The sequence below is a fragment of the Proteus vulgaris genome (assembly GCF_023100685.1).
GTDB lineage: Bacteria > Pseudomonadota > Gammaproteobacteria > Enterobacterales > Enterobacteriaceae > Proteus.
The window spans coordinates 3,987,501-4,102,843 of the sequence record NZ_CP090064.1 but is presented as its reverse complement, the minus strand read 5'-3'; the positions used below and the strand labels follow the sequence as shown (position 1 = coordinate 4,102,843).

The window sequence follows — 115,343 nt, the reverse complement described above, 5'->3', positions numbered from 1 at the left end:
AAAAGAAAAAACGCTAATTTCATCTCTGTAGATGCGATAAAAACAAAAAAACACCTGAAAGGGTGTTTTTTGTTTGTTCTATTTAGGCATCAATAAAATTAGTCTAAATTCAACTCATCTAATTTATTTTGGCGACGTTCAAGCACAATCGCTGCAAGTTCGGCATCCATAACCCGTTCAATTAAGGCGTCATAGTCTTCTTTAGAGAGGCAATAGAACAACGGAGTTTTGTTGTCATCACACACAAGCAGTGTGCTGTTATCTTCAAGTGCAGTTAAAGGAGATTGTTGAAACGTGTTTAAAGATATTTTTTCAGGGGAAAAATCTTCGTCAGACATGAAAACTCCACAATAAAGAAAAGGGCAATAGCGCATTGTAACGCTTTTTATTAAGGGAGCAATCCGTGCTCCTGCGAAAGATCAATATTATAGATGATTAATTATTTCACCATTTTGTATTTCTGAATTGAGTATTTGTTGCTCACCTTTACTTCCAGTCAACGTACCATTGAGTGTTGATATCACTGGGCTCGCACGTAAATTACCTTTCAATTTTAGTGTGAATTGGCCTATTTCATCAGAGTAGGTTGTTTTTAAACCTAATGTATAAGGCGTTGATAAAGGCACATTGAGCCCATTAGCAATGAGTGAGAACTGACGTTGTTGGTTAGATTGCACTAAACCTGCTGAGCCTCGCACAATACCATCACCAATAAAGGCCGAATATTGCTCAACAATTGCATTATCTTGTTGAGTGACAAGGTGTAGATCTGGTCGACGTAATTCAATTCTATTTAATGTCCCACTATCTGCATTTAATATAGCTGAACCCTGCCATAATCCCCATTCACCTTCTTTTGCAATAATTAAATTTTGCAGTTTTCCTGTTAACCCTGTGAATTGGAAAGGAAACTCTGGTGTAATATCAATTAAAATTGATTGGTTTATGGATAACTGTTCGATAGTAATATTTTGAATATCACTGCTGTTATCAATAGGTTTAGCTAAAAAAGTGAGCCAATTTTCAGGGAGTGTGTATAAAAGGCCTGAAAGTGTCGCTTCATGAATAGAGATAGTTTTCGAGTCTTTATTCCAATCACCTGCAAGTTTAATTAAGCCTTTCTCATAGCGTAGGCTGAGGTTATCTAGATTGAGCTGATTGTTTTGCTGATTCAGTTTTGCGATAAGATCAGTGAAATGTTCATCTTGAAAAACAACGTCATTTGCGTTGAGTTCACCCATTGTGAATGTGAGGTTTTTATCCCAATCAAATTGAGAAAATTGACCATCAAAACCACTTACTGCCCACTGTTTTCCTTCAGCCGTAAAATCAATAATATTAAGCGCTCTTATGCTAATGTGTGGGTATTTAGAGATTGATTGTATTAAATCACTGAAGGTTTGAGAGGATTGCCAACGTAGGCCATTCATATAAACTTCATCAAACTTCCATTGATTATCTTGATATTGACCACTTAATGAGAGTGAGCCATTAAGTAAACGCGTTCCTAGTTTTTCTATTTGAATATTATTTGGTTGATATTGACCAGAAATAATGAAGTTACTGAATTCATTATTATTTATTGCGCCATTAGCAATGGAAAATTGAAAATGGCCAGCTCCAATAAAATCTTCCGATGTAGGTGCCCAAGGTGTAATTCCCCCCGTCACTTTGTTTGCTTCGAAAGTAAAATCCGTATTGGTACTGTTTAAAATCATATTTTTAAATTGCAGAATATCAGCGCTTAACGGTATTGATGGAGCCTTATTGGTAAATTCAATATTGCCATTTTCTAATGTAATCTTTTGCAGGTGAGAAGGAGCAGTAAAAAATTGCCAATTAAATCGAATTTGTGCTGATTTTGCGAAGACAGTTGTTTTGTCTTGTTTAGGGTTAACAGAGAGATCATGAACAATAACTTGTTCGGGCTGCATGAGGTCATGTTCAATACCTGAGAAGCGAATATCGTAATCAGTATATTGTGTTAGCCATTCACTTGTCTTTTGCGCTCCCCACTGAGTCTGAATAAAAGCGTAAATTATAATAATAAATAAAATAACGATAAGTATCAGAGATACCATACTTTTCATCAGCCAGCGCATTGCCCTTCTCCTGTTTTATACTCCATCAAAACATTATACAGTTATGCCTGAAAACTAAGCGATGCTCAAGTATTCATCGGGTAAATCTACGTTATTTCACCTGTTTATTAATGTAAGCGATATAAATAAGATAAAAATAAAACGCCATTTCTCAGTGAGAAAAATGGCGTTTATGTTTTTCCGCTGTTCCGTTTTTAGGGTTTATTTTTCTGGAGGGAAAATTAGATTTAAAATAATTGCAGTTAATCCACCAGCAGCAATACCTGATGATAGCAATGTTTTTAGCCAATCAGGAGCAAACTGCAATATTTGAGGCTGTTGGGAAACCCCTAATCCTACGGCTAGTGAAATCGCCAGGATCATAATTGCTCGGCGATTTAGCGCTTCTTTAGAAACAATACGTACACCTGATGCCGCTATGGTGCCGAACATAACAAGCGTAGCACCACCTAATACAGGCTCAGGAATTTGTTGTACAAATTCTGCAACGAAAGGAAATAAACCCAAAACAACCAACATGGCCGCCACAACATAACCCACATAACGACTGGCAACACCCGTTAATTGAATAACACCGTTATTTTGACCAAAACAGGAGTTTGGAAAGGTATTGAAAAATGCTGATACCATGGAGTTAATCCCATTAGCTAAGACCCCCCCTTTAATACGTTTCATATAAACAGGGCCACTAACCGGTTGTTCAGAGACATCGGACGTGGCTGTGATATCGCCAATGGTTTCCAGTGAGGTGATCATAAACACGAGCATTAAGGGAATAAGCAGATGCCAATCAAATGATAGCCCATAATAAAACGGTTCAGGGATCGTCATCATTGGCGTTTCTTGATGCTCTACTGGTGTTGGCAACATATCCAGAGCCCAAGCAAGAATATAACCCACAGCCATAGCTATGACTAAAGAGGCAACACGCAAATAAGGATTTTTTTGTCGATTCAGTAAAATAATAACAATGAGGACCGAGCCTGCTAATAATAAGTTCTGTGGCGAACCAAAAGTATTATTTTCAATAGCAGCATAGCCGCCACCAATAGAGGTTAATCCCACTTGAATTAATGAGAGACCAATAATCATCACGACCACACCAGATACTAAAGGCGTTATGATACGTCTTGCCAAATGAAGTACGCGTGAAAGAACGATTTCTGTTAATGAGGCGACCATTAATGTTCCAAAAAGGGCTGCCATCATTGTTGGGATATCAGCCCCCCCATTTTTCAGTGCTAATCCTCCCATAATTAAAGGAGCAACAAAGTTAAAGCTAGTTCCTTGAATCGATAATAATCCTGAACCAATTGGTCCCCATGCACGAATTTGTATTAAAGAGGCAATTCCTGATGCAAATAAAGACATGCTGATAATGCGTTGGGTATCGTGTGCAGGTAATCCTAAGGCTTGGCAAATGAGGATCGCAGGTGTGATAACTGCGACAAACATGGCTAAAAGATGTTGGCAAGCGGCAAAAAGCGTTTGAGCTAATGGCGGTTTTTCTTCTAAAGCAAAAAGAAGCTCGCTATTTTTTTTAACTGAAACATCACTATCTTTAGGCAATTTTTGATTTTCTGAAGTAACCATGGTGTGAATTTCTTATTCGACAAAAACGGTATTTTAATGATCTACGCCACAAAAGCAATCGTTTGCGTGAAAATGATGTTATCAAAATGCATAAGAGGCGCTCACATTTTTATATGTTTTAACTTGTGTTTGTCGCCATTTTTTTTTCTAATCGGGGATACCTGCTTTTGGCGTTGTTTATGGATGAACTTAGCGTCGTAGTATTTTTATATAAAATTAACAAATAAGACGGGGTACATAAATGTATCATCTTGATGTTTATGGCACGCTGGTTGCGGCCACTTTGGTTCTCTTGATCGGACGTAAGTTAGTGAAATCTGTTCCTTTTTTAGAACGGTATACGATCCCAGAACCTGTTGCAGGTGGGCTACTTGTTGCAGTTCTTTTATTAGTATTTAAATCTTTTATGGATTGGGAAGTGAGTTTTGATCTCTCACTTAAAGATCCATTAATGCTAGCCTTCTTTGCAACAATCGGTTTAAACGCGAACCTCGCGAGCTTAAAAGCGGGAGGAAAAGCACTTTTTATTTTCATCTTTGTTGTTGTTGGGTTGTTGCTAGTGCAAAACACAGTCGGTATTGCATTGGCGAAAATGTTAGGCCTTGATCCTTTGATGGGATTACTTGCAGGCTCGATTACATTATCGGGTGGTCATGGTACAGGGGCTGCTTGGGGTAAAACGTTCGTTGAAAGTTATGGCTTCATGAGTGCGTCTGAAGTCGCAATGGCGTGTGCAACCTTTGGTTTGGTTTTAGGTGGATTGATTGGTGGCCCAGTTGCACGTTACTTAATCAAGAATATTCCAACACCAGGACTTGGCGCTGATGATCATGAAATGCCAACGGCGTTTGAGAAACCCACTACAGGTAGAATGATTACTTCAATGGTATTGTTAGAAACTATTGCGATGATCTCTATCTGTTTAATGGCGGGTACATTCCTTTCTCAATTATTAGAAGGCACGGCATTCTCACTACCAACCTTTGTGTGCGTTCTATTTATTGGTGTTATTTTAAGTAATAGCCTTTCAATGCTTGGGTTCTACCGTGTTTTTGATAGAGCTGTGTCAGTTTTAGGTAACGTGAGTTTATCGTTATTTTTAGCGATGGCATTAATGAGTCTAAAATTATGGGAACTGGCTTCACTGGCGATCCCAATGCTGGTTATTCTTGGTGTTCAGGCGGGTGTTATGGCGTTGTACGCTATTTTTGTGACATTCCGTGTGATGGGTAAAAACTACGATGCGGCGATTTTAGCGGCAGGTCACTGTGGTTTTGGTTTAGGGGCAACACCAACAGCGATTGCTAATATGCAAGCCGTTACAGATCGTTTTGGACCGTCTCATCTTGCGTTCTTAGTCGTACCAATGGTAGGGGCATTCTTTATTGATATTGTGAATGCGATAGTGATCAAACTGTATCTACTGCTACCATTCTTTACACCGATAGCGGGATAGTTTTACCGTTATAACTTGAGAAATATCTCTGTATTAAATTGCACCCCAATGTTGTTTTTCAGCATTGGGGTGTTTTTTTATGGTGTTCTATTTCAATACTATGCTAAATCGCGTTTAACGGCATGCTAAGGCGATGCAAAGAGTGATCTTACGCTTGGCTATATTGAGTCTTAGCGGGTAGCCAGCGTTCGATTAAGGCTTGAGAATGCTTAGGGTAATGTTGATGTAAGTAACGAGCAATACGTTGTACTTCAGGGATCAGTCCTTGGTCGCGTAATAAATCAGCCACTTTAAATTGCGCATTACCTGTTTGCTTAGTACCTAAAAGCTCACCAGGGCCACGAATTTCGAGATCTTTTTGGGCAATCACAAAGCCATCATTGCTATCTCTTAATACTTGTAATCGCAAACGTGCTGTTTGAGTGAGTGGTGTTTTATATAACAAGACACAATGGGAGGCGATTGCGCCTCGACCTACACGTCCACGTAGTTGGTGTAACTGTGCAAGGCCTAGTCGTTCTGGGTTATCAATAATCATCAAACTGGCATTAGGCACATCAACGCCGACTTCGATAACGGTTGTTGCGACCAGAAGATGTAATTCATTTTCTTTAAAAGCCGCCATAACAGCTTGTTTTTCAGTAGGTTTCATTCGACCGTGTACAAGCCCGACTTTAATTTCAGGAAGTGCGAGTGTAAGTTCATCATAAATGACTTGGGCTGCTTGTGCTTCAAGTACGTCGGAATCTTCAATTAATGTACAGACCCAATAAGCTTGGCGGTTCTCTTCTGTACAGGCGAGCCTAATACGCTCAATAATATCATTACGACGAGTATCAGGGATGGCAACTGTGGTTACTGGTGTCCGTCCAGGAGGTAATTCGTCGATGATAGAGGTATCCATATCGGCGTAAGCAGTCATTGCGAGTGTTCGCGGAATTGGTGTTGCTGTCATCACCAATTGATGAGGATGAAAGCCTTGCTCTTCACCTTTTTTCCATAAGGCAAGGCGTTGATGCACACCAAAACGGTGTTGTTCATCAATAATCACTAAGGCTAGAGAGTGAAATTTAACTTGTTCTTGGAAAATCGCATGTGTTCCAATAATAATAGAAACTTCACCATTCGCAATGGCGTTTTGCTGTGCCTCGCGAGCTTTCCCTTTCTGCTTTCCAGCCAACCAACCCACTTGAATACCAAAAGGCTCAAACCATTTTCTAAACGTCAATGCATGTTGTTCTGCTAATAATTCTGTTGGGGCCATTAACGCTACTTGCTTACCATTTGCAATAGCGCGTAATGCACTTAATGCTGCAACTAGTGTTTTACCTGAACCGACATCTCCTTGGATAAGTCGCATCATCGGGTAGTTTTTTTCTAAATCATTTTCAATTTCATTGACGACACGTTGCTGAGCATTTGTGGGGGTAAAAGGTAGCATTGCGAGAAACTGCTGACGTAATGTTGATGTATCTGGCATAAACAGCGGCTCTGCACGATAAGATTGCGCACCAGCTCTGGCATTCAGCATACCTAAATTATGAGCCAACAATTCTTCAAGGATAAGTCTTTTTTGTGCAGGGTGTTGCCCTTTTTCAAGCTCTGCAAAGGCAATATCAGGAGGCGGATTATGTAAAGTGCGCAATGCGGTGGCTAATGGGGGTAAACCATGAATAAATTGATCGGGCAATAATTCATTAATAGCACAGGTATCAAGCAATTCTAATGCTTGCTCTATTAATTTACGTAATGATGTTTGGCGTAAGCCTTCTGTAGTTGAATAGATGGGAGTGAGTGTTTCTTGCAGTTTAACTTCAGAGCCTGCAACTTTGATTTTATATTCAGGATGAATAATTTCAGGGCCCCGACTTCCTCGCTTAACTTCACCATAGGCGGTGACTTGTTTACCTTGAGCAAGGTTGTTTTTCATTGCTGCCGTAAAGTTAAAAAAGCGAAGCGTTAAAATACCTGAGCCATCAGAAATTTGGCAGGTCATCATTTTACGCCGACCAAAACTGACTTCGGTTCTTAATACTTCACCTGAAACAGTAGCAGGGATACCGGGAAGAAGATCGCTAATAGCATAGAGGTGCGTTTGATCTTCATAACGCAAAGGAAGGTGGAGTAACAAATCCTCAATAGTCACAAGCCCTATTTTTGCCAGCTTGTCTGCCTGACTTGCACCTACGCCGTGAAGAGTGGTTAAGGGGATTGCATCAAGCAGTTTTCCTTTCATGGGATTAATACTCCGTCTTTTTTAATTTCCTAAGTTGCTTTTGTGTCATTTGCATTTCTGCCCACCATGAATCAGGTGCTTCAATTTCACCATGATCATTAATGTATGGGCGAGGCAGGCCTTTTCGACGAGAAACTTCTGCCAATACTGGGTATCCACCTTCAAATAGCAGAATTTGTTGTTCTTCTTCTGTTAAGGTGCTCTCTGTTCGATTATACATACCCGCAGCCTGACGCTGGCGTTGTGCTTCATATAAAATTAAAGCACTGGCAACCGAAACATTCAGTGATTGTACCATCCCCATCATAGGAACAATGATATCTTGATCGGCAAGCGCTATCGCATCTTGTGAGATACCTGTTTTTTCCTGTCCCATAATAATACAAGTTGGGCGAGTGTAATCAATCTCGCGAAAATCGACGGCTTTATCTGAGAGATGTGTCGCAAGAACTTGCATACCTTGAGTACGAAAAACACCTACTGCATCAGTGATTGTGGGGTGTGTTTCTACATTGACCCAACTGTTACTTCCTGCTGCTGGTGATACGAGCATTCGCATTTTTTCTTCAGGCCAAATAGCATGAATTTTAGGAATACCCACGGCATCAGCTGTTCTTATAACAGCCGCCACATTATGGGATTTATGCACTTCTTCAAGGCAAACCGTCAGGTCAGGTTGCCGCATCGCCATCATTTGACAGATGCGGGCATATCGAATTGAATTCATGACTAGTTTTTATTACGGCTAACGCGCAGAACATCTGGCATGATACGAAGTTTACGCATGATATTGGCTAATTGAATTCTGTCTTTCGCAGTTAAGCGAATAAAAGCACAATACACACGACCATCTTTCTCTTCTGTATTCATACTTTGAATACTTGAGTTTGCATCGTTAATAGCTGCGGTTAAGTTTGCTAATGCACCTTGGTGGTTAATCATATCGACTTTAATTTCAGTAATGAAATCACTGTTGATCTCTTTATCCCACTCGACAGGCATGAATTTTTCAGGTTCTTTTTGGTAACCACGAATATTACGACAAGATTCATGGTGAATAACTAAGCCTTTACCTGGACTAATATGTGCCACGATAGGATCACCCGGAATAGGGCGACAACATTTAGCAAAGGAGATTAATACGCCATCGGCACCTTTAATTGGTAGTTTAGGTGTTTCATCATTAGTTGTATTTGTTTGTGCGTTATTATCTTGATTTTGAATATCAATTAATAAATTACGCGCTACAACAACACTCATGGTGTTACCCAAACCAATCTCAGCCATTAGGTCATCAATGGAATGGAGCTTCATTCGCTTCAATTCACGCTCAATATTCTCGGCTGAAATATCAGCGAGCTTATGCTCACCTAAAGCGTGGTTCAATAAACGGCGACCTAAATTAATAGAGTCTTCGCGTTTTAGATTTTTCAGAAGTTGGCGAATTTTAGAGCGAGCTCTTGAGCTGACGACAAAGTTTAGCCAAGCTGCGTTTGGTCGAGCACCTGGAGCAGTAATAATTTCAACGGTTTGTCCTGTGCGTAGCGATTGTGAAAGAGGATAAGGTTGTCTATCAACTCTTGCGCCCACACACGCATGACCAATATCAGTATGTACAGCATAAGCAAAATCGACAGGAGTCGCACCCGTTGGTAATTCAACAATGCGACCTTCTGGCGTGAAAACGTAGATTTCATCAGGAAAGAGGTCTGATTTTACGTTTTCGATAAATTCGAATGAGCTACCCGCGCTTTGTTGCAATTCAAGTAGACTTTGCATCCAGCGTTGAGCTCTTACTTGTGCAGTTGTGCCCGGTTGTTCACCTTGCTCTTTATAAGCCCAATGTGCGGCAACCCCCATTTCAGCCATTTGATCCATATCTTCAGTACGAATTTGCACTTCAACTGGCACCCCATGAGGACCAATAAGTGAGGTATGAAGAGACTGATAGCCATTGGCTTTAGGGATGGCAATATAGTCTTTAACTCGACCGGGACGCGGTTTATAAAGACTGTGCATTTGACCTAAAACGCGATAACAGGTATCAACTTCTTTCACGATAACGCGAAAGGCGTAGATATCCATAATCGAGTGAAAACGTTGCTCTTTTAGCAACATTTTTCGATAAATAGAGTAAAGATGTTTTTCGCGACCGTTAACTTTGCATTCGATATGCGCTTCTGTCAGGCGACCTTCAATTTCAGAGAGGATTTTATTAATCATCTCTTTGCGGTTACCTCGAGCAGCCTTAACGACTTCTTTTATAACACGGTAACGATTAGGATGTAGTGCCTCGAAACCCAGCTCTTCAAGCTCTGTTTTGATATGATGTATACCTAAACGGTGGGCCAAAGGGCTATAGATTTCGAGTGTTTCGCGAGCAATACGGCGACGTTTATCTGGGCGCAATGAACCCAGTGTGCGCATATTGTGAGTTCGGTCTGCCAGTTTGATTAAAATGACGCGGATATCTTTCACCATCGCCATAATCATTTTACGGAAGTTTTCAGCCTGAGCCTCTTTTTTGTCCCTAAACTTTAATTTGTCCAGTTTAGAAACACCTTCAACAAGATCGGCCACCGTACTACCAAATAGGTTTTCGATATCTTGGAAGGTTGCAGGCGTATCTTCGATAACATCATGCAACAACGCCGCCATAAGCGTTTGGTGGTCTAATCGCATATCTGCGAGAATACACGCAACCGCAACAGGGTGAGTAATATAAGGCTCACCACTTGAACGAGTTTGTCCCTCGTGGGCATTTCGGGCGACGATAAAGGCTTTTTTAAGTTGTTCAACTTGCTCCGATGGCAAGTATTTTTGAACGATTTGATTCAGGCTTTCAAACAGGTACAAGGCAGACCTACCCCTATTTTATAAAACGATTAACGACGACCTTCCGCAATCGCTGAAACAGCTTGTAATTCTGCTGCTTCTTGCTCTTGCTGCTCTTGACGTTCACGAGCATCAAGAATTTTACCGTTAATCAGGCCTTCTTCGATTTCACGTAGCGCGACAACAGTCATTTTATCATTTTCTTCTGGAACTAAAGGATCTTTAGCGCCAACTTGTAACTGACGCGCACGACGTGCTGCGACCAGAACGAGGTCAAAACGGTTACCAATTTTCTCTACAGCGTCTTGAACGGTTACGCGTGCCATATTTGTGTTACTCCACCATTAACGAAATGACTGGGCATAATACTGAAAGTTAACTCAGTCTGCCAATAATTTGCTGATTAAATCACCATGTCGTAGCGTTTGACGATCAAGGCGTAATTTTTCTGAACGAATAATTGATTGTAAATCAGCAAGCGCAGTATTGAAATCATCATTAATCAGCAAATAATCATACTCATTAAAATGTTCCATTTCCGATACAGCTTGCGACATACGTTTTGTAATCACTTCTTCGCTATCTTGCCCACGTCCACGAAGTCGGCGGTAAAGCTCTTCTTTTGACGGCGGCAGAATAAAAATACTGCGAGCTTCTGGCATCGCTTTACGCACTTGTTGTGCGCCTTGCCAGTCGATATCTAAAAAGACATCCACACCACTGGCTAAGATTTCTTTGATAACTTTGCCGGATGTGCCGTAATAGTTACCAAAAACACAAGCATGTTCGAGGAAATCCCCGCTGTCTATCATGCTTTTGAATTCTTCTTCAGTGACAAAGAAGTAATGTTCACCATGGCTTTCTCCCGGTCGCATAGGACGAGTGGTATGGGAGACAGAAACCTGCGTGTCATATAAAGGCTGTGTTTTTAACAGCGCTTGAATAAGACTTGATTTACCCGCACCGCTTGGAGCGGAAACAATATAAAGAGTTCCTTGGATCATGATGACTTTCTGAATTTGACTGGAGAATTAAGTATAAATACATGTTTAGGGAGCAAATCCCCCATATAGTATACACATACAATGAATGACATACAGTGCCCATGTTTAATACAGGGCTATTTTTTTCTTATTGGGTTCTCTTTTTTAATTGGGAAAATAAGAGAAAAATTAAACTATGCCAATATTAACATACAATTAAAGGTTCAGTGATAGGAATTACCTTTTATCACAATAGTGAAAAGAGATTATATTTTGAGATACCCCACAGAATCAAAAATAACCGCTGTTGTTAAAACAGCGATTCGTTAATCTTGATTCTCGTAATTAAAGACTGGTAGGCCCAATTTATAACGAATAGCGAGAAGTCGAGCCGTTAACCCAGCAACAAGGGTAATGATGATAATAACGTCTCTTGGTAATGGTGTATAAAACAGTAATCCCATATAAAGCCACGCAGCACCAAAAGCGATACCGGCATAAATTTCTTTTTGGAAAACCAAAGGAATGGTATTACAGAGCATATCCCTTAATACACCACCAAAAGCCCCTGTAATCACCGCGGCAATAGCAGCAATAATTGGGCCATATTCCATATCGAGTGCGATTTGTGCGCCGATAATAGAGAAAACCATTAGGCCGATGGCGTCTAGGATAAGAAAGAGTCGCTGTAGATGTTTCATCATGGGAGCAACCCACATGGTGATAACAGCAGCACATGCAACAGTGACGATATATTCAGGATGTTTTACCCAACCCAGTGGGTAATGGCCGAGTAGAATGTCTCTGACAGAGCCACCACCAATGGCAGTTGCAGAGGCGATAATAATGACGCCAAAAACATCCATTTTACGACGGCCAGCAGCAAGCGCACCCGTCATGGCTTCTGCAGTAATACCAATAATATAGAGAACACTAAGTAACATGATTTTCTAATTTTCTGACTATTTAGTGAGGATAGAGTAATTACCTTGCGAAAAAGTCTCGACTGAATTTTTTTAGTGCCAGGTAAAATTAATTAGTTTTTATAATGTGGAAATTTATTTCCCGATAAGGATAAATATGTCTTTTCAGGAACACCAGATTACGTTTGATAGCCGTCATCATCAGTTAACCAATATAAATGTTTGGACACCAGATAGCCAGTGGTTAGTCTATGATGTACGTCCCAATGGGGGATCTTTTACGGGTCTAACCATAGAAAAAATTCATGCGAAAACAAAACAGCAACAGATAATTTACACTGCTACACAAGGGGCACATGTTGGTGTGGCTACAGTATGTCCAACTGAGCCTGTGCGTTATGCTTTTATTCATGGGCCTGAAAACCCAGATGATGAATGGCATTATGATTTTCATCATCGTCGCGGAGTGATTGTTGATGAGTTAGAAAATAATCGAGCATTTAATATCGACGCTTGCTCGTTGACATCACCTTATCAAGCCGGTGCTTTACGTGGCGGAACGCATGTTCATGTCTTTAGTCCTGACGGCACGCGTTTAAGCTTTACATATAACGATCATATTATGCATGAACTGGGTGGCGAATATGATCAACGTAATGTGGCGGTTGCTGTGCCACTAAAGGCGGTAAATGTCGTTAAAAAACATCATCGTGAATATGATGGTGAATATTTTTGCACTGTAATAAGCCAAACTGTTGCTCATCCACAAAAGGGAAGTGACGAAATTAATAAAGCTTATGAAGAGTGTTGGGTTGGTACTCAGGGTTATACAAAGGTTGATGGTTCACAACAACGTTGGGCTATTGCATTTATCGGCGATACTGTGAGTGAAAATGGCGATAAAGTTTCTGATATTTTCTTAGTGGATTTACCTGATGATAATCAGGCTTTCAGTATTGAAGGTGATAAACCACTGGCAGGAACTGATACAACAATGCCAGCGGTGGCTAAAGGTATTCATCAAGTTCGCCTAACAAATACAGCTAATAGAAAATATGCAGGTATTTTAAATCAGCCTCGTCACTGGTTAAGAAGTTCCCCAAAAGGTGATGCGATTGCTTTCTTGATGAAAGATGATAACGGCATTGTGCAGTTATATACGGTATCGCCAAGTACGAAAGAGATAAAACAAGTCACCTCGCAGGATTGGGATATTCAGTCAGCCTTTACATGGAATAGTAACGGACAATATCTCACTTTTATTTGCGATAACAGCGTGATGCTATGTAATGTGAAAACGGGTGAACTAACACGTTTAACAGAAAAAACAGCACAGGCACCAAGTAGTGATGCTGTCGTGTTCTCTCCGAATGACCAATATATTGCATTTATGCGTGATGTTGATGGTTATCGCCAGATATTTACAGTAGAGACTAGGCTGTAGTTTTTAATGTAAAAGGTATCAAGATAATATTGATACCTTTTTTCTAAATCTAATTAAAATTAATTATATTTGAATACATAAACTTTTAATTAATTTAACTAATTTTATTTTTTTATTTTTAGATTATAATTTTGGCTTTTAACTTTATAGATAGAAATATTAAATGGAAATAAACTTATGCTGGTGGAATATTGGCATATCACCACCAATAAAGAAAACTAAAAAAGAAAATAATGAAACAATTAAATTAGCTAAAGACTATATAATATAGGTACTTATTATTATAAGTCTGCACCCTCTAATCGATGGCATGTTTTTGATCAAATAATATTTTCTTCCTCATTTTTATACGGGGCAGATGATTGTTTTAAATTAGATGTTGATAAGCTTGATTTTCATAAAGTTTTAAAGATGATAACGAGTGTTTGGATAAAGTTTTTTTTGAAAAATTTGATCACTATCCAATATTTTGTGGGATTTTACATGAACGATGAAAATGAAATTTTTAATAGAATAAAAGCCTCTTTGGATAGAGCTTCTTCAGTTCTAGATATAAAGAATAAAATAGAAGAAGAAATATATAAAATAGTAAAAAAGCTAGAAGATTTTACTCATAATAAAATCGAAATTTTAATAAAAACAAACCGCTTTGAAGATATGGATTTTCAAAGTGGTAATAGTTTGGTTTGTATAAGTAAAACAAAATTAAATTTTAATTACGGATTCATATTATTTGGCTATAACATTGATGATGTAAGTGGGTTCCCTGTTGAAATAGAAACCGAACAAGAAGTATTCAATGCAAGTGATTTCAAAGAATTGTCTAATATTATTGCAAATATTATAGATAAAGCATCTATTAAAATAATGGAATTGGCATATAAAAATATAGAAGAATTGCCTTTTTAATTCATATTGAATTAGCGATAAAAACAATATATATCCCCAGTTTAGCTAGGGGGATATATACAAAAAAACCAGCATTGCTTTCACAATGCCGGTTTATGTTTTCTAAGGTTTACAACTTATTGTAAAACAGAAATATCCGCGACTTTTAAGAACAGTTCACGTAATTGGCTTAACATAGTTAAACGGTTGATACGAACTGCTTCGTCTTCATCCATTACCATGACTTTATCAAAGAAGTTATTGACCACATCACGTAATGAAGCCAGTTCAACTAAGGCTTCTTGGTATTTGCGCTCTGCAAATAAAGGCGCCAACTTATCTTGTAATACAGAAAGATTCGCTGCTAATTGAACTTCTTCTGGTGCTTTTAAGACGGAAGCTAAAACAGTGTCATTCAGTTTTACGTTAGCAGATTTTGCTAAGATATTAGAAACACGTTTATTAGCTTCTGCTAACGCAGAGGCTTCGTCTAATGTACGGAAATAAGTTACCGCTTTAACGCGAGCATTGAAGTCAGCAGGTTGTGTTGGGCGGCGTGCTAATACTGCTTGAATAGTATCAATGCTGTAACCCAATTCTTGATACCAAGAACGGAAACGACCCAACATAAATTCAACGACATCACTGACGACATTTTTATTCGTCAGTTTATCACCGTAAAGGCGAACGGCTTCTTGCGTTAATTCTTCAATATCTAACGGTAAATCTTGCTCAACGATAATACGTAAAACACCCAATGATGCACGACGTAGAGCAAATGGATCTTTATCCCCTTTCGGATGTTGACCAATACCGAAAATACCTGCAAGGGTATCCATTTTCTCTGCAATAGCGAGGGCGCTAGCAACAGGATTAGACGGTAATTCATCACCTGCGAAACGAGGCTGATATTGTTCTTTCAATGCAACCGCAACTTCTTCGGCTTCACCATCATGACGTGCATAATGCATACCCATAACACCTTGGGTATCTGTGAATTCGAATACCATATTGGTCATTAAGTCACATTTTGACAGTAAACCTGCACGGGTTGCTTTATTAACATCAGCCCCCATTTTGCCTGCAATAAAGCCAGCTAATGCTTGAATACGGTCTGTTTTATCACGCAGTGTGCCTAAATCTTTCTGGAATAATACGGTTTCAAGGCGTGGTAAGTTATCTTCTAAACGTTGTTTACGGTCAGTTTTGAAGAAGAACTCAGCATCAGCTAAACGAGGACGCACTACTTTTTCGTTACCGCTAATGATCTGTTGTGGATCAGAAGATTCAATATTAGTGACAAAAATAAAGTTAGGTAATAATTTGCCTTGCTTGTCATAAACAGGGAAGTATTTTTGGTCACCTTTCATGGTATAAACCAGTGCTTCAGCAGGAACTTCAAGGAATTTTTCCTCAAATTTTGCTGTTAGCACAACCGGCCATTCAACCAATGAAGTGACTTCTTCCACTAAGCTATCGCTTAAATCTGCGATACCGCCAAGTTTTTCAGCGGCAAGACGAGCATCATGAAGAATAATTGATTTACGCGTTTCGTAATCAGCGATAACTTTTCCGCGTTCATAAAGAATTTCAGGATACTGATCTGCATTATCAATAGTGAACTCAGCTTCACCCATAAAGCGGTGACCACGAATAACGCGATCGCTTTGGATACCTAAAATTTCACCATCAATAACAGTATCACCTAATAATAAAGTGACAGTATGAACAGGACGTACAAAGTGAGTTTCTTTATCGCCCCAGCGCATTAATTTTGGAATTGGTAATTTTGATAATGCAGTGCTTACCATGCCAATCAGTAATTGGTTAACAGCTTCACCTTTTACTTCTGCACGATAAAATAACCATTCACCTTTATCTGTTGATAAGCGTTCTGCTTGGTCAACCGTAATGCCATTACCTCTTGCCCAACCTTCAGCCGCTTTTGTTGGTTTACCATCAGCATCAAATGCTTGAGCAATCGCAGGACCACGTTTTTCAATGGTTCTATCTGCTTGTGATTTTGCCATATTGGCCACTTTAATGGCTAAACGGCGAGGAGCTGCAAACCAAGATACATCACCATGAGTGATATTGGCGTTATCCAGCTCAGCAGTAAAATTAGCAGCAAAAGATTCGGCTAAAGAACGAAGCGCTTTCGGCGGTAATTCTTCCGTGCCGATTTCCACGAGGAAAGTCTCAGTTGTCATGATAGCCTCTTACTTTTTACACATAGGGAAACCAAGCGCTTCACGAGAAGCATAATATGCTTCAGCAACCGCTTTGGTTAAAGTACGGATACGTAAAATATAACGTTGACGTTCTGTCACTGAAATTGCTTTACGTGCATCCAATAGATTAAAGGTGTGTCCTGCTTTTAAGATACGTTCATAGGCAGGTAAAGGCAGAGGTTTTTCTAACTCTAACAACTCGCGGGCTTCTTTTTCATACTGTTCAAAGCAAGAGAACAAGAAGTCTACATCAGCATATTCAAAGTTATAAGTTGATTGCTCAACTTCATTTTGATGATAGATATCACCATAGGTGGTTTTACCTAATGGGCCATCACACCAAACTAAGTCATAAACGCTATCAACACCTTGAATATACATGGCAAGACGTTCTAAGCCGTAAGTGATTTCACCTGTAACAGGTTTGCACTCTAATCCACCGACTTGTTGGAAGTAAGTAAATTGCGTGACTTCCATGCCGTTGAGCCAAACTTCCCAGCCTAAGCCCCAAGCACCCAGTGTTGGGTTTTCCCAGTTATCTTCTACAAAACGAATATCATGAATAGTTGGGTCTAAACCTAACTCTCTTAAAGAGCCAAGATACAGTTCTTGAATGTTATCCGGTGATGGCTTAATGATAACTTGGAATTGGTAATAGTGCTGTAAACGGTTAGGGTTTTCACCGTAGCGTCCGTCAGTAGGGCGACGTGAAGGTTGTACATAAGCCGCAGCAATAGGCTCTGGCCCTAATGCTCGTAAACAGGTCATTGGATGCGATGTGCCGGCACCCACTTCCATATCTAATGGTTGGACAATGGTACAGCCCTGGCGAGCCCAGTAATCCTGTAGTGTCAGGATAAGACCTTGAAAGGTTTTGGTATCAAACTTTTGCATGTTATATCCGCATGGCGATACATAGAATAAAAAGAAAGGTTTCAGTATACCTTCTAGACGAAAGATATACAGCAAGGAATGCGGGCAATTTTCCTCCGATCAAAAAAATAATCCCTTAATTGAGTTTATGGCTATGCTCAAAGAATTAGATTGAATTTTTTTTCACCTATTTACATGTATATTCATACAGTATATAAAATGGTGCTATTACAAGTTATTGCTAACAAGGAATGAGAAAATGAATAAACAGCGTTGCGATTGGGTAACCAGTGATCCTGAATATTTGGCATATCACGACGATGAATGGGGAAAACCTGAACGAGATAAATACAAACTTTTTGAAATGATTTGCCTCGAAGGCCAACAAGCCGGGCTATCTTGGTATACCGTACTCAAAAAAAGAGAAGGTTTTCGTCGCTGTTTTTTTAATTTCTCACCTGAAAAAATTGCCAAAATGACAGATAAGGATGTTGAAGCTTTATTGCAAGATCCTGCAATTATTCGTCATCAAGGAAAAATTAACGCCATTATTAATAACGCGCGTGTTTTTATGGCAATGGAAGAGCAAGGTGAAGATTTTAGTCAGTTTATTTGGCAATTTGTTGATAATAAACCAATTGTTAATCAGTGGGATAATATATCACAAGTACCTGCGTCCACTGAAATCTCAGATAAAATGGCAAAAACGTTAAAGAAAAAAGGTTTTAAATTTGTTGGTACAACAACTTGCTACGCTTTTATGCAAGCCGTTGGTATGGTGAATGACCATATTCTCTCTTGTTTTTGTCGCCAAGAAGAGAGTGAAAACACCAATAAAAAGTAAAATGTGGGTTGAGTTATCTTTAACTTAATAGGTTATTGGTTTTATATTTCAATATTTAAATCTGTATTAATATTCCTATTTTATCATTTCTATTATAACTATTGATGCAGATTAAAGCTCGCGGTATGGTATTTCTTAACGAGAAAGCAACATAGAAGATACCTGCAAAGATGACTCAACTATCACAATTCGGGCAAAAATTTGCTCAACATTCAGGCATTGCTCGCTTGATGCAAGATTTAAATGAAGGAATACGGACACCGGGTGCCGTGATGTTGGGAGGTGGTAATCCTGCGCATATTCCTGAAATGGACAACTATTTCCGCCAGTTACTTAAAGAGATGACAGAAAATGGCACGTTAAGTGATGCAGTTTGTAACTATGATGGCCCGCAAGGCAAAGATGCTATGTTACAAGCGTTGGCGGCATGTTTAAAAGAGAAGCTAGGCTGGAATATTTCGGCAAAAAATATTGCATTAACCAATGGTAGCCAAAGTGCTTTTTTCTATTTGTTCAATTTATTAGGTGGTACAACGCCTGAAGGCAAGAAACGTAAAATTCTTTTTCCTATAGCGCCTGAATATATCGGTTATGCCGATTCTGGATTAGAAGAAGATCTGTTTGTTGCAAATAAGCCAACTATAGAAATGTTGCCAAATGGGCAATTCAAATACCATGTTGATTTTGCTCATCTTGAAATTGGTGATGATATTGCGGCTATTTGTGTTTCTAGACCAACAAATCCAACAGGTAATGTTATTACTGATGACGAAGTTGAAAAGCTAGAGGACTTAGCTAAACGGCATAATATCCCTCTTATTATAGATAATGCTTATGGTGTTCCTTTTCCGGGTATCATTTTCACTCAAGCAACACCTCGTTGGAATGACAATACTATTCTATGTATGAGCTTGTCTAAATTAGGTCTACCCGGCGCACGTTGTGGCATTATCATCGCCAGTGAAGAGCTGATTTCGGCCATTACAAATGTGAATGGCATTATTAGTCTTGCACCTGGTGGAATTGGACCTGCAATGGCATTAGAAATGCTAAAACGTGATGATTTGATGCGATTATCTCAAGAGATAATTGGGCCTTTTTATCATCAACGAGTGCTTGAAACTATTGATATTATTCGCCGTTACTTGCCTGAAGAACGTTGCCTTATTCATAAACCAGAAGGCGCTATTTTCTTGTGGTTGTGGTTTAAAGACTTACCTGTTTCTTGTGAAGAGCTATATCGTCGTTTGAAAAAACGCGGTGTATTAATGGTGCCGGGGCATTACTTTTTTCCGGGATTAGAAGATTCATGGGATCACGCTCATCAATGTATGCGTATGAATTACGTGCCTGAGCCTGAATTGATAGAGAAAGGAATAAAAATTCTGGCTGAAGAAATCGAGAATATCTATCAGCCAGTGAATATCTAATAAAAATGCCCCTTCAGCGAGAAGAAGGGGCAAAGACAATAACGAGGACTTTTGAGCATAAGTTTGACGGAAAGAAATTGATTACTAAATATTTAGTAATCCGTCTCAATCTAAATTTCTTAGCACGAGAACTATTAAAACAGACAATCATAAAATCTATGGCTTAAATAAGAGCCATTCATGGCCTTAATTATCCCTCTGCTAAGCAAAATGTGGATTTTAGTAACATATTAGGTTCAACTGATTAATATATTTATTATTTTTGCTACAAACTCCAGATAATAAGTGCCATTAATTGTGGTGTTATTATGCGTAAAAACATCGCTAAAGGATAAACGGTGGCATAAGAAAGTGCCGCAGCTCCACTTGAGCTATGTATTGAATTGGCAAAGGCCAGTGCAGGTGGATCGGTCATTGAACCAGCTAACATTCCGCAAAGAGTTAAATAATTAAGTTTAAAGAAGATCCTGGCTATGATCCCCACAATTAATAACGGTAATAGTGTAATAAGAATGCCGTAGCCAATCCAACTCAGCCCTTGACCATAAATTAAAGTTTCAATAAATTCGCCACCAGAATTTAGCCCTACTACGGCAAGAAACATGACAATGCCCAATTCACGCAATGCTAAGTTTGCGCTTGGTGGCATAAACCAATAGAGCTTACCGAATGTTCCAATACGCCCTAAAATTAAGGCAACAACAAGAGGGCCACCGGCTAATCCCAGTTTAAGAGCTACGGGAATACCGGGAATGAAAATAGGAATAGAGCCAAGTAAAACCCCCAATCCAATACCAATAAAAACGGGTAGCATTTGAACTTGCTCTAATTTTTGACGAGCATTACCTAACAGGACAGTAATCGCTTCTATAGATTCAGGGCGACCAACAACATTAAGAATATCCCCGAACTGCAACATACTGTTATTGCTTGGAATTAGTTCGATACCTGCGCGGTTTAATCGAGTTACGACAACATCGTATTTTCTTTTAAGATCAAGATCTTTTAAACGCTTACTAAGTACGGAATCATTCGTGACAACGATCCGTACTGATTGTAGTAAATTGGTTGATGTTGAGAGTGAAGCGTCAACCTCTTCGCCTAATACAAGGCGTACTTTATTAAGATCTTCTTTCGAGCCAACAATATGCAGCAAATCCCCTAACTGAATAATCGTTGATGGCATCGGTACCATAATGTTATCACCACGTTTTAAACGAGAGCATACGATGGCATCTTCATTGAGTAGTGGGATATCTTGCATTAATAAACCATCTAAATTGGGGTTTTTAATGGCAATATTAATAGTATGTAGTGCCTCTTTAGTACTATTTTGCTGGTTACTAAAGGTTTTCGCTTCGTCATCAATGTTGATTTTAAAAAACACACGAATAAGCCACATAACTAACAAGATGCCACAAATTCCCATAGGATAAGCCATCGCATAGCCCATTCCCATTTGCCCGATTAAAGCAGGATCAATATGTAAATCAGTGAGTATCTGTTGCCCCGCGCCCAGAGACGGGGTATTGGTGACAGCACCAGAAAAAATACCCAAAATAATAGGTAAAGGAACATCAAATAAGCGATAAATTGAGGCGGTGATGATAGAACCAAGAAGAATAATGAAAATCGCAAAGGCGTTGAGTTTTAATCCAGAAACACGTAATGAAGAGAAAAAACCAGGGCCAACTTGAATACCAATGGTATAAACGAAAAGAATAAGACCGAATTCTTGAATAAAATGAAGAGTTTGTGCGTTGAGTGAAAGGTTATAGTGTTGAGCAAAATGCCCAATAATTATACCACCAAAAAGAACGCCGCCTATTCCTAGGCTGACTCGATAGATTTTGATATTGCCAATCCAAAGACCTAGAGCGCCTGCTAATGACAACATCACCATTGTTAATGCAATATCACTCATAAAAAAGATCCTATACTCAAAAAATAAAAATTAAAAAATTGAGCTAAAACGATAAACCTATTTTGGCAAAGAACAAAGAAAGTCGCTGTGTCTTATCGCACAGATTCGGAATATATAAAGATCAAAAAAATAAGAAAGATAAATATAGAGTTAAAATGTTTTTTTAAAATAAAGAGGGTTGAATTTTAATATCAGAGAAACATAATAATTGGTAATTTTATTATGTTTTTTTTAATTATATTAATAAGGTTTTTTGTGCATGCTTATTTATTTAATTATTGAAAAATTAAGCTATTTTATATCATCTTTCTCTTGTCCTATAAGAGAAAACAGGTTTAACTATATGATAAAAAGTGTTGACTCCTGATCTTGTTTTATAGGTGCCCTATGATATTTAGAAAGACGAGTAAAAATTTAACATTAATCACATTTTTAATGACCTTGTTGACGGGATGTTCTAGCGTTATGACACATGCTGGCCCCAATAAAGAGCTTTATTCAGGGACAAAAAATAATATGGCAATGCTAAAAGATGATGAAACAGGGTGGGCAATGAAACCCTTAGTTCTTTTAGATTTTCCTTTTAGTGCAGTATTAGATACTTTGTTACTGCCTTATGATTATTATACCAAGAGTGATGATAAAAGTGATAACTCACCAAAAGAACGAGTAAAAAGATTAGAAAGTACAACAGCAGATAATAATTATGAAAATAAGAATTAATATCAAAATAATGACTAAATAATGAATAAGTAATTCTATTTAGTCATTATCTGTTTGTTTAACTATTTATAGGGCTATTTATTTAATACTGTTTCTTCTTTAGGGCCAAACATTTTATTAAGGCTATTAAGCTCTTGCATTTCTTTATCACATATTACTTTTTGTTCTGTTAGCGATGCTGCCATTATCTGTTTTTTACTTTGCTCAAAATTTCCTTTAATTTCAGGTATATTATGCTTTAGATCCTCACGTTGAGAAATATACTGAATAAATTTGTCTGCTTCTTTAAAGTACACTCGGCAAGCATGTGCCGTGGATGCTTGGGCTGGAAGTGTGGTTAACAACAGGAGTAATGCGAGGCTCCACCAACATTGTTTCATTCTCTAAACTACCCACCTTATTTGACATAAGTAAATTATATAAAAAGCATATAAAATAAACGATAGTATTAGCGAATAAATTTGTTATTTTTTCTTGTTTTTTATCAGCAATGTAAAGAAAAACAGAATTTGCAGAGAATATAGAAGAAGCCGATTGTTATAGTTACGCTAAAAGTGGGTGGATTTTATGATAAAAAAGTTAAAAATCAAGCGTTTTGGTTGAAAACCATACGAACAGTCAGGGGATACTAAAAAAGTATTGACGCAGTGGGTTTCTGGCAGTAAGATGCACCTCGTTTTCGGCGAGTAGCGCAGCCTGGTAGCGCAACTGGTTTGGGACCAGTGGGTCGGAGGTTCGAATCCTCTCTCGCCGACCATATTAAGAAACCCCGCTTTTAAAGCGGGGTTTTGTCGTTTTAGTCTTACCAAAAATACCTCACTCTTATTTTTGATTTCACCATAAAAGGTGTTTTCTCTCGATCAACCTTACTTCTATCTCATCTCTATTTGCATTCCAAACTCCCATACAGTTCAGAAACAGAGAGCTGTGGAAATATTTTCCAAATCAAGATAAATATTGGCTAAAAATGCAGTAGGTTTCGCTGACCTATAAAGTTGTTTAGGCATTAAATTATTTTAGACGTTTTTAATAATTTTAATAAACAGTCTAAAGATGTCTTTAAATTTTCTTTCAATGCCACTTTTTATGGGCGATAGAACTTCTGATAATGCTTAAAGAATATAAATTTTTCACTATGAAAGAATTAAAATCATTAATAACAGACTGAATTTCATGGTCTTATCTAGTTAAGTGATTTGCTAAGAGGCAAAGATTAATACTTTTCACTCTATTTGTCTGATCAAAACTAAAATCAGGATCCTCTAGCAAGGTGATTATTTTTCTTCCATAACAGAATAAAGCACCAAGTTCTTTGTTTCATTTCAAAATATTCGTTCAATATTTAAGCGGTTAATCACAAATTATAGCTTTTTTTAAAACAGTCATTTCACTTAAGGATTTCTTAATGTGTGGTTTTATTGACTAGATATTAGTCAGAGACTTATTTTTTTATTCTGAGTTTGTTCGATATTCGTTTCATTTGTGTTTATAACTTGTTCTTTTTACGGAGTAGACCCTTATTGACGTAAGGGGATACAGTTGGTTAATTGAACAATGACAAAATAAAAAGGCATTCCGTTTTTAAACAGGAAGCCAAAACACAACAGAACAATTTCGGAGAGTAATGATGAAAAGCTCCAAAAAACAGACAGGAATTTTAACCGCAACAATCGGGCTACTTGCATTAGCTGTTTCTGCGGGTGTGCAGGCAAAAACATTAGTATATTGCTCCGAAGGTTCACCTGAAGGATTTAACCCTCAGCTATTTACCTCAGGAACAACCTATGACGCAAGTTCGGTACCTATTTATGATCGTTTAGTTGAATTTAAATTGGGTACAACGGAAATCATTCCAGGACTCGCTGAAAGTTGGGATGTGAGTGATGATGGTAAGGTGTATACCTTCCATTTACGTAAAGGCGTGAGTTGGCATAGTAGCAAAACCTTTAAGCCAACCCGTGAATTTAACGCAGATGACGTAATGTATACGTTTATGCGTCAAATGGACCCACAACATCCTTACCATAAAGTGTCTGGCGGAAGTTACGAATACTTTTCAGGAATGGACATGAACAACATGATCGAGAAAATCGAAAAAGTTGATGATCATACCGTTCGTTTTGTTTTAACACGTTCAGAAGCGCCTTTTATTGCTGATATGGCAATGGACTTTGCATCCATATTATCTGCGGAATATGCCGATAATATGATGAAAGCAGGAACACCTGAAAAAGTAGATTTAGATCCTATTGGTACAGGGCCTTTCCAATTACAACAATATCAAAAAGATTCTCGTATTCTTTATAAAGCAAATGACCAATATTGGGGTAAAAAGCCAGACATTGATCGCTTAGTTTTCTCTATTACACCTGATGCTTCTGTGCGTTATGCTAAATTGCAAAAAGGTGAGTGTCAGGCGATGCCTTTCCCAAATCCTGCTGATATTGCGAAAATGAAACAAAATAGCGATATCAATCTGTTAGAACAGCCGGGCTTAAACGTGGGTTATATCTCGTTTAACGTTGAGAAGAAACCTCTAGATAACCAAAAAGTTCGTCAAGCATTAAGTATGGCTGTGAACAAAGACGCGATTATTGAAGCGGTTTACCAAGGTGCAGGCCAAAAAGCAAAAAATCTTATTCCACCAACAATGTGGGGTTATAACGATGATATTGTTGATTATGAATATAACCCTGAAAAAGCCAAGGCACTGCTAAAAGAAGCGGGTCTTGCTGATGGCTTTACTATCGATTTATGGGCAATGCCAGTACAACGCCCTTATAACCCAAATGCACGTCGTATGGCTGAAATGGTACAAGCGGATTGGGAAAAAATTGGCGTTAAAACCAAAATTGTAAGTTACGAGTGGGGTGAATATCTCAAACGTGCTAAATCCGGCGAACACCAAGCGGTAATGATGGGTTGGACTGGGGATAATGGGGATCCAGATAACTTCTTTGCGACATTATTTAGCTGTGCTGCGAAAGAGCAAGGTTCAAACTATTCTAAGTGGTGCTATAAGCCATTTGAAGATCTGATCCAGCCTGCGCGAGTAGCGTCAGATCATGAAAAACGTGTCGAGCTTTATAAACAAGCTCAAGTCGTTATGCACGATCAAGCTCCTGCACTAATTATTGCTCACTCTACGGTATATGAGCCAGTGAGTAAAAAAGTGGAGAACTATGTGGTTGATCCATTAGGTAAACATCACTTCGAGAATGTCTCTCTGAAATAATAGCAATACCTTACTTAAGTACGGTGTCTTTCTTCATGAAAGGCACCGCTATTCCATAATAAAGAATACATTCAGTACACTGTGGGCGCAGGGGATTTTCTCCTGATTTATCAGCGCTATCTTTTAGCTGATGTTTGAAAAGAGAACTAGGATATGCTGCAATTTATCCTTCAACGTTTGGGACTTGTGATCCCTACGTTTATCGGAATTACATTACTTACGTTTATTTTCGTACATCTTATTCCCGGCGATCCGGTAATGATTATGGCGGGTGAGCGTGGTCTATCTCCAGAGCGCCATGCTTATTTAATGGCGGAGTTAGGGTTGGATAAACCGTTATGGCAACAATACCTTAATTACCTAAATGGTATTCTTCATGGTGATTTGGGGATTTCATTAAAAAGCCGCATTCCTGTCTGGGATGAATTTTTACCTCGTTTTAAAGCCACTTTAGAACTTGGCGTTTGTGCCATGATCTTTGCGGTTTCAGTCGGTATTCCTGTGGGCGTTTTAGCTGCGGTGAAACGTGGCTCTATCTTTGATCATACTGCGATTAGTGTGTCATTAGCAGGTTATTCCATGCCAATTTTCTGGTGGGGGATCATGTTAATCATGCTGGTGTCTGTAAAATTAGACCTAACGCCAGTATCTGGACGTCTCGCTGATAGTGTCTTTTTAGATGACAGTAATCCTCTTACCGGATTTATGCTAATTGATACCTTTATTTGGGGTGAAGAAGGGGATTTCATTGATGCTATCCATCATATTATTTTACCTGCAATTGTATTAGGAACCATTCCTCTAGCGGTTATCGTGCGTATGACACGCTCTTCAATGCTTGAAGTATTAGGGGAAGATTATATTCGTACAGCAAGAGCAAAAGGCTTAAGCCGTGCTCGCGTCATTCTTATTCACGCATTACGTAATGCGATGTTGCCTGTTGTCACTGTTATTGGATTACAAGTTGGGACAATGCTGGCTGGCGCAATCTTAACAGAAACCATCTTCTCATGGCCGGGATTAGGACGCTGGTTAATTGATGCCTTACAACGACGAGACTACCCCGTAGTTCAAGGTGGTGTGCTGGTAATTGCAACGATGATTATTTTTGTCAATCTGTTGGTTGATGTTCTTTATGGCATTGTGAATCCACGTATTCGCCATAAAAAATAAGGAATGCATAATGACTGAAAATAAAGTTACACCGGTCATCAATGCACCGGCTCCCATGACACCCTTCCAAGAATTTTGGCACTATTTTAAACAAAATAAGGGCGCAGTTGTTGGATTAATTTATATCGTAATTATGTTGCTGATTGCGTTATTTGCAGGCTTTCTTGCGCCTCACGCACCGAATGAGCAATTTCGTGATTTCTTATTAGCGCCTCCTGTTTGGCAAGAAGGGGGAAGTTGGCAATTTATTCTAGGTACTGATGATGTTGGCAGAGATATTCTTTCTCGCTTAATGTTTGGTGCTCGTCTTTCATTATTAGTTGGCTGTATCGTTGTCGTACTGTCACTTATCTTAGGAATTATTCTAGGGCTAGCAGCAGGTTATTTTGGTGGTCTTGTGGATATCGGCATTATGCGAGTGGTCGATATTATGCTGGCATTACCCAGTTTATTATTGGCATTAGTGCTGGTAGCAATTTTTGGGCCTTCTATCGTTAATGCGTCTATTGCACTGACTTTTGTTGCTTTACCTCATTATGTCCGATTAACACGAGCTGCTGTTTTAATTGAAGTAAACCGTGACTATGTTATTGCGTCTCGCGTTGCTGGTGCGGGGTCAATGCGCCAAATGTTTATCAATATCTTACCTAACTGTCTTGCGCCTTTAATTGTTCAAGCTTCTTTAGGTTTTTCTAATGCAATCTTAGATATGGCGGCATTGGGCTTTTTAGGTATGGGCGCTCAGCCTCCAACTCCTGAGTGGGGAACTATGTTATCTGACGTGTTGCAGTTTACACAAAGTGCATGGTGGGTTGTGACGTTCCCTGGTCTTGCTATTTTGTTTACTGTGCTTGCCTTTAATTTAATGGGTGACGGTTTACGAGATGCGCTTGATCCGAAATTAAAGCAGTAACGGAGTAAGAAGATGGCATTATTAAATATTAATCAATTATCGGTTCACTTTGGTGATGAAGATACTCCGTTTAAAGCGGTAGACAGAATTAGCTATCAAGTTGAAGAAGGGCAAGTCGTTGGTATTGTTGGAGAGTCTGGTTCAGGTAAATCTGTGAGCTCACTGGCTATTATGGGGCTGATTGATTTTCCGGGGCGAGTAAGTGCTCAAGAGCTTTATTTTGATGGCAGAGATTTAATGAAAATCTCTGAATCAGAGCGACGTAATTTGGTGGGAGCCGATGTCGCAATGATTTTCCAAGATCCAATGACCAGCCTAAACCCCTGTTTTACGGTTGGCTATCAAATCATGGAAGCATTGAAAGTTCATCAAGGTGGAAGCCGAAAAACACGTAAACAACGTGCTATCGACCTTTTAACGTTGGTGGGTATTCCTGATCCTGCTTCACGTTTAGATGTGTATCCTCATCAACTTTCTGGCGGTATGAGCCAGCGAGTGATGATTGCAATGGCGATTGCTTGTCGCCCTAAGTTATTGATTGCTGATGAACCGACAACGGCTCTGGATGTAACTATTCAGGCGCAGATCATCGAACTATTGTTGGATTTACAAAAGCAAGAAAATATGGCGCTAGTGCTTATCACTCACGATTTAGCATTAGTGGCAGAAGCCGCCGACACCATTATTGTGATGTATGCAGGGCAAGTTGTTGAATCAGGAAAGGCATCAGAAATTTTTAAATCACCTCGTCATCCTTATACACAGGCACTATTAAGAGCATTACCTGAATTTGCCAGCAACAAAGCGCGATTAACTTCATTATCTGGGGTTGTACCAGGTCGCTATGATAGACCAACGGGATGTTTACTTAATCCTCGTTGTCCTTATGCTCATGATGAATGCTATAAAACAGAACCTGTTTTAAGAGAATTGGGAACACATCGCGTGAAATGTCATACACCGTTAGATAATACAGGGAGACCTACTCATGGTTGAAGTTAATCCAAATGTCACTACTCCCTTATTAAAGGCGGTCAATTTAGCCAAGTATTACAATGTTAAAGGAGGGCTGTTTTCAAAAGAGAAAACAGTGAAAGCGCTCGATGGTGTTTCATTTGAGTTAGAGCGAGGTAAAACCTTGGCGATTGTTGGCGAATCAGGATGTGGAAAATCGACATTAGGTCGATTATTAACCATGATTGAGATCCCCACTTCAGGGGAGCTTTCTTACCGTGGGCAGAATCTGTTGATCAAAGATAAATCAGCAGAGAAATTGCGTCGCCAAAAGATCCAAATTGTATTTCAAAATCCTTATGGATCATTAAACCCCCGTAAAAAGGTGGGACAAATTCTAGAAGAGCCACTTTTGATCAATACGACACTTAACGTATCTGAACGTAAAGAAAAAGTATTATCAATGATGGCAAAAGTGGGATTGAAAACAGAGCATTATAGCCGATATCCCCACATGTTTTCTGGTGGTCAACGTCAGCGTATTGCTATTGCTCGTGGTTTAATGCTTGAGCCGGATATTGTGGTGGCGGATGAACCCGTTTCTGCTCTCGATGTTTCAGTGCGTGCTCAAGTGCTAAATTTAATGATGGATCTTCAACAGGATATGGGGCTTTCTTATGTCTTTATTTCTCATGACCTTTCCGTTGTTGAGCATATTGCAGATGAAGTTATTGTGATGTATTTAGGACGTTGTGTAGAAAAAGGTACTAAGGCTCAAATTTTTGAAAACCCTCAGCATCCTTATACACAAGCCTTGTTATCAGCAACGCCAAGATTAACACCTGAATTAAGACGCGAACGTATTAAATTAACAGGAGAATTGCCAAGCCCGTTAAATCCACCACCAGGGTGTGCTTTTGCAGCACGTTGCCGCCGTGCATTTGGGACATGCAGTCAATTACAGCCAACTTTAAAAGATTATAATGGCCAACTTATTGCTTGTTTTGCTGTTGAGCAAGATAACATAGCACCTTAAATAAAAAAGAATATATTTAATCAAAGAGGAGCAATATATTAAAATATATTGCTCCTTTTTTTAATTATATTAAGCTAATCTAAATGAAACAATCCTATTATGATTCAGTAAATATTAAATGTTATTTCATGTGAATTTCTTAAAATATTAAGTGGTGCTGGTATTAAAAATAAAAAATATTTATATATTAAAATATTATTATTCTTTTATTTTTGTTTTTAACATCTTAATAAGATTTTTATAGATTTAAATTTACATGGTATTGTATTTTTTAGTGAAATATATTCTATAATCAAAATAATATGGCAATATTGCGGTTAAAAAAGTGAAACCCAGTATTTATCTCATTTTACTATTTTTATCTTACAACTATACTCAAATAATAATAATTATATATTTATCTACTTTAGTTTTAATGGATAGACAGTTTTTATCGCGCTATTTTCTTTATTGAGGGTGATACATAATCTAAAAAATACAGTATAATCACTCTGTTCAAGTATGTATATTGGAAATAGCAATGATGAAACCTCATCTTAAACATTCATTAACAATAAAACAGATGGCCGCAGTTGCGGGCGTTACGTTGGTGACTATTGCTATTTTTATCAGTATCCAACTTGTCTATTTGATAGATCAACGCCGTGAAGATTATCAAAATCAGCTTTTTAATGCGGGTGTCAGTATCCAGCAACCACTTGCTGATGCATTGTTACGATCAGATTTAAATGATGCCAAAAAACAGATAATTGGGTTAAAAGCAACGGGTATCCTCGGTAAAGCGATAGTGATGCAACCTGAGAATATTCAAGTGATGAACTTAGATTTTGCACCCAAAAAAGACGTATCTGATTTCTCAAGCTGGCTTTTTGGTATCCCTGTTGAGGCTGTTATTCCATTACAGCCATTAGGTATTACTTCAACAGATGATAAGTCTTATACCGGCTATCTTATTTTACAGGCTGACACAAACCGTTTTTATCGTTTTGCCAGCAACACTGTCGCACTAATGTTAACCACATATCTGTTAATGGGACTTATTCTAACGGTTGCGATTAGCTGGTGTATCAATCGTATTGTGGTGAAACCTTTACGCCAAATAGCCGTTACTCTTAATAAAGATAGCCAAGTTTCTGCTTTATCTTGTCCAGAATCACATCGTGATGATGAGATTGGTTTGCTGGTTAAAGGATATAATCATCAAAAATCTGATCAAAAATTGCCGAAGGTCTGAACCTTCTTACGCCATAATGAGTCTAATCACTATAGTGATTTCATTTCATGTTTCTGTGGTGACAAAGAATGATAATACAAAAAATAGACATCAAACATCTAACATGTCTTTTGGCGCTTATTGTTAAACCTCATAAGTGGTTTAATACCAAGGATTAATAAAACAGAGGTTCACATGCAGGGTGTAATGACACGAATTTTATTGGGAAGCGTTATGTTTGGCGCTGTTGTTTGCCAAGTTCAGGCCGAAGCTTTACAGCCTGATCCTGCTTGGCAAGAAGGGCGACTAGCAAATGGTTTTCAGTGGCAAATCTTACAAACACCGCAACGCCCTAATGATAGAATACAAATTCGTTTATTAGTGAATACAGGTTCTTTATCAGAGAAAAGCAGTGAAACGGGTTTTTCATCCTTGGTGTCTAAACTCAATGTATTAGAAAATACAGGCCTGACACCAGAGAAGCGCGATAACTTATGGAAAAATGCGTTAGATCCAGATTATCCGTTACCGCCAATGATCGTTTCATACGATTTTACGGTTTATAATTTAAGTCTGCCAAATAACCAACCTGAACTATTAAAAGATGCTTTTGCATTGCTTGCGGGAATTGCTAAGCCAGCGCAATATACTGAAAATGCAGTCCGTAACGCTGTTCAGTCCCCACTTCCTATTGCCACATTTCCACTTAATATTGAAGATCCTATTTGGCGCTCACGTCTTGAAGGATCTAATCTAAAAGGCCACAATCCCGGTAAGCCAGTTAATCAGTCAGTTAATACAAAAGAATTATCAGATTATCAACAGCGTTGGTATACCCCTGATATGATGACGCTTTATATTACTGGCAATGTTGATAATCGAGTATTGACCGAAAGTATTAATCAGGCCTTTTCATCGCTATCTGGAAAGCGAGTTACCCCTGTTCCAGTACCGATGTTGGCAGATATGAAGCCTGAAACATTATATGTACAAGAGCCCATGCGAGCTAAAGATCAAATTTCTTTAATTTGGGATCTAGATTGGTCGCCAGTAAAAGACTCTGATGCGTTAAATAAATATTGGTTAAGTGATTTAGCACGCGAAGTGATCTTTGTTCATTTAGGCCGTAGCCTTGAACAACGTAAAGAAAATGACAGTACGCAAGTTAACATTGATTGCAGAGTACAATATCAGCGCGCCAGTTGTTCTTTGAATGTTGATACTGCGACAGCAAATATTCCAGCGTTAGCATCATGGGTGGGTGAAGAATTAGGTCGTTTGCGTAATCAAGGCATTAGCGATGAGTTATATAAAGAGCTTCAACAAGAGAAACAACTTCAGTTAACACAGCTTTTTGCCCGCTATGCAAAAACAAGTACGGCTATTTTAATTAATCAGCGTTTGTTATCACAACAAAGCAATATTATTGATATTCCTCCTGAGCAATATCAACGTTTACGCCAAGCATTTTTAGCCGGTTTAACTAAAGAAACATTAAATCAGGAGCTTTCAAGAGTATTGTCTGAAGATATTACTTTTGTATTAACGCAAAGTGGTGAAACACCGACCGTAAATTTAGGTGAATTGCGTATTCAATTTGAAAAGCAAGTTCATCCAGAAGTAGTAAATACACCAGCTTCAGAACCCGCTAATACGGCACCAAATAAAACGGTGGAAACACCTACAGTGACAACTCCGGCGAAGAAATAACCATAAAATAATTCGTTGTGCTGATATAAAAAATTAGCGTTTATACAATTAAAAAAGCCAAAAGTGTTATTAATACATTTTTGGCTTTTTGCTTTTTTAATATTAAAGGCGTTTAAATGCTTCTTTAATTATTTCAGTTAATGCTTCACGGTTATTTTTTTGAGTTGTAAAGCCTGCAATAGCAATTTGTTTTTCAGGCAAATAACAAGCAACAGAACCCCAATAACCTAGATGATAATAAAGAGTCCCTAAGTTCGTCTCTTCAGCCATCAACCCTAAACGATAATTTGTAGCACCAGTATGTGAGCCTTGCCATTTCATCTCTTTTAAGGTGGATGGATGTGCATACACTCTATCTTCAAAAAGATCTGCTGTGAATTTAGCTAATTCAAGCGTTGTCATCACAAGACCTCCACCACCAAAAGTATCCATTGAGGCATCAATGTGAGTACCTTCATGTTCCCCGGCAAATTGTCTAGCGCGAGTTTTCTTGGATATGGGTTGTGGCTCCAGACCTTCCCACCATGTTTGGGGTAAATCTAAGTCTTGAAAATGTAATAATTCACGAACTGCTGTAGCCATATTTTTTCTCATAAATTGAGAAAGAATATCGCCTAATAAGATGTATCCAGTATCTGAATAAATAAAGCGTTTTCCAGCAGGGATAATGGGAAAACCTTGGTGAGCATAATGCGCGATCTGTTCTTCTCGAGTCCACTGATGGGTGGGGCTATTTATGACTTTCTCAAGGTAAGCTTCATTTGCGTGATCAAATAAACCACTGCTGTGGCTTAATAAATGGCGCAATGTGATAGTGTTAAGATCATACCCTAGCTCTAATAATGTCTGTTGATAATTAGTACTTAAATACTTAGTTATGTCATCATCAAGGGACAGAGCATCTTGTTCCCATAAACGTAAAAAAGCGGCTGCGAGAAAGGTTTTTGTATTGCTTGCGATCCGAAAAGGAGTATCTACAGTTAATTTTTTCAGGGTACTTTCATCGGCAAATCCATGTGCCATACCAAAAGGGTATTGAATGCCGGCACCTGTAATATAAATAGCACTCGCTGAGGGTAAGGCATGAAAAGCATCAGTCATTGATTGAACCATAGTTACTTCCTTATCTATCAGGAAAATAAATCAGTAAAAAGGGTGTACTTGGCACCCTTTATTTATTCTGCAATTATTCTTTATTTATTTTTTGCCACTGCTCGTAATTCTGTTACGGTTTTACCGCCTATTCCCCAGTTATCCGTTTCTACTTCATCGATCACAACGACTGTGGTTGCTGGGTTTTTGCCTAAGACATCAACCAAAAGTTGTGTTGCACCCGCAATAAGTTGTTCTTTTTGTTCGGCAGTTGCACCTTCGCGTGTGATTTTAATATTAACGTATGGCATTTTTTTTCCTTATTACGTTATTGATAGACGGTTAATGCAGGGAATTAACCATTGTAGTTTTATCATAAAATTAAGATGTTGATTGCGTTTCAGTCAGCTGTTCTTTACGCATATTTGGACCATCAGTGGCGATCCACGCGGCACAAAAGAGTGTTAATCGAGCAAAAAAGTAGAAGAAAGCCATTAAGCCTATTACCGAACCAAATGCGGCACCTGAAGGTGAGCTTGCTATTCTTGGTAGCATCCATGTCATTACGGATTTTAAAATTTCAAAGCCAATGGCGGCGATAAGCGTACCTTTCATAAGAGAAATACGTTTAGGTTGATGGCGAGGTAAAATCCATAATATCCACAAAAATAGTAAATAGTTTGCAGTAATGGAGATTGTTAGGCCGATGGTTGTCCATGCCGGCGTTAACCATTCAATGCCATCTAATCCTAAGGTATGAACAATCATTCTTTGGGCTGATCCCGCAACAGAAGTGAGTGTTATAGTGACAATTAACGCAAAGAGTAAGCCAATCAGCGCTAAGAAATCACGGAAATAGCGGAAATAGATTTTTTCTTGCTCTTCTTTGTTTCTTTCCCAAACAAGTCGTGATTGTGCCAAAATGGCCTGACGTAAGTTACCAACCCAATTAACACCAGAATAAAGTGCAATTGCTAAACCCGTTAAACCGACAGTTGTACGTTGACGAACAGCGGTATCAATACTTTGTTGAACGGTTGCAGCCAATGTTGGATCGTCGATACTATTTGCTACACCAGTAATTAATTTAGCGAGCAAATCGGGATTTGAGGCTAAAACAAAACCGGCACAGGCAAAGGAAAGCATTAATACAGGGATTAATGATAAAAATGAGAAATAAGTGATAGCGGCACCAAACTGATTTCCCATTCTATCAGTGAAGCGCTCTGCGGCACGAATAAGATGTGCAATAAAAGGAATATTGGTAATGAAATTACTAATTTTTATCCCAATACCGATGGCTTTTTTTCCACCATGTAATCCTTTTTCCAGCCCTTTTTTTAGTGGCTGAGTCAGTTGAGTTTTTTCATCTGCTGTTTTTTGTTGCTGCTCTTCTGACATATATCCTCTTTAATTAGATCAGTCCATTTTTAATAAATTAGTAGTATTACTATAGTTTCTACTCAAAAATAGCATAGCTTAATTTCTATTACATACCTTATGCTTATTGTAATTAGCCTCTGATTTAGATGATGTAATTGTTTGTTCTGGTTTAAGTGTAGATGATGAACTATTAAAAGGCGTGATCACCTTGTACTTAATTAAGAATACAAAACCAATACAGTAATTCTGAATTGGTTGAGTTTAATTAGAAAATGGCTACTCGCGTATTGTTCTATTCTGTATTTCATAAATAAATAAGGAGTAGGCATTGATTTATGATGATAATTATTTTGTCAGTAGATTTAATTCATCTTCAATAGCTTTTAATTCTGCTTTTTCTTCAGCCAATTTTCTTTCTTGTTTGGCGATTTTATCTGTATCACCTTTGAGTTGAGCTTCTTTTAATTCAAGTTCACGCTCTTTGACATCAAGTTGTTTTTCACGTAATTCAAGGCGCGTATTTTCAACCACTTTTTCTGGTGCGCAATAACGCTCAACATTTTGTAATGCTCGTTCTAAGCCTTGTAGGCGGTATTGATTACCGTGTGCTTTTGCATATTCCATCTGTTTTTGGATATTTTGTTTTTTAATCTCGCAGCCATTGATTGAGGTGTTGGCATACACACTGCTAACAGACAGTGTTAATGCAATTGCGGTAAAGAGTACTTTTTTCATTTTAATATCCTATCTAATCTTAAGTGAAATATAGGATTATCATAACGACTGAACACTAAGACACAACGTTTCTTTCGCTTTCAATGAAGAAGTTCGGCTTTTTCTGATACACTGAACTTAATCAAGCTTTCAGAGTAAATTCACTACTAAGCTATACTTATTTCTAACGGAAGATAAAGAATGCTGAGCTATCGCCATAGTTTTCATGCTGGCAACCACGCCGATGTTTTAAAACATATTGTTCAAACACTCATCATTGAGTCTTTAAAAGAGAAAGAAAAACCATTTCTTTATCTTGATACTCATGCTGGCGCTGGACGTTATCAATTAACCAATGCTCATGCGACTCGCACTGGCGAATATCTAGAAGGTATTGCACGCTTATGGCAACAAGATGAGGTACCAGAGCTTATTTTACCTTACCTTGAAGCCGTTGGAGAATTAAACTCAAATGGTGAACTGCGTTATTATCCTGGTTCTCCTTTATTGGCGGGAAAACTATTAAGAGAACAAGATTCTTTGGTGTTAACGGAATTACACCCAACAGATTACCCTCTATTACGCACAGAATTTTCTCGTGATCCGCGAGTGAGAGTTTCTCGCGAAGATGGTTTTGGCCAATTGAAATCTAAACTACCACCCGCAAGTCGTCGTGGATTCGCATTAATTGATCCTCCTTATGAGCTTAAACAGGATTATTCTGCTGTAGTGAAAGGTGTTGTGGAAGGTCATAAACGCTTTGCAACGGGAACATATGCGATTTGGTATCCAGTGGTTCATCGTCAGCAAATTAAGCGTATGCTAAAAGAGCTTGAAGCAACTGGCATTCGTAAAATTTTACAAATTGAATTAGCAGTAAAACCTGATAGTGATCAATTAGGTATGACGGCATCAGGTATGATTGTGATTAACCCACCTTGGAAGCTAGAGTCACAAATGAAATCAATATTACCTTGGTTACATAAAACATTAGTTCCTGAAGGTATTGGTCATACATCAGTTGAATGGGTTGTACCAGAATAAGCATCCTTATTATTGTTTTTGCCTATTACTGTAAAAGCTAAAATCTGACGTGCTATGTATTAAATTTTGTCATAATAGACTTTATGACATGAAAGACTTAGCCTGTGAGTTACCTATTTTTCTACAGATAAATGGATCAGAGAAATGACGAGCAAACATTACGATTATATCGCCATTGGTGGCGGTAGTGGCGGTATCGCATCAATTAATAGAGCAGCAATGTATGGCCAAAAATGTGCATTAATTGAAGCGAAAGCATTAGGTGGCACTTGTGTTAATGTGGGCTGTGTACCTAAAAAAGTGATGTGGCATGCAGCGCAAATTGCCGAAGCTATTCATCAATATGGCCCTGATTATGGTTTTGATACGACGGTTAATCGTTTTGATTGGGATACTCTTATCAGTAGCCGTTCTGCTTATATTGACCGTATTCATCAGTCTTATGACCGTGTATTAGGTAATAATAAAGTTGATGTTATCCAAGGGTTTGCTCGTTTTGTTGATGCGAATACGATTGAAGTCAACGGTGAGAAAATCACAGCCGATAATATTCTGATTGCAACAGGCGGACGTCCTGTTCAACCTAATATTCCAGGTGCCGAATATGGCATTAATTCTGACGGCTTCTTTGAGTTAAAAGCATTACCAAAACGTGTTGCTGTCGTTGGTGCTGGTTATATTGCAGTAGAACTTGCAGGTGTGTTAAATGCTTTAGGAAGTGAAACGCATCTATTTGTACGCAAACATGCCCCACTGCGTAATTTCGATCCATTAATTGTTGAAACTCTGCTTGAAGTGATGGAGAGCGAAGGGCCTAAGCTACATACTCACGCGATCCCTAAAGCGGTGATCAAAAATTCAGATGGCAGTTTAACGCTACAGCTGGAAAACGGCACAGAACAAACCGTCGATACTTTAATTTGGGCAATTGGTCGCGAGCCTGCAACCGATAACCTTAATCTGACAGTAACAGGCGTTGAGTTAAACGAAAAAGGTTATATCAAAGTCGATAAATTCCAAAATACCAATGTAAAGGGAATTTATGCTGTGGGCGATAACACTGGTGCGGTTGAATTAACCCCGGTCGCAGTTGCTGCAGGCCGTCGTCTATCAGAGCGTTTATTTAACAATAAACCTAATGAGCACTTAGATTATTCGAATATCCCTACGGTTGTCTTTAGCCATCCAGCTATTGGTACTGTTGGTTTAACAGAGCCTCAAGCCGTTGAGCAATACGGTGCTGAACAGGTCAAAGTATATAAATCTTCTTTCACCGCAATGTATAGTGCTGTGACTCGTCATCGCCAACCTTGCCGTATGAAACTTGTTTGTGTGGGAGCTGATGAAAAAATTGTCGGTATTCACGGTATTGGTTTTGGTATGGATGAAATGTTACAAGGTTTTGCAGTTGCACTGAAAATGGGGGCAACGAAGAAAGACTTTGATGACACTGTGGCAATTCACCCAACGGCAGCCGAAGAATTTGTTACCATGAGATAAGCGCATAATATCGCTTACTTTGAAATTAACATGCAAAAGCTAGAGTTTATACTCTGGCTTTTTTTATTGAAAATTTGTATTTATTCCTACTTTATTTTTAGTTTAACCCCTTTCTTTTCTATTTTTTCCTAAAAGCATATTCGTCTGCTTATTAACCACTAAACCAGTCATAAAGTGAAATAACTTATTTTGTAAAAAAAAGGTTATTACTCCGTCAATATCGACTTTTTATTTTATGCAATTGTGCGATAGGTTTTGCTCGTTTTGTAAACAAAAATTGACAGATTTACATGTTGTTTTGTATCAAAATGTTAATTAAAGAAACAATCATCTTTTTTATCACAAATCTTATAATTTATAATTATATTCTTATATATCAATGTATAACCATCTTACCCTCAGAGAATGAATGTCTTTAATTGATGTTTTTTTATGAGAAAAAACGATTGAAGTAACCATATTGTATCTGTGGATATTGTTGTTGGTGGAAATGATTAACAAATAATTATAATTATTAACAATATAATGAACTATGATAATATCCAATTTTAAAGATACAAATTAATAACATTATAAATATAAATGGTAAATCCATTACTGAGGTAGAAGATGAAAATTTCAAGGAGAAAGCTGCTTTTAGGTGTTGGTGCTGCGGGCGTTTTAGCTGGCGGTGCTGCGTTAGTTCCAATGGTTCGTCGTGATGGCAAATTCGTTGAAACTAAATCTAGAGTATCATTTGTCGAAGGGACAGAAGGTGCTCTACCTAAAGAGTCTGATGCAGTGATTATCGGTGCTGGTATCCAAGGCATCATGACCGCTATCAACCTTGCAGAACGTGGCATGAGTGTCACTATTTTAGAAAAAGGCGAGATTGGCGGTGAACAATCGGGCCGAGCATACAGCCAAATTATTAGCTATCAAACATCACCAGAAATTTTCCCATTACATCATTACGGGAAAATCTTATGGCGTGGTATGAACGAGAAAATTGGTGCAGACACCAGTTATCGTACACAAGGTCGCGTAGAAGCACTTGCTGATGAAAAAGCGTTTGATAAAGCCCAAGCATGGATCAAAACAGCAAAAGAATCTGCAGGATTTGATACGCCATTAAATACTCGCATTATTAAAGGTGATGAGTTATCAAACCGTCTTGTTGGTGCGCAAACGCCATGGACTGTTGCTGCTTTCGAAGAAGACTCAGGTTCTGTTGATCCAGAAACAGGTACACCAGCATTAGCACGTTATGCTAAGCAAATTGGTGTAAAAATCTACACCAACTGTGCAGTAAGAGGTATTGAAACTGCTGGTGGTAAAATTTCTGATGTTGTAACAGAAAAAGGTGCAATTAGAACATCTCATGTTGTTCTTGCTGGTGGTATTTGGTCACGCCTATTTATGGGTAACATGGGCATTGATATTCCAACGCTGAATGTTTACTTATCACAACAACGTGTATCAGGTGTTCCTGGCGCACCTCGTGGTAACGTGCATTTACCAAACGGCATTCACTTCCGTGAGCAAGCGGATGGTACTTACGCTGTCGCACCACGCATTTTCACAAGTTCTATTGTGAAAGATAGTTTCTTATTAGGACCTAAGTTCATGCACCTATTAGGTGGTGGTGAGCTACCATTAGAATTCTCTATCGGTGAAGACTTATTTAATTCATTTAAGATGGCAACATCTTGGAAATTAGATGAAAAAACACCGTTCGAACAATATCGCATTGCAACAGCAACACAAAATACTGAGCACTTAGATGCTGTGTTCCAAAGAATGAAAGCTGAATTCCCTGTATTTGAAAAATCTCAAGTTGTTGAGCGTTGGGGTGCAGTTGTTAGTCCAACATTTGATGAATTACCTATTATTTCTGAGGTCAAAGAATATCCAGGCCTAGTTATTAATACCGCTACAGTTTGGGGAATGACTGAAAGCCCTGCAGCCGGTGAATTAACGGCTGATATTGTAACAGGTAAAAAACCAGTTATTGATCCAACACCATTTAGAATGGATCGTTTTAAGTAGTAATTAACCCCTTGTTTTACTGTAGATTAAACATTTTAAGGAGTTTTCATGCGCTATAAAAGTTTACTTGTTGCCCTGCCTTTTATTTTTGGTGTAGCAAGCGCAAATGCAGCGGAGAATGTTGTGCATCATAAATTAGACGGTATGCCTATTTCAGAAGCAGTTGAAATTAATGCAGGCAACAATCTGGTTTTCTTAAGTGGTAAAGTTCCTACTAAGAAATCAGCAAATGCACCAGAAGGTGAATTAGCTTCTTATGGTAATACAGAAGAACAAACCATTAATGTTCTAGAGCAAATCAAAACTAACTTGAATAATCTTGGTCTTGATATGAAAGACGTTGTTAAGATGCAAGTATTCTTAGTTGGTGGTGAAGAAAATAATGGCACTATGGATTTTAAAGGTTTCATGAACGGTTACTCTAAGTTCTATGATGCTTCAAAGACTGATCAACTACCAGCACGCTCAGCGTTCCAAGTTTATAAACTGGCGAACCCTGCATGGCGTGTAGAAATTGAAGTTATCGCTGTTCGTCCTGCAAAATAAGAACGAGAGCTTTTACTCAATTTCGACGTAAAACATCATCAAATAAAACGCCAAAGAAGGGTAACTTTCTTTGGCGTTTTATTATGATATCGATATGTTATGGCGATGTGTCGATAAAATGTGTTTTTATAAACATAATGGCGAAACATGTTTATGGTATCGACATGTTATGGTGATATGTCGATAAAACGTGTTTTTATAAACATAATAGCGTGACATGTTTATGGTATCGACATGTTATGGTGATATGTCGATAAAACGTGTTTTTATAAACATAATAGCGTGACATGTTTATGGTATCGACATATTATAGCTATATGTCGATATAAATGAGTTTTATAAACATATGAGTTGGTCTCCTAAAACACCCTATAACGATCTACCACTGTTACCACCAGATCTGGAACTCATTGAAACACGTGAAATATTAAAAGCGTGCATCAATGCGCGCTCAGCAATTGCTGAATTAAAAACAGCAGGAGAGTTAATTCCTGATCAGGAGTTATTGATAAATATCCTTCCAATATTGGAAGCAAAAGACTCTTCACGTATTGAAAACATTGTAACAACCAGTGATCAGCTTTTTCAGTATATTGATCATCAAGTCGGTGCTGATCCTGCAACTAAAGAAGCACTTCGTTATCGTACTGCTCTTTATGATGGTTATACTCATCTTGAAACTTATCCACTTTGTACCAACACAGCGATAGCAATTTGCACCAAATTACGCGCAATACAAACTGATATAAGAAAAACCCCTGGTACCGTATTACGTGATCAGAATAATCATGTGGTGTATACGCCACCAGAGGGTGAAGAGTCTATTCGTAATTTGCTGTCAAATTGGGAGCGTTTTATACACAATGAAGATGATTTAGACCCATTAGTAAAAATGGCTATTGCACATTATCAGTTTGAATGCATTCATCCATTCCCTGATGGGAACGGTAGAACAGGGCGAATACTTAATATTTTGTATTTAATTCAAAGCGGATTACTTACATTACCTATTCTTTATTTATCACGCTTTATCTTGGAAAAGCGTGATGATTACTACACGCTTTTACGTAAAGTAACCGAAGAAGGTGATTGGGGATCTTGGATACTATTTATGTTAAAGGCTGTTGAAAGTACATCTCAATGGACAACAAGTAAAATATTATCTATACGTAAACTTATGGAAGAAACAACTGATTATGTGTGTGAGAACCTTCCTAAAATATATACTTACGAGCTAATCCAAATTCTTTTTATGCAGCCATATTGCCGGATTGATAATCTTGTTCAACATGGTGTAGCTAAACGGCAAACAGCATCGATATATCTTAAACAGCTAGTTGAAATTGGTGTGTTGGAAGAAATGAGTGTTGGTCGTGAAAAGTTGTATCTCAATACCAAATTATTACAAGAGTTGAATCAATAATGTTTTTTATTGCCTCGATAACTTAGAGGCAATAAAGGAATAATTGATTTTATAATATATGCTTTAACTACTTTCACCTTGAATAAACTTCACTGGAATAACAGAGACTTTATCTGTTATTTCTTTATTCTCAATTAATGCACTAATCACTTCTACGCTTTTTTCAGCCAGTTGTTCAAAGGGCTGTTCAATACAAGTTAATTGGCGCAGTGTCTGATTTAGCCAAGGACTTCCATCGTAAGCAACGATTTTTAATTGTTCTGGAATGGTTATATTTCGTCTGGTTGCTTCATTAAATAATGCCATCGCAGGAATATCAGCAGCGAAAATAGCATCAATATTGGGATGCTGCGTCAGTATTCTTGTTGCAAAAGTATGGAAGTAATCTTTCTCTTCTTCTTTCCAATTTACTTTGCAGGGAATAGGTATAATACCTGATTGAAGAAGTGTTTCTTTAAAAGCTAAACAGCTTTGATAAGAAGGTGTTGAAGATAAATAGCTGGAATTATCTTCGATGTAGAGTATTTTTTTGCAACTTTTTTGAATAAGGTGTTCTGCTGCTAATCGGCCACCAGTATAGTGATCAGAACAAACCAACGGAATATCACGAAGATGGCGGTCAAGTGTGACTACTGGTTTTTGAATATGCTGATATTCATTGTCATCCAATAGTAGATATTCTGCAATAATACCGTCAATCTGGCCTCGTTTGAGCATATCAAAAAATATACGTTCGCGTACTTTGCTATTTTGTGTAGCACATAACATCATGCTATAACCCTTTTCGGCGAGTTTATTTTCGATAAAACGAGTCACTGTCGCAAAATAAGGGTACTCAAGGCTATTAATAATGACGCCAACAACTGCACTCTTTTGTTGATATAAATTTCTTAGCCAAGTATCTGGAATATAATCTAATTCCTCTACTGCTTTCTTTATTTTTTCTCGTGCAACTTGAGACACATAACCACTGTTATTTAGTGCTCTTGAAACAGTGCTTGCGGCGACATTAGCTTTTTTTGCGACATCACGGATCCCGGCCATTGAATATGCTGTTGCTCCTTTCAATTAGTTGATTGTCTAATATATCTTAATCTGATTAAGACAAACCCCTCTTTAATGAGGTAATTGTGTTTTTTTAGTATGAGCTATTTCACATTTTAGTATGTTAATTACCTTATCCGCTATTTTAGTGCTTATAGTATCTTATATTAAATATGGAACAGTTCCATATATATTAATTACCTTAGTGAGGTGAATATGTCTAATAATTGGTGGAAAGAAGCCGTGGTCTATCAAATTTATCCCAAAAGCTATTACGATAGTAATGGTGATGGTATTGGGGATTTAGCAGGGATCACTGAAAAGTTAGATTATATTCAATCACTAGGCACAAATGTTATTTGGCTATGCCCTATTTTTAAATCGCCTATGAAAGACAACGGTTATGATATTGCTGATTATTCCGTTGTTGATCCTATTTTTGGTGATAACAAGGCATTGGATAAACTGATCAGTGAGGCTAAAAAACGTGATATTAAAATTCTATTAGATTTAGTATTAAATCACTCTTCAGATGAACATCCTTGGTTTAAATCGGCAATCGAAGATCCTAATAGCCCTTATGCGGATTATTATATTTTTAAACAATGGAATAAACCGACTCCGCCTAATAATTTACGTACTTATTTTGACTGCTCTGTTTGGAGCCGAGTAGGAAATACTGACCGATGGTATTTTAATTCGTTTGGTCCAGAGCAACCGGACTTAAATTGGGAAAATCCACAATTACGTAAAGATATTATCGATATGATAAATGCCTGGATAAAAAAAGGTGTTGCTGGATTTCGTATTGATGCGATTGGTAATTTAAAAAAATCCCCTGAAGCCTTATCTGAATATCAATTTGAACCTGATAAAGATGATGGTTCCGCTTCTTTAGTGCCTTGGGTTTTGAATCAACCAGGAATTGATAAGTTTTTAACTGAATTAGTTGAGAATACTTTTAAGCCTGCGAACAGTATGACAGTTGCAGAAATTGATGTGCCAGAAAAAGATTTACGTGCTTATGTCGGCGAGAATGGTTATTTCTCTATGGTATTTGATTTTAGCATTGCCGATTTGGATATTCGCAATGAAAAGCCATTTACAATTAACCCAATTACCGGTGAAAGATTAAAACCTGTATTTATCAAAAGCCAATTAGATACTCAAAGAGTAGGGTGGGGAGCGCCTTATTTAGAAAATCACGATCAACCTCGTTCATTAAATAAATTTCTCCCTAAAGGTGCTATTAACCCCATTAGTGCCAAAATGTTAGCAACATTTTTATTAACGCAACGGGGCACGCCTTTTATTTATCAAGGGCAAGAGATTGGCATGACAAATTGCTCGATGACATTGGAAGAACATGACGATTTACATGTATTTAAATTACATGAATGGGGCAAGAAATTAGGTTATAGCGATAAGCAAATTATTGAATATTTTAATGAACGCAGTCGTGATAATTCAAGAACACCTTTCCAATGGAATAGTGAGATCAATGGGGGCTTTAGTACAGGCAAACCATGGTTAAAAGTTAATCCTAACTATACGCAGATTAATGCAGAGCAAGAGACTAAAGATAAGCACTCTCTTTTCGCTTATTACCAACAATTAATTGCATTAAGACGACATTCAGAGATCAGCGATATTTTGATTTATGGAGAGTTTTTACCATTAAATTCACCAGAAAATGTGATTGCTTTTAAGCGTACTTATGAAGGCAACTCCGTCAATATTTACTGTAATTTTAGTGGTGAGAAAAAGTCATTAACACTTAAAGTAAAACAGGCATATCTGCATAACAGCCCAATAGTTGAAGATGAAAAAGGAAATCTTATACTTCAACCTTATCAGGCTATTATTTTTGCTTAATTTTCTTTATCTAATTGAAAACAAAGCGCCTTTATAGGGCGCTTTATTATTTGTGATTTTTATTTTGTGCTCTTTAGCCAATCTGCAATAAATTCTGCGATAGCCTCAGGTGCGTTGATATCTAGTAGTGGAAAATCGATACTTAAATCACAATCACTGGCGACGGCAATAACGTGCTCATCAAGTAAATCATTAAAATCACGCTCGTTGATATGGCGATAAAGTGCAATTTTAGGAATGGTTTCGCCTTTAAATCCTTCGACTAAGATTAAATCTAGTTTACTCGTATCAAAACGAGATGCGAGGTAATACAAATCTAATTCTGGTAGTTCTGGAGTTTCTGTCATTAATGCCCAACGTTGTTGGCTTGCGACTAATGTCTGGTCGGCGCCTGCTTTTCTAAGCTCGTAGCTGTCTTTTCCGGGTTTATCTACATCCATATCATGATGAGTATGTTTGATCATCCCCACACGAATTTCTCTTTTGCGTAATTGTGGAATAAGCTGTTTTAGTAGTGTCGTTTTACCAGTTCCACTCCACGCCGTGATCCCTAAAAGGGGTAAATCTACTTGTGCCATATTTTTCAGTCCTGTTTTTTTAATTGGTTGGCTTTTTTAATATCGTCAGGGGTATTTAAATTAATAAAAGCATTTGCTTGATCCGCGAATAAAACAGAATGTGCATTTATCTGCTTCATAAACAACATTAATTTTCGATCACCTTGTGCTAAATAGGCTTCTAGCATAGGAATAATGCGACGATTTAATAGTGCTAGTGTAGGGTGCTCTCTTTCACCATCATCAACATAAACAGCCAAAGACTCTCCTTTTTGTTCATAGAGAGTTTCAACCAAATTGAGTGGAAAATAAGGCACATCACAAGGCACAAAGGCAACCCAAGGTGTGGATGCTTGTTTTAATAGTGTTAGCATACCGGCCAAAGGGCCGGAAAACCCTTCTATTTCATCAGTAATAACAGGATATTGGCTCTGGCGATATTGCTCTAGATTTCGATTAGCACTAATCAATATGCTATCAACTTGAGGTGCTAGTTTTTGGGCAATATGGAGGTATAAAGGTTCTCCATGTAGAATTTGTAGCCCTTTATCCGCACCACCCATTCGAGTTGCTTGGCCTCCAGCGAGTATACCACCTGTAATATTCTTCTTTTTCATATTCAATATTTGTGAATAAATTGGCTAAAATTTACGAACGATTTTTATCAAGCAAAGACGATATACTAATAAAAAGTCTCGGCTTAGTGAGATTTCATGTAAAGCAACAGCAATTTTTATCAAAAAAGCGTAATCTTTACGCATATTGACAGAGGTTTCCTTTTTCTATCAGATAATAATTGGTACTTTGTTGTTGTCATTAATAATAAGGATTTTTTGTATGAAATGTCACCGTCTTAATGAAGTTATGGAATTACTACATCCAGTTTGGGAAGAGAATTCTGATTTAAACTTAATTCAATTATTGCAGAAACTGGCTAATGAAGCGGGTTTTAAAGGTCAATTATCTGATCTGACTGATGATATTTTGATTTACCATCTGAAAATGCGAGGTTCAGCACCGACAGATGTTATACCTGGGCTAAAAAAAGATTACGAAGAAGATTTTAAAACCGCTATTTTACGCGCCCGTGGTGTAATTAAAGATTAAGTTCAGGATAGAAAATGGAAATATCTGCCTCATTTAATTTTCAGGGACTTTCACCTGATAACATTTGGGATGCACTAGTTAAAATTGGTTTTTATCCTGAATCAGGGTTAACTGAATTAAATAGTTATGAAAATCGTGTTTTTCAATTTATGGATGAACATAGACAGCGTTATGTGGTGAAATTTTATCGCCCTCAGCGTTGGTCATATGAGCAAATAAAAGAAGAACATGAATTTGTTTTAGCATTAAAGGAAGCTCAAGTATCAGTTGCAGCCCCTTTAATCATACATAATGAGACAGTCCATCTTTCTGATGACGGGTTTTATTTTGCATTATTTCCTAGTATTGGTGGAAGGGCATATGAAACGGATAACTTATTTCAACTAGAAGAAGTAGGACGCACATTAGGGCGCATTCATCAAATAGGTAGAAAAAAGAGTTATCAGTATCGCCCGACCCTTTCTATTGCAGAATATCTGATGGCACCAAAATTAGAATTTGAAAATAGTGCATTAATTCCTAATAGCCTCAGGCCTCAGTTTATTGAGGTGATTGATAAACTTATTCATGAAGTGAGTCCTCGAATAGAAGACTCCACATGGCAAATATTACGACTACATGGGGATTGCCATCCCGGTAATATATTGTGGCGTGATGAAGTTGTAATGGTTGATTTTGATGACTCTCGAATGGGAGCCGCAATACAAGACTTCTGGATGTTATTAAATGGTTCAATGCAAGAGCAAATTATACAATTAGATACAATCCTTGAGTCTTATTATGAATACCAAGATTTTGATTTACGAGAATTGTCATTAATTGAACCACTAAGAGCGATGAGAATGGTGCATTATCTCGCATGGGTATTAAAGCGCTGGAATGATCCGGCCTTTCCAAGAGCTTTTATTTGGTTTCAAGAACAAGATTTTTGGTTTAAACAATTAGCCTTATTCAAGGGACAAGTGGAGCAGTTAAATGAGCCTCCTTTACAACTTAGCCCAATGTATTAATTCTTAGGAGACGATGAAACATGAAAAAGATTTGGTTGGCGTTAGCAAGTATGGTGTTAGCATTCAGCGTGTCTGCTGCAGATATTTCTGAAGGCAAACAATATACTAATCTTTCCAAAACTGTCAATGCAGCGCCGGATGTTGTTGAGTTTTTCTCTTTTTATTGCCCACATTGTTACCAGTTTTCTGAAGTCTATAAAGTCAATAGCACTGTTGAAAAGAACGCACCAGAAAATACCAATATTGTTCGTTATCATGTTGATTTTTTAGGGCCTTTAGGTAAAGATTTGACCCGTTCTTGGGCTGTAGCAATGGCATTAGGTGTTGAAGATCAAGTTTCTCCTGCTTTATTTAAAGGTATTCAAGAAACTCAATCTATTCGTTCTGTTGATGATATCCGCAATACTTTTATTAATGCAGGCGTTAAAGGTGAAGACTACGATGCGGCAATGAATAGCTTCGTCGTCAATTCCTTAGTGAGCCAACAACAAAATGCTGTCGCTGATTTCCAAATTAATGGTGTGCCAGCCATGATCGTTGGTGGTAAATACAAGATGAAAAATGATGGCATTAGCGCTAAATCACCAGAAGAATATGCGAAAACATATTCTGATATTGTGAATCAGTTATTGTTAAAAAAATAATATAGGCTTAATTCTTTCTTATATGGATTAAGTAAAAATATATAGTTTTTATATGAAAAATAGCACTCAGTAAATAAGAGTGCTATTTTTTTTGCTTTCATAAAATTGTCATAATATAACTATCCACATTAATGAAAAATGTTTTTATTAATTTATAATATCTTAATGAATTCGCTAAGTGATTGATTTTTTAATTGTGTTAATAAAGTGAAAAGAAAGGTAACTTATTAATATAGAGAGAATTAAAAAACTACTCACAGAGTTATCCACAGGTTATTGTGAGGTTCGTTGGATAGTTGAAATCTTAATGGGAAAAAAGTGACACTAATATGAACGTTAATATTAATGATGAATCAATGACACTATCCTAAATCGTTTTTAAACAAAGTTGTAAATGTGATTTTTAGCCTTTATTTTTAATTAAGAATAGATTAACAGAAAAGGCTTTTGCTTAAAGTTTGTTTTAATTAATATTAAGTTATCATTATCACTTATTCTTTTCGGTTAAGTTCTGCTAACAATAAATAATTGACTCTTTACGCCGAATTTCCACATTAAAGAACAGGTAATATTCGTCTATTGGGCTGTGATGTGGCATTCTAGTCATATCAACGAACCTCAGAACAATGATGAACAGATTATGGTCCAGATAGCAGAAAACCCCTTTATCCTTGTAGATGGCTCCTCATATCTTTATCGTGCCTATCATGCTTTTCCACCGCTAACTAATAGCCAAGGTGAACCAACTGGTGCGATGTATGGTGTGTTGAACATGTTACGTAGTCTGATAATTCAGTATAAACCAAGCCATGTTGCGGTTGTGTTTGACGCTAAAGGTAAAACATTCCGTGATGAATTGTATGAGGAATATAAATCTAACCGTCCTCCAATGCCGGATGATTTACGTGAGCAAATAGCACCTTTACATGAAATGGTACAGGCAATGGGTTTACCTTTGCTATCTATTTCAGGTGTGGAAGCAGACGATGTCATTGGAACACTGGCACTAAAAGCAGCTGCTGACGGACGTGATGTCCTAATAAGTACAGGTGATAAAGATATGGCGCAGTTAGTGACGCCAAAGATCACGCTTATTAACACTATGACTAACGTTATTTTAGGTCCTGATGAAGTCAACGAAAAATATGGCGTTCCTCCTGAACTGATTATTGATTTCCTCGCATTAATGGGAGATTCATCAGATAACATTCCAGGTGTCCCTGGTGTCGGTGAGAAAACAGCATTAGGGCTTTTACAAGGAATTGGGAGTTTAGACGATATTTATCAACAGCTTGATAATATTGCAACGTTAAGTTTCCGTGGTGCTAAAACACTTGGCGCTAAAATGGCAGAGCATGAGAAAGTGGCAAAACTTTCTTATAAACTGGCAACGATTAAAACGGATGTTGAACTCGATAAAACGTTTGATGATTTAGTGGTTAATGAGCCAAATCTAGATCAATTATTAGAGATGTTCACGCGTTATGAATTTAAACGCTGGATAAGTGATCTTCAAAATGGTGGCTGGTTAGCACAGCGTAGCACTCATAAAGTTGCGGTGCCTTATACCTCTGAAGTCGCAAAACCCAAAGAAGCATCTATATCGGCTAATTTCCCTGTGATCACACAAGAAAATTATGAGGCGATATTAACGCATGAAAGCTTAGTACACTGGGTTGAGCTTCTTAAAAAAGCCCCCGCATTTGCATTCGATACAGAAACTGACAGCTTAAATAATATTGATGCACGTTTAATTGGCATGTCGTTTGCGATTGAGCCAGGCAAAGCAGCTTATATTCCGTTACGTCATGAGTATTTAGATGCGCCAGACCAACTTCCTCTGGATGATGTTCTGACAGCATTAAAGCCTATTTTAGAAGATAAAAATATCTTAAAGATTGGGCAAAACTTGAAATTTGACCGTGGCATTATGGAAAATGAAGGTATCGAATTAAATGGTATCCATTTTGATACGATGTTGGAATCTTATGTATTAAATAGTGTCAGTAATCGACATGATATGGATACGTTGGCTGAAAAACATTTAAACCATAAAACTACCACATTTGAAGAAATTGCGGGTAAAGGTAAAGGGCAACTGACTTTCAATCAAATTGAAGTTGAACAAGCAACGCTATATGCAGCTGAAGATGCCGATATCACTTTATTACTTCATCAAGCTCTGTATCCTCAAATAGAAGCTATTGAACCACTTAAACATGTTTACCGCGATATTGAGATGCCATTAGTCCCTGTGCTTTCTAGAATGGAACGCAAAGGAGTATTAATTGATGCTCAAGTTTTAGCAGTTCAATCTCAAGAAATTACACAACGTTTAGCTGAAATTGAAAAAGAGACGTTTGCGTTAGCTGGGCAAGAATTTAATCTCTCTTCACCTAAACAGTTACAAGAAATCTTATTTGATAAACTGCAATTACCTGTTATCAAGAAAACCCCGAAAGGGGCGCCATCGACTAATGAAGAAGTATTAGAAGAGTTAGCGCATAGTCATGAATTACCACGTTTAATTTTAGAACATCGCGGACTTGCGAAACTAAAATCTACCTATACTGATAAATTACCATTAATGGTGAATAGTAAGACAAAGCGTGTACATACTTCTTATCATCAAGCAGTGACCGCAACAGGTCGTTTATCATCACGGGATCCTAATCTTCAAAATATTCCAGTGAGAAATGAAGAAGGACGCCGTATTCGCCAAGCCTTTATTGCGCGTGAAGGATTTAAAATTGTTGCAGCCGACTATTCACAGATTGAATTGCGGATTATGGCACATTTATCGCAAGACAAAGGTTTGTTAGATGCTTTTGCTCAAGGTAAAGATATTCACCGTGCAACCGCATCTGAAGTGTTTGGCATACCTTTAGAGGAAGTAACCTCTGAACAGCGCCGTAGTGCGAAAGCGATCAACTTTGGTCTTATTTATGGCATGAGCGCATTTGGCTTATCTCAACAAATTGGTGTTGAGAGAAGAGAAGCTCAACGCTATATGGATCTCTATTTTGAGCGTTATCCAGGCGTATTGGATTATATGGAGCGCACACGTAAACAAGCTTCTGAGCAAGGCTATGTTGAAACGTTAGATGGTCGTCGCCTCTATTTACCAGAAATTAATTCGAAGAATGCAATTCGTCGTAAAGCTTCAGAACGTGAGGCTATTAATGCACCAATGCAAGGTACTGCTGCTGATATCATCAAAAAAGCGATGATTGAAGTAGATCATTGGATTTGTAATGAATGCCCTGATGATGTGCATATGATCATGCAAGTACACGATGAATTAGTGTTTGAAGTGCGAGAGTCTTATTTAGAGAAAGCAAACACCATGATCCACAAATTGATGGAAGGTAGTATGGAATTAGCTATCCCATTAAAAGTCGAAGTGGGTGTGGGTAATAACTGGGATGAAGCACATTAATTTTTAAATATTATTCTTTAATAGAAAGGGCACAGGATTGTGCCCTTTCTTGTTTAAGCTTTAGTGTCAGAAGTTAGCTCTGACTCTTCAAATTCAATAAAATCTTCGTGCAAACCTTGGATCAGCCTGTCTGTTGTTGTGCCTTTGTCATCAAGTTCCATCAAAGACCAACCTACGTTGTCATTAACATCATAAAGATAGCCTTCATCAAGCATATCAATTACCTTGCCAATAATTGATTTACCATAGGAATGGAGTAATTCCTTAAGTTCTTGTTTATCAAGTTGGGGGGCTAGTTTTTGATATACATCGTTGGCTTTATCAGAGTAAATATCCATTTCATTGATATTTCCCTCAACATCACGATAGATATCGGTGAGTCCTTTTAACACAAGGAAGCGTGCAAACTGTGGAATATTTTCTTGTAATTCACTATTTGCCCATGATTTGGGATTTGTTGCACCAGCTGCTTTGAGTTGTTCACATAAATCCATAAATTGACTATTTTCCATTTTTACCTCAATTGATGTGCTAATAAGCTTTATATTTATTGTATAAGTGATGGTGAGAAAACAGCGATAATTTATCTGTATTAGGTAGAAAAAAGAAAAGCTCGGTTAATTACCGAGCTTTTTTATGTCAAAACTTATCAAAATGTGAAAAAGAGATAAGTGAATAATTAAGCAACTTGTGAATCGATCAGTTTGCTTAATTTCTTCTGTTTTTTCTCAATACGTTGACGTTTTAACGGAGACAAATGGTCAATAAAGAGTTTGCCATCAAGATGGTCTAACTCATGTTGAATACAGCCTGCAAATAAATCAGAGGCTTCAAGTTCAATTTCATCACCATTTCTATCTAATGCTTTCACCTTTAAGAAGCGGTAACGCTCTGTTGGGGCAAAAGAATCTGGAATAGATAGACACCCATCCATCATATCCATCACTTCATCTTCAGTGCTGATAATTTCAGGATTGATTAGGGCAATCGGTTGATCTCGGTTTTCAGAAACATCAATAACAACAATGCGTTTAGATACATTAACCTGAGGTGCCGCTAAGCCAATACCTCGTTCTGCGTACATGGTTTCAATCATGTCGTCGATTAATGTGCGTATTTCGTTATCTACTTTTTCCACTGGTGCTGCAACTCTGCGCAGACGCTCATCAGGAAAACGCAGCAGCGTTAATACAGCCATGGATACCTCATTTTATCGCTAATTACATATTTACTACGGTCTCGCGGTAAGCGTATCACAAAATCATTAAGGATAAACCGCACCTTTTGTGTGATTTGTTCTATTTTTAATCATATTCATGTAAGTGATTAAAGTCTCATAATTATGTAATTAAACTACATTTATTTATGATTTGAATACATAAACACATAGCTGAATCGTGTCTGCATGTGAAAAAAAATTACAAAAGGGCTTTTATTAACCAATAAAATAGAGTACATTATCTCTCGTAGGGTACAGAGGTAAGATGTTCTATCTTTCAGACCTTTTACTTCACGTAATCGGATTTAGCTGAATATTAGCTGCCCCAGTCGACTTTATTTCGACTGGGGCATTTTTTTGTCTAAAATTTGCTGAAGTGGTTTGTGCTAGAAGTGAAAGGGGAAAGGTGATTTTCCCCTAATCAATAAAAGATCAGTCAGTTTTGGGTGGGAAAAAGAAGAGATTAAACGTTATTGTCGTTTACAGGCGCTTCTTCTTTGCCTGAATACCATTCATTAAGTGTGTTACGTAGCTTATCAATACCAATTTTTTTCAATGATGAAAAATATTCGATACGAATATCACCAACTTTACTTGCTAGTGCATCACGTACACTCATCAATTGTTGTTTACGGGCACCAGATGCCAGCTTATCGGCTTTAGTCAGTAAGACGAGTGTAGGGAGTTCAGACTCAACTGCCCAGTCAATCATTTGCATATCGAGATCTTTTAATGGATGACGAATATCCATTAAAATAACTACGCCTTTTAAGCACTCTCTTTTTTGTAAGTACTCACCTAAAGAACGTTGCCATTTGCGCTTCATTTCTTCAGGAACTTGAGCATAACCGTAGCCAGGTAAATCGACTAAGCGTAAACCCTCTTCAATTTGAAAGAGGTTGATTAATTGAGTACGGCCTGGGGTTTTACTGGTTCTTGCTAACCCATTTTGTTGGGTTAAGGCATTTAAAGCACTGGATTTACCGGCATTAGAGCGACCCGCAAAGGCAATTTCAATCCCTGTATCTGGTGGTAAATGGCGGATATCAGGCGCACTGATGATGAAATGTGCTTTTTGGTAATTAAATTGGGCCATTATGGTATAAACCTCTCTGAAATAATGCGGCTTCTCATGCATACTCATTTCAATTCTGCATGAGAAAGAATATCTAAAATATCTATTTGCTCTATTTTGGCGCAATTTAATGACTTATAACAGAGCTTAAAAATTAAAATTTACTCTGTTATGACGTAATTAGACTTATTGAGCGTAAATAAAGGTAAATGATTGGCACTATTTACCTCAGCGAATTAGAATCGCTGCATATTAAGTAAGTTGTAGACTATTAAAGTAAAGGATCCCTGCATGTTAAAACGTTTTCTTGTCACCTTCGTTACCGCTTGCACTTTAACAACAGCGACTTTTGCAATGGCAACGGGAGAAACCTTCGTTAAATTAGTCACCTCTGAAGGCAATATTGAAATATCACTGGATAATAAAAAAGCCCCAATAACAACGAAAAATTTTATTCAGTATGTCGAAGATGGATACTATAACGGCACAACTTTTCATCGTGTTATCCCCGGTTTTATGGTTCAAGGCGGTGGTTTCACTGCTGATTTGCAACAAAAGCAGACCAGAGCGCCAATTAAAAATGAAGCAGATAATGGGTTACGTAATGTAAAAGGCTCTATTGCTATGGCACGTACGTCGGATAAAGACAGTGCAACCAGTCAATTCTTTATTAATGTGGCTGATAATGCCTTTTTAGATCACGGTCAACGTGATTTTGGTTATGCCGTATTTGGTAAAGTGGTAAAGGGTATGGATGTGGTTGATAAAATTTCACAAGCTCAAACCCGCAATATTGGTCCTTACCAAAATGTGCCGGTAAAAACGGTTACTATTTTATCTGCTGAAGTCGTAAAAGAATAAACGCATTATTGGGATAGGGTATTTACGTATTCTGATAAGATAAAATACATATAAACCGGAGTGAAAGTATTCATTCCGGGGTTTTTAGTACGAAAAAAATATTTTTTATCGTCTGTTTTTTCGTGTGATCTCCTGCAATAAGTATTCATTACACTATTAATCACTGTATTCATCATCAATTACCGTCATTATTGTTATTGCGCAATAAATCAGCAGATTTTCTTGCTTACTATTCATATTTTATACCTGTGCTATGATAATCGGCTTTGTTGTACCCAAGTCGGTTAAACAACGAGCTATTTTGGCAAATATACACTCGCTTTAAAATAGTAATAAAATAGATAATGATAAGAAAATCAGTCGGATAGGCTAATATGCTGTTACTTATTGATAATTACGACTCGTTTACCTACAACCTCTATCAGTATTTCTGTGAATTGGGTGCTGAGGTTGTTGTTAAGCGTAACGATGAGATTGGACTTAAAGAGATAGAAAAGATGATGCCAGCACATCTTGTTATCTCGCCAGGACCTTGTACTCCTGATGAAGCCGGGATCTCTCTTGAGGCTATACAGCGGTTTGCAGGTGAAATTCCTATTCTTGGCGTTTGTCTTGGACATCAAGCAATAGGGCAAGCTTTTGGTGCATCTGTTATTAGAGCACGAGAAGTTATGCATGGTAAAAATTCATTGATACATCATAACCAACAAGGCGTTTTTAAAGGACTTAATCGTCCTTTAAGTGTAACGCGCTATCACTCTTTAGTGATAGATGCTACGACGTTACCTGTGCCTTTTGAAGTAACGGCATGGAGCCAACATGATGGAAATGTTGATGAAATTATGGGAATTCGCCATCGTACACTTCCAATTGAAGGGGTTCAATTTCACCCAGAAAGTATTTTAAGTGAACAAGGGCATGAGTTATTAAATAATTTTCTTAAATATTAATAAGATAGTATTTAAATAGCGAAATAACGCCTTTTTATACAAAACCACATTTGATTTTTTATTCATATTTAGTGATTATATTTTCACATTGAAGATGAATAACGATCAGGTGGGGTAATGACAAAGCAAAGCATCAACCGGGCAACTTACGATCAAGTAATGTTGCCAATTTATTCACCCGCAGAATTTATTCCTGTTAAAGGGGTGGGAAGTCGAGTTTGGGATCAGCAAGGAAAATCTTATATTGATTTTGCTGGTGGTATTGCTGTATTGGCATTAGGACATGCTCATCCTGCACTGAATCAAGCATTGAAAGAACAAAGTGAGCAACTCTGGCATGTGAGTAATATTTTTACAAATGAGCCTGCACTGCGTTTAGCACAAAAATTAATTGATAATACATTTGCAGAGCGTGTCTTTTTTGCTAATTCAGGCGCTGAAGCGAATGAAGCTGCATTTAAATTAGCTCGCCATTATGCGATCACTCGTCATAGTCCTTATAAAACCAAAATTATTGCTTTTCACCATGCCTTCCATGGTCGAACTCTGTTCACTGTATCTGTAGGAGGACAGCCTAAATATGCAGATGGGTTTGGCCCAAAACCTGCCGATATCGTACACGTTCCTTTTAATGATTTAGATGCCGTGAAAGCGGTTATTGATGATCATACATGTGCCGTTGTACTAGAACCAGTACAAGGTGAAGGCGGTGTAACAGCTGCTACTCCTGAATTTATGAGGGGGCTACGTGAGTTGTGCGATAAACATCAAGCATTACTTGTTCTTGATGAGGTACAAACGGGTATGGGGCGTACAGGTAAGCTTTTTGCTTATATGAATTACGATGTAACTCCCGATATTATTACTACGGCAAAGGCGCTAGGAAGTGGTTTTCCACTCAGTGCGATGTTAACGACACAAGAGATAGCGTCGGTAATGGGAGTAGGAACTCATGGTACAACTTATGGTGGTAATCCATTAGCGTGTGCAGTGGGTAATGTTGCATTTGATTTAATCAATACACCAGAGGTACTTGAGGGTGTAGAAAAGCGCTATCAGTGGATTGTAGACGAGCTCACGGCAATAAACCAAACCTACAACGTCTTTTCGCAAATCCGTGGGCAAGGATTATTGATTGGTGCACAACTTGCACCACAATATGAAGGCAAAGCGAAAATACTATTAGGGTTAGCTGCAAAACATGGGTTAATGATGTTAAATGCAGGGGCTGATGTTATGCGTTTTACGCCATCATTAATTATTACCCAAGAAGAATTACAAGAAGGAATGGCGGCATTAAAAGCAGCTATTGCGGAGTTTGTAAAAGAGTAGTCCTTATTATAAACCCCATCACAAGAATGGGGTTTATACAGATTTTTTATCAATAGCCCTTTGTATCGGGCTATTGTTTGTTCGGGCAGGGAAACTTAGCGAGTCCCGTAAACGACGATTGTTTTACCGTGTGCAGAGATCAGGTTTTGATCTTCTAGCATTTTAAGAATACGGCCTACAGTTTCGCGTGAACAACCAACAATTTGACCGATTTCCTGACGTGTAATTTTAATTTGCATGCCATCAGGATGCGTCATAGCATCGGGTTGTTTTGCTAAGTTTAGTAAGGTTTGTGCAATACGACCTGTTACATCAAGGAAAGCAAGGTTACCTACTTTTTCTGATGTGGTTTGTAATCTGTTCGCCATTTGAGCTGACAGGCGCATCAGAATATCAGGGTTGACCTGAATTAATTGGCGGAATTTTTTATAGGAAATTTCTGCTACTTCACAGGCTGTTTTTGCTCTAACCCATGCACTACGTTCTTGATCTTCTTCAAATAATCCAAGTTCACCGATGAAATCGCCCTGATTCAGGTAGGAGAGGATCATTTCTTTCCCTTCTTCATCTTTAATAAGAACAGCCACGGAACCTTTAACAATATAATAAAGTGTTTCCGCTTTCTCACCTTGGTGGATCAGCGTGCTCTTGGATGGATATTTGTGAATATGGCAGTGTGACAAAAACCATTCAAGAGTCGGGTCTGTTTGCGGCTTGCCGAGAACCATTCGCGTTATCCTCTGTACGTTAAATGCAGCCATTCAAAACGGATAGACTCCCTTTTGAGACAGCGTGCTTAAAAATCCTATCTTGACCTATTAACTTCCTGAGAACACGGTAAGTTAATATGGAGTAGATTATAATAAATGAGAAAATAATGCATTGATCTTAACCACTATCATCAAGCAGATATTGTTTTTAACACAATTAGTGCATTAAGTCTCGTTTTACGCAGTCAGCATAATAAACCTATTTGCTAATTGCTAGTTGAATTATGAGAATGTACTCTTTTAGTTTCTGTCATGTTTAGGGGGAAAATAAATGGAAGCACGAGTTAAGTGGGTTGAAGATTTATCTTTTGTTGGTGAGTCTTCATCAGGTCATCAAATAATGATGGATGGGAACTCTGGCGATAAAGCACCAAGCCCAATGGAAATGGTCTTAATTGCTGCGGGTGGATGCAGTGCGATTGATGTCGTTAGTATTTTACGCAAAGGGCGACATCAAGTCACTGATTGTGAAGTGAAATTAACATCAGAGCGTCGTGAAGAAGCTCCACGTTTATTTACTGATATCAATTTACATTTTATTGTTTCAGGTAAAGAACTCACAGATAAAATTGTTGAACGAGCAGTTCAATTATCTGCAGAAAAATATTGTTCCGTCTCTTTAATGTTAGGAAAAGCAGCTAATATTACACATTCATTCGAAATAAAAGACGCTGAATAAATTTGATATTTTAAAATAAAGTTTAATTTAGAAATAATATCCCTTAATAAAGGGGATATTATTTTTATAAAAATAGATTTTATTTTTGTTAACTGATCTTTTCGCCATTTAATAATTTTTTGACTAATGGCGCCATAATTAACTCCATCGCTAATCCTAATTTTCCACCAGGCACCACAATTGTATTTATTGTTGACATAAATGAGCCATGCAACATTGCCAGTAAATAAGGAAAATCAATATCCGTTAAGCCTCTAAAGCGAATAACAATAAAACTTTCATCAAGAGTTGGGATAGCTTTAGCTGAGAATGGGTTTGATGTATCGACAGTAGGGACTCGTTGAAAGTTGATGTGAGTACGCGAAAATTGCGGAATGATATAGTTAATATAATCATCCATAGAACGCACCACTGAATCTCTTACGGCTTCTTGTGAGTGGCCCCGTTCGGTTGTGTCTCGGATAAGTTTTTGTATCCACTCAAGGTTAACGATAGGAACTACACCCACTAGTAAATCAACATGCTGTGCGACATCGTGTTCATCAGTGACAACACCTCCGTGTAATCCTTCATAAAAGAGTACATCGGTATTATTGGGTAATGATTCCCATGGTGTAAAAGTCCCTGGTAATTGGTTGTAGGGCGTTGCTTCATCATAAGAGTGCAAATATTTACGTGATTGGCCTTGTCCTGTTTCACTATAATGGCTGAATGTGGAACTCAGTAGGCTAAAATCATTTGCTTCAGGGCCAAAATAGCTAATATGTCGCCCTTGTTCTTTGGCTTTTCTTATCGCCATGTCCATTTCAGGGCGAGTATAACGATGAAAACTATCCCCATCAATTAAAGCAGAATGTGCATTAAGTTGCTGGAATATCTTACGAAAAGCTTGGCTCGTGGTAGTCGTTCCTGCTCCACTTGAGCCAGTAACCGCGATGATAGGATGTTTGACTGACATAGGTTATCCTTTTGCAAAATAAGGTTAGCCCTTATTGGTGGCGATATTTCGCTCTGGAGTGATTAATCAGAGCGAAATTGCGATGCAGGCATAATATTGACGCTTTCATGAAGTTCTGACCAAACTAATACGGCTTCACCGGATTTAAGTTGTTTTTTTACGTCGGCGACTTTTTGTTCAAGCGTTTTCTCTTGGATACCATAATCGGTGCCTTCTCGTAAAACGAAACTTTCAATAAGATTGTCTAGAGTCTCTGAGGAAAGTTCGTTCCAAGGTATTATCATTTGGTTTTCTCCAAATAAGCGGATAACCAGTCAGGTATCCGATTTTCAAGCCACATCACGGGTTTAGAAAGCTTGCCACTGACAAAACCTACATGCCCGCCAAATTCAGTAAGTTGATACTCAATATTATTGGGTAGTGTTGTGATATCAGGAATAACATCCGCAGACATAAAAGGATCATCTTTAGCGTGAATGATCAGTGTCGTTTTCTTTATTTTATTTAATAAAGGCAAAGCACTACATTGACGATAGTAATCTAGGGCATCTTTGAATCCATGAATTTTAGAGGTAATTAGATCGTCAAATTGGCGTAGCTTTTTGATGGACTTTATCGTCAACAAACTAATTGGCAATGATTCAGGATAGCGGATCAACTTGCGTGTCGCGTTATTTTTTAGTCCTTTTAATAGATACCATTGATAAAAACGGGAAAAGCCATGCTCAATTTTAGCTGAACAAGGCTCTAACATTAATGGTGCTGATACAATAACAGCGGCATCTACAACGGCATTTTCACCACTTTCAGCAAGGTAATAAGCGAGCATGTTACCTCCAAGAGAGTAGCCGACGGCAGCTGTTGGCTGTTCACCAAATTCCTTTTTTAGCCAATTTAAAAAGTAGCGAGCATCTTCGGTTTCACCTGAGTGATAGATGCGTTTTTGTCTATTGGGCTCACCACTGCATCCTCTAAAATGCATTACAACACTTAACCAGCCTCTCTCTTTTGCTGCTGATAACATGCCATGAACATAAGGACTGCTAAAGCTTCCTTCTAAACCATGAAAGATCACTAATCTTGGCTTATCGAGCGCCATTTTGGGATCTTCACTCCATGCCAAATCGACAAAATCATTATCAGGAAGGTTTAGTCGTTGCCAGTAAGGCGTTAATAGTGGTGTTCTACGCACTATTCTTGGTAAAAGCGTTTGTAAATGTGGATTTTTAGCCCAACGCATTGGATTAAAGTATTGAGACATATTTTCCGTCTATCAAAATGAATTAACACTTGTTTGCTAAATAACATACTGCTATTTTCGGTGAAAATAAAACATCTGTCACATCTTTGAGCACTCGCCATGACAATTAGCCTTATTTTTTCTTTAACTATTTTCCTGTTTATTGCCGCTATCACACCAGGACCCAACAACTTATTACTTACTTCATCAGGTGCTAATGTCGGTTTTAAAGGCTCATTAAAGCTTATGGCGGGTATTATGCTGGGAATGCAATGTGTTTTACTTAGCTCGGCATTTGGTGTGGCTGCATTACTGATTATTTATCCTGCATTGCATATAGGATTAAAGATAATCGGAAGTGCATACTTACTTTGGCTTGCTTGGAAAACAGCGACATCATCTTATCAGCGTTTAGATATCCCAGCAAAAACGCCACAAGCAGTAAGTTGGTTTCAAGGTGGATTATTACAATTTCTCAATCCTAAAGCGTGGATGATGGGATTAGGGGCAGTTGGAAGTTTTAGTTTATCTGGTGATGCCTATTTTAGTTCAATTATTGCGATGAGCATTGTGATGGTGATAGTGAATTTTGTCGCAGGGATTGTTTGGATTTTAGGGGGAACCTTAATCAGCTTATTTTTACAAAGCAGAAGATCCTGGTTTATTTTTAATATTTCAATGGGATTATTAACAGCGCTCTGTGTTCCTTTGATTTGGATTGAATAAATAACTATAAATCAATAAGTAACTTAATTATTTTGATTTAAATAATGCTTTTTTAAGTTTGGTTGATATGATTGTTCTAAATTTTCATCCAAAAAAGAGTATTAATCTAGTGAAAGAGAGATCTATGATCGCCTGTTATCATAGGTATTTATGTTAAAGTGCTCTTTTATATAAGGTGAGAATAAGAATTCCTCATTTCATATAAACGTGATTATTTAACGTTTTCATTTATCTGAATTTATACTTTAAAATGAAAAATAATTCTCGCGGCTAGGAATTATTTATTCCTGTTTACTGTTTGTAATTAAAGAGAATTTTATTGTACATATGTTTTTAGTGTGTTCTTTAATTGTTATAACTTAATTAAAGCGTTTAAAAACGCAATATTATTGAATATATATAGATTGAATTTATATTCTCTTATTGACCAAAAAGAATAAATTATTATTAAAGATTGGAAAAAAATAAATTAATTATTATAGAATATCGTGGTTAATGAACAAATGCAGATAGAAAAGATAATTATAAAACTATTATAAGAGTAAGTATTTTAATAATAACATTATTTTTTATAATTTATTGTTTATGTTCTTTTTTTATTGATTTTAATCTGAAAACCTAAATAATTTTAGGTATCAAACTCTTTATCAAGAATGATCCCAAATATAACGATATAGTACTCGAAGTGGATATTGTCATTATGCCAACATTAACAAAAATTGCTTGGATCAAGCCAGGTATGGCTACAAATCAGCGTAAAATAGCAGATTATATTTTAGATAACCCTGAAAAAACGGTGACACTTTCATCACAGCAATTAGCTGTAATTACGGGCGTCAGTCAGTCTGCGATTGTTAAGTTTAGTCAAAAAATAGGATTCAAAGGTTTTCCATCTTTGAAACTTGCAATAAGTGAAGAGCTAGGCCGAAAAAATGCAGGTACAGGGCAAAACGCTAGTATATTACATAATCAAATAGGTTCTGATGATAGTTTAGTTGTTATTGCACAAAAACTGGCGCAAGAAAAAAATAATTCTATTAGTGATACAACTCGCCAAATTAATTATTTTCATTTTGAAAAGGTGATCCAGCTTATTGATGAAGCTCAACGCGTTCAAATTATAGGTATTGGCGGTTCTGGGTTGGTGGCTAGAGATTTAAGTTATAAATTACAAAAAATCGGTATCACTACACTTATTGAAACGGATCATCATGTCCAAATATCTGTTGCCCAAATGTTAAGTCCAAAAGACTTACAAATAGTTATTTCTTATAGTGGAAAAAGAAAAGACATGTTAGTGGCAGCCTCTGTTGCTAAAAAACAGGGGGCAAAAATTATTGCTATTACAGGAGAAAAACACTCTCCATTAGGAAAGATCTCTGATTATATATTAGAAACAATTGCGGATGAGGGGGAGTGGAGGAGTGCTTCAATCTCATCTCGTACTGCACAAAATACAATAACAGATCTTATTTTCATGGCGTTATTAAAGAAACGTGATGAATGTGCGAAGACATTAGTGTTAAGTTCTCAGGCATTAATTAACAGTCTAGATAATTAAAAATTTTGAACTGATTCAAAAAATTAATATTTAAAGGTAGGTATTTACACTTATTACTAAAGTTATTCTCCCAACGGCCGAAACGATAGTTATTTAGGCAGTGTTTTTTTGTTGAGATGTTTTAATTTCAATATCGAGGAGAGTAACTAATGCGTAACAATCAACCGGTGACACAGCGAGAATACCCGGTATCTGAAAACGCAACACTGATGTCGACGACAGATCTTGATGGCAATATTATTTATGCCAACGAGGACTTCGTCGAGGCCAGTGGGTTTTCAGTAGAGGAACTAGTGGGAAAACCCCATAACATTGTCAGGCATCCCGATATCCCTTCAGACGTTTTTAAGGATATGTGGAAAACCTTAAAACAAGGCGAAGTTTGGACAGGGATTGTTAAAAATAGACGTAAAAATGGCGATCACTATTGGGTAAGGGCCAATATCACGCCTATTATTCGTCAAGGCAAAATTCAAAGTTTTATGTCGGTCAGAACCTGTGCACAAAAAGAGGAAATAGCACAAGCCTCAACACTTTATGATGCATTTAATCAAGGTAAATATCCTTCTCACACCTTTTTAAAAGGTGCTTTTGTTTATAAAGGATGGCAACGTTGGCGCTCATGGAATCAAACTATTTCATTAAAAAAACGCCTTCGCCTTTTTATTCTATTCCCTCTACCGTTTATGTTGTTAAGTGCATGGTTTTCTGGCTTATCCGGCTATGCTCTTTTGATGCATGTTGTCGTTTTACTATTATTACTCATGGCAAATGAACGAATTTTGTATTTTCAAATTGTTAAGCCCATCATTCAATTAAATAAACATGCTAATCGAGTTGCAACAGGAGATGAACATAACGTTGCTTACCTTAATCGTATTGATGAAATTGGGATGACTCAGCGTTCAGTTAATCAGTTAGGCCGAATGTTCCGTTGGTTAGTGAATGATGTAAGTCATCAAATTCATCAAGTCGATATTTCTTGTGATCAACTAGCTGCGGGTAATCGTGATTTATATGTAAGAACGGAACAGACAGCCAGTAATGTTGAAGCAACAGCATCTACGATGAATGAGCTGACTACGGCGGTAAGTAGTAATAGTGAAACTGCGGGGCAGGCAAATAACCTTTCTAATATCACCTGTGATGCAGCGATAAAGGGAGGCAATGCAATGGATAATATTGCCAATACTATGAATGATATTGCGAAAAGTTCAGAGCGGATCAGCAATATCATTGGTGTAATTGATAGTATTGCTTTTCAAACCAATATCCTTGCATTGAATGCATCAGTAGAAGCTGCTAGAGCTGGTGAGCAAGGGCGTGGTTTTTCTGTGGTGGCGACTGAAGTGAGAGAATTGGCACAACGCAGTGCGGAAGCGGCAAAAGAGATCAAAAAATTGATTAGTGCTTCAAGTAGTAATATCAAAGTCGGTTCAAAACAAGTCAATGAGACGGTCAGTACGATGGAGGATATTGTCGTACATGTCAAAAATGTGACCGATTTAATTGGTGAAATTAGCCTTGCCTCATCAGAACAAAGTGCGGGATTAAAGGAGCTAGGTCGTGCAGTTGAAAAACTGGAATCAATTACGCATGAAAATGCTAATTATGTTTCTAAGGCTTCAATGATTTCAGGTGAAATGAAAGTACAAACTAATTATTTAGTCAGTGCAATTAATGTATTTCATTAAGTTGTAATTATTAGAAAATAAAAGAAAAAGACACCTACTAAAAATAGGTGTCTTTGCGTTTATCTAAATTCTATTTTAATCATGATAAAACGATGATTTAAAAGCTTGTCCAATCATCGTCTTCATCATTTTTGACAGATGTTCCTTTCACGAAACTCTTCTCTTTTATGTCATCCTTGGTGGTATTTTTTATTTTTTCTTCTTTGGGGGGCAGTGACTTTTCAGAAGAGAATGATTTTTCGATTATGTTATGTTGTGATTTTTTATTGTATTGCTCACTTTCAGCGGTTTTAAATTGCTCAACGATCTGTTCAAGATTGCCTGCTTCTTCGGTTAGTAAACTGGCAACAGAGGAGGATTGTTCAACCATAGCAGCATTTTGTTGGGTGGCTTTATCCATTTCAGTAACCGCAAGAGAGACTTGGGTTATACCGCGCGTTTGTTCTTCAGATGCCGATAAAATTTCTGTCATTGAGTCTTCAACATGTTTTACAGATGTCAGTATTTCACCCATAGAAATGCTAACTTGTTCAACAAGATCATTACCATGACGAACTCGACTTATTGAGGCATCAATTAATTCTTTAATTTCCTTCGCTGCTTCAGCACTACGCTGTGCCAATTCTCTCACTTCAGTTGCCACCACAGAAAAACCACGCCCTTGCTCACCGGCTCTAGCAGCCTCAACGGCCGCATTTAAGGAGAGAATATTGGTTTGAAAGGCAATACTGTTGATAACGGCGGTGATCTCGCCAATCTTTTGTGAGCTGTCGGCAATATCCGTCATGGTTTTCACCATTCGATTAGTGACATCGCCCCCTTTACTGGCAATATTTGATGTTTGATTGATGAGATGTGAAACTTCACGAGCGCTTTCTGTATTGTTTCTCACTGTTGCTGTGAGTTGTTCCATACTAGATGCAGTTTCTTCTAATGCGCTAGCTTGTTCTTCAGTACGGCAAGAAAGATCGGTATTTCCTGCCGATAATTCTTGAACACCCGTGTAAATATGATGACTTGTTCCTCGAATAGCATTCACAATTAATGAGAGTTCAGTGCGCATATACTGAATACCCGTAATTAATTGGTCAATTTCATTATTTCCTTTTGCTGTGATGTCTTTATTTTCTAATAAATTTCCTTGTGAAATTTCTGACATATAATCCACGATTTGATTGATACGTAAAACAATATTTCGACGTATCCAAAGTACAACAAGAACCGTAAAAAGAATAAAAATAAACATAAAAACAAACGCTAAAATTAACGTACGTTCGTAATTACCTTGCGCAGCTTGTGTTGCATGAGTCACCACGTTATCACTGAGGTAATCTGTTGCTTCATAGAGGGATTGAGTAAAACGCTCATTGGTATTATGAGCATAAAGAGATTGAAAGCCGTAGTAATCTCGAATTTCTAAGCATGAGACAAGCTGATCAAGATCGTAAATAACACGATTAAAAAGCTTTTTCATACTTTCTATTTTTTCAGGATCAAAGTTGGCATTGGTTGCAGAAGTAAAATACGAGGTAATAATACGTGTAATTTCTTGTTTTCGTTGTGGGTAAGTGGAAAGAAAGTGGGTAATTTTATCTTCTGCAATGTCAGGAGTGAGATGAGCTTCAAACATAACATTAAGCATATCTTCACGTAATTTATTTAACTCCGCATAACCATAATCCATCGTTTTTATCTGTTCAAAGCCATTTGCTAATTGTGAGATCCGCTTATTTGTTAAACTCGCATCACGGATACTCATTGCACCAGAGAAAAGTTGAATAGTGCAAAACAGTATTAAAATAAACATTAAGCCATTAGATATTTTTATTCGTTTCAGCATAGCCTTACCTATTTAATTGATTTGTAGGACACACAGCAAGGAGCGATAACTATTTATCAATTAAACTTATTCGGCTTAATATTTAAAAACTTTATTGTTTCTACTCTATTTAATAGTAAAGACGACTTATATTTCTTTTTTTAGCTTTGTTTATCAGCTAATAGCTAAAATATTCTAATGATATATATAAAATACTGTAAGTATATTATCTTACTTATTTTTTATGTTAATTAGTAGAATAATAAGACTTTATAATGATTTTGCTGAATAAGAGAGCAATAATGAGCAATGTTTTTCTTTATTTATCGATTTGTCTTATGATAAGTGAAATAAACGTATTGATTTCGAAAATGCTCTTATTATTTCTTAAAAATCGCTCTTTTTTCGTATGAAAAATGATCGTTTTTTATGTTTATGTGTTGGGGGAATTGAAATACTCCCAGAAATTAACTGGGAGTATGGTAGGTAGAGGTTTTGTTATATGTAATTGACTACTTATTATACCGAGCGATTACTTTCTTTTGTATAAGAGGCCAACTTAAAAACTTTCCCAATTATCATCGGTGCCATGGTGGTTTGCCTTTATTGTCGGTGTTTTAATCGCTTCTTTTTCTGGCGATTTTGCTGAGAATGTAGGCAGTTTCGTTGGGGATGGTTTTTCATGTTCAACTTTAAATGTATTGACGATGATATCTAACATGCTGGCTTGTTCACTTAATGTGGCAGAAGCCGCAGTTGATTGTTCAACCATAGCCGCATTTTGTTGAGTTGCTTTATCCATCTCATTAACAGCAAGGCTAATTTGTGCAATACCACGAGTTTGTTCTTCTGATGCAGATAGAATTTCTTTCATTGAACCTGAAACGTGATTAACGGATGTTACAATTTCACCCATTGATAAACTGACTTGTTCAACAAGATCATTACCTTGTCTTACTCGTAAAATTGTGGATTCAATAAGCTCTTTGATTTCTTTAGCAGCTTCTGCACTTCGTTGTGCCAAGTTGCGCACTTCACTTGCTACCACAGAAAATCCTCGACCTTGCTCGCCAGCTCTTGCTGCTTCAACGGCTGCGTTAAGGGCTAAGATATTTGTTTGGAATGCAATATCATCAATAACAGCCGTAATTTCACCAATCTTTTGTGAACGGTCGGCAATATCTGTCATTGTCATAACCATCTTATTACTGTGTTCGCCACCTTGAACGGCAATATCTGCAGTACTCATCACCAACTCTGTGACTTCACGAGCGCTCTCTGTGTTATTGCGAATGGTTGCGGTCATTTGCTCCATACTGGATGCTGTTTCTTCTAGTGCGCTAGCTTGTTCTTCAGTTCGGCTTGATAAGTCATTATTGCCTGCAGCAATCTCTTGTACACCTGTATAAATAGCTGCACTACTATTTCGGATAGAGCTTACCATCTCTTTTAATTGTGCGCGCATTTGCTGTAATCCCAGCATTAGCTGGTCTATTTCAGTATTACCTGAAATGTCACTGTCTACTCGACTGACTAAATCACCTTTAGCAATTGTTTCTTGATAGGTGATCATTTGATTAATACGAGCAATGATGTATTTACGGATCCAAATAAGCACTAGCGTGGTGAAAATAAGGAAAATACCCATAAAGGTAGACGCTATCCACAGCATACTGTAGTAGTTCTTTTCCGCTTCGGTCACTGAGGGATTAACCACTTCATCTGTAATAAAGTCTGTGGCTTCATACAGTGAGTTAGTAAAGTTAGTATTCGCTGGGCTTTTTAAGATCAATCGAACAGCATTAGTATTTCGCTCACTTAAATATTGTGCCAATAAATCAAGATCAGCTCGGCTTTTTTGATAAAGCTGTTTGATCTGAGCCATACGTTGCTGATCGAAACCTGTTTGAGCAGATAGCTCAACATACTCATTCATCAAAGCATCAACTTGTGCTTTACGTGCTGGCATGGTTTGCATAAATGCGGTGATGTTTGCATCTTCTGCTTGAGGGTTTGATATATAGCTAAATGCTTGCGCAATAATATCTGTACGTAATGTATTCAACTCCGCATAAGTATTATCCATTGTACGTAGTTGGTCGAAACTGTATGAGATTTGCTTGAGTTTATTTTGAGTCTGGTAGGCATCGTGAATGCTTTGTACTCCAGAAATGATCTGAATAATACAAAACAGAGTCAGGACACACATTAAACCTTGAGAGATTTTAATTCGTTTTAACATAACCCTACCTATTAGCTTTGCCTTTTCGTCGATAAGTGGGAGGTCCACTTAGCAGAATGATTAATTCGGCTGGAATGTTAGAAACTTTAGTGCGAAAGGATTTATTTCTCTTACTTTATATGAATAGTCAGAAAATAAACGTTAGACTGTTATTTTTACTGGGATATTGTCAGATAGGGAGAGATTATATTTTGTGTAAATAGTGCTACTGTAAAATGATATAAATCCTCTAAGTAAAATGAATTGTATAAATTTTAAGAATGAATGATGGGATAAAAATAAAGGAACTATTTCACTTAAAACAGTTCCTTTTTTAATGAATGATAGGTTATTACTGAGAGTCAAATGTATTTGTCATCTCTTCCAATGTTTCTTGTAATTCCATCCATTCCATTTCAACTTCTTCAAGTGCTGACTTTGCGATACCTTGTCGGCTTAAACAATCTGAAAGCTCATTTTTACGGCTGATATCGTAAATGCCACTGTCAGAGAGTGCTGTTTCAATGAGAGTAAGCTCTTGGCTGAGTTTATCCATTTTACTTTCTAAGGTAGTCAGTTTTTTACGTAGCGGTTGAGTTTGCTGTCTAAACTCTGCTTCTTTACGTTTTTGTTCTTTTTTGTCTTGCGCACTTAAATTTGTTGTCGTGGTATTATCTTTGTCTTGCTGATTTTTATTGGCCTGTGTTTCTTGGCGGTTTTGATCAACTAACCATTGTTGATAATCATCCAGATCGCCATCAAAAGGCTCAACTTGACCATCGTGAACAAGATAGAGGTCGTCAGTGGTTGAACGCAGTAAATGCCTATCATGCGATACCACAACAATTGCACCTTCAAAACTAATTAACGCTTGAGTCAACGCTTGACGCATATCTAAATCGAGGTGGTTAGTTGGTTCATCCATTAACAGCAAATTAGGGCGTTGCCAGACTAAAAGAGATAACACTAAACGAGCTTTTTCACCGCCAGAAAATTGACCACACGCATCAGTCACCTTATCGCCATGAAAGCCAAAACCTCCAAGATAGTCACGTAATTTTTGTTCAGTCTCTTTAGGAGCCAAGCGCGTTAGATGTTGTAGTGCAGACTCATCGGAGCGTAGAAACTCTAATTGATGCTGTGCAAAGTAACCCAATTTGATGCCTTTTGAGAGAGACATTTTTCCTTGTAATGGCTCAAGCTCTCCTGCAAGTAATTTGATTAGAGTTGATTTACCTGCACCATTTCGTCCTAATAACCCAATACGTGATCCAGGGATTAAATTTAGCTTAATATCATTAAGAATAATTTTTTCGCCATAACCAGCACTGACTTTTTCCATCGATAGCAGTGGATTAGGCAAACTCTCTGGTTGGCGGAAACTAAATTGGAATGGGTTATCAGAATGAGCTGGAGCAACGCGCTCCATTCGCTCAAGCATTTTCACGCGGCTTTGTGCTTGTTTTGCTTTAGTGGCTTTCGCTTTAAATCTATCGATAAAACTTTGTAAGTGTGCAATTTTTGATTGTTGGTTTTCAAACAAGGCTTGTTGCTGAGCGAGTTTTGTTGCTCGTTGCATTTCAAACGAAGAGTAGTTACCTGAATATTCGAAGATTTTTTCTTGTTCGATATGCAAGATTTTATCCACGATCGGATCAAGGAAATCACGGTCATGGGAAATCAAAATTAAGGTGCCAGTATAGCTTTTTAGCCATTTTTCAAGCCAAATAACAGCATCTAAATCTAAGTGGTTGGTAGGCTCATCGAGTAATAGTAAATCAGAGCGACAAATTAGCGCTTGTGCCAAGTTTAAACGCATTCTCCAACCACCTGAGAATGATTTTACAGGCTCGTTTAGTTGTTGTTGGCTAAAACCAAGGCCATTTAGTAAGGTTGCCGCACGAGATTGAATTGTCCATGCATTAATTGCATCTAATTGCCCGTGAATAAGTGCAATTGCGTGACCATCATTTATCTCGTTGGCTTTTTGTAATCGTTGTTCTAACTGGCGATATTCTCTATCACCATCAATAACATAATCAATTGCTGGTACATCAAGTGCAGGTGTTTCTTGGTTAACCCACGCCATAGCCCAAGTACTGGGAAAGGTGACATTCCCCGCTTCCGCTTGAAGCTCACCTTTTAATAAAGAAAGCAATGTGGTTTTACCACAACCATTTTTGCCGACTAGACCAATTTTTTGCCCTGGATTAATGGTTGCACTGGCATTATCCAGTAACACTCTGACGCCACGGCGAATTTGCAAAGAAGAAAAAACAATCATAAATATCGTCTATTAAGAGTATGTAAATTAATATATAGAGTAAGTTGTTCGTAACAGTTGGTCACAATGCGTGCATGGTAACGGAAAAAATGGTTTCTGACACGTTTTGTAAGGAGGAATGATGTCAAACGCATCAAATGTATTACTGGTGTATGTTCATCCCGAGCCGCGCCAATCCATTGCTAATAAAGCATTAATCAAGGCGGTGAGGGATCTAGAGAATATAACTATTCATGATTTATATGCTACTTATCCTGATTTTTTTATTGATATACACCATGAGCAATCTTTGTTGCGCAAACATCAAGTGATCATTTTTCAATTTCCATTACAAACATATAGTTGCCCAGCGTTATTAAAAGAGTGGCAAGACAGGGTACTAACACGTCCTTTTGCAAATGAAAGTGGACGGTCACATTTAAAAGGGAAAGCATTCCGCTGTGTTGTGACCACAGGTGAACCTGAATATGCTTACCAACATAATGGAAAAAATCACTACACACTCACAGAATTATTACGTCCTTTTGAATTAATGGCAGAAATGTGTGGTATGCGTTGGTTATCACCCATGATTGTGTATTCAGCAAGGCAACAGTCTAAAACGACATTGACACATATTGGAGAAGCTTATCGACATTGGTTAAGTGCACCACTTGAAGGGGAGCATGTCTAATGGAAGATAACTGGATGATTAAAGCGGTTCTCTTTTTCCTTTGTGCTGCGGTGATCATGGTGCCGATTGCACAACGCCTTAAAATTGGTGCCGTACTGGGTTACTTAATTGCGGGTATTGCCATTGGGCCTTGGGGGTTAGGGCTGTTTAAAGATGTCGATAACATCTTACATTTTGCTGAACTTGGTGTGGTCTTTTTGATGTTTATTATTGGATTGGAGCTAAATCCAGCCAAGTTGTGGGAATTAAGACGCGCTATTTTTGGTGTCGGTTCAATGCAGGTGGTTTTTACTGCCTCTATTTTCTCAGGACTTATTCTCGTTTTAACCTCTTTTTCATGGCAGGCCGCCGTTATTGGCGGATTAGGTATTGCGATGTCTTCAACGGCTATGGCATTACAGCTTATGAGTGAAAAAGGGATGAATCATAATGAAGGCGGGCAGTTAGGTTTTGCAGTTCTGTTATTCCAAGATATGGCAGTGATCCCTATTCTCGCCGTTATTCCGCTACTTGCAGGGGAAACGGCTAGCAGTGATTGGTATCGTATTGGATTAAAAGTTGCCTCTTTTGCTGCGTTATTGGTTTGTGGGCGTTATTTATTACGTCCTCTGTTTCGTTTAGTTGTCAAATCGGGTGTAAGAGAAGTCTTTACTGCTGCCGCGTTATTAGTGGTGCTAGGTGCGGCTATTTTTATGGAAACACTCGGTTTTTCAATGGCAATGGGAACCTTTATTGCGGGCGTATTATTAGCTGATACAGAATATCGGCATGAATTAGAAATTTCCATTGAGCCTTTTAAGGGCTTGTTACTGGGCCTCTTTTTTATTTCTGTCGGTATGTCTTTAGATATAGGCATCTTATGGCGCTATTTACCTGAGGTTTTACTGGGTGTGCTTATTCTAGTCGTTGTTAAAGCACTGATACTTTATGGTATTGCATGGTTAGCTGGATTACGCTTTTCTACACGTTTACAGTTTTCATCAGTATTAAGTCAAGGTGGTGAGTTTGCGTTTGTTGTTTTTTCAACATCAATGGCAATGGGCGTATTAGATAGTCAGCAAATGGCATTATTGCTGGTGGTTGTCACGCTTTCTATGATGACAACGCCACTTGTGATGCAAATGACAGACGCTGTATTATCTCGCCGTTATAATGAGCCTAAAACAGATGAACAGCCTTTTGTTGAAAACAATCATCCAGAAGTCATTCTTGTTGGTTTTGGTCGAATGGGACAGGTTGTAGGGCGCTTATTGATGGCTAACAAGATTAACGTCACTGTCTTAGAGCATGATGTGGGAAGTTTAAACACCATGCGTAAATATGGTTATAAAGTTTATTATGGTGATGCTACTGATCTCAATTTATTACGAGCGGCGGGTGCGGAACACGCAAAAACGATTGTAATCACTAGTAATGAACCTGAAGCGACGATGGAAATTGTTCACCTCTGTCAGCGACACTTCCCTAATTTGCATATTATTTCCAGAGCAAGAGGGCGTGTTGAAGCTCATGAATTACTTAAAGCAGGTGTAACAGATTTTAGCAGAGAAACATTTTCTAGTGCTTTAGAACTAGGGCGTAAGACATTAATTGAATTAGGTATGCATCCTCATCAAGCTTATCGAGCACAACAGCATTTTCGTCGTTTGGATATGCAATTGCTTAGAAAGCTGATGGATGAATCACCTGAAGAAGTTTCCAATGTTTCTCGTGTAAAAGAAGCAAGGCGAGAGCTTGAAGAACTTTTTAGTGAAGAAATTCGTCAAGAACATCACCAACCGGATATTTGGGATGAATCTTTAACAGAGGATATTCCTCAAATAAGTAAAGAAAAAAGATCTATTGATAAACAGGAGAACTGACCCCATGTCTGCAACCCGTAAACGCTTTATCGCTGGTGCTGTGTGTCCACACTGTCAAGCTCAAGACACACTCAAAATGTGGCGCGAAGATAAAGTTGATATTGTGGAATGTGCTCAATGTGGCCATCAGCAACGGCAAACAGAGGATGAAGTTAATTCACTTGTTCGTGAAAATGAACAGGTCATCGGGATCTTTACACCACAATAATTGTAGGTTTTTTTGATATAACCCGATACAGAAGATTTATTTTTCGTTACAATCGGGAAAATTTTGCCCACGGGTATGTAGGAGATGTCATGAAAGTAGCAAACGACTTGGTAGTTAGTCTGGCTTATCAAGTAAGATCAGAAGACGGTGTTTTAGTTGATGAGTCCACGGTGAGCGCGCCGTTAGACTATCTGCATGGCCGTGGTTCTTTAATCAGTGGTTTAGAAAATGCATTAACAGGTCGCGAAGTCGGTGAGAAATTCGACGTAGAAGTGGCTTCTGATGATGCTTATGGCCAATACGATGAAAACTTAGTTCAACGCGTACCAAAAGATGTTTTTGTTGGTGTTGATGAGTTAGAAGTTGGCATGCGTTTTCTTGCTGATACCGATCAAGGTCCAGTACCAGTAGAAATTACAGGTATTGAAGGTGACGAAGTTATCGTTGATGGTAACCACATGTTAGCAGGCCAAAACCTGAAATTTCATGTTGAAATCGTTGCAATTCGTGAAGCGACTGAAGAAGAATTAGCTCACGGTCACGTACACGGTGAAGAAGAAGAGCACGAATGTTGTGGTGGCCACGGTCACGGTGAAGAAGGCGGATGCTGTGGCGGTGGTCATGGTCATGGCCATTCTCACGGTGAAGAAGGTGGATGCTGTGGTGGCGAAGGTCATGGTCACGGTGGTCACGGCCACGGTCATGGCGGTTGCGGTTGCCAACACTAATCTTTCTTTAGAAAGATCAAAAGGAGCGTTTAAGCGCTCCTTTTTTGTTTTTTCTGATTACGCTAAAAAGAAAATTATCACTTAATAGTGTGGGGGCGGTGTTTCATCTTCAGGTCTTGCAAGTATTGAGGATTGAGATGTTTTTAAGCGTTCAGTGACAATTTTTAATGCTTCTTTAAAACGACTAATTTCAATTTGTTGCTGTGTGACCACCTGATTTAACTCTTCAATAGTCGCATCTTGGAAAGCAACTTTGCTTTCTAATTGTATGAGCAATTGCTCTACTTCCTTAATATCCATTGTGTTTTTCCTCCTTTAAAATGTCGAATTACGACGAATGAGACTAACGAAATCGTGAAATTTAATCTTATTTACTGATATATACACAGGAAGACATAAATCTGGTTTGAGATAAAAGACTATTTTGTTAATGTGATAACACTCTGTGCTGACAAAAATCCTAACATTAACTGTTAAGAGTGTCGGCAAATTTTTTAAATTCATATAAAATTGCTACCTGCGGATAGATCTTACTCTAAATATTTCGAGGTGCAGCTAAGCGACAAGTGAATGGGTCATTAGACGCATATATAACTTGAAGTATGGCGAGTTCATACCGCAATGACAGCAAGATGTGATGCAAAACGTTTCAGTGAAGATCTATGATCTTCGTTTGTAAAACGTAGCGACTCACTAACATATACTGGAGAATGGGATGAAATCTTTATTAAAAACGACGTTGCTGGCAACAAGTTTAGCTTTCGCATTCAGCGCACCTCAAGCATTCGCTGAAGAAACTGCTAAAGTGCCAACATTAAATAGCGCATTTAAAACTCAAAATGAGCAAAATGCCTATGCGTTAGGCGCGTCGATGGGTCGCTACATGGAAGCTGCATTACAAGAGCAAAAAAATATTGGTATTACTTTAGATTCTAAACAACTGCTGGCAGGTGTTCAGGATGCATTTAACAGTAAATCAAAATTATCAGATGCTGAGATTGAATTAACCTTAGCGGCTTTTGAAGATCAAGTTCGTACAGCTGCTACAGCGAAAATGGAAAAAGAAGCAACAGAAAATAAAACAGCAGGTGATAAATTCCGTACAGAATTTGCTGCTGAAAAAGGTGTAGTTAAAACAAAATCAGGTTTACTGTATTTAGTTGAAAACCCTGGTAAAGGTAAAACACCAACAGATGCTGATCGCGTTACTGTACACTACAAAGGTATGTTAATTGATGGCAAACAATTTGATAGCTCTTATGATCGTAATGAGCCTCTGACAATTAGCCTAAAAAGTGTTATTCCAGGCTGGACTGAAGGCATGAAATACATCAAAGAAGGCGGTAAAATCAAGTTAGTTATTCCACCAGAATTAGGCTATGGCCAACGCGCAACAAGTGGTATTCCAGCGAACTCAACATTAGTATTTGAAGTTGAATTACTGAGTGTTGAAAGCGATAAGTAATTCACTTATCACGAAAGAAAAAATGCTGACATTGATGTCAGCATTTTTATTTCTATTAAGAAGTTCATTAATATACATAGCTTACGAATGGATAATATTAATCTACCTGTTCTTCAACAAGAATAGCTTTTGGTTTTTTAAAGACAAATAGCAAGCCCACAATGATTGCACCCATCCCAGCTAAGCTGAGTAAAGACATTTTATTACCCAAGAAGATGTAATCCATTAATGCTGTCACTCCCGGTACTAAATAAAATAAGCTAGTCACGTTAACTAAATTACCCGTTGTGAGTAAGCGATATAACAGTAACTGAGCGACAACAGAAATGATAATAGCCAACCAAAGAACAGGAATGATAAAGCCAATATCGAATGAAGCATCAAAAGGTTGAAATGGCACAAATAACAAACACAGTACCAGACTAACAACATATTGCAGAGGCAAAGCATCCATTGGTGCTAATTGTAATTTTTTTTGTGAAATCGCACCAAAGCTCATACAAAGCAGTGCAACTAACGCATAAATCATCCCTGTCAATGAGAGGGCTGTATTAAATAAACTTTGGGCAACCACTAACACTAATCCAGCCAAAGCGATTAAAAGCCCTAATAGTCGTGTTGCTGTAAAATTACGTTCTATTATCCATAATGTGATAATCGGCTGAACACCCATAATTGTGGCCAACATTCCTGGTGTAATGCTATTAGCGAGTGCTAAAAGATAACAAATAGAATAACCACCAATAATTAATAAACCCACCCACGCTGTTTTTAAGCGACTTCCTTTCGGTGGCAAAAAGCGATGGCGCTGAATACACAAAAAAGAAAGAAATGCCAACGCGATAATAAAACGCCAAGTCAAAATAGCAAATGAGCTACCATTATCTAATCCCCAGCGAGAAAAGATAGCACCGCTACTCCATAATAAAACAAATAATGTCGTTGGGCCGAATTTCGCCCAATATTGACGTAAATACATGATGATACACCTGTAAAATGAGCAGTAAGATAGCTTGATTATTTTTAGTCATGGTTGGCGATTGATAAAACATCAATAAATAAACGTAAATAACACATCAATCTAGTCTGTTGGTTAAATACGCGATTAAGCCGATTAAATAGATCAAGCGATGTAAGTTGCAACAATAACCGTTGTATTGACTACAACCACTTTCACAGGTGGAGGTGGTGGAGAGAGAGTTTCAATAGGCATAGAAGCAACAGAAATTAGCCCCATTATTGATGAAGTTTGCTGACATTGGCATATCATCAGTGTATTCATGGGATTAATCACTCGTTAAAATAACAATAACTTGGAATATAGGTAATCTATCCAATAGTGTCAATCTTTATCCAGACCCCTGTTTAAAAATGGAATTTTCAAAAATATAGAGGGCGTTGATACAAAAAGATAAAGAAAAACGAAAAAAGCTGTGACCTATGACAAAGCTCTTATTCTAAGGCACTTGACGTAGATCTTTTGACGATCTAACGTCAGAATTGTGCCCTAATTCAGTTTTTATATTTAAAATTTTTTAATATTAAATTGATTCGCAGTGACGAATCGTTATAAAAAATAGAACCTCAAGTCATTATCATAATTAAAGCCTTTAAGGATTATATAATCAAATGTCTAGCCCGTTATTTAATGGTGACAGCAGCGAGTTTGAAAAACTAGATAGCCGACCTTTTACTCAAACTGATCACGAAATATTGAAGTCCTATGAAGCAGCCGTGGATGGTTTGGCTATGCTCATCGGCAACCATTGCGAAATCGTATTGCACTCTCTGGAAGATTTGAAATGTTCAGCGGTTAAAATCGCGAATGGAGAACATACTGGTCGTAAGATTGGTTCTCCAATTACCGATTTGGCATTACAAATGTTACATGATATCACAGATGAAGATTCAAGTTTTTCAAAGGCTTATTTTACTAGAGCGAAAAGTGGTGCATTGATGAAATCGATTACGATTGCGATTCGTAATCGTGAACGTCGAGTCATCGGTTTATTGTGTATTAATATGAACCTTGATGTTCCATTCTCTGAAATAATCAAAACCTTTATTCCTGAAGAAACGCATGAAGTTGCATCCGATGTTAACTTTGCCTCATCTGTTGATGATTTAGTGGCTCAAACATTAGAGTTCACCATTGAAGAAGTGAATAATGATCGTGAAGTAGCCAACAACGCAAAAAATAAACAAGTGGTGTTAAGTCTTTATGAAAAAGGTATTTTTGATATCAAAGACGCTATTAACCAAGTTGCTGATCGACTGAATATCTCAAAACATACTGTTTATCTCTATATTCGCCAGTTTAAAAATGGCGAGTAAGGCAACATTATGAGCTCTTTGACATATTGTTTAGTGGTAACAGGGCCTCATTATGGCACTGAACAATCTTCAAGTGCCTATTTATTCGCCAATGCCCTTCTTGAAAAAGGGCATCAAATCACGCAAATTTTCTTTTATCGGGAAGGGGTGGTAAATGCTAATAAATTGGTGTCACCCGCAAATGATGAATTCGATCTTCCCAAAGCGTGGATAGCATTGGCGAAAAAACACCAAATTCCTTTACATGTTTGTGTTGCAGCTGCGCTACGTCGAGGAATTATTGATGAGGATCAGGCAAAAGAGCAGGGAATTGATAATCATAATATGGCAACGGAATTTGAACTCAGTGGGTTGGGTTCGCTTGCTCAAGCGATGTTGACTTGTTCGCGTGTGGTGCAATTTTAATGAAAAAAATGAATTCAATCGCATTTCTTTTTACACAGGCACCGCACGGTAATAGTGCTGGACGAGAAGGTTTGGACGCTTTACTCGCAACCTCTGCGTTAACAGAAGATATTGGTGTTTTTTTTATCTCAGATGGTGTGTTTCAATTAGTTGAAAATCAACAGCCTGAGGGGGTGTTATCACGCCATCATGCGGCAACTTTTAAAGTGCTCCCCTTGTATGATGTGACAAATGTCTATATATCACACCAAGACGTGGCTCATCGTGGATTATCCTCTCAAACTTCTTTTGTGTTGGATGCACAAGTGATATCACATCAAGATATTGCTCAAAAATTGAGTGAATATGATGTGGTATTACGCTTTTAATACAGAAGTTAGGCAGGAAGGTTGAACGGTTATGTTGTATACTTATTCCGTCTCTATTTATCAAAGTGATTTAGAGGCTTTTTTATCTTTATTGACAAAAGAAGATGATGTTTTGTTAATACAAGATGGTGTGCTGGCAGTTCTTGAGGACAATCCTTTATTAAAATATTGTCTTCAACAGCAAATTTCAGTTTACGCATTAATTGATGATGTTTTAGCTAGAGGCTTAAAAGATCAAGTATCTCATCATATTAAACTCATCAGTTATGGTGATTTTGTCGATTTAACGGTAAAACACCCCCAACAAATTCATTGGGGAGCGTAGAATTGCTGTATAATTCTTGACACATGAGCCCGTCAGCAATAAAATTCTGCGTCCTCATGTTTTGTCTTGTTGACAAGACAGAGTTCAAATCCGTGTTTACGAAGCAAAAACCAGGAGCTTTTTTTAAATGGCAACTATTAACCAGCTGGTGCGCAAATCTCGTAGCTCGAAAGTTGTTAAAAGCAACGTTCCAGCTCTGGAAGCTTGCCCGCAAAAACGTGGCGTATGTACTCGTGTATATACTACCACTCCAAAAAAACCAAACTCAGCACTGCGTAAAGTATGTCGTGTGCGTTTGACTAACGGTTTCGAAGTTTCTTCCTACATCGGTGGTGAAGGCCACAACTTGCAGGAGCACTCCGTAATCTTAATCCGTGGTGGTCGTGTTAAAGACTTACCAGGTGTGCGTTACCACACTGTTCGCGGCGCGCTGGACTGTTCCGGTGTTAAAGACCGTAAACAAGCTCGTTCTAAGTACGGTGTGAAGAAGCCAAAGGCTTAATGGTTCTCCGTTAAGTAAGGCCAAACATTTTTTCACTATTAATGTCAAAATAAACTCATTGAGTTTTGGACAACCCTGAATTTAAACGGAGTATTTCCATGCCACGTCGTCGTGTAATTGGTCAACGTAAAATTCTGCCAGATCCTAAGTTCGGATCAGAACTGCTGGCCAAATTTGTAAACATTCTGATGGTAGACGGTAAAAAATCTACTGCAGAATCTATCGTATATAATGCGCTTGAGACCCTGGCTCAGCGTTCAGGCAAAACTGAACTGGAAGCGTTCGAAATCGCATTAGATAACGTACGTCCTACTGTGGAAGTTAAATCCCGCCGTGTTGGTGGTTCAACTTACCAAGTTCCAGTTGAAGTACGTCCAGTTCGTCGTAATGCATTAGCAATGCGTTGGATTGTTGAAGCTGCTCGTAAACGCGGTGATAAATCCATGGCTCTTCGCCTGGCAAATGAATTATCTGATGCGGCTGAAAACAAAGGCGCTGCTGTTAAGAAACGTGAAGACGTTCACCGTATGGCAGATGCAAACAAGGCGTTCGCACACTACCGTTGGTAATCCACGAAGTAGTTGTCGCAACTCTTTTCAGGACAGCTCTGCTGTCCTTTACCTGAATTGAACGCCCACGAGAGAGGAAAAAATGGCTCGTCAAACCCCCATAGCACGTTACCGTAATATCGGTATCAGTGCGCACATCGATGCCGGTAAAACCACTACAAGTGAACGTATTCTGTTTTATACCGGTGTAAACCATAAAATTGGTGAAACTCACGAAGGTTCAGCAACAATGGACTGGATGGAGCAGGAGCAGGAACGTGGTATTACTATCACATCCGCAGCAACTACTGCATTCTGGTCTGGTATGGCTAAACAGTTTGAGCCTCACCGTGTAAACATCATCGACACCCCAGGACACGTTGACTTCACAATCGAAGTAGAACGTTCTATGCGTGTTCTTGATGGCGCGGTTATGGTTTACTGTGCAGTTGGTGGTGTTCAGCCTCAGTCAGAAACAGTATGGCGCCAGGCTAACAAATATCATGTACCACGTATCGCGTTCGTTAACAAAATGGACCGTATGGGTGCAAACTTCCTGCGTGTTGTTGAACAAATCAAAACACGTCTGGCAGCAAACCCAGTTCCACTGCAAATTCCAGTAGGCGCTGAAGAACATTTCACCGGTGTTGTTGATTTAATTAAAATGAAATCAATCCGTTGGAATGAAGAAGACCAAGGTGTTACTTTCGAATACGAAGACATTCCTGCAAATCTGCAAGATTTAGCTGAAGAATGGCACAACAACCTAGTCGAATCAGCTGCTGAAGCATCAGAAGAACTGATGGACAAATATCTGGGCGGTGAAGAGCTGACAGAAGCAGAAATCAAAGCTGCTCTGCGTAAACGCGTTCTAGATAACGAAATTATCCTGGTTACCTGTGGTTCTGCATTTAAGAACAAAGGTGTTCAGGCAATGCTGGATGCGGTAATTGAATACCTGCCAGCGCCAACAGATGTCCCTGCTATCAACGGTATGTTACCAGATGGTAAAGATACTCCAGCAGAACGTCATTCAAGCGACGAAGAGCCATTCTCTGCACTGGCATTCAAAATCGCAACTGACCCATTTGTTGGTAACTTAACATTCTTCCGTGTGTACTCTGGTGTTGTAAACTCAGGTGACACAGTTCTGAACCCGGTTAAAGACAGAAAAGAACGTTTTGGCCGTATTGTTCAGATGCATGCTAACAAGCGTGAAGAAATTAAAGAAGTTCGTGCAGGCGACATCGCTGCTGCTATCGGTCTGAAAGACGTAACTACAGGTGATACTTTATGTGCAATTGATGCACCAATCATCTTAGAACGTATGGAATTCCCAGAGCCAGTAATTTCTGTTGCTATCGAACCTAAGACTAAAGTTGACCAAGAAAAAATGGGTATCGCTCTGAACCGTCTGGCTCAGGAAGATCCATCTTTCCGCGTATCAAGCGACGAAGAAACTGGTCAAACTATCATTGCTGGTATGGGTGAGCTGCACTTAGACGTGTTAGTTGACCGTATGCGTCGTGAATTTAAAGTTGAAGCGAACGTAGGTAAACCACAGGTTGCTTACCGTGAAACTATTCGTGATACAGTAACTGATATCGAAGGTAAGCACGCGAAACAATCTGGTGGTCGTGGTCAGTACGGTCATGTTGTTATCGACCTGTCTCCATTACCAGCAGGTGGTGAAGAGAACTACGTATTTATCAACGATATCGTTGGTGGTGTAATTCCTAAAGAATTCATCCCAGCTGTTGATAAAGGTATTCAAGAACAGCTGAAATCTGGTCCATTAGCAGGTTACCCTGTTGTGGATATTCAGGCTCGTTTACATTACGGTTCTTACCATGATGTTGACTCCTCAGAAATCGCGTTTAAAATTGCCGCATCAATGGCATTTAAAGACGGCTTCATGAAAGCTAAGCCAATTCTGCTTGAGCCAGTCATGAAAGTTGAGATTGAAACGCCAGAAGATTACATGGGCGACGTTATCGGTGACTTAAACCGTCGTCGTGGTATGGTTGAAGGTATGGACGATCTGCCTACCGGTAAGATCATCCGTGCTCAAGTACCACTGGCTGAAATGTTCGGTTATGCAACTGACCTGCGTTCACAAACTCAGGGTCGTGCTTCATACTCTATGGAGTTCTTGAAGTACAACGAAGCGCCTAGCAACGTCGCTCAGGCTATTATCGAAGCTCGTAAAGCGAAATAAGATCCTTTCGAGTTCAATTTAGTTTACGCTCCCTCTAATAAGAGGGAGCGATATTAAGGAATATAGTCGTGTCTAAAGAAAAATTTGAACGTTCCAAACCGCACGTTAACGTTGGTACTATCGGCCACGTTGACCACGGTAAAACAACTCTGACTGCTGCAATCACTACAGTTTTAGCTAAAACTTACGGTGGTGCTGCTCGTGCATTCGATCAAATCGATAACGCACCAGAAGAAAAAGCTCGTGGTATCACCATCTCTACTTCACACGTAGAATACGATACTCCAACTCGTCACTACGCACACGTAGACTGCCCAGGTCACGCCGACTATGTTAAAAACATGATCACTGGTGCTGCGCAAATGGACGGAGCTATCCTGGTAGTTGCTGCGACTGATGGCCCAATGCCACAAACTCGTGAGCACATCCTGTTAGGTCGTCAGGTTGGTGTTCCTTACATCATCGTATTCCTGAACAAATGTGACATGGTAGATGATGAAGAGTTACTGGAATTAGTAGAAATGGAAGTTCGTGAACTTCTGTCTCAATACGATTTCCCAGGTGACGACACTCCAGTAATCCGTGGTTCAGCGCTGAAAGCACTGGAAGGCGAAGCTGAGTGGGAAGCAAAAATTGTTGAATTAGCAGAAGCACTGGATTCATACATCCCAGAACCAGAGCGTGCAATTGACAAACCATTCCTGTTACCAATCGAAGACGTATTCTCAATCTCAGGCCGTGGTACAGTAGTAACGGGTCGTGTTGAGCGTGGTGTTGTTAAAGTTGGTGAAGAAGTTGAAATCGTTGGTATCAAACCAACAGTTAAAACAACTTGTACTGGCGTTGAAATGTTCCGTAAATTACTTGACGAAGGTCGTGCAGGTGAGAACGTAGGTGTTCTGCTGCGTGGTACTAAACGTGAAGAAATCGAACGTGGACAAGTACTGGCTAAACCAGGTTCAATCAAGCCACACACTAAATTCGAATCAGAAGTTTATATTCTGAGCAAAGATGAAGGTGGTCGTCATACTCCATTCTTCAAAGGCTACCGTCCACAGTTCTACTTCCGTACAACTGACGTAACTGGTACTATCGAATTACCAGAAGGCGTAGAAATGGTAATGCCAGGTGACAACATCAACATGATCGTTGAACTGATTCACCCAATCGCGATGGACGACGGTTTACGTTTCGCTATCCGTGAAGGTGGCCGTACAGTAGGTGCGGGCGTTGTTGCTAAAGTATTAGGTTAATTACTCGCGTAATTCTCCTAGAGAAGGGCATCAATTGATGCCCTTTTTATGCGTTGTTTGAAAAAGAACCTATCTCATCACTAGTTTGATGGAAATTATTGGTGAGATAGGCTCTGATACAACGAATCGAGTCCAGTATCTTGCAGATACGAATGTCATAGAGATATGACACTGTGTCAGATGCAATCATAGTTGATTTTATGGTTAGTCTGATTTGTTTTGCTCTTGCGAGGCAAGCTGGCTATTTATTTACATCATATGACAGGTTAATTTATGAGTGCGAATAGCGGAGCTCAAGATAGCAAACGCGGTGGTGATATCGCTAAGTGGATCATTACCGTTTTATTGCTGGCAGTAGCAGTGGGTGGCAACTATCTTTACCGTGAATTTAACCTAGCGTTACGAGCTTTAGCTGTTGTTGCTTTGTTCGTAGCAGCGGGTGGGATCGCGTTGTGGACAACACAAGGTAAAGCAACATTAGCATTTGCTCGCGAAGCGCGCATTGAAATGCGTAAAGTAGTATGGCCAACACGTCAAGAAACATTGCAAACAACCCTGATTGTTGCTGCAGTGACGGCTATTGTGTCATTAGTTCTTTGGGGACTGGATGGCATTCTGGTTCGTTTTGTTTCATTTATTACTGGCCTGTGAGGTGTTCATGACTGATTCTCCAAAAAAACGCTGGTATGTCATTCAGGCATTTTCGGGCTTTGAAGGCCGTGTTGCACAGTCTCTGCGTGAACATATCAAATTAAACGAAATGGAAGACTCATTCGGCGAAGTTATGGTTCCAACCGAAGAAGTGGTTGAGATCCGTAGCGGTCAACGTCGCAAAAGTGAGCGTAAATTTTTCCCAGGCTATGTTCTTGTCCAAATGGTCATGAATGATGCAACTTGGCACTTAGTACGTAATGTACCTCGTGTTATGGGATTCATTGGCGGAACGTCTGACAGACCTGCACCAATTAGCGATAAAGAAGTTGATGCGATTATGAATCGCTTACAACAAGTTGGTGATAAACCACGTCCTAAAACACTGTTTGAACCAGGTGAAATGGTTCGTGTTAGCGATGGTCCATTCGCTGACTTTAACGGTGTTGTTGAAGAAGTTGATTACGAAAAAAGCCGCTTAAAAGTCTCTGTATCAATCTTCGGTCGTGCAACACCAGTTGAGTTAGACTTTAGTCAGGTTGAAAAAGGTTAAACCTTTTTACGTTGCTTTCTTGCAAAAGGTGGAAAAGTTATCTACAATTTTCCACCTTTCGTTTTGAGTTGTTTTGCTATAAGGCAAAACAAAGTAAAATCGGGGAGCCCTAGCCGGGCGATATACCCAAATTGAGGAATTAATTAATGGCTAAGAAAGTCCAAGCCTATATCAAACTGCAAGTTTCTGCAGGTATGGCTAATCCAAGTCCACCAGTTGGTCCAGCTCTGGGTCAACAAGGTGTTAACATCATGGAATTCTGTAAAGCATTCAACGCTAAAACTGAAAGCGTAGAAAAAGGTTTACCAATTCCTGTTGTTATTACAGTTTATGCTGACCGTTCTTTCACTTTCGTTACCAAAACTCCTCCAGCAGCAGTTCTGCTGAAGAAAGCTGCGGGCGTGAAATCAGGTTCTGGCAAACCGAACAAAGAGAAAGTAGGTAAAATTACTTCTGCTCAAGTTCGTGAAATCGCAGAAACTAAAGCTGCGGACCTGACTGGTGCTGACGTTGAAGCTATGATGCGTTCAATCGAAGGTACTGCTCGTTCCATGGGCCTGGTAGTGGAGGATTAATCTGATGGCTAAACTAACCAAGCGCATGCGCAATATCCGTGAGAAAGTTGAAGTAACTAAACAGTACGAAATTACTGAAGCTGTTGCTTTACTGAAAGAACTGGCTACTGCTAAATTCGTTGAAAGCGTTGACGTTGCTGTTAACCTTGGCATCGATGCACGTAAATCAGATCAAAACGTTCGTGGTGCAACTGTACTTCCACACGGTACTGGCCGTTCAGTTCGCGTTGCTGTATTCGCACAAGGTGCAAATGCAGAAGCTGCTAAAGAAGCAGGCGCTGAATTAGTCGGTATGGACGACTTAGCTGCTAAAGTTAAAGCTGGCGAAATGGACTTCGACGTTGTTATCGCATCTCCAGATGCAATGCGCGTTGTAGGTCAATTAGGTCAAATCCTTGGCCCACGTGGCTTAATGCCAAACCCGAAAGTGGGTACTGTAACTCCTAACGTTGCTGAAGCAGTTAAAAATGCTAAAGCTGGTCAGGTTCGTTACCGTAACGACAAAAATGGTATTATCCATACCACTATCGGTAAAGTTGATTTCAACGAAGCTCAGTTGAAAGAAAACTTAGAAGCTCTGCTGGTTGCTCTGAAAAAAGCAAAACCATCAGCAGCGAAAGGCGTTTATATCAAGAAAGTAAGCCTGTCTACCACTATGGGTGCAGGTGTTGCTATTGATCAAGCTAGCTTGAGCGCGACAGTTTAATCTTAGATTAGACTAAAGTCATAAAAGACTTTACCTTGGCGTCAAATTTGTATAGAATTTGACGCCTTGAGTTTAGCTATGTGGTATTTTATTTAAGTCTGCATAACTAAATTCTCTGAATTTCGGTTGGAGTCTGGCCTATCCAGACCCCGTCCAAGACCGCAGGTGTAAGTAATTACTTAATTTTCCTGCGTAGACGGTGAGAGAGCCAATAAAGAATTATATATTCTGGATTCTACTCACCGTGTTTTAGCGCTTATACCATTGTGGTCATAAGTGATGTGAGTCCCGAGTTTTTACTCGGTTAATCCAGGAGCAAGAAGCTAATGGCACTAAATCTTCAAGACAAACAAGCGATTGTTGCTGAAGTCAGCGAAGTTGCCAAAGGTGCGCTTTCTGCAGTTGTTGCGGATTCCCGTGGCGTTACTGTAGCTAAAATGACCGAACTGCGTAAAGCATGTCGTGAAGCTGGCGTTACTGTACGTGTAGTACGTAACACACTTCTGCGTCGTGCTGTTGAAGGTACTTCTTATGAAGTACTGAAAGATGCATTTGTTGGTCCAACCTTGATTGCATTTTCTGCTGAACATCCGGGCGCTGCAGCTCGTCTGTTCAAAGAATTCGCGAAAGCGAACCCAGCATTCGAGATTAAAGCGGCTGCCTTTGAAGGTGAGTTTATCCCAGGTTCGAACATCGATCGTCTGGCTACACTCCCAACTTACGATGAAGCAATCGCACGCCTGATGGCAACCATGAAAGAAGCCTCTGCAGGCAAATTGGTTCGCACTCTGGCTGCTCTGCGCGATCAGAAAGAAGCTGCTTAATAGCCAATTTCTTCGTTGCTTTATTTACGTATAAACTTTTTCTGAATTTTAGGAACACTTGTTATGTCTATTTCTAAAGACGATATCTTAAACGCAGTTGCTGAAATGTCTGTAATGGACGTTGTTGAACTGATCTCTATGATGGAAGAAAAATTCGGTGTATCTGCTGCTGCAGCTGTTGCTGTTGCTGCGGGTCCAGCAGAAGCTGCTGAAGAGAAAACTGAATTTGACGTTATCCTGAAAGCTATCGGCGGTAACAAAGTAGCAGTAATCAAAGCAGTACGTGGCGCTACCGGTCTTGGCCTGAAAGAAGCTAAAGACTTAGTAGAATCTGCACCAGCAGCTCTGAAAGAAGGCGTAAGCAAAGATGATGCTGAAGCTCTGAAGAAAGCTCTGGAAGAAGCAGGCGCTGAGGTTGAAGTTAAATAATTTAACTTCCCAGAGTGCAGCCTAACGGCTGATGGCTGGTGATTTTTTGGTCACCAGCCTTTTTGCGCTGTAAGGTAAGAGTCACTTTTTCACACTTTTTTGGTGTCTCATTACTTCAATATTTTTTGCTATTGACGACTTAATATACTGTGTTAATCACTACGATCCACGTTCTCGAAAGCTCGGTAGTGAGCTCGACACAATGAAATGATTTAAGAGTAATAGCAATGAATATTCGGAAAATAGTTGTTTTCCTACCTACAAAAAAATAGTGTTAGCAGAATGTCGAGCCATCCTTAAAAAGTTAAGGACAGGCAGAGTGGGTCACTTTTCAGCGAGCTGAGGAACCCTATGGTTTACTCCTATACCGAGAAAAAACGTATTCGTAAGGATTTTGGTAAACGTCCACAAGTTCTGGATGTTCCCTATCTCCTTTCTATCCAACTTGACTCGTTCCAGAAGTTCATCGAGCAAGATCCTGATGGTCAAAACGGTCTGGAAGCAGCTTTCCGTTCCGTATTTCCTATCCAAAGCTACAGTGGTAATGCTGAATTACAATATGTCAGCTACCGCTTAGGCGAGCCTGTTTTTGATGTTAAAGAATGTCAGATCCGCGGTGTAACTTACTCAGCACCTCTGCGTGTAAAACTGCGTCTAGTCATTTATGAACGTGAAGCCCCAGAAGGCACCGTTAAAGACATCAAAGAACAAGAAGTCTATATGGGTGAAATCCCATTAATGACCGATAATGGTACTTTTGTTATCAATGGTACTGAGCGTGTTATCGTTTCCCAGTTACACCGTAGCCCTGGTGTGTTCTTTGATAGTGACAAAGGTAAAACACACTCTTCAGGTAAGGTACTGTATAACGCACGTATTATCCCTTATCGTGGCTCATGGTTAGACTTCGAATTCGACCCTAAAGATAACCTTTTTGTCCGTATTGACCGTCGCCGTAAATTACCTGCGACTATCATTTTACGCGCAATGAACTACAGCACTGAAGAAATCTTAGGATTATTCTTCGAAAAAACACTGTTTGAAATCAGCAACAACAAGCTGATGATGACATTAGTGCCTGAACGTCTGCGTGGTGAAACTGCTTCATTTGATATTGAAGCAAACGGCAAAGTGTATGTCGAAAAAGGCCGTCGTATTACCGCTCGCCATATTCGTCAATTAGAAAAAGAGCAAGTTGACCGCATTGAAGTACCTGTTGAATACATTGCAGGTAAAGTGGTTGCTCGTGACTATATTGATGAAGCGACAGGTGAACTGATTTGTGCTGCTAACATGGAAATCTCTTTAGATGTGTTAGCTCGCTTAAGTCAAGCTGGTCATAAAACAATTGAAACTCTGTTTACCAATGACTTAGATCATGGTGCTTATATTTCAGAAACTGTTCGCGTCGATCCTACAAACGATCGTTTAAGCGCGTTAGTCGAAATCTATCGCATGATGCGTCCTGGTGAACCACCTACACGCGAAGCTGCAGAAAACTTATTTGAGAACTTATTCTTCTCTGAAGATCGTTATGATCTTTCTGCTGTAGGTCGTATGAAGTTCAACCGTTCGTTAAGCCGTGACGAAGTTGAAGGTTCTGGCATCCTGAGCCAAGAAGATATCATTGAAGTAATGAAAAAACTGATTGATATCCGTAATGGTAAAGGTGAAGTGGATGATATCGACCACTTAGGTAACCGTCGTATTCGTTCTGTTGGCGAAATGGCTGAAAACCAATTCCGTGTTGGTCTGGTGCGTGTTGAACGTGCAGTTAAAGAGCGTCTGTCTTTAGGCGATCTTGATGCATTAATGCCACAAGATATGATCAACGCAAAACCGATTTCTGCTGCTGTCAAAGAATTCTTTGGCTCTAGCCAGTTATCACAGTTTATGGATCAGAATAACCCGCTATCAGAAATTACGCACAAACGTCGTATTTCTGCATTAGGCCCAGGTGGTTTGACCCGTGAACGTGCAGGCTTTGAAGTTCGAGACGTACACCCAACTCACTACGGTCGTGTGTGCCCAATCGAAACGCCTGAAGGTCCAAACATCGGTCTTATCAACTCATTATCTGTTTATGCACAGACTAACGAGTACGGTTTCCTTGAAACGCCTTACCGTGTTGTTGAAAACAACGCTGTAACAGATGAAATTCACTATCTGTCTGCAATCGAAGAAGGTAACTTCATCATTGCTCAGGCTAACTCCGTATTAGACGATGACAATCACTTCGTTGAAGAATTAGTTACTTGCCGTCATAAAGGTGAGTCAAGCTTATTTAGTCGTGACCAAGTTCAGTACATGGACGTTTCAACCCAACAGGTTGTTTCTGTCGGTGCTTCACTGATCCCATTCCTTGAACACGATGACGCCAACCGTGCATTGATGGGTGCGAACATGCAACGTCAGGCTGTTCCTACACTTCGTGGTGATAAACCACTAGTAGGTACAGGTATGGAACGTGCTGTAGCGGTTGACTCCGGTGTTACTGCGGTTGCTAAACGTGGCGGTGTTGTTCAGTATGTTGATGCTTCTCGTATCGTTATCAAAGTTAACGAAGAAGAAACTTACGCTGGTGAAGCGGGCATCGATATCTACAGCTTGACTAAATACACCCGTTCTAACCAGAACACATGTATTAACCAAACTCCTTGCGTATCTTTAGGTGAACCTGTTGATCGCGGTGACGTGTTAGCTGATGGTCCTTCAACAGACCTTGGTGAGTTAGCATTAGGTCAAAACATGCGCGTGGCATTTATGCCATGGAATGGTTATAACTACGAGGACTCCATCCTTGTATCTGAGCGTGTTGTTCAAGAAGACCGTTTCACTACTATCCACATTCAAGAACTCGCTTGTGTCTCTCGTGATACTAAGTTAGGGCCTGAAGAGATCACTGCTGATATCCCGAACGTCGGTGAAGCAGCGTTATCTAAACTGGATGAATCAGGTATCGTTTATATCGGTGCTGAAGTGAAAGGTGGTGACATTCTGGTTGGTAAAGTAACACCTAAAGGTGAAACTCAACTGACTCCAGAAGAGAAACTGCTACGTGCTATCTTCGGTGAAAAAGCGTCTGATGTTAAAGATTCTTCTCTACGTGTTCCTAATGGTGTGTCTGGTACAGTTATCGACGTACAAGTCTTCACCCGTGATGGCGTAGAAAAAGATAAACGTGCATTAGAAATCGAAGAATCACAGTTACGTGAAGTTAAGAAAGACTTAACTGAAGAACTGCGTATCTTTGAAGCTGGTCTATTCGCTCGTATCCGTGGTGTTCTGATTGCTGGCGGTATTGAAGCTGAGAAATTAGATAAATTACCTCGTGAACGTTGGTTAGAGCTGGGTATTGCGGATGAAGAGAAGCAAAACCAGTTAGAACAATTAGCTGAACAGTATGATGAACTGAAAGCTGAGTTCGCGAAAAAACTGGAAGCCAAACGTCGTAAAATCACTCAAGGCGATGATTTAGCACCAGGCGTGCTGAAAATCGTTAAGGTTTACCTGGCAGTTAAACGTCAGATCCAACCTGGTGATAAGATGGCGGGTCGTCATGGTAACAAGGGTGTTATCTCTAAGATTAACCCAATTGAAGACATGCCATACGATGAAAACGGTAATCCAGTAGACCTCGTACTGAACCCACTAGGTGTACCATCACGTATGAACATCGGTCAGATCCTTGAAACTCACTTGGGTATGGCTGCTAAAGGTATCGGTGATAAGATCAACGCGATGCTGAAACAGCAACAAGAAGTTGCTAAGTTACGTGAATTTATCCAGAAAGCTTACGATCTGGGTATGGCACCTCGTCAGAAAGTTGATCTGGACACCTTCAGCGATGAAGAAGTGTTACGTCTGGCTGAAAACCTGAAAAAAGGTATGCCAACCGCAACACCAGTGTTCGATGGTGCAGAAGAAATGGAAATTAAAGAGATGCTGAAATTAGCTGATCTTCCAACTTCTGGTCAGATTACACTTTTCGATGGTCGTACAGGTGAACAATTTGAGCGTCCAGTAACTGTTGGTTACATGTACATGCTGAAACTGAACCACTTAGTTGATGATAAGATGCACGCCCGTTCTACCGGTTCGTACAGCTTAGTTACTCAGCAACCTCTTGGTGGTAAAGCGCAGTTTGGTGGACAGCGTTTCGGGGAGATGGAAGTGTGGGCACTGGAAGCATACGGTGCAGCTTATACTCTCCAAGAAATGCTTACTGTTAAGTCGGATGACGTTAACGGTCGTACCAAAATGTACAAAAACATCGTTGATGGTAACCATCAGATGGAACCAGGTATGCCAGAGTCGTTCAACGTATTGTTGAAAGAGATCCGTTCACTGGGTATCAACATCGAATTGGAAGACGAATAACGTATTCCATATAGACAGACTGCTAGAAATGGCAGTCTGTCAAACAGTGACTACACTGGTTTAAAGGGGTGAATGACAGGGGTCATTTGCCTGGCAGGTCTAACTCCGACAGGAGCCATTTCGTGAAAGACTTATTAAAGTTTCTGAAAGCGCAAACCAAGACCGAAGAGTTTGATGCGATCAAAATTGCTCTGGCATCACCTGATATGATCCGTTCATGGTCATTTGGTGAAGTTAAAAAGCCAGAAACAATTAACTACCGTACGTTCAAACCAGAACGTGACGGTCTTTTCTGTGCCCGTATTTTCGGACCAGTAAAAGATTACGAATGTTTGTGTGGTAAATACAAACGTTTAAAACACCGTGGTGTTATCTGTGAGAAGTGTGGCGTTGAAGTTACACAAACTAAAGTTCGTCGTGAACGTATGGGTCACATCGAATTAGCTTCTCCAGTTGCTCACATTTGGTTCTTGAAATCACTGCCGTCCCGTATCGGTCTGCTGCTGGATATGCCACTGCGCGATATTGAACGTGTACTGTATTTTGAATCTTACGTTGTTGTTGAAGGCGGGATGACCAGCCTTGAGCGCGGGCAAATCTTAACAGAAGAGCAATATCTTGATGCATTAGAAGAGTTCGGTGACGAATTTGATGCGAAGATGGGTGCAGAAGCTGTTCAGAACCTGTTACAGAGCATGGATCTGGAACAAGAGTGTGAAACGCTGCGCGAAGAGTTAAATGAAACTAACTCTGAAACCAAACGTAAGAAACTGACTAAACGTATCAAGTTACTTGAAGCATTCATGCAATCAGGCAATAAACCTGAGTGGATGATCTTAACTGTACTGCCTGTGTTACCACCAGACTTACGTCCACTGGTTCCACTTGATGGCGGTCGTTTTGCGACATCTGACCTGAACGATTTATATCGTCGTGTGATCAACCGTAACAACCGTTTAAAACGCCTGCTCGATTTAGCAGCTCCAGACATTATCGTACGTAACGAAAAACGTATGTTACAAGAGTCTGTGGATGCGTTATTAGATAACGGTCGTCGTGGTCGTGCGATTACAGGTTCTAACAAACGTCCTCTGAAATCTTTGGCTGATATGATCAAAGGTAAACAAGGTCGTTTCCGTCAAAACCTGTTAGGTAAACGTGTTGACTATTCTGGTCGTTCTGTAATCACCGTTGGTCCATACTTGCGTCTGCATCAGTGTGGTCTACCGAAGAAAATGGCTCTTGAGTTATTCAAACCATTTATTTACGGAAAACTGGAAACCCGTGGTTTAGCGACAACAATCAAAGCCGCTAAAAAAATGGTTGAGCGCGAAGAAGCGGTTGTTTGGGATATCTTAGATGAAGTTATCCGCGAACACCCAGTAATGCTAAACCGTGCACCAACACTTCACCGTTTAGGTATTCAGGCATTTGAACCAATCCTTATCGAAGGTAAAGCTATTCAGTTACACCCACTCGTTTGTGCGGCATACAACGCCGACTTCGATGGTGACCAAATGGCGGTTCACGTACCATTGACATTAGAAGCACAGTTAGAAGCTCGTGCGCTGATGATGTCAACAAATAACATCCTGTCTCCAGCAAGTGGTGACCCAATCATCGTTCCTTCACAGGACGTTGTATTAGGTCTTTACTACATGACTCGTGACTGCATCAATGCCAAAGGTGAAGGCATGGTGCTAAGTGGTCCTAAAGAAGCTGAACGCGTTTATCGCGCTGGTTTAGCCTCTTTACACGCACGCGTTAAAGTACGTATCACTGAAGAGATCAAAGATGGCGAAGGTAATATCACTACTGAAACTAGCTTAAAAGACACAACTGTCGGCCGAGCTATTTTATGGATGATCGTACCAAGAGGCCTACCTTACGCGCTGGTTAACCAACCATTAGGTAAAAAAGCAATTTCTAAAATGCTCAATACCTGTTATCGCGTATTAGGTTTGAAACCGACCGTTATTTTTGCTGACCAAATCATGTATACCGGTTTTGCTTACGCAGCACGTTCAGGTGCTTCAGTAGGTATCGATGACATGGTTATCCCTGCTAAAAAAGCAGAGATCATTGCAGAAGCAGAAGCAGAAGTTGCAGAAATTCAGGAACAGTTCCAATCCGGTCTGGTAACAGCGGGCGAACGTTATAACAAAGTTATCGATATTTGGGCTGCGGCGAATGAGCGCGTAGCAAAAGCGATGATGGAAAACCTGTCTACTGAAACCGTTATTAACCGTAATGGTGAAGAAGAACAACAAGTATCTTTCAACAGCATCTTTATGATGGCTGACTCCGGTGCTCGTGGTTCTGCAGCTCAGATCCGTCAGTTAGCAGGTATGCGTGGTCTGATGGCTAAGCCAGATGGCTCAATCATCGAGACACCAATCACAGCGAACTTCCGTGAAGGTCTGAACGTACTCCAGTACTTCATCTCAACCCACGGTGCTCGTAAAGGTCTTGCGGATACCGCACTGAAAACAGCAAACTCCGGTTACTTGACTCGTCGTTTAGTTGACGTTGCACAAGACTTAGTCGTAACAGAAGACGACTGTGGTACAACCGAAGGTGTTATGATGACTCCGGTTATCGAAGGTGGTGATGTTAAAGAGCCACTGCGTGAACGTGTATTAGGTCGTGTGGCTGCGGAAGATATTCTGAAACCAGGTACTGCCGATATTCTTGTTCCACGTAACACCCTGTTAAACGAAAAACTGTGTGACCTGTTAGAAGAAAACTCAGTTGACAGCGTGAAAGTACGTTCAGTTGTAACCTGTAACACAGACTTCGGTGTATGTGCTAAATGTTATGGTCGTGACCTTGCTCGTGGTCATATCATCAACAAAGGTGAAGCTATCGGTGTTATCGCGGCACAGTCAATCGGTGAACCAGGTACACAGTTAACGATGCGTACGTTCCACATCGGTGGTGCGGCATCTCGTGCGGCAGCAGAATCTAGCATTCAAGTACGTAATAAAGGTACTCTGAAGCTGTTCAATGCGAAATTCATTACCAATACTGCAGGTAAATTAGTTATCACTTCTCGTAACACTGAATTACGTTTAATTGACGAATTCGGTCGTACGAAAGAAAGCTACAAAGTGCCTTACGGTGCTCAATTAGCGAAAGGTGATGGCGAAGCGGTTAACGGTGGCGAAACTGTTGCTAACTGGGATCCACATACAATGCCAGTTGTGAGTGAAGTATCTGGTATCATTCGTTTTGCTGACATGGTTGATGGTCAAACTATCACACGTCAAACAGATGAATTAACAGGTCTTTCTTCACTGGTTGTTCTGGATTCAGCAGAGCGTACAGGTAGCGGTAAAGATTTACGTCCAGCATTGCGCATCACTGATGCACAAGGCAAAGATGTATTGATCCCGAATACTGATATGCCAGCACAGTACTTCCTGCCAGGTAAAGCAATTGTTCAGTTAGACGATGGCATTACAATTAACGCAGGTGACACTTTAGCGCGTATTCCACAAGAATCTGGCGGTACTAAAGATATCACCGGTGGTCTGCCACGTGTTGCTGACCTGTTTGAAGCTCGTCGTCCGAAAGAGCCTGCAATCCTTGCTGAAATCAGCGGTATTGTATCGTTCGGTAAAGAGACTAAAGGTAAACGTCGTCTAGTTATTTCTCCATTAGACGGTAGCGATGCATACGAAGAGATGATCCCTAAATGGCGTCAGCTTAACGTATTCGAGGGTGAGGTTGTGGAACGCGGTGATGTTATCTCCGATGGTCCAGAGTCACCACACGACATTCTGCGCTTACGTGGTGTTCACGCGGTTACTCGCTATATCACTAACGAAGTACAGGAAGTTTACCGTTTACAAGGCGTTAAGATTAACGATAAACACATCGAAGTTATCGTTCGTCAGATGCTACGTAAAGTCACCATTGCGAACGCAGGAAGCTCTGAGTTCCTCGAAGGTGAACAGGTTGAATACGCTCGCGTTAAAGTATCAAACCGTGTTCTGGAAGATGATGGTAAAGTACCAGCAACGTATGCTCGTGACCTGTTAGGTATCACGAAAGCATCTCTGGCAACTGAATCCTTCATCTCTGCTGCATCGTTCCAAGAAACAACTCGTGTTCTGACGGAAGCTGCGGTAGCGGGTAAACGTGATGAATTACGTGGCTTGAAAGAAAACGTTATTGTTGGTCGCTTGATCCCAGCTGGTACTGGATATGCGTATCACCAAGATCGTATGAAGCGTCGTCAATCACAACTGCCGACAGATGAAACTGAAACAACAATCAGTGCTGATGAAGCATCTGCTAACTTAGCAGAATTACTGAATGCTGGTTTTGGTGGATTAAAAGACTAAAATCTAATTTAGATTAGATTGAAATGCCCTCCATTGTGAGGGCATTTTTTGTTTCTGTTCTACAATAAGTAGGCGAAATGATGAGAATAATAACTAACGGATTGATTATCCTATTTTTTATTTTTACTGGTCTTGCTTTTGCAACCCCTTTAGAAAGGGAAATACCAACAGAAACACAATGGGATTTAGAAACTCCGACCACAACATTGATGCAGGTTCGTCAGCAAAAAACCTTATATGCTTTTATTGGTAATAAATTAAGACCTGTTGCTGAGCTATATCCTAATCAGGGATTTTATGTTTCAGATGCGATAAATAATTACCATAAAATACAATTTGGAAATGCCCAAGGTTATTTGGAAGCTGGTTATTTAGAAGATGGTTATTTTGAAGATATTGCTTCTATTTCGGCTGATAAGAAAATACGTTTCTTATTAGATAGCACGAAGAAAACCGATTACCCTATCTATGAATATCTGATCACAACAAAAAATACCCCCATCTATAGTGATAAAGATATTGCTAGCCCACAAATAGCGACACTCTTATCCAATTTACGTTATCCCGTGCTATCACGCACAATTAAAGAAGATACTAATGGAAGTGAAATCAATTGGTTTGAGGTCTCTTTAGGTGACCGTTTAGGTTATATTTCATCAAAGGATGTAAAACCTGATTTAGGGATACCGATACTTACTTATCACCATATTCTCAAAGTAACGGAAAATCATAATTTTCGTCATACATCAACAACAACATCATTAACTGCCTTTACAGAGCAGATGAATTATTTAAAAGAAGCCGGATATGAAACGCTTTCACTAAATCAAGTTGCAGGCTATCTAAATAAAAGTATTAATTTGCCGGGACGAGCTGTCGCGTTAACATTTGATGATGGTTTACAATCTGTTTATCGCTATGCCTATCCACTTTTAAAAGAAAATGGCCAGAGAGCAACATTATTTGTTATTTCATCACGTATAAAATCTAAAACGCCCAAATGGGCACCTAATTCATTACAGTTTATGAGTTGGCAGGCACTGAAATCAAGTCGAGATGTTTTTGATATTCAGTCACATTCTCATTTTTTACATCGTTTAGATAATAATAAAAAACCCATTATATTTAGTCGCCAATCTCATAGTATCGTATTAGATTTACAGCGCTCCCAGCGTGTTTTACGATTATTAAACCCACATCAATACGCTTTTGCATATCCTTTTGGTGGTTATAACCAAAGAGCAATTAATGCAACTAAAGCATCAGGAATGACATTGGCAGTGACGACACGACAAGGAAAAGTACGTTTAGGTGATCCCCCTTATGCTTTAAAGCGGCTATATGCGTTGAGTACAGATCCTATTGAGAAATTTGCGAGGATGGTGGGTAATGATGAATATGAAGTGGTGAATGAGAATATTGTTGTTGATAAATAATTAAAAAGAAAATTTATAATATTAAAAAATACCTTTGATATTTATTGAAGGTATTTTTTATTTCTCTATTACGTATTCAGTTAAGATCAATAAATAACTTATATTTTTCAGATAATTATGATGATTTTTTAGTGATAAAAATTCATTTTTTTCTGTAAGCTGGCAATCCAAATTTAGCATGGAAGTGCAATTAGAATTGGCACAAAAATTATTAAAAAAGAACTTTGATCTTCCTTTTATCGAACGAATGACTGGTTTAAGTGTACACGAAATTAAATTATTAGTGATAGTATAGTAAATATAATCAATAACTTTTATTAATTAATAAAATACCAATAATTTATTAGAATAATTTTTTATTTTATCTCTTTATGTGTTTATTATAAATAGAATACTCCTTTCTATCATTTAAGAGGAGTATTCATATTTTATAACAGAGTGATTAATTACCATTTATCTCGATATTCAAATGCAACTTGATAATCATATTTATCTAATTCTATTTTATGATTTATGTGTTTTTGAAGAGAAGGAGCCCAATCTGAAATAACATCAAATCCACCATTATTTATAATGTTTATATCAGGATTAATAGTTTCTTCAATAATAGTATCGTCATCACCTAAATCAACTGAATATTCATTTCCAATAAAATCTTCATTTTTTTTATCAAACCATTGTAAATATACTTTTAATCCCATAATTTTATTTCCCTTATAGGTTACAGATATTTTTTTATATTACGCTTAGGATCTGCAGGCTTAATCTGATTACCTGTTTTAGGATCAAATACTCCAATATGTTGCCCATCGCTGGCGCGATAGCCTTCGATTTCACCATGTTGGGAATCCCATTCATAGATTTTGCGACCTTTATCTCCAAACCAACGTTTACGTTTGCCACCACCTCCTTGTTTAGGTGTTTTCCATTTTCCTTCTTTTAACTCTCCAAATCCTTTAATTTCTTCGGTTTTTGGTGCGGGATGGTAATCGTGACCTTTTTCTTTAACACCTTGGCGGATTTTATCTTTTTTTCCCGCAGAAATATAAATGGGGCTTATTCCCGTTGCTTGTGGAAAAACAAGAATTAAAGGCTCTTTATTAGTATATATGCCTTTCTCTTCTTGCGTAAAAAATTTAGTGCTTTCTAATGGCAAATCGTCAAAACGGGGAATATCATATATTTTTTCAGGAATATATTTATGCCGTTCTGGTTCTGATAATGGTGTCCCTTTTAAAATGGCAGATGTGCCTATTAATACTTTATGTTCTTGTTTATCTTTATCCGGCTTAAATGAAAAGACACCAGCTTCTACTGTTTTACGTGCTTCTATAACACGTGTTTGTACTGGTTTTTCTGTTTTAATAAGATCAATTTGTTTTGCACCATTTATGCTTGTCTCGACAAAAATAGCCGTTGTTTTAATCGTCCCTGCTCGTTTAGCAATATCATTTAATATATTTCGTTCAGGAATATTCAGTATTCGTGCTTCGGGGGTTAGTCTGGCGTTAATATCTACAGGGCGATAAATAGTATTAGGGTAAAAATCACTTCCTTTACCTGCTGGTTTCGAATAGAGCATTAAGCCTAAGCCAAGGCCAAGTGATCTCCCCAATATTGTACCTAAACTTTCAACAGCACCTGCGCTTGAAGAGGTTGTAATAGGTAAGGATGGTGCCACTATGGCTATAGGTGCTGCAGTTGATGCTTGAATTGTTGTACCGAGTTTAAGATTATTCCAAGCGGCTTGAGTTGCAGTCGTTAATTTATTTGGTAATGGCGTGGTTGCCGGAGAGGTGAATACACTTACAATATCGTCATACGTTTTTATCGCCTTATCTAAATGAAACTTCATCATGCCATGGAATTGAGCACATCGTTGAACATATATCTTTTTTGCTCTTCCAAAATCGCCAGAGCGATAAGCCTCCATCATCTCTTTTCCATGTTTACTTTCAGTCAAGAAAGGGCAATCCATTTTTGCACATATAGGACAAATATTTCTTTTTAAAAGATCTGAATATTCATAGTTTGGTAGTTTTTTTTCACTCATAAAATTATCCTTATTTAATCATAAAGATGTTTAAATACAGTTTGAATCACTGTAATTAACTATCGAATTTGAGTGAAACCTAATAATAAATAGATATGTTTTATTTTTTGTTTGAGTGGAATGAAATTATGATTTTTTATCTAAAATATAATAAAAACCGCCTTTATTATTTGTAATTAAATAAACTAAAGGCGGTTTTATATTATTTAAACTTTAATTAACGACCCAAGTAATTATCCCAGTCTTTCCATACGGGTTGTAATCCTCGCTCTTTTAATGCGTTAATCACATCATTAACATGGCGATTATCATTTGGAGAGAATTGTTCTAATTCTTCATGACTATCAGAATACCCGCCAGGTTGAGTTTTAGAACCTGCACTAATGTTATTTATCGCTAATGGTACTGTATTATCACGAAAATACGGAGATTCACGGGTTGATAGTGAAAGCTCAACATCAGGTGCCAAAATACGAAAAGCACAGATCAATTGAACTAACTCTGCTTCACTCATTACTGATGCGGGGCTTAGTCCACCAGCACAAGGGCGTAAACGGGGAAAAGAGATTGAATAACGACTTTTCCAATAGCGTTTTTGTAAAAATAAGAGATGTTCTGCCACCATATAACAATCGCTACGCCACTGGCTTGAAAGACCAATTAATGCACCTAAACCGATTTTATCAATTCCAGCTTGCCCTAATCTATCTGGCGTTTGTAATCGCCAATGGAAGTCCTGTTTTTTACCTTTTAGATGATGAAGCTGATAAGTGGGTTCATGATAGGTTTCTTGATAAACCATGACACCATCAATACCGAGTGTTTTTAACTCGGCATATTCTTCTGTTGCAAGGGGTTGAACTTCCATCATCAATGAACTGAAATTCTCTCGAATAAGGGGGATATATTGGCGAAAATAATCCATACCCACTTTTCTTTGATGCTCACCGGTTACTAATAGCAGGCTATCAAAGCCTAATTGTCTGATGCTATTACATTCGGCAATGATCTCACTTTCATTTAATGTTTTACGTTTAATGGCATTGCTCATTGAGAAACCACAATAAGTACAGTCATTTGCACATAAATTAGAAAGGTAAAGTGGAACATACAACCCCACAACGTTGCCGAAACGTTGTCGCGTGAGTTGTTGAGCACGTTGAGCCATAGGCTCTAAGTAATGCCGACCCGCAGGCGAAATTAGCGCCATAAAATCATCAAGTGTAAGAATGTGGCGATTTAATGCGGCTTCAATATCCGCATTGGTTTTACTATTGAGTTTTAATGTAATGTCATCCCAGTCAAGTTGTTGCCAATAATCCGAAAATGTTTCCATTAGAATGCCCCCAAGTATTGGGTTAATGGACTGGAGGCTTGTGCTTGCATATTGACGACAGAAGCAGGTGTCGCAAGACCAGATTGTCGAGCAAGTTCACCAGCATCGAGCGCTGCTTTAAATGCTTGTGCCATTAAAATAGGATTTTTAGCAACAGCAATCGCGGTATTCACTAATACGGCATCTGCACCTAATTCTAAAGCTTCAAGAGCATGGCTTGGTGCGCCAATGCCCGCGTCAACAACAACAGGAATAGAGGCTTGTTCGATGATAATTCGTAGGAAATCACGAGTCTGTAATCCTTGATTAGAGCCAATAGGAGAGCCTAAAGGCATCACAGCGGCACAGCCAATTTCTTCTAAACGACGACATAAAACAGGATCAGCACTGCAGTAGGGCAAAACAACAAAACCTTCTTTTACAAGAATGTCAGCAGCTTTAAGAGTTTCAATAGGATCAGGTAATAAATATTTAGTATCAGGATGAATTTCTAATTTAATCCAATGGGTACCAAAAGCTTCTTTGGCTAAACGAGCCGCAAAAACAGCTTCTTGTGCTGTTTTCGCACCGGATGTGTTAGGTAATAATTTTACCCCTAATGATTTAAGCGGTGCGATTAAATCATCATTACCATTTTTTAAATCCACACGCTTCATTGCCATCGTGACTAATTGGCTACCCGAAGCCTTAATGGCTTCTGTCATTAACGTTGGTGTTGCAAATTTCCCTGTGCCTGTAAAAAGTCTCGATGTGAATGTTGTATCAGCAATTTTTAACATATCAGCCCCCTGCAATTGCTTGGAAGAGAAGAATGGTATCGCCATCATTAATAAAATGTGTTTCCCAGTTGTCACGGGGAACAATGGTTTCATTGATGGCAAGTGCCACACCAATTGGTGGTTGCTCTAGCTGAATAAGGAGCTGACTAATAGTGACAGGCATATCCAGAGAATATTGTTCGTCATTTACGGTAATGTTCATGCTAACCCTCGACAAACAGGACATGTTGTTGATGGTGTTAAACGTAAAGTACTCCAATTTTGTTTTCTACCATCGAAAAGGCGTAGCTTTCCACTTAGAGAACTAGGTAAATCAGAGAGTAGCTTAATGGCTTCAAGTGCTTGAAGTGTACCAATAACACCTACGACAGGGCCTAGAATTCCGGCTGTTTTACAATTTCGCTGTGGTTCTGTTTCATCGGGATAGAGGCAGTGATAGCAACCATGCGTAAAAGGAGGTTCAAACACCATAAGCTGGCCACTAAACCCTACGGCACTACCACTAATAAGTGGAATTTGTTGTGCAACACAAGCACGATTAATCGCTTGGCGTGTGAGCATGTTATCAGTGCAATCTAAAACTAAATCGACCTCTTTAACTAATTTAAGTAATGAATCATCATCAATACGTTGTTTATAAGAAGTGACTTTTATATCTGGATTTAAAGCAAGCAAAGCTTGCTTTGCAATATCCGATTTTGCTTCAGGAATATCTTGAGTGCGATAAAGAATTTGGCGCTGTAGATTAGAAACGTGCAACTTATCATCATCAACTAAAATAAGCTCACCAATACCTGCCCCAGCAAGATAAAGTGATGCGGGAGAGCCTAATCCACCAAGTCCAACAATCAGTACTCTTGCTTGTTGAAGTTTGTTTTGACCCTCTAGGCCAATATCTTCTAACATCACTTGTCGGCTATAACGCATAAAATCATTATCATTTAGCATGACGATTTTCCTTCAACTAATTCTAATAATTTACGCGTTACTTTTTGCCAATCAGATGCTTTTGTTATTGCACTGACTAAAGCAACACTCCCGACGCCTGTTGCAATCACATCAGATACTCTCTCTAGCGAGATCCCACCAATAGCAACAGTGGGAAAATCAGGTGTCTGTTCTACTTGATGTTTGAGTGCCTTCAAACCTTGTGGTTTAGATGGCATATCTTTCGTTGTAGTTGGAAATATATGCCCTAATGCGATGTAAGATGGGCGTAACGCCTTTGCTCTTTGTAATTCTGTTTCGTCGTGAGTGGAAACACCCAGTCGTAATCCTGCTTGTTTAATTGCATCAAGATCAGCAATATCGAGATCTTCTTGACCAAGATGAACACCATAAGCCTGATGTTTAATGGCGAGTTGCCAATAATCATTGATAAACAGTCTTGCGTGGTACTGTTTTCCTAGCCTTATTGCTTCGATGATCTCTTGTTCAATATCTTCTGGTTGTTTATCTTTTATACGTAATTGAAGTGTGGTAACGCCTATTTTCAATAGGCGTTCTATCCATTCAATAGAATCAACAACAGGGTAAAGTCCAAGTTTTTTTTCTGTTGATGCAAAAGGTGTATTAGAGGATCTGTTCATTTTCAGTCACCTCAACACGAGTGATTTCGGCACTGTGGTATAGCTCATTCCCATGCTCTTTAAAGGCTTGAGACATTTGTTCCATACCTGCCGCATAATCACGTACTTCTTGTGTTATCTTCATTGAACAGAATTTAGGACCACACATTGAGCAAAAGTGAGCCACTTTACCTGATGCTTGAGGAAGGGTTTCATCGTGATATTGGCGTGCGGTTTCAGGATCAAGTGCTAAATTGAATTGATCTTCCCATCTAAACTCAAAGCGGGCTTTCGACATAGCATTATCACGGATTTGAGCGCCGGGATGTCCTTTGGCTAAATCGGCAGCATGAGCCGCAATTTTATAAGTAATAAGCCCTTGTTTTACATCTTCTTTGTTTGGTAAACCTAGATGTTCTTTAGGAGTAACATAACAGAGCATTGCACAACCAAACCAACCAATCATTGCTGCACCAATACCTGATGTGAAGTGATCGTAACCCGGTGCAATGTCCGTAGTGAGAGGACCTAATGTATAAAATGGTGCTTCATGACAATGCTCTAATTCTTCTGTCATATTGCGGCGGATCATCTGCATTGGAACGTGGCCTGGGCCTTCTATCATGACTTGAACGTCATATTCCCATGCAATTTTTGTCAGTTCACCTAGAGTATGTAATTCAGAGAATTGTGCTTCATCATTAGCATCTTGAATTGAACCCGGTCTTAGCCCATCGCCCAGTGAAAGGGAAACATCATAAGCGGTACAAATTTCACAGATTTCACGGAAATGCTCGTAGAGGAAATTCTCTTTATGATGTGATAAACACCATTTCGCCATTATCGAACCGCCACGAGACACAATACCCGTTAGGCGTTTTGCCGTCATTGGCACATAACGCAACAATACGCCTGCATGAATAGTGAAGTAATCAACACCTTGCTCTGCTTGTTCAAGCAAGGTATCTCGGAACATTTCCCAAGTGAGATCTTCAGCAATACCGTTAACTTTCTCGAGTGCTTGATAGATTGGAACTGTACCGATAGGAACAGGGCTATTGCGAATGATCCACTCACGCGTTTCATGAATGTAACGGCCTGTTGAGAGATCCATTACGGTATCTGCTCCCCAACGTGTAGACCAAATCAGTTTTTCAACTTCTTCCTCAATGGAGGAGGTTACAGAGGAGTTTCCGATATTGGCATTCACTTTCACTAAGAAATTTCGCCCAATAATCATTGGCTCTGATTCAGGGTGATTGATATTGGCAGGAATGATAGCTCGACCAGCAGCAACTTCTTGGCGTACAAACTCAGGGGTAATATTGTCAGGGAGATGCGCACCAAAGCTGAATCCTGCATGTTGTTGACGTAATACTTCGCTTCGAATACGTTCACGCCCCATATTTTCACGAATAGCAATAAACTCCATTTCAGGTGTGATAATACCTTTTCGAGCATAATGCAATTGCGTCACGCTTTTACCCTGTAGGGCTTTTTTAGGATTAGGCTTTAACGGGAAGCGTAGATGTTCTAATCCTGCATCAGAAAGACGTTGTTGTGTAAAATCAGAGCTTAAGAGTGAAAGCGCTTCAGTATCATTGCGCTCATCAATCCATGATTGGCGAATTTTTTTTAAGCCAAGATTAACGTCGAGTTGAGAAGCCGGATCGCCATAAGGGCCAGAAGTGTCATATACCGGAACAGGTTCATTATCTTCAAAAACAGGGGAATCTTTTGATCCTCCTACTAGCGTTTTATCAAGTTGGATCTCACGCATAGGGACTTGAATATCAGCACGTGATCCTTCGAGGTAAATGCGGTTTGAATTTGGGAAACTGACACCTTGAATGGTGCTGATAAATTCTTGAGCTGCATCACGCTGCTCTTTTCGTGGGCGCAGTTTGTTGTTTGTTGGTGAAATATCTTTAACGGATATAGTTTGATTTTGGGACATAGCATTTCCTAATAAATATCATGCAGGCTGTAGCCTGTCGGGTGAATATTGAGAAAAATGCTTGTCTGGAGGTCGCAGGGAGTATCGACAGATAGGCGTATAAAAAATATACGGATGAAGCTATCAAAAGGTCGAATCACTCTTGTTCCCTTCGCGGGTATTAACCCGATCAGGTTCCGCGGATCCCGAATTAACGGTCTCAGCCTGTGTTTATAATAGCCTTATAAACACTAGGCACTCCGACAAGAAGAAGTCCAGTATATGAAAGATTTTGAAAACTACAAGTCCAGCATGGGTTATTTATTTAAATTCCAATGTTGCTGTTCCCACGCTTTTTCATCCGAAACTTGAGTTAATTTTTTATCTGCATTAACTGCGATAACACGATCCGCTTGGTAACATAATGGAAGGTCATTAGATGAATCAGTATAGAAACAAACATAAAAACTATTAATGTTATTGGCTTCTTTCCATTGATTTAAACGCTCAACCTTTCCTTCTCGAAAGGTAGGAATACCTTCAATAAATCCAGTGTAATGATTGTCCTTAATTTGCATATCAATACCCATTGAAACATCCACATTGAGTTGTTTTGCAATAGCGTGAACGAGAAAGGACATTGTTGCTGAAATAATCATAACGGGAATATTTTGCTGCCGATATTGTGTAATTATTGATATTCCTTGTGGGTAAAGCAGAGGCTGAATTTTTGTTTCAGTAAAGTCATTAATCCAATGATTTATTTTATCTATATTATGATGCTTAAAATATGCTAGATGTTGAAAAAGATATTGGTTTATATCCAGCTTTTCGGCGTAATAGTCTGCAATCATTTGTTCGTCTAGTTTTAGGAAATGAGGATCAGTGACTATTTTTTTATCCCATAAATAACGTGTCCATAAACGACTAGAATCACCCGCTAAAAGCGTTTCATCTAAATCAAAAATCGCAATTTTATTTTGGGTTTTATCAGTCATATTAGCATTCCTTTATTATAAATAAAATTTATGAAACCCCTTTTGAATGTTAATAAATTATAGAGAATAATCATAATACATTGAGAGGGTCTTACTAAAGAGAGTATCCTTAATTCTATATCATTATTTTGGATAGAATTATCATTATGCATTTATATACGTTAACGGGATCAGAGAAAGGCTGGTGGACAGTCAGCCTCGGTGGGCGAGTGTGGTTACCGAAAGGTGAACTCCCTTTTGGTTTTGCAAAGGATTGGGAGCTAGTTGGTCAACACGCCAAAATTGTTGGTGAATGGCAGGGTGAAACTGTTTGGCTTATTCATGGAAAAATGGATAACGATATGTGTTCGCCAAGGCTTATCGCCTCGCAAGATGAGAATTTATTTAAACTAGTGGGTCGTGGTGTTCAGTTAGCAGAGTTTTATCGTTCTCATCGTTTTTGTGGCTATTGTGGTTCTAAAATGCGCCATAGTGAGAGTGAATGGGCTTGTTTATGCGATAACTGTCATGAACGTTATTACCCACAGATTGCCCCTTGTATTATTGTGGGTATTCGTCATGAAGATAAAATTTTACTCGCACATCATGTTAGGCATAAGCATTCCCCTCTTTATACTGTGCTCGCTGGTTTTGTTGAGGTTGGTGAAACCTTAGAAGAGGCCGTCGCTCGCGAAGTATTTGAAGAAAGTAATATTCGTATTCGTAATATTCGCTACGTATCCTCTCAACCTTGGCCGTTCCCTCATTCTTTAATGATGGGGTTTTTGGCTGATTACGATGGAGGAGAGTTGCGCCATGATCCTTCTGAATTAACCAGTGCGGCTTGGTATCGTTACGATCAACTACCACAGATCCCACCTCCAGATACTATTGCGCGACGCTTAATAGAAGATACGATAGCGAATATTAGACAAGATAAAGAAAAGAACTAAATAAAGGCGTTGTCTGCCAACAGTTATTTTTCCAGCATGTTACAATACATACTATTTTGCGGCCCTATTACTGTTAATGGAGTTAGTCATGAGTGAGTTGAAAAACGACCGCTATTTACGTGCGTTGCTGCGCCAACCTGTTGATGTCACCCCAGTTTGGATGATGCGTCAGGCAGGCAGATATCTTCCTGAGTATAAGGAAACACGGGCACAGGCGGGGGATTTCATCTCATTGTGCAAAAATACAGAATTGGCATGTGAAGTGACATTACAGCCTTTAAGACGCTTTCCTTTAGATGCCGCTATTTTATTTTCTGATATTTTAACTATCCCTGATGCAATGGGGCTAGGCCTTTACTTTGAAACTGGTGAAGGACCTCGTTTTAAGTCCCCAATAAATAGCCTTGCCGATATTCAAAAACTGCCAATTCCTGATCCTGAAGACGAACTTGGCTATGTAATGAATGCAGTACGTGCAATTCGTCATGCATTGCAAGGCAGTGTGCCATTAATCGGTTTTTCGGGAAGCCCTTGGACACTGGCAACCTACATGGTGGAAGGTGGAAGTAGTAAGGCCTTCACAAAAATAAAAAAAATGATGTACGCAGAGCCACAAGCACTACATCTATTACTGGATAAACTCGCAGATAGCGTTATCCTTTATTTGAATGCTCAAATTAAAGCGGGTGCACAATCCATCATGATCTTTGATACATGGGGTGGTGTACTAACAGGACGTGATTACCAACTTTTCTCATTACACTACATGCATAAGATTGTTGATGGTCTTATTCGCGAATACGATGGAAGAAAAGTTCCTGTAACCTTATTTACTAAAGGTGGCGGTCGTTGGCTAGAAGCAATGGCAGCAACAGGTTGTGATGCATTAGGGCTAGATTGGACGATTGATATCGAAGATGCACGTCGTCGAGTAGGGGATAAAGTAGCCTTACAAGGTAATATGGATCCTTCTATGCTGTATGCGCCACCAGCTAGAATAGAGCAAGAAGTCGAAACTATTCTTGCTGGGTTTGGTAAAGGCAACGGTCATGTCTTTAATCTTGGGCACGGTATTCATCAAGATGTTCCACCAGAGCATGCTGGTGCATTTATTGATGCGGTTCACCGTTTATCGAAGCCTTATCATCAGGATAATGATTAATACCTCACAATTGCGTCAGGAGCAGACAGAAAAAGCTCAACAAGTTATTTTGACAGACCAATTTACAATGCCTACTTATATTGCTGGTGCTGATGTTGGTTTTGAAGATGGTGGCGCAGTCACTCGCGCTGCCATCGTGATAATGCATTACCCTTCTTTTGAAATTCTTGAATACCAAATCGCGCGAATATCTACAACTCTTCCTTACATCCCTGGTTTACTTTCATTTCGAGAGTGCCCAGCATTACTGTCTGCTTGGCAATTAATTAAACAGAAACCTTCTCTTATTTTTGTCGATGGGCAAGGTATCGCTCATCCTAGAAGGCTGGGTGTTGCCAGCCATTTTGGTTTATTAGTAGACACGCCTACTATTGGCGTAGCAAAAAGTCGTTTATGTGGTACTGATCGGGCGGTCAATGAAGATATGGGAAGTCATGAGCCATTGATGGATAAGAATGAGCAAATAGGGTGGATTTATCGCAGTAAGAAAAAATGTAAACCCCTGTATATATCTCCGGGTCATAAAGTGAGTATGGAAGGTGCTTTGCAGTGGGTTGAGTTGTGTATGAAAGGGTATCGATTGCCAGAACCAACGCGTTGGGCTGATGGTATTGCTTCAAATAGGCGATTATTTGAGCAGTTGAATAAGAATAAGCTCTAAATGACCGGGAAATATGTGGATATTTTTAATTTTCAGGTAAACTGCGCCTAAGTTAAGAAAATGAGTAATCACGAATGTTGAAGAACCCAATCCATTTACGTTTAGAAAAGCTAGAGGCTTGGCAACACCTGACGTTTATGGCGTGCCTGTGTGAGCGAATGTATCCAAATTATCAGGTATTTTGTCGTGAAACAGGATTTGCTGATCCAACGCTTTATCGCCGTATTCTCGATCTGGTTTGGGAAACTTTAACGGTGAAAGATGCAAAAGTGAATTTTGATTCTCAATTAGAGAAGTTAGAAGAAGCTATTCCTGATGCATCTCAATTTGATATTTACGGCGTCTATCCAGCGATTGATGCCTGTGTCGCCTTGAGTGAAGTTGTTCACTCTCGTTTAAGCGGTGAATCGCTAAGTCATGCTATTGAAGTCAGCAAATTATCAGTAGGGACGGTTGCTTCACTTGAAATGACACAAGCAGAAAGAGAAATGAGCGAAGAAGAGCTAAGATCACTGCCTGTTGTTATTGAAGAATTCGATATCCAATGGGAAATTTACCGCCTACTTGTAGAGTGTGAAGAAAGAGATATCGAGCTGATTAAAGGTCTACGTGCAGACCTTCGTGAAGCAGGAATGAGCAATATCGGTATAGAATTAACGCACTAAATCAGAAAAACGTGATTTGGTGCTTGAAAAGCGACGTTTAAAGACTTCACATCACCCCCGTGTATGTTCTACATTGGGTACGAAAAGAAGTGGCTCAGGTGTTTTACTTAATTCATCTTCTTAAAAAGATAAGTTAAGTTTTTTCACCAGATGTTTTTCAAACGATAAAACATACTTTAAGGACTATTTTATGAACAAAGCTGAATTAACCGAATCAGTTGCTGAAAAAGCGGATCTGACAAAAACTCAGGCAAAAGCTGCTATTGAAGCGTTTATCGACTCAGTAACAGGAGCTCTGAAAGAAGGCGATTCTGTACAGTTAGTTGGTTTCGGTACATTCAAGGTAAATCACCGTGCTGAGCGTACTGGTCGTAACCCTCAAACTGGTAAAGAAATTAAAATTGCAGCAGCTAATGTTCCTGCATTTACTGCCGGTAAAGCACTGAAAGACGCAGTAAAATAATTCCTTTGAACGGAATGAACAATAGAGGGGGATTTACTCCCCTTTTGTTGAAACGACAGGGGCTGTTAGCAATAGGATCAGCTTTTTTGCTCAGCGCCTGCTCTTCGACAGTACAACTCCCTGAATTTTCTGCAACAGGGTACATTGCAGATGAAGGTGTTGTGCGACTATGGCGTTTAAATAATAAAACGTCAGAGCCTCAAGTGATCATGAGCGTTTATAGCTTTTATAAAAAGCCAGAAACTATCATCACATTCTATGAGTATCGCCAGAATAAGCTTTGGCAAGTCCGTTCTGAAGTGGTTAATCAAAATGATCCCTCATCTTGGCACCTTCGTTTAAATAAACGTGGTGAAGTCATTTTCATGCAACAGGAAAGTCAGAAGCAAAAACGAGCATTAACAGAAGATGAGCGTTTAAGAATGGTGTTTGCTGCAAGTAAAGAACGTGAAATCAGCGAAGCGCTGACTATTGGAAAAGTGAACTTAGTACAGGGTGTCTGGTATCAAAATACAATGACAACATGTGCTGGCGAGAAAGTGAGTGTTTCATTTGAAGGGCCAGAACAACGCTGGTTAAAAACGAGAACACGTAATCCAAGTAAACCTTCTTATGTTGCTTGGCTTGATTCACCAGAAGGTAAACAGTTGCTTATGGTAGCCGACCATGATTTCTGCAAATGGGAGCCAACAAAAGAGAGCTTGTGATCACTCCCTTCTGCTGTATTTAGTGACTTACTTCTTTAAACGCGCAATTGCACGATAACCAATATCATGACGATAAAAAGCGCCATTCCAATGAATACCTTCCGCTAAAGCATAAGCATTTTTTTGCGCTTGCTCGATATCATCACCTAATGCCGTCGCACATAGCACTCTTCCGCCAGCAGTGATAACTTCACCTTCATTATTCAGAGTTGTTCCTGCTTGAAATACTTTTCCGGTTTTGGACGATGTTGCTGTTAAGCCTTCGATAATATCCCCTTGGCGATAATCAGCAGGATAGCCGCCAGCCGCAATAACAATACCTAAAGCAGGACGAGGGTCCCAAACAGAATCTTTACCTTTTAAATTGCCTTTTGCTCCAGCTAAACAAAGCTCAACTAAGTCAGATTGCATACGCATCATAATAGGTTGAGTTTCTGGATCGCCAAAACGACAGTTAAATTCGATAACTTTTGCAACGCCTTGTTTATCAATCATCAGCCCAGCATAAAGAAAACCCTGATAACGATGACCTTCAGAAGCCATGCCTTTTACTGTTGGGTAAATGATTTTTTCCATTACTTGCTGGTGGATTTCATTAGTGACAACGGGGGCAGGCGAGTAAGCGCCCATCCCACCAGTATTAGGGCCAGTATCACCATCACCAACACGTTTATGATCTTGACTTGTTGCCATTGGAATAACGTGTTCACCATCAACCATGACGATAAAACTGGCTTCTTCACCATCAAGAAATTCTTCAATAACAATGCGATGCCCAGCATCTCCAAAGGCATTACCTGCTAGCATATTTTTTATAGCATTTTCAGCCTCAGATTGCGTCATTGCAACAATAACGCCTTTTCCTGCTGCTAAACCATCGGCTTTGATAACAATTGGTGCGCCTACTTTATTTAAATACTCTAGTGCAGGGGCTATTTCAGTGAAATTTTGATAATCCGCTGTTGGAATATTGTGGCGTGCTAAAAAATCTTTAGTGAAGGCTTTTGAGCCTTCTAACTGAGCTGCACCTTTTGTCGGGCCAAAAATAGTCAGCCCTGCATCTTTAAACGCATCAACAACACCAATAACAAGTGGTGCTTCCGGGCCAACAATGGTTAAATCAATTTTATTTTTTCGTGCGAATGTCAGTAATGACGGAATATCCGTTGCGCTAATTGCAACATTTTGCACACCTTTCTCTAATGCAGTTCCCGCATTACCTGGCGCAACAAAAACGTGTGTTGCAAGCGGGGATTGAACCGCTTTCCATGCTAAAGCGTGCTCACGACCGCCATTACCAATAATCAAAATCTTCATATCAATATCCTATTAATGACGGAAGTGACGCATATTGGTGAAAATCATTGCGATGTTGTGTTCATTGGCAGCGGCAATCACTTCATCATCACGAATTGAGCCACCAGGTTGAATAACACAAGTTACACCGGCAAGTGCTGCCGCATCAATGCCATCTCTGAATGGGAAGAATGCATCTGAAGCCATGGCGCAACCTGCAACTTCTAAACCTTCATCAGCAGCTTTTATACCTGCAATTTTTGCAGAATATACTCGGCTCATTTGTCCTGCACCAATACCGACTGTCATATCATTTTTAGCGTAAACAATGGCATTTGATTTTACAAATTTAGCCACTTTCCAGCAGAAGAGTGCATCTTTAAGTTCGCGTTCACTTGGTTGGCGTTGAGTAACTACTCTTAAGTTTTCTTCTTTAACCATGCCTAAATCACGATCTTGAACTAAAAGCCCACCGTTGACTCGTTTGAAGTCAAAAGCAGGTTTTGGCTCTTGCCATTGACCACAGGCTAATACACGAACATTTGGTTTTGTTTCTAAAATTGGTAGTGCATCTTCATTAATAGAAGGAGCAATGATCACTTCAACAAACTGGCGTTCGATGATCGCACTTGCTGTTTTTGCATCTAATGGACGATTGAATGCGATAATGCCACCAAATGCAGAGGTTGGATCAGTTTTAAATGCATTGTCATATGCTTGTTCGAGCGTGTTCGCAATTGCAACACCGCAAGGATTTGCATGTTTCACAATAACGCATGCAGGCTCGGAAAATGATTTCACACATTCTAATGCCGCATCAGTATCAGCAATGTTGTTATAAGAAAGCGCTTTGCCTTGTAATTGGTTTGCAGTGGCAATAGATGCTTCTTCTATATTCTCTTCTATATAGAAAGCAGCTTGCTGGTGCGCATTTTCGCCATAACGCATATCTTGCTTCTTTATATAGTTCAGATTCAAGGTACGAGGGAAAGTGCCTGATGGTTGTGAAGTATCACCATAATAAGGTGCAACTTTCTGACCGAAGTAGTTAGCAATCATTCCGTCATAAGCGGCTGTGTGTTCAAAGGCTTTAATCGCTAAATCAAAACGAGTATCTAACGTAAGACTGTTTTCGTGATTATCCATTTCTTCAATCACTCTTTCATAGTCATTACTATTTACTACAATCGTAACGTCTTTATGATTTTTCGCTGCTGAGCGAACCATTGTTGGTCCACCAATATCGATATTCTCTACAGCATCTGCTAATGAGCAATCTGGGCGAGCTACCGTTTTAGCGAAAGGATAAAGATTTACGACGACCATATCGATAGGACGAATTTCATGTTCTTCCATAATTGCATCGTCTTGTCCACGGCGACCTAAAATGCCACCATGTACTTTAGGGTGCAGCGTTTTTACCCTGCCATCCATCATTTCTGGGAAACCGGTATAATCGGAAACTTCGATAACAGGTAAGCCAGCTTCTGCTAATAGACGTGCAGTTCCACCTGTAGATAATAGTTCTACGTTTCTTTCAACAAGCGCTTTAGCAAATTCTAAAATACCTGCTTTATCAGACACACTTAAAAGCGCACGGCGGATAGGACGAAGATGTTGCATGAGTTTTATCCCTTGGGTTTGGTATAACGGTAGTAATGATGAAGTTAAATCACATTAATACAGTGAAATTGTGTTTGCTTAACTAACATTTCAGAAGATGGACACAAAATCAATCTTACTTAATAGGCCCTCATAATAACGCAAACGATTGCGTTTGACATGCTAATTTTATGTAAAAAGGACATCTGTGGATAAAATTGTTGATAAGTGCGTATAACTAGGGGTTTTGCTGTGGAATTAAGCAAACGATTTTTTTTCTTAAAAAAACTATTGCCAGCCTCAGAAAACTCCCTATAATGCGTCCTCGTTGTCACGGCAAACCACGCTAAGTGAGTTAGCCGAGAGAACAAAGAAAAAAAGTGAAAAGCCTTGAAAATAAACGCTTGACACTGAATGAGGAAGATGTAGAATGCACCTCCTCGCAACAACGCAGAAGACCGGAAACGGCAGCAAATGTTGCACTGCTCTTTAACAAATTATCAGACAATCTGTGTGGGCACTCGCAGAGACGATATCTTCTAAAATATTAGATGTATCAAGTCTTGAAGAGTGAACAACAAAAGTAAATTCATTTATGAATAGCTAAGTTTTCGATTTCTTTGAGCATCAAACACTTTTAATTGAAGAGTTTGATCATGGCTCAGATTGAACGCTGGCGGCAGGCCTAACACATGCAAGTCGAGCGGTAACAGGAGAAAGCTTGCTTTCTTGCTGACGAGCGGCGGACGGGTGAGTAATGTATGGGGATCTGCCCGATAGAGGGGGATAACTACTGGAAACGGTGGCTAATACCGCATGACGTCTACGGACCAAAGCAGGGGCTCTTCGGACCTTGCGCTATCGGATGAACCCATATGG

At 38.9% G+C, this 115,343-nt stretch carries 103 protein-coding genes, 1 tRNA gene, 1 rRNA gene and 1 riboswitch (2 of these 106 cut by a window edge); of the genes, 61 read left to right on the top strand and 44 right to left on the bottom strand.

All coding sequences use genetic code 11. The features are described from left to right. Positions 1–17, top strand: the 3' portion of a protein-coding gene (gene rluF, locus LW139_RS19395; RefSeq protein ID WP_166539120.1) for a 23S rRNA pseudouridine(2604) synthase RluF. Its footprint begins 865 nt before the window's first position; the window shows 17 of its 882 coding nt (coding positions 866–882); its start codon lies beyond the left edge, outside the window; the stop codon is at positions 15–17. A gap of 81 nt (positions 18–98) precedes the next feature. Here the strand turns inward: rluF and LW139_RS19390 are convergent, their stop codons facing one another. The 3 genes from LW139_RS19390 to LW139_RS19380 all read right to left on the bottom strand — a co-directional run bounded on the left by LW139_RS19390 (position 99) and on the right by LW139_RS19380 (position 3,695). Continuing rightward, positions 99–338, bottom strand: coding sequence for a hypothetical protein (locus LW139_RS19390; protein WP_072068827.1), 240 nt, complete (start codon positions 336–338; stop codon positions 99–101). 87 nt (positions 339–425) lie between these two features. Then, positions 426–2,102 carry an AsmA family protein gene (locus LW139_RS19385; protein WP_247850401.1) on the bottom strand — a complete coding sequence of 559 codons (1,677 nt, stop codon included), beginning with the start codon at positions 2,100–2,102 and terminating at the stop codon, positions 426–428. Positions 2,103–2,303: 201 nt separating this feature from the next. After that, positions 2,304–3,695, bottom strand: coding sequence for a uracil-xanthine permease family protein (locus LW139_RS19380; protein WP_247850400.1), 1,392 nt, complete (start codon positions 3,693–3,695; stop codon positions 2,304–2,306). A 241-nt stretch (positions 3,696–3,936) separates the two neighbouring features. On the opposite strand from LW139_RS19380, the gene gltS reads away from it, so the two are divergent. Beyond that, positions 3,937–5,151: a sodium/glutamate symporter gene (gene gltS, locus LW139_RS19375; RefSeq protein ID WP_166539117.1), complete on the top strand. Its 1,215-nt coding sequence runs from the start codon at positions 3,937–3,939 to the stop codon at positions 5,149–5,151. A 148-nt stretch (positions 5,152–5,299) separates the two neighbouring features. Here the strand turns inward: gltS and recG are convergent, their stop codons facing one another. The 6 genes from recG to LW139_RS19345 all read right to left on the bottom strand — a co-directional run bounded on the left by recG (position 5,300) and on the right by LW139_RS19345 (position 12,149). After that, entirely contained in the window at positions 5,300–7,387 is a 2,088-nt protein-coding gene (gene recG, locus LW139_RS19370; protein ID WP_227336151.1) for an ATP-dependent DNA helicase RecG, read from the bottom strand. A gap of 4 nt (positions 7,388–7,391) precedes the next feature. Further along, positions 7,392–8,114 carry a tRNA (guanosine(18)-2'-O)-methyltransferase TrmH gene (trmH, locus tag LW139_RS19365; protein WP_109408958.1) on the bottom strand — a complete coding sequence of 241 codons (723 nt, stop codon included), beginning with the start codon at positions 8,112–8,114 and terminating at the stop codon, positions 7,392–7,394. 2 nt (positions 8,115–8,116) lie between these two features. Further along, positions 8,117–10,243, bottom strand: a complete 2,127-nt coding sequence (spoT, locus tag LW139_RS19360; protein ID WP_166539115.1) for a bifunctional GTP diphosphokinase/guanosine-3',5'-bis pyrophosphate 3'-pyrophosphohydrolase — start codon at positions 10,241–10,243, stop codon at positions 8,117–8,119. A 29-nt stretch (positions 10,244–10,272) separates the two neighbouring features. Next, a complete protein-coding gene (rpoZ, locus tag LW139_RS19355) occupies positions 10,273–10,548 on the bottom strand; it encodes a DNA-directed RNA polymerase subunit omega (RefSeq protein ID WP_006534607.1) in 276 nt (91 codons plus the stop codon). 54 nt (positions 10,549–10,602) lie between these two features. Then, complete coding sequence (gene gmk / locus LW139_RS19350) at positions 10,603–11,226, bottom strand: guanylate kinase (RefSeq protein WP_006534608.1); 624 nt, start codon at positions 11,224–11,226, stop codon at positions 10,603–10,605. Between the two features lie 305 nt (positions 11,227–11,531). After that, positions 11,532–12,149 carry a trimeric intracellular cation channel family protein gene (locus LW139_RS19345; RefSeq protein WP_072068818.1) on the bottom strand — a complete coding sequence of 206 codons (618 nt, stop codon included), beginning with the start codon at positions 12,147–12,149 and terminating at the stop codon, positions 11,532–11,534. Positions 12,150–12,285: 136 nt separating this feature from the next. Here LW139_RS19345 and LW139_RS19340 point away from each other — a divergent pair, with 136 nt between their 5' ends. Both LW139_RS19340 and LW139_RS19335 read left to right on the top strand, forming a co-directional pair. Then, positions 12,286–13,572, top strand: a complete 1,287-nt coding sequence (locus LW139_RS19340) for a DUF3748 domain-containing protein (protein WP_247850399.1) — start codon at positions 12,286–12,288, stop codon at positions 13,570–13,572. Positions 13,573–14,055: 483 nt separating this feature from the next. After that, a complete protein-coding gene (locus LW139_RS19335; RefSeq protein ID WP_109408955.1) occupies positions 14,056–14,481 on the top strand; it encodes a hypothetical protein in 426 nt (141 codons plus the stop codon). Between the two features lie 116 nt (positions 14,482–14,597). On the opposite strand, the gene glyS is transcribed toward LW139_RS19335, so the two are convergent. After that, the gene (gene glyS / locus LW139_RS19330; RefSeq protein WP_166539112.1) at positions 14,598–16,670 is read right to left on the bottom strand and encodes a glycine--tRNA ligase subunit beta; all 2,073 of its coding nucleotides are present in this window, start codon (positions 16,668–16,670) and stop codon (positions 14,598–14,600) included. A gap of 9 nt (positions 16,671–16,679) precedes the next feature. Continuing rightward, entirely contained in the window at positions 16,680–17,585 is a 906-nt protein-coding gene (glyQ, locus tag LW139_RS19325) for a glycine--tRNA ligase subunit alpha (protein ID WP_004246832.1), read from the bottom strand. A gap of 238 nt (positions 17,586–17,823) precedes the next feature. On the opposite strand from glyQ, the gene LW139_RS19320 reads away from it, so the two are divergent. After that, the gene (locus tag LW139_RS19320; RefSeq protein WP_227336148.1) at positions 17,824–18,408 is read left to right on the top strand and encodes a DNA-3-methyladenine glycosylase I; all 585 of its coding nucleotides are present in this window, start codon (positions 17,824–17,826) and stop codon (positions 18,406–18,408) included. A 170-nt stretch (positions 18,409–18,578) separates the two neighbouring features. Beyond that, positions 18,579–19,838, top strand: coding sequence for a valine--pyruvate transaminase (locus LW139_RS19315; RefSeq protein WP_166539110.1), 1,260 nt, complete (start codon positions 18,579–18,581; stop codon positions 19,836–19,838). Positions 19,839–20,103: 265 nt separating this feature from the next. Here the strand turns inward: LW139_RS19315 and LW139_RS19310 are convergent, their stop codons facing one another. Beyond that, entirely contained in the window at positions 20,104–21,762 is a 1,659-nt protein-coding gene (locus LW139_RS19310) for a putative transporter (protein ID WP_247850398.1), read from the bottom strand. Between the two features lie 387 nt (positions 21,763–22,149). Between LW139_RS19310 and LW139_RS19305 the strand changes: the two genes are divergently transcribed. Then, positions 22,150–22,485, top strand: a complete 336-nt coding sequence (locus tag LW139_RS19305; protein WP_208105078.1) for a YceK/YidQ family lipoprotein — start codon at positions 22,150–22,152, stop codon at positions 22,483–22,485. 74 nt (positions 22,486–22,559) lie between these two features. Here the strand turns inward: LW139_RS19305 and LW139_RS19300 are convergent, their stop codons facing one another. Beyond that, positions 22,560–22,865 carry a DUF5339 family protein gene (locus LW139_RS19300; RefSeq protein ID WP_166539108.1) on the bottom strand — a complete coding sequence of 102 codons (306 nt, stop codon included), beginning with the start codon at positions 22,863–22,865 and terminating at the stop codon, positions 22,560–22,562. A 300-nt stretch (positions 22,866–23,165) separates the two neighbouring features. Between LW139_RS19300 and LW139_RS19295 the strand changes: the two genes are divergently transcribed. From LW139_RS19295 to LW139_RS19260, 8 genes are all read left to right on the top strand, one after another. Beyond that, positions 23,166–23,242 (top strand) — tRNA-Pro (locus LW139_RS19295). A gap of 870 nt (positions 23,243–24,112) precedes the next feature. Beyond that, positions 24,113–25,720, top strand: coding sequence for a dipeptide ABC transporter periplasmic-binding protein DppA (gene dppA, locus LW139_RS19290; protein WP_166539107.1), 1,608 nt, complete (start codon positions 24,113–24,115; stop codon positions 25,718–25,720). Positions 25,721–25,873: 153 nt separating this feature from the next. After that, entirely contained in the window at positions 25,874–26,893 is a 1,020-nt protein-coding gene (dppB, locus tag LW139_RS19285) for a dipeptide ABC transporter permease DppB (protein WP_247850397.1), read from the top strand. Positions 26,894–26,903: 10 nt separating this feature from the next. Then, positions 26,904–27,806, top strand: coding sequence for a dipeptide ABC transporter permease DppC (dppC, locus tag LW139_RS19280; RefSeq protein WP_072068807.1), 903 nt, complete (start codon positions 26,904–26,906; stop codon positions 27,804–27,806). A gap of 12 nt (positions 27,807–27,818) precedes the next feature. Continuing rightward, positions 27,819–28,802, top strand: a complete 984-nt coding sequence (dppD, locus tag LW139_RS19275; RefSeq protein WP_247850396.1) for a dipeptide ABC transporter ATP-binding protein — start codon at positions 27,819–27,821, stop codon at positions 28,800–28,802. After that, positions 28,795–29,796, top strand: coding sequence for a dipeptide ABC transporter ATP-binding subunit DppF (gene dppF, locus LW139_RS19270; RefSeq protein WP_227336146.1), 1,002 nt, complete (start codon positions 28,795–28,797; stop codon positions 29,794–29,796). The genes dppD and dppF overlap by 8 nt, the downstream gene beginning before the upstream one ends. A 523-nt stretch (positions 29,797–30,319) precedes the next feature. Beyond that, entirely contained in the window at positions 30,320–31,030 is a 711-nt protein-coding gene (locus tag LW139_RS19265; protein WP_109409039.1) for a HAMP domain-containing protein, read from the top strand. A 174-nt stretch (positions 31,031–31,204) separates the two neighbouring features. Beyond that, on the top strand, positions 31,205–32,719 hold the full coding sequence (locus LW139_RS19260) for an insulinase family protein (RefSeq protein WP_227336145.1): 1,515 nt from the start codon (positions 31,205–31,207) through the stop codon (positions 32,717–32,719). A gap of 102 nt (positions 32,720–32,821) precedes the next feature. On the opposite strand, the gene LW139_RS19255 is transcribed toward LW139_RS19260, so the two are convergent. The 4 genes from LW139_RS19255 to LW139_RS19240 all read right to left on the bottom strand — a co-directional run bounded on the left by LW139_RS19255 (position 32,822) and on the right by LW139_RS19240 (position 35,929). Further along, the gene (locus tag LW139_RS19255) at positions 32,822–33,832 is read right to left on the bottom strand and encodes a serine hydrolase domain-containing protein (protein ID WP_166539103.1); all 1,011 of its coding nucleotides are present in this window, start codon (positions 33,830–33,832) and stop codon (positions 32,822–32,824) included. A gap of 80 nt (positions 33,833–33,912) precedes the next feature. Next, positions 33,913–34,122, bottom strand: coding sequence for a 2-hydroxymuconate tautomerase family protein (locus LW139_RS19250; protein ID WP_109408944.1), 210 nt, complete (start codon positions 34,120–34,122; stop codon positions 33,913–33,915). 70 nt (positions 34,123–34,192) lie between these two features. Continuing rightward, entirely contained in the window at positions 34,193–35,212 is a 1,020-nt protein-coding gene (gene yhjD, locus LW139_RS19245) for an inner membrane protein YhjD (protein ID WP_109408943.1), read from the bottom strand. A gap of 327 nt (positions 35,213–35,539) precedes the next feature. Beyond that, positions 35,540–35,929: a DUF1090 domain-containing protein gene (locus LW139_RS19240; protein WP_227336143.1), complete on the bottom strand. Its 390-nt coding sequence runs from the start codon at positions 35,927–35,929 to the stop codon at positions 35,540–35,542. A gap of 180 nt (positions 35,930–36,109) precedes the next feature. On the opposite strand from LW139_RS19240, the gene LW139_RS19235 reads away from it, so the two are divergent. From LW139_RS19235 to fic, 5 genes are all read left to right on the top strand, one after another. Next, complete coding sequence (locus tag LW139_RS19235) at positions 36,110–36,952, top strand: 23S rRNA (adenine(2030)-N(6))-methyltransferase RlmJ (RefSeq protein ID WP_166539101.1); 843 nt, start codon at positions 36,110–36,112, stop codon at positions 36,950–36,952. A 144-nt stretch (positions 36,953–37,096) separates the two neighbouring features. Then, entirely contained in the window at positions 37,097–38,452 is a 1,356-nt protein-coding gene (gorA, locus tag LW139_RS19230) for a glutathione-disulfide reductase (RefSeq protein ID WP_227336142.1), read from the top strand. A gap of 609 nt (positions 38,453–39,061) precedes the next feature. Further along, positions 39,062–40,480: an NAD(P)/FAD-dependent oxidoreductase gene (locus LW139_RS19225; RefSeq protein WP_166539099.1), complete on the top strand. Its 1,419-nt coding sequence runs from the start codon at positions 39,062–39,064 to the stop codon at positions 40,478–40,480. A 48-nt stretch (positions 40,481–40,528) separates the two neighbouring features. Beyond that, positions 40,529–41,026 (top strand): RidA family protein, encoded by a 498-nt coding sequence (locus tag LW139_RS19220; protein ID WP_072068788.1) that lies wholly within the window; start codon positions 40,529–40,531, stop codon positions 41,024–41,026. A 346-nt stretch (positions 41,027–41,372) separates the two neighbouring features. After that, positions 41,373–42,449 carry a protein adenylyltransferase Fic gene (gene fic, locus LW139_RS19215; protein ID WP_227336141.1) on the top strand — a complete coding sequence of 359 codons (1,077 nt, stop codon included), beginning with the start codon at positions 41,373–41,375 and terminating at the stop codon, positions 42,447–42,449. A gap of 63 nt (positions 42,450–42,512) precedes the next feature. Here fic and LW139_RS19210 read toward each other — a convergent pair whose 3' ends face one another. After that, entirely contained in the window at positions 42,513–43,493 is a 981-nt protein-coding gene (locus LW139_RS19210) for a LacI family DNA-binding transcriptional regulator (RefSeq protein ID WP_247850395.1), read from the bottom strand. 216 nt (positions 43,494–43,709) lie between these two features. Here LW139_RS19210 and LW139_RS19205 point away from each other — a divergent pair, with 216 nt between their 5' ends. Then, complete coding sequence (locus tag LW139_RS19205) at positions 43,710–45,368, top strand: glycoside hydrolase family 13 protein (protein ID WP_227336139.1); 1,659 nt, start codon at positions 43,710–43,712, stop codon at positions 45,366–45,368. Positions 45,369–45,427: 59 nt separating this feature from the next. Here LW139_RS19205 and mobB read toward each other — a convergent pair whose 3' ends face one another. Both mobB and mobA read right to left on the bottom strand, forming a co-directional pair. Then, positions 45,428–45,946 carry a molybdopterin-guanine dinucleotide biosynthesis protein MobB gene (mobB, locus tag LW139_RS19200; RefSeq protein ID WP_166539095.1) on the bottom strand — a complete coding sequence of 173 codons (519 nt, stop codon included), beginning with the start codon at positions 45,944–45,946 and terminating at the stop codon, positions 45,428–45,430. A gap of 5 nt (positions 45,947–45,951) precedes the next feature. Continuing rightward, positions 45,952–46,542, bottom strand: a complete 591-nt coding sequence (mobA, locus tag LW139_RS19195) for a molybdenum cofactor guanylyltransferase MobA (protein WP_247850394.1) — start codon at positions 46,540–46,542, stop codon at positions 45,952–45,954. A 220-nt stretch (positions 46,543–46,762) separates the two neighbouring features. Between mobA and LW139_RS19190 the strand changes: the two genes are divergently transcribed. From LW139_RS19190 to polA, 4 genes are all read left to right on the top strand, one after another. Further along, positions 46,763–47,032 carry a YihD family protein gene (locus LW139_RS19190; protein ID WP_109408934.1) on the top strand — a complete coding sequence of 90 codons (270 nt, stop codon included), beginning with the start codon at positions 46,763–46,765 and terminating at the stop codon, positions 47,030–47,032. 14 nt (positions 47,033–47,046) lie between these two features. After that, positions 47,047–48,042, top strand: coding sequence for a serine/threonine protein kinase (locus LW139_RS19185; protein ID WP_247850393.1), 996 nt, complete (start codon positions 47,047–47,049; stop codon positions 48,040–48,042). Positions 48,043–48,062: 20 nt separating this feature from the next. Continuing rightward, positions 48,063–48,686: a thiol:disulfide interchange protein DsbA gene (gene dsbA, locus LW139_RS19180; protein WP_109408932.1), complete on the top strand. Its 624-nt coding sequence runs from the start codon at positions 48,063–48,065 to the stop codon at positions 48,684–48,686. Positions 48,687–49,326: 640 nt separating this feature from the next. Then, a complete protein-coding gene (polA, locus tag LW139_RS19175) occupies positions 49,327–52,125 on the top strand; it encodes a DNA polymerase I (RefSeq protein WP_247850392.1) in 2,799 nt (932 codons plus the stop codon). A 53-nt stretch (positions 52,126–52,178) separates the two neighbouring features. Here polA and LW139_RS19170 read toward each other — a convergent pair whose 3' ends face one another. The 3 genes from LW139_RS19170 to yihA all read right to left on the bottom strand — a co-directional run bounded on the left by LW139_RS19170 (position 52,179) and on the right by yihA (position 54,440). Further along, on the bottom strand, positions 52,179–52,637 hold the full coding sequence (locus tag LW139_RS19170) for a hypothetical protein (RefSeq protein WP_166539091.1): 459 nt from the start codon (positions 52,635–52,637) through the stop codon (positions 52,179–52,181). Between the two features lie 167 nt (positions 52,638–52,804). Further along, the gene (def, locus tag LW139_RS19165) at positions 52,805–53,323 is read right to left on the bottom strand and encodes a peptide deformylase (RefSeq protein WP_109408930.1); all 519 of its coding nucleotides are present in this window, start codon (positions 53,321–53,323) and stop codon (positions 52,805–52,807) included. 484 nt (positions 53,324–53,807) lie between these two features. Next, on the bottom strand, positions 53,808–54,440 hold the full coding sequence (gene yihA / locus LW139_RS19160) for a ribosome biogenesis GTP-binding protein YihA/YsxC (RefSeq protein WP_109408929.1): 633 nt from the start codon (positions 54,438–54,440) through the stop codon (positions 53,808–53,810). 270 nt (positions 54,441–54,710) lie between these two features. Between yihA and ppiA the strand changes: the two genes are divergently transcribed. From ppiA to argD, 3 genes are all read left to right on the top strand, one after another. After that, positions 54,711–55,280, top strand: coding sequence for a peptidylprolyl isomerase A (gene ppiA / locus LW139_RS19155; RefSeq protein ID WP_072068777.1), 570 nt, complete (start codon positions 54,711–54,713; stop codon positions 55,278–55,280). A 374-nt stretch (positions 55,281–55,654) separates the two neighbouring features. Then, positions 55,655–56,230: an aminodeoxychorismate synthase component II gene (locus LW139_RS19150; protein WP_036933913.1), complete on the top strand. Its 576-nt coding sequence runs from the start codon at positions 55,655–55,657 to the stop codon at positions 56,228–56,230. A gap of 117 nt (positions 56,231–56,347) precedes the next feature. Then, positions 56,348–57,562 (top strand): bifunctional acetylornithine/succinyldiaminopimelate transaminase, encoded by a 1,215-nt coding sequence (gene argD, locus LW139_RS19145; protein WP_166539090.1) that lies wholly within the window; start codon positions 56,348–56,350, stop codon positions 57,560–57,562. A 95-nt stretch (positions 57,563–57,657) separates the two neighbouring features. Here the strand turns inward: argD and crp are convergent, their stop codons facing one another. After that, entirely contained in the window at positions 57,658–58,290 is a 633-nt protein-coding gene (crp, locus tag LW139_RS19140; protein WP_004246872.1) for a cAMP-activated global transcriptional regulator CRP, read from the bottom strand. Positions 58,291–58,603: 313 nt separating this feature from the next. Between crp and LW139_RS19135 the strand changes: the two genes are divergently transcribed. Beyond that, positions 58,604–59,011 carry an OsmC family protein gene (locus LW139_RS19135; RefSeq protein ID WP_036933917.1) on the top strand — a complete coding sequence of 136 codons (408 nt, stop codon included), beginning with the start codon at positions 58,604–58,606 and terminating at the stop codon, positions 59,009–59,011. 88 nt (positions 59,012–59,099) lie between these two features. Here the strand turns inward: LW139_RS19135 and LW139_RS19130 are convergent, their stop codons facing one another. The 3 genes from LW139_RS19130 to LW139_RS19120 form a co-directional block, all read right to left on the bottom strand. Then, on the bottom strand, positions 59,100–59,969 hold the full coding sequence (locus LW139_RS19130; RefSeq protein WP_072068774.1) for a phosphoribulokinase: 870 nt from the start codon (positions 59,967–59,969) through the stop codon (positions 59,100–59,102). Positions 59,970–60,031: 62 nt separating this feature from the next. Beyond that, entirely contained in the window at positions 60,032–60,253 is a 222-nt protein-coding gene (locus tag LW139_RS19125) for a YheU family protein (RefSeq protein ID WP_109408926.1), read from the bottom strand. After that, positions 60,250–61,230, bottom strand: a complete 981-nt coding sequence (locus LW139_RS19120) for a hydrolase (RefSeq protein WP_072068773.1) — start codon at positions 61,228–61,230, stop codon at positions 60,250–60,252. Before LW139_RS19120 ends, LW139_RS19125 begins: the two co-directional genes overlap by 4 nt. Before the next feature lie 99 nt (positions 61,231–61,329). On the opposite strand from LW139_RS19120, the gene LW139_RS19115 reads away from it, so the two are divergent. From LW139_RS19115 to LW139_RS19105, 3 genes are all read left to right on the top strand, one after another. Continuing rightward, positions 61,330–61,935 carry a LysE family translocator gene (locus LW139_RS19115; RefSeq protein WP_072068772.1) on the top strand — a complete coding sequence of 202 codons (606 nt, stop codon included), beginning with the start codon at positions 61,330–61,332 and terminating at the stop codon, positions 61,933–61,935. Positions 61,936–62,635: 700 nt separating this feature from the next. Further along, positions 62,636–63,496 carry an SIS domain-containing protein gene (locus LW139_RS19110; protein ID WP_109408924.1) on the top strand — a complete coding sequence of 287 codons (861 nt, stop codon included), beginning with the start codon at positions 62,636–62,638 and terminating at the stop codon, positions 63,494–63,496. A gap of 149 nt (positions 63,497–63,645) precedes the next feature. Beyond that, complete coding sequence (locus tag LW139_RS19105) at positions 63,646–65,190, top strand: methyl-accepting chemotaxis protein (protein WP_166539088.1); 1,545 nt, start codon at positions 63,646–63,648, stop codon at positions 65,188–65,190. Positions 65,191–65,287: 97 nt separating this feature from the next. Here LW139_RS19105 and LW139_RS19100 read toward each other — a convergent pair whose 3' ends face one another. The 3 genes from LW139_RS19100 to LW139_RS19090 form a co-directional block, all read right to left on the bottom strand. After that, a complete protein-coding gene (locus LW139_RS19100) occupies positions 65,288–67,030 on the bottom strand; it encodes a methyl-accepting chemotaxis protein (protein ID WP_166539087.1) in 1,743 nt (580 codons plus the stop codon). A gap of 538 nt (positions 67,031–67,568) precedes the next feature. Beyond that, positions 67,569–69,251 carry a methyl-accepting chemotaxis protein gene (locus LW139_RS19095; RefSeq protein WP_166539086.1) on the bottom strand — a complete coding sequence of 561 codons (1,683 nt, stop codon included), beginning with the start codon at positions 69,249–69,251 and terminating at the stop codon, positions 67,569–67,571. 331 nt (positions 69,252–69,582) lie between these two features. Beyond that, positions 69,583–71,514, bottom strand: a complete 1,932-nt coding sequence (locus tag LW139_RS19090) for an ABC transporter ATP-binding protein (protein WP_166539085.1) — start codon at positions 71,512–71,514, stop codon at positions 69,583–69,585. A gap of 121 nt (positions 71,515–71,635) precedes the next feature. On the opposite strand from LW139_RS19090, the gene kefG reads away from it, so the two are divergent. The 4 genes from kefG to slyD all read left to right on the top strand — a co-directional run bounded on the left by kefG (position 71,636) and on the right by slyD (position 74,985). Then, positions 71,636–72,187, top strand: a complete 552-nt coding sequence (gene kefG / locus LW139_RS19085) for a glutathione-regulated potassium-efflux system ancillary protein KefG (RefSeq protein ID WP_247850391.1) — start codon at positions 71,636–71,638, stop codon at positions 72,185–72,187. Then, positions 72,187–74,049 (top strand): glutathione-regulated potassium-efflux system protein KefB, encoded by a 1,863-nt coding sequence (kefB, locus tag LW139_RS19080; protein WP_247850390.1) that lies wholly within the window; start codon positions 72,187–72,189, stop codon positions 74,047–74,049. Before kefG ends, kefB begins: the two co-directional genes overlap by 1 nt. 4 nt (positions 74,050–74,053) lie before the next feature. Next, positions 74,054–74,257 carry a YheV family putative zinc ribbon protein gene (locus LW139_RS19075; protein WP_109408917.1) on the top strand — a complete coding sequence of 68 codons (204 nt, stop codon included), beginning with the start codon at positions 74,054–74,056 and terminating at the stop codon, positions 74,255–74,257. A gap of 89 nt (positions 74,258–74,346) precedes the next feature. Further along, positions 74,347–74,985, top strand: a complete 639-nt coding sequence (gene slyD / locus LW139_RS19070; protein WP_072068764.1) for a peptidylprolyl isomerase — start codon at positions 74,347–74,349, stop codon at positions 74,983–74,985. A gap of 81 nt (positions 74,986–75,066) precedes the next feature. Here the strand turns inward: slyD and LW139_RS19065 are convergent, their stop codons facing one another. Next, positions 75,067–75,285 (bottom strand): SlyX family protein, encoded by a 219-nt coding sequence (locus tag LW139_RS19065; protein ID WP_166539082.1) that lies wholly within the window; start codon positions 75,283–75,285, stop codon positions 75,067–75,069. A 415-nt stretch (positions 75,286–75,700) separates the two neighbouring features. On the opposite strand from LW139_RS19065, the gene fkpA reads away from it, so the two are divergent. After that, positions 75,701–76,450, top strand: coding sequence for an FKBP-type peptidyl-prolyl cis-trans isomerase (gene fkpA / locus LW139_RS19060; RefSeq protein ID WP_109408915.1), 750 nt, complete (start codon positions 75,701–75,703; stop codon positions 76,448–76,450). Between the two features lie 97 nt (positions 76,451–76,547). Here the strand turns inward: fkpA and LW139_RS19055 are convergent, their stop codons facing one another. Together LW139_RS19055 and LW139_RS19050 are read right to left on the bottom strand one after the other, a co-directional pair. After that, positions 76,548–77,429: a DMT family transporter gene (locus LW139_RS19055; protein ID WP_166539081.1), complete on the bottom strand. Its 882-nt coding sequence runs from the start codon at positions 77,427–77,429 to the stop codon at positions 76,548–76,550. Between the two features lie 144 nt (positions 77,430–77,573). After that, positions 77,574–77,732: a hypothetical protein gene (locus LW139_RS19050; RefSeq protein ID WP_166539080.1), complete on the bottom strand. Its 159-nt coding sequence runs from the start codon at positions 77,730–77,732 to the stop codon at positions 77,574–77,576. 347 nt (positions 77,733–78,079) lie between these two features. On the opposite strand from LW139_RS19050, the gene LW139_RS19045 reads away from it, so the two are divergent. The 17 genes from LW139_RS19045 (at position 78,080) to LW139_RS18965 (ending at position 98,306) form a co-directional block, all read left to right on the top strand. Then, positions 78,080–78,784 (top strand): helix-turn-helix transcriptional regulator, encoded by a 705-nt coding sequence (locus LW139_RS19045; RefSeq protein ID WP_023583301.1) that lies wholly within the window; start codon positions 78,080–78,082, stop codon positions 78,782–78,784. Positions 78,785–78,793: 9 nt separating this feature from the next. Further along, positions 78,794–79,189 (top strand): sulfurtransferase complex subunit TusD, encoded by a 396-nt coding sequence (gene tusD, locus LW139_RS19040; RefSeq protein WP_227336133.1) that lies wholly within the window; start codon positions 78,794–78,796, stop codon positions 79,187–79,189. Continuing rightward, the gene (tusC, locus tag LW139_RS19035; RefSeq protein ID WP_109408912.1) at positions 79,189–79,557 is read left to right on the top strand and encodes a sulfurtransferase complex subunit TusC; all 369 of its coding nucleotides are present in this window, start codon (positions 79,189–79,191) and stop codon (positions 79,555–79,557) included. Before tusD ends, tusC begins: the two co-directional genes overlap by 1 nt. A 31-nt stretch (positions 79,558–79,588) precedes the next feature. Beyond that, positions 79,589–79,882, top strand: coding sequence for a sulfurtransferase complex subunit TusB (gene tusB, locus LW139_RS19030; RefSeq protein ID WP_100159732.1), 294 nt, complete (start codon positions 79,589–79,591; stop codon positions 79,880–79,882). Positions 79,883–80,009: 127 nt separating this feature from the next. Further along, the gene (gene rpsL, locus LW139_RS19025) at positions 80,010–80,384 is read left to right on the top strand and encodes a 30S ribosomal protein S12 (protein ID WP_004236497.1); all 375 of its coding nucleotides are present in this window, start codon (positions 80,010–80,012) and stop codon (positions 80,382–80,384) included. A 98-nt stretch (positions 80,385–80,482) separates the two neighbouring features. Beyond that, complete coding sequence (rpsG, locus tag LW139_RS19020; protein ID WP_004246897.1) at positions 80,483–80,953, top strand: 30S ribosomal protein S7; 471 nt, start codon at positions 80,483–80,485, stop codon at positions 80,951–80,953. Between the two features lie 82 nt (positions 80,954–81,035). Further along, the gene (gene fusA, locus LW139_RS19015; RefSeq protein ID WP_166539078.1) at positions 81,036–83,150 is read left to right on the top strand and encodes an elongation factor G; all 2,115 of its coding nucleotides are present in this window, start codon (positions 81,036–81,038) and stop codon (positions 83,148–83,150) included. Between the two features lie 68 nt (positions 83,151–83,218). Continuing rightward, positions 83,219–84,403 carry an elongation factor Tu gene (tuf, locus tag LW139_RS19010; RefSeq protein WP_088494064.1) on the top strand — a complete coding sequence of 395 codons (1,185 nt, stop codon included), beginning with the start codon at positions 83,219–83,221 and terminating at the stop codon, positions 84,401–84,403. Positions 84,404–84,676: 273 nt separating this feature from the next. Beyond that, entirely contained in the window at positions 84,677–85,054 is a 378-nt protein-coding gene (gene secE / locus LW139_RS19005; RefSeq protein WP_023583091.1) for a preprotein translocase subunit SecE, read from the top strand. A gap of 7 nt (positions 85,055–85,061) precedes the next feature. After that, entirely contained in the window at positions 85,062–85,607 is a 546-nt protein-coding gene (gene nusG / locus LW139_RS19000; protein WP_004246900.1) for a transcription termination/antitermination protein NusG, read from the top strand. Between the two features lie 146 nt (positions 85,608–85,753). Next, positions 85,754–86,182: a 50S ribosomal protein L11 gene (gene rplK / locus LW139_RS18995; RefSeq protein WP_088494387.1), complete on the top strand. Its 429-nt coding sequence runs from the start codon at positions 85,754–85,756 to the stop codon at positions 86,180–86,182. Between the two features lie 4 nt (positions 86,183–86,186). Further along, positions 86,187–86,888, top strand: a complete 702-nt coding sequence (gene rplA, locus LW139_RS18990) for a 50S ribosomal protein L1 (RefSeq protein ID WP_072064767.1) — start codon at positions 86,187–86,189, stop codon at positions 86,886–86,888. A gap of 326 nt (positions 86,889–87,214) precedes the next feature. Further along, positions 87,215–87,712 (top strand): 50S ribosomal protein L10, encoded by a 498-nt coding sequence (gene rplJ / locus LW139_RS18985; protein WP_088494388.1) that lies wholly within the window; start codon positions 87,215–87,217, stop codon positions 87,710–87,712. A gap of 63 nt (positions 87,713–87,775) precedes the next feature. Further along, positions 87,776–88,141: a 50S ribosomal protein L7/L12 gene (gene rplL, locus LW139_RS18980; protein WP_023583093.1), complete on the top strand. Its 366-nt coding sequence runs from the start codon at positions 87,776–87,778 to the stop codon at positions 88,139–88,141. Positions 88,142–88,492: 351 nt separating this feature from the next. Further along, positions 88,493–92,521 (top strand): DNA-directed RNA polymerase subunit beta, encoded by a 4,029-nt coding sequence (gene rpoB, locus LW139_RS18975; protein WP_072071066.1) that lies wholly within the window; start codon positions 88,493–88,495, stop codon positions 92,519–92,521. A gap of 122 nt (positions 92,522–92,643) precedes the next feature. Beyond that, on the top strand, positions 92,644–96,870 hold the full coding sequence (rpoC, locus tag LW139_RS18970; RefSeq protein WP_166539415.1) for a DNA-directed RNA polymerase subunit beta': 4,227 nt from the start codon (positions 92,644–92,646) through the stop codon (positions 96,868–96,870). Between the two features lie 80 nt (positions 96,871–96,950). Further along, the gene (locus LW139_RS18965; RefSeq protein ID WP_247850389.1) at positions 96,951–98,306 is read left to right on the top strand and encodes a polysaccharide deacetylase family protein; all 1,356 of its coding nucleotides are present in this window, start codon (positions 96,951–96,953) and stop codon (positions 98,304–98,306) included. A gap of 446 nt (positions 98,307–98,752) precedes the next feature. On the opposite strand, the gene LW139_RS18960 is transcribed toward LW139_RS18965, so the two are convergent. The 9 genes from LW139_RS18960 to LW139_RS18920 all read right to left on the bottom strand — a co-directional run bounded on the left by LW139_RS18960 (position 98,753) and on the right by LW139_RS18920 (position 106,976). Further along, the gene (locus LW139_RS18960) at positions 98,753–99,007 is read right to left on the bottom strand and encodes a colicin E3-like toxin immunity protein (RefSeq protein WP_227336131.1); all 255 of its coding nucleotides are present in this window, start codon (positions 99,005–99,007) and stop codon (positions 98,753–98,755) included. Between the two features lie 20 nt (positions 99,008–99,027). Beyond that, positions 99,028–100,359, bottom strand: coding sequence for a colicin E3/pyocin S6 family cytotoxin (locus LW139_RS18955; protein WP_247850388.1), 1,332 nt, complete (start codon positions 100,357–100,359; stop codon positions 99,028–99,030). A 217-nt stretch (positions 100,360–100,576) separates the two neighbouring features. Continuing rightward, positions 100,577–101,695, bottom strand: coding sequence for a 2-iminoacetate synthase ThiH (gene thiH / locus LW139_RS18950; RefSeq protein WP_247850387.1), 1,119 nt, complete (start codon positions 101,693–101,695; stop codon positions 100,577–100,579). Next, positions 101,695–102,474, bottom strand: coding sequence for a thiazole synthase (locus LW139_RS18945; protein WP_166539412.1), 780 nt, complete (start codon positions 102,472–102,474; stop codon positions 101,695–101,697). Before LW139_RS18945 ends, thiH begins: the two co-directional genes overlap by 1 nt. 1 nt (position 102,475) lies before the next feature. Next, on the bottom strand, positions 102,476–102,676 hold the full coding sequence (gene thiS, locus LW139_RS18940) for a sulfur carrier protein ThiS (RefSeq protein ID WP_247850386.1): 201 nt from the start codon (positions 102,674–102,676) through the stop codon (positions 102,476–102,478). Continuing rightward, the gene (locus tag LW139_RS18935; RefSeq protein ID WP_247850385.1) at positions 102,673–103,422 is read right to left on the bottom strand and encodes a HesA/MoeB/ThiF family protein; all 750 of its coding nucleotides are present in this window, start codon (positions 103,420–103,422) and stop codon (positions 102,673–102,675) included. The genes thiS and LW139_RS18935 overlap by 4 nt, the downstream gene beginning before the upstream one ends. Then, positions 103,416–104,063 (bottom strand): thiamine phosphate synthase, encoded by a 648-nt coding sequence (thiE, locus tag LW139_RS18930; RefSeq protein WP_247850384.1) that lies wholly within the window; start codon positions 104,061–104,063, stop codon positions 103,416–103,418. Before thiE ends, LW139_RS18935 begins: the two co-directional genes overlap by 7 nt. After that, positions 104,047–105,999, bottom strand: coding sequence for a phosphomethylpyrimidine synthase ThiC (thiC, locus tag LW139_RS18925; RefSeq protein ID WP_247850383.1), 1,953 nt, complete (start codon positions 105,997–105,999; stop codon positions 104,047–104,049). Before thiC ends, thiE begins: the two co-directional genes overlap by 17 nt. A 129-nt stretch (positions 106,000–106,128) precedes the next feature. Beyond that, positions 106,129–106,251: riboswitch (TPP riboswitch) on the bottom strand. A gap of 44 nt (positions 106,252–106,295) precedes the next feature. Further along, positions 106,296–106,976, bottom strand: a complete 681-nt coding sequence (locus tag LW139_RS18920; RefSeq protein WP_227336125.1) for an HAD family hydrolase — start codon at positions 106,974–106,976, stop codon at positions 106,296–106,298. Positions 106,977–107,122: 146 nt separating this feature from the next. On the opposite strand from LW139_RS18920, the gene nudC reads away from it, so the two are divergent. From nudC to LW139_RS18890, 6 genes are all read left to right on the top strand, one after another. Further along, complete coding sequence (gene nudC / locus LW139_RS18915) at positions 107,123–107,908, top strand: NAD(+) diphosphatase (protein ID WP_109410146.1); 786 nt, start codon at positions 107,123–107,125, stop codon at positions 107,906–107,908. Between the two features lie 88 nt (positions 107,909–107,996). Next, positions 107,997–109,070: a uroporphyrinogen decarboxylase gene (gene hemE / locus LW139_RS18910; RefSeq protein WP_109410145.1), complete on the top strand. Its 1,074-nt coding sequence runs from the start codon at positions 107,997–107,999 to the stop codon at positions 109,068–109,070. After that, a complete protein-coding gene (gene nfi, locus LW139_RS18905; protein ID WP_166539405.1) occupies positions 109,063–109,731 on the top strand; it encodes a deoxyribonuclease V in 669 nt (222 codons plus the stop codon). The genes hemE and nfi overlap by 8 nt, the downstream gene beginning before the upstream one ends. Positions 109,732–109,805: 74 nt before the next feature. After that, positions 109,806–110,396, top strand: coding sequence for a YjaG family protein (locus LW139_RS18900; RefSeq protein ID WP_072071056.1), 591 nt, complete (start codon positions 109,806–109,808; stop codon positions 110,394–110,396). Positions 110,397–110,586: 190 nt separating this feature from the next. Further along, a complete protein-coding gene (locus LW139_RS18895; protein ID WP_004246922.1) occupies positions 110,587–110,859 on the top strand; it encodes an HU family DNA-binding protein in 273 nt (90 codons plus the stop codon). A 44-nt stretch (positions 110,860–110,903) separates the two neighbouring features. Then, positions 110,904–111,566: a DUF1481 domain-containing protein gene (locus LW139_RS18890; protein ID WP_227336124.1), complete on the top strand. Its 663-nt coding sequence runs from the start codon at positions 110,904–110,906 to the stop codon at positions 111,564–111,566. A gap of 27 nt (positions 111,567–111,593) precedes the next feature. Here the strand turns inward: LW139_RS18890 and purD are convergent, their stop codons facing one another. Together purD and purH are read right to left on the bottom strand one after the other, a co-directional pair. Beyond that, on the bottom strand, positions 111,594–112,883 hold the full coding sequence (gene purD, locus LW139_RS18885) for a phosphoribosylamine--glycine ligase (RefSeq protein ID WP_247850382.1): 1,290 nt from the start codon (positions 112,881–112,883) through the stop codon (positions 111,594–111,596). A 12-nt stretch (positions 112,884–112,895) separates the two neighbouring features. Beyond that, positions 112,896–114,485 (bottom strand): bifunctional phosphoribosylaminoimidazolecarboxamide formyltransferase/IMP cyclohydrolase, encoded by a 1,590-nt coding sequence (gene purH, locus LW139_RS18880; protein ID WP_227336123.1) that lies wholly within the window; start codon positions 114,483–114,485, stop codon positions 112,896–112,898. A gap of 617 nt (positions 114,486–115,102) precedes the next feature. On the opposite strand from purH, the gene LW139_RS18875 reads away from it, so the two are divergent. After that, positions 115,103–115,343, top strand: a 16S ribosomal RNA gene (locus LW139_RS18875); it runs 1,302 nt beyond the window's last position.

Bases quoted from the DNA above. Each gene is read 5' to 3' on its own strand.
- LW139_RS19390 (WP_072068827.1), bottom strand. From the start codon at position 338: ATGTCTGACGAAGATTTTTCCCCTGAAAAAATATCTTTAAACACGTTT.
- LW139_RS19385 (WP_247850401.1), bottom strand. From the start codon at position 2,102: ATGCGCTGGCTGATGAAAAGTATGGTATCTCTGATACTTATCGTTATT.
- LW139_RS19380 (WP_247850400.1), bottom strand. From the start codon at position 3,695: ATGGTTACTTCAGAAAATCAAAAATTGCCTAAAGATAGTGATGTTTCA.
- gltS (WP_166539117.1), top strand. From the start codon at position 3,937: ATGTATCATCTTGATGTTTATGGCACGCTGGTTGCGGCCACTTTGGTT.
- recG (WP_227336151.1), bottom strand. From the start codon at position 7,387: ATGAAAGGAAAACTGCTTGATGCAATCCCCTTAACCACTCTTCACGGC.
- trmH (WP_109408958.1), bottom strand. From the start codon at position 8,114: ATGAATTCAATTCGATATGCCCGCATCTGTCAAATGATGGCGATGCGG.
- rpoZ (WP_006534607.1), bottom strand. From the start codon at position 10,548: ATGGCACGCGTAACCGTTCAAGACGCTGTAGAGAAAATTGGTAACCGT.
- gmk (WP_006534608.1), bottom strand. From the start codon at position 11,226: ATGATCCAAGGAACTCTTTATATTGTTTCCGCTCCAAGCGGTGCGGGT.
- LW139_RS19345 (WP_072068818.1), bottom strand. From the start codon at position 12,149: ATGTTACTTAGTGTTCTCTATATTATTGGTATTACTGCAGAAGCCATG.
- LW139_RS19340 (WP_247850399.1), top strand. From the start codon at position 12,286: ATGTCTTTTCAGGAACACCAGATTACGTTTGATAGCCGTCATCATCAG.
- LW139_RS19335 (WP_109408955.1), top strand. From the start codon at position 14,056: ATGAACGATGAAAATGAAATTTTTAATAGAATAAAAGCCTCTTTGGAT.
- glyS (WP_166539112.1), bottom strand. From the start codon at position 16,670: ATGACAACTGAGACTTTCCTCGTGGAAATCGGCACGGAAGAATTACCG.
- glyQ (WP_004246832.1), bottom strand. From the start codon at position 17,585: ATGCAAAAGTTTGATACCAAAACCTTTCAAGGTCTTATCCTGACACTA.
- LW139_RS19320 (WP_227336148.1), top strand. From the start codon at position 17,824: ATGAATAAACAGCGTTGCGATTGGGTAACCAGTGATCCTGAATATTTG.
- LW139_RS19315 (WP_166539110.1), top strand. From the start codon at position 18,579: ATGACTCAACTATCACAATTCGGGCAAAAATTTGCTCAACATTCAGGC.
- LW139_RS19310 (WP_247850398.1), bottom strand. From the start codon at position 21,762: ATGAGTGATATTGCATTAACAATGGTGATGTTGTCATTAGCAGGCGCT.
- LW139_RS19305 (WP_208105078.1), top strand. From the start codon at position 22,150: ATGATATTTAGAAAGACGAGTAAAAATTTAACATTAATCACATTTTTA.
- LW139_RS19300 (WP_166539108.1), bottom strand. From the start codon at position 22,865: ATGAAACAATGTTGGTGGAGCCTCGCATTACTCCTGTTGTTAACCACA.
- dppA (WP_166539107.1), top strand. From the start codon at position 24,113: ATGAAAAGCTCCAAAAAACAGACAGGAATTTTAACCGCAACAATCGGG.
- dppB (WP_247850397.1), top strand. From the start codon at position 25,874: ATGCTGCAATTTATCCTTCAACGTTTGGGACTTGTGATCCCTACGTTT.
- dppC (WP_072068807.1), top strand. From the start codon at position 26,904: ATGACTGAAAATAAAGTTACACCGGTCATCAATGCACCGGCTCCCATG.
- dppD (WP_247850396.1), top strand. From the start codon at position 27,819: ATGGCATTATTAAATATTAATCAATTATCGGTTCACTTTGGTGATGAA.
- dppF (WP_227336146.1), top strand. From the start codon at position 28,795: ATGGTTGAAGTTAATCCAAATGTCACTACTCCCTTATTAAAGGCGGTC.
- LW139_RS19265 (WP_109409039.1), top strand. From the start codon at position 30,320: ATGAAACCTCATCTTAAACATTCATTAACAATAAAACAGATGGCCGCA.
- LW139_RS19260 (WP_227336145.1), top strand. From the start codon at position 31,205: ATGCAGGGTGTAATGACACGAATTTTATTGGGAAGCGTTATGTTTGGC.
- LW139_RS19255 (WP_166539103.1), bottom strand. From the start codon at position 33,832: ATGGTTCAATCAATGACTGATGCTTTTCATGCCTTACCCTCAGCGAGT.
- LW139_RS19250 (WP_109408944.1), bottom strand. From the start codon at position 34,122: ATGCCATACGTTAATATTAAAATCACACGCGAAGGTGCAACTGCCGAA.
- yhjD (WP_109408943.1), bottom strand. From the start codon at position 35,212: ATGTCAGAAGAGCAGCAACAAAAAACAGCAGATGAAAAAACTCAACTG.
- LW139_RS19240 (WP_227336143.1), bottom strand. From the start codon at position 35,929: ATGAAAAAAGTACTCTTTACCGCAATTGCATTAACACTGTCTGTTAGC.
- LW139_RS19235 (WP_166539101.1), top strand. From the start codon at position 36,110: ATGCTGAGCTATCGCCATAGTTTTCATGCTGGCAACCACGCCGATGTT.
- gorA (WP_227336142.1), top strand. From the start codon at position 37,097: ATGACGAGCAAACATTACGATTATATCGCCATTGGTGGCGGTAGTGGC.
- LW139_RS19225 (WP_166539099.1), top strand. From the start codon at position 39,062: ATGAAAATTTCAAGGAGAAAGCTGCTTTTAGGTGTTGGTGCTGCGGGC.
- LW139_RS19220 (WP_072068788.1), top strand. From the start codon at position 40,529: ATGCGCTATAAAAGTTTACTTGTTGCCCTGCCTTTTATTTTTGGTGTA.
- fic (WP_227336141.1), top strand. From the start codon at position 41,373: ATGAGTTGGTCTCCTAAAACACCCTATAACGATCTACCACTGTTACCA.
- LW139_RS19210 (WP_247850395.1), bottom strand. From the start codon at position 43,493: ATGGCCGGGATCCGTGATGTCGCAAAAAAAGCTAATGTCGCCGCAAGC.
- LW139_RS19205 (WP_227336139.1), top strand. From the start codon at position 43,710: ATGTCTAATAATTGGTGGAAAGAAGCCGTGGTCTATCAAATTTATCCC.
- mobB (WP_166539095.1), bottom strand. From the start codon at position 45,946: ATGGCACAAGTAGATTTACCCCTTTTAGGGATCACGGCGTGGAGTGGA.
- mobA (WP_247850394.1), bottom strand. From the start codon at position 46,542: ATGAAAAAGAAGAATATTACAGGTGGTATACTCGCTGGAGGCCAAGCA.
- LW139_RS19190 (WP_109408934.1), top strand. From the start codon at position 46,763: ATGAAATGTCACCGTCTTAATGAAGTTATGGAATTACTACATCCAGTT.
- LW139_RS19185 (WP_247850393.1), top strand. From the start codon at position 47,047: ATGGAAATATCTGCCTCATTTAATTTTCAGGGACTTTCACCTGATAAC.
- dsbA (WP_109408932.1), top strand. From the start codon at position 48,063: ATGAAAAAGATTTGGTTGGCGTTAGCAAGTATGGTGTTAGCATTCAGC.
- polA (WP_247850392.1), top strand. From the start codon at position 49,327: ATGGTCCAGATAGCAGAAAACCCCTTTATCCTTGTAGATGGCTCCTCA.
- LW139_RS19170 (WP_166539091.1), bottom strand. From the start codon at position 52,637: ATGGAAAATAGTCAATTTATGGATTTATGTGAACAACTCAAAGCAGCT.
- def (WP_109408930.1), bottom strand. From the start codon at position 53,323: ATGGCTGTATTAACGCTGCTGCGTTTTCCTGATGAGCGTCTGCGCAGA.
- yihA (WP_109408929.1), bottom strand. From the start codon at position 54,440: ATGGCCCAATTTAATTACCAAAAAGCACATTTCATCATCAGTGCGCCT.
- ppiA (WP_072068777.1), top strand. From the start codon at position 54,711: ATGTTAAAACGTTTTCTTGTCACCTTCGTTACCGCTTGCACTTTAACA.
- LW139_RS19150 (WP_036933913.1), top strand. From the start codon at position 55,655: ATGCTGTTACTTATTGATAATTACGACTCGTTTACCTACAACCTCTAT.
- argD (WP_166539090.1), top strand. From the start codon at position 56,348: ATGACAAAGCAAAGCATCAACCGGGCAACTTACGATCAAGTAATGTTG.
- crp (WP_004246872.1), bottom strand. From the start codon at position 58,290: ATGGTTCTCGGCAAGCCGCAAACAGACCCGACTCTTGAATGGTTTTTG.
- LW139_RS19135 (WP_036933917.1), top strand. From the start codon at position 58,604: ATGGAAGCACGAGTTAAGTGGGTTGAAGATTTATCTTTTGTTGGTGAG.
- LW139_RS19130 (WP_072068774.1), bottom strand. From the start codon at position 59,969: ATGTCAGTCAAACATCCTATCATCGCGGTTACTGGCTCAAGTGGAGCA.
- LW139_RS19125 (WP_109408926.1), bottom strand. From the start codon at position 60,253: ATGATAATACCTTGGAACGAACTTTCCTCAGAGACTCTAGACAATCTT.
- LW139_RS19120 (WP_072068773.1), bottom strand. From the start codon at position 61,230: ATGTCTCAATACTTTAATCCAATGCGTTGGGCTAAAAATCCACATTTA.
- LW139_RS19115 (WP_072068772.1), top strand. From the start codon at position 61,330: ATGACAATTAGCCTTATTTTTTCTTTAACTATTTTCCTGTTTATTGCC.
- LW139_RS19110 (WP_109408924.1), top strand. From the start codon at position 62,636: ATGCCAACATTAACAAAAATTGCTTGGATCAAGCCAGGTATGGCTACA.
- LW139_RS19105 (WP_166539088.1), top strand. From the start codon at position 63,646: ATGCGTAACAATCAACCGGTGACACAGCGAGAATACCCGGTATCTGAA.
- LW139_RS19100 (WP_166539087.1), bottom strand. From the start codon at position 67,030: ATGCTGAAACGAATAAAAATATCTAATGGCTTAATGTTTATTTTAATA.
- LW139_RS19095 (WP_166539086.1), bottom strand. From the start codon at position 69,251: ATGTTAAAACGAATTAAAATCTCTCAAGGTTTAATGTGTGTCCTGACT.
- LW139_RS19090 (WP_166539085.1), bottom strand. From the start codon at position 71,514: ATGATTGTTTTTTCTTCTTTGCAAATTCGCCGTGGCGTCAGAGTGTTA.
- kefG (WP_247850391.1), top strand. From the start codon at position 71,636: ATGTCAAACGCATCAAATGTATTACTGGTGTATGTTCATCCCGAGCCG.
- kefB (WP_247850390.1), top strand. From the start codon at position 72,187: ATGGAAGATAACTGGATGATTAAAGCGGTTCTCTTTTTCCTTTGTGCT.
- LW139_RS19075 (WP_109408917.1), top strand. From the start codon at position 74,054: ATGTCTGCAACCCGTAAACGCTTTATCGCTGGTGCTGTGTGTCCACAC.
- slyD (WP_072068764.1), top strand. From the start codon at position 74,347: ATGAAAGTAGCAAACGACTTGGTAGTTAGTCTGGCTTATCAAGTAAGA.
- LW139_RS19065 (WP_166539082.1), bottom strand. From the start codon at position 75,285: ATGGATATTAAGGAAGTAGAGCAATTGCTCATACAATTAGAAAGCAAA.
- fkpA (WP_109408915.1), top strand. From the start codon at position 75,701: ATGAAATCTTTATTAAAAACGACGTTGCTGGCAACAAGTTTAGCTTTC.
- LW139_RS19055 (WP_166539081.1), bottom strand. From the start codon at position 77,429: ATGTATTTACGTCAATATTGGGCGAAATTCGGCCCAACGACATTATTT.
- LW139_RS19050 (WP_166539080.1), bottom strand. From the start codon at position 77,732: ATGAATACACTGATGATATGCCAATGTCAGCAAACTTCATCAATAATG.
- LW139_RS19045 (WP_023583301.1), top strand. From the start codon at position 78,080: ATGTCTAGCCCGTTATTTAATGGTGACAGCAGCGAGTTTGAAAAACTA.
- tusD (WP_227336133.1), top strand. From the start codon at position 78,794: ATGAGCTCTTTGACATATTGTTTAGTGGTAACAGGGCCTCATTATGGC.
- tusC (WP_109408912.1), top strand. From the start codon at position 79,189: ATGAAAAAAATGAATTCAATCGCATTTCTTTTTACACAGGCACCGCAC.
- tusB (WP_100159732.1), top strand. From the start codon at position 79,589: ATGTTGTATACTTATTCCGTCTCTATTTATCAAAGTGATTTAGAGGCT.
- rpsL (WP_004236497.1), top strand. From the start codon at position 80,010: ATGGCAACTATTAACCAGCTGGTGCGCAAATCTCGTAGCTCGAAAGTT.
- rpsG (WP_004246897.1), top strand. From the start codon at position 80,483: ATGCCACGTCGTCGTGTAATTGGTCAACGTAAAATTCTGCCAGATCCT.
- fusA (WP_166539078.1), top strand. From the start codon at position 81,036: ATGGCTCGTCAAACCCCCATAGCACGTTACCGTAATATCGGTATCAGT.
- secE (WP_023583091.1), top strand. From the start codon at position 84,677: ATGAGTGCGAATAGCGGAGCTCAAGATAGCAAACGCGGTGGTGATATC.
- nusG (WP_004246900.1), top strand. From the start codon at position 85,062: ATGACTGATTCTCCAAAAAAACGCTGGTATGTCATTCAGGCATTTTCG.
- rplK (WP_088494387.1), top strand. From the start codon at position 85,754: ATGGCTAAGAAAGTCCAAGCCTATATCAAACTGCAAGTTTCTGCAGGT.
- rplA (WP_072064767.1), top strand. From the start codon at position 86,187: ATGGCTAAACTAACCAAGCGCATGCGCAATATCCGTGAGAAAGTTGAA.
- rplJ (WP_088494388.1), top strand. From the start codon at position 87,215: ATGGCACTAAATCTTCAAGACAAACAAGCGATTGTTGCTGAAGTCAGC.
- rplL (WP_023583093.1), top strand. From the start codon at position 87,776: ATGTCTATTTCTAAAGACGATATCTTAAACGCAGTTGCTGAAATGTCT.
- rpoB (WP_072071066.1), top strand. From the start codon at position 88,493: ATGGTTTACTCCTATACCGAGAAAAAACGTATTCGTAAGGATTTTGGT.
- LW139_RS18965 (WP_247850389.1), top strand. From the start codon at position 96,951: ATGAGAATAATAACTAACGGATTGATTATCCTATTTTTTATTTTTACT.
- LW139_RS18960 (WP_227336131.1), bottom strand. From the start codon at position 99,007: ATGGGATTAAAAGTATATTTACAATGGTTTGATAAAAAAAATGAAGAT.
- LW139_RS18955 (WP_247850388.1), bottom strand. From the start codon at position 100,359: ATGAGTGAAAAAAAACTACCAAACTATGAATATTCAGATCTTTTAAAA.
- thiH (WP_247850387.1), bottom strand. From the start codon at position 101,695: ATGGAAACATTTTCGGATTATTGGCAACAACTTGACTGGGATGACATT.
- LW139_RS18945 (WP_166539412.1), bottom strand. From the start codon at position 102,474: ATGTTAAAAATTGCTGATACAACATTCACATCGAGACTTTTTACAGGC.
- thiS (WP_247850386.1), bottom strand. From the start codon at position 102,676: ATGAACATTACCGTAAATGACGAACAATATTCTCTGGATATGCCTGTC.
- LW139_RS18935 (WP_247850385.1), bottom strand. From the start codon at position 103,422: ATGCTAAATGATAATGATTTTATGCGTTATAGCCGACAAGTGATGTTA.
- thiE (WP_247850384.1), bottom strand. From the start codon at position 104,063: ATGAACAGATCCTCTAATACACCTTTTGCATCAACAGAAAAAAAACTT.
- thiC (WP_247850383.1), bottom strand. From the start codon at position 105,999: ATGTCCCAAAATCAAACTATATCCGTTAAAGATATTTCACCAACAAAC.
- LW139_RS18920 (WP_227336125.1), bottom strand. From the start codon at position 106,976: ATGACTGATAAAACCCAAAATAAAATTGCGATTTTTGATTTAGATGAA.
- nudC (WP_109410146.1), top strand. From the start codon at position 107,123: ATGCATTTATATACGTTAACGGGATCAGAGAAAGGCTGGTGGACAGTC.
- hemE (WP_109410145.1), top strand. From the start codon at position 107,997: ATGAGTGAGTTGAAAAACGACCGCTATTTACGTGCGTTGCTGCGCCAA.
- nfi (WP_166539405.1), top strand. From the start codon at position 109,063: ATGATTAATACCTCACAATTGCGTCAGGAGCAGACAGAAAAAGCTCAA.
- LW139_RS18900 (WP_072071056.1), top strand. From the start codon at position 109,806: ATGTTGAAGAACCCAATCCATTTACGTTTAGAAAAGCTAGAGGCTTGG.
- LW139_RS18895 (WP_004246922.1), top strand. From the start codon at position 110,587: ATGAACAAAGCTGAATTAACCGAATCAGTTGCTGAAAAAGCGGATCTG.
- purD (WP_247850382.1), bottom strand. From the start codon at position 112,883: ATGAAGATTTTGATTATTGGTAATGGCGGTCGTGAGCACGCTTTAGCA.
- purH (WP_227336123.1), bottom strand. From the start codon at position 114,485: ATGCAACATCTTCGTCCTATCCGCCGTGCGCTTTTAAGTGTGTCTGAT.